The sequence below is a fragment of the Pseudomonas sp. HMSC065H01 genome, assembly GCF_001815235.1.
GTDB lineage: Bacteria > Pseudomonadota > Gammaproteobacteria > Pseudomonadales > Pseudomonadaceae > Pseudomonas > Pseudomonas aeruginosa.
Map to the genome: position 1 here is coordinate 87,046 of NZ_KV819908.1, position 106,145 is coordinate 193,190.

Genomic DNA, 106,145 nt, shown 5'->3' on the forward strand with positions numbered 1-106,145 from the left:
GAGTCCGTTCATGCCCAACCCCGATCTCAGCATCCTGGTCGTCGACGACGCCAAGTTTTCCAGCGCCATGATCGGCCGCGCCCTCAGCCAGGCCGGCTACCAGGACATCCGCTTCGCCAGCAGCGCCAGCGAGGCCCTGCAGCAGCTCGAACAACGCCCGGTCAGCGTGCTCCTGGCCGACTGGCTGATGCCGGAGATGGACGGCCTGGAACTGACCGCCCGGGTCCGCCAACTGGACGAAAGCATCAACCACTACACCTACATCGTCCTGCTCACCGGCAAGGAAGGCGAGAACGTCCTCGGCGAGGCCTTCGACCGCGGCGTCGACGACTTCGTCAGCAAGGCCGCGATGAACGAGCAACTGGTGCCGCGCATCTACGCAGCCGACCGCCTGTGCAACACCCTGCAACGGTTGCTGGTGGAAAACCGCCTGCTCACCGAAAACATCGCGCGGATGGAAGAACGCAACCTGGTGGATACCCTCACCGGCCTCGGCAATCCCCGCTACCTGCGACAGAAGCTGGCCGACAGCCTGCGCCAGGTGGAAACCCGCGGTGGAGCGCTGTGCTACCTGCTGGTCGGCATGCCCGAGGCACCGGTCCTGCGCCAGCGGCACGGCGAGGCCTTCCATCGCGAGCTGCTGCTCGGCGTGGCCAGGCGCCTGCAACAGCTGGTCCGGCCGCTGGACGTGCTGGTGCGCCTGGACGAACAGCATTTCGCCCTGATCACCCTGGTGGAGGACCTGCACGAATGCTCGTCGAGCAGCTTCAAGCGGCTGCACGACGGGCTCAACCTGAAGGCCTTCAAGACCAGCGAAGGCTTCATCAGCCTGAAAGCCGGCATCGCCATGCTCGGCCTCGACAGCGGGGCATTGCCGCTGGGCATCGACGAACTGCTGCAGCGCACCGAGGCCCTGTTGCCCGATGCCTATGCCAGCGGCAGGATCGCAACCTGCCGGCTACCGGCACTGCGCTAGACTTCGCCCTATCGTCAGCCATTCGCAGTAGCCACCATGACCTGGCATATCCTCGGCGCCGGTAGCCTCGGCAGCCTCTGGGCCGCGCGCCTCGGGCGCGCCGGCCTGCCCGTCCGCCTGATCCTGCGCGACCGCCAGCGCCTGCGCCGCTACCAACAGGCCGGCGGACTGAGCCTGGTGGAAGACGGCCAGGCCAGCCTCTACCCGATCGCCGCGGAAACCCCGGACGGCGGGCAACCCATCCAGCGCCTGCTGCTGGCCTGCAAGGCCTACGACGCGGAGGAAGCCGCCTCCAGCGTGGCCCATCGCCTGGCCGGCAACGCCGAACTGCTGTTGCTGCAGAACGGCCTGGGCAGCCAGCAGGCGGTCGCCGCCCGCCTGCCGCGCAGCCGCTGCCTGTTCGCCTCCAGCACCGAAGGCGCGTTCCGCGATGGCGATTTCCGCGTGGTCTTCGCCGGCCGGGGGCACACCTGGCTCGGCGATCCGCGCGACACAAGCGCCCCCGCCTGGCTGGCGCAGCTGTCCCAGGCCGGGATCCCGCACAGCTGGAGCGACGACATCCTCGAACGGCTGTGGCGCAAGCTGGCCCTGAACTGCGCGATCAACCCGCTGACCGTCCTCCACGATTGCCGCAACGGCGGCCTGCGGCAGCACCCGGAAGAGATCGCCGCGCTTTGCGACGAACTCGGCCAGTTGCTCCACGCCAGCGGCTACGACGCCGCCGCCAGGAGCCTGCTGGAGGATGTCCGGGCGGTGATCGACGCCACCGCGGCCAACTATTCCTCGATGCATCAGGACGTCACCCGCGGCCGGCGCACGGAAATCGGCTACCTGCTCGGCTACGCCTGCCAGCACGGGCAGCGCCTGGGACTACCGCTGCCGCGCCTGGGAACCTTGCTCGCCCGCCTCCAGGCCCATCTGCGCCAGCGCGGTTTGCCCGACCGCTAAAGCGCGTTACCCTGCCCGCCATTCCTTTTCGCCGCGGACCGCCAGAGCCCATGAACCTGCGCCAGCGCCTCGACAACCTGCCCGTAGGGCAGAAACTGCTCGCCGCCCTGCTGATCCTGCTGGCTACCGTGCTGCTGGTGGCCAACCTGGCGTTCATCAGCGCCGCCTACTGGATTTCCCAGGAGAGCGTCGCCCCCCAGGCGATGCAGACCATCGGCCGGCTGATCGCCAACCCGGCGCTCAGCCAGCCGGCACTCAGTTCGCCGCAGACCGCCGAGGTCCTGCTGCGCCAGCTCAACGATTACCAGCCGTTGCGCGCCGCGGCCCTGTACGACAGCAATGGGCTGATGCTGGCCGACCTGCAACGCGGCGACACCCTCAAGCTGCCGGCCCGCCTGGACCGCCTGGAGCACTGGAGGCGCGGCGAGTACCGCCTCAACGCGCTGATCGAACTGCCCCAGGAAAACGCCCGTCCCGGCTACCTGCTGCTGGTGGCCAGCGGTGAACTGCCGAGCGCGTTCTACACCGGAACCCTCACCGCCAGCCTGGCGATCCTCGGCGTCAGCGTGCTGCTCTGGCTGCTGGTGGCGCAGCAGATACGCCGCCTGATAACCCGGCCGATCCGCGATCTCGAGGAACTGTCGCGGCAGGTCACCCGCGAGGAGAACTACGCCCTCCGCGCCCAGCGCGGCAACGGCGACGAGATCGGCCGCCTGGCCGACGCGTTCAACACCATGCTGACCCGCATCGAGGCCCGCGAGCAGCAGCTCAAGCGCGCCCGCGACGATGCCCAGGAAGCGGTCGAGCAGGCCCAGAGCCTGGCCGAGGAAACCCGCCGCTCGAACCGCAAGCTGGAACTGGAAGTGCAGGTGCGCAGCAAGATCGAGAAGAAGCTCACCGGTTTCCAGCACTACCTCAACAGCATCATCGACTCCATGCCTTCGGCGCTGATCGCGGTGGACGAGCAACTCTACGTCACGCAGTGGAACCAGGAGGCCAGCCAGCTTTCCGGCACCAGCCTGGACGATGCGGTCAACCAGCCGGTGTTCCTCGCCTTTCCCTCGCTCAAGCCGTTCCTTCCGCAGCTCACCCGGGCTGCCGAGAAGCACAGCGTGGAGCGTGTCGAACGGGTCACCTGGGCGCTGATCGACACGCCACGCCACTACGCCCTGACCTTCTACCCGCTGATGGGCGGCACCGGCCGCGGCGCGGTGATCCGCATCGACGACATCACCCAGCGGCTGAGCCTGGAAGAAGTGATGGTGCAATCGGAGAAGATGCTCTCGGTCGGCAGCCTCGCCGCCGGCATGGCCCACGAGATCAACAACCCGCTCGGCGCGATCCTGCACAACGTGCAGAACATCAAGCGGCGCCTGTCCCCGGAGCTGGCGAAGAACGTCGAGCTGGCGGCCGAGGTCGGAGTGCCGCTGGAAGACATCAATCACTACCTCGACGGCCGCGACATCCCGCGCCTGCTGGAAGGCATCCAGCACGCCGGCTCGCGGGCAGCGAAGATCGTCACCCACATGCTCGCCTTCAGCCGCCGCAGCCACCGGCAGATGACCGCTTGCGAACTGCCCGCACTGCTCGAACAGGCGGTGGAAATCGCCGGTAACGACTTCGACCTGGCCGAAGGCTTCGACTTCAAGTCGTTGCAGATCGTCCACGAGTTCGACCCCAACCTCGGCCCGGTGCCGGTGATCGCCAACGAGGTCGAGCAGGTCCTGCTCAACCTGCTGAAGAACGCCGCCCAGGCCATCCACCAGCGCGACGACGAAGAGGAAGGCGAACAGGGCCGGATCGTCCTGCGCACGCGCCTGACGCCGCCCTGGGCGGAAGTCCAGGTGGAAGACAACGGCAGCGGCATGCCCGAACTGGTGCGCAAGCGTATCTTCGAGCCGTTCTTCACCACCAAGGAAGTCGGCCAGGGCACCGGTCTCGGCCTGTCCGTCTCGTATTTCATCATCACCAACAATCACAAGGGCCAGATGGAAGTACGCTCGGAACTGGGCCGCGGCACCTGCTTCAGCATCCGCCTGCCGCTGGAAAGCTCCGAAGCGGTCGCCCCGGCACAAGCCAAGGCCCTGCCGCCCGCTCTGCCGCAACCCGGTAGCAGCCTGCGGCGGGGCGACGAAGAGGAAGGTTGAATCCATGGGCAATCGATTGTCGAAGATCTACACCCGTACCGGCGACCGCGGCGAGACCGGCCTGGCCGGCGGACGCCGGGTGCCCAAGAGCCATCCACGCATCGAGGCGATCGGCGCGGTGGACGAATTGAACAGCCAGTTGGGCCTGCTCCTTGCCGAGCTGCTGGAAGCGCGTGGCGCACATCCCGGCCTGGAGGAGATCGTCCAGGCGCTGGCGCCGGTGCAACACCGCCTGTTCGACCTCGGCGGGGAGCTGGCGATGCCGGAGTATCGGGCCCTGGACGAGACGGAAGTGGCACGCCTGGAAAGCTGCATCGACCGCTGGAACGACGAGCTGGGCCCGCTGAAGAATTTCATCCTCCCCGGCGGTTCCCGCCTGGTCGCCCAGGCCCATGTCTGCCGCAGCCTGGCGCGCAGTGCCGAACGGCGCTGCCAGGCGCTGGACCAGGAGGAAACGCTGGAGGGCGTCGGCCTGTGCTACCTGAACCGGCTCTCCGACCTGCTGTTCGTCGCCGCCCGCGCCATCGCCCGGCGCCAGGGCGTGGCGGAGATTCTCTGGGAGGCGGCGGCAAAACCGGACTGACGGCGAGCGAGGGCTCGGCATCGAGACGAAAAAAAGGAGGCCGAAGCCTCCTTTTTTCTTCATTCCACCGTCAAAGGCCGCCCGGCCAGAACGCACGGATACCCGCCACGCCTTGGGCTCCATGCTCCCAAGCCTGCTCGGCTTGCTGCGGACCGAGGCCACCCAGCAGGTAGACCGGCTGGTTGAAGCCGGCGATCAGTTCGGCGGCCTTGTCCCAACCCAGCGCCGGCTCGCCGGGATGGCTCTCGGTCGGCTGTACCGGCGAAAGGGTGACGAACTCCACTCCCATCGAGGCAGCCAGGGCCAGTTCCTCCGCGTCGTGGCAGGAGGCGGCCAGCAGGCGCCCTTCGGGGAACGGCCGACCGGCGCTGGCGTATTTGCGCAGTTGAGCGGAGGTCAGGTGCCAACCGGCAGCCGGGAAGTCGCCCAGCCACTCCAGCGGGCCTTTCAGCATCAGTTGCGCCTTGCCGGCGCAGAGTCCCTGGATATCGATGGCGAGATCGCGGTATTCGGGACTGAACATGTTCGGCGCGCGCAACTGGATCAGGCGGATGCCCGCCTCCACCGCCTTGCGTACGCCGCTGATCAGCTCGCCCGGCTCCAATCCGTCCGGGGTGATCAGGTAGTGCGCCGGCAGGCGCGCGGCCTGGACGATCGGCGCGTTGGCGGCGGGGAACTCGTAGTCGGCCAGCTCGCGCGGCTCCACCCAGGCCAGCGGTTGGCCCTCGGCGCCGTGGGCTTCGCCGGAAAACCCGTCGACCTCCCAGACATCGAGCAGGACGTGCTTGTCGGCATAGTCGTGACGGACCTGGATCAGCGGCCGGGCCCGCTCGACACGGATGCCCAGTTCCTCTTCCAGCTCACGGGCCAACGCCGCGCGCACCGGCTCGCCGTCCTCCACCTTGCCCCCGGGAAACTCCCACAGGCCGCCCTGATGCTTGTCTTCCGGCCGCCGGGCGATCAGCACCCGGCCATCGGAGCCACGAATCACGGCCGCGGCGACATGTACTCGTTTCACGGATCATCTCCTCGCTACTGCCGTCACGCACCGCCGGAAGCGGCGGACGGCCATCAACTACCGGCCTGCTCGCGCAATGCCGCGTCGTACCAGGTGCGGAACGCAGGCCACTGATAAATCGTCTCGACATAGGTCCGGGCGATATCCGGCAACTCCACCGCATAACTGCGGAAACGCGCCGCCACCGGTGCGTAGAACGCATCCGCCAGGCTGGCGTGGCCGAACAGGAACGGACCGTCCTGGCCGAAGCGCCGCCGGCAATCCGCCCAGGCTTCGCAGATACGTTGAATATCCTGTCGTGTCGCCTCGGACAATTCCACCAATGGCTGCTGGCGCCGCAAGTCCATCGGCAGCTCGCCGCGCAACGCGGCGAAACCGCTGTGCATTTCCGCGCAGACCGAACGGGCCAGCGCCCGCGCCGCCTCGCCGCGCGGCCACAGGTGGGCCTCGGAGAAGCGCTCGGCGAGGTACTCGGCGATGGCCAGGGAATCCCAGATGTCGCCATCCTCGCTTTTCAGCAAGGGCACCTTGCCGGTCGGCGAATATTGCAGGATCCGCTCCCGGGTATCGGGCCGCCCCAGCGGGACGAGGATCTCGTCGAACGCCGCCCCGCTCATGCGCAGGGCCAGCCAGCCCCGCAGCGACCAGGACGAGTCATTGCGATTGCCAATCACGATGGTCAGGGCCATGCGCCTCTCCTCTTCGGCCGCCCGACGCGGACGGCCATGCACCAGAGAACTTAAGAGGCGCACGGACCGATGGCAAATTCCCGATTTTCATCCATCGATGAAGGATCGGAATGCCTGGCTTCAGGTGCGGTACTCTGCGTTGATCTTCACGTATTCGTGGGACAGGTCGGTGGTCCAGATGGTCTCGCTGCAGGTGCCGCGTCCCAGTTCGATGCGGATGCCGATCTCGGCCTGGGCCATCACCGCCGCGCCCTGCTCCTCGGTGTAACTGGCCGCCCGGCCGCCACGGCTGGCGATACAGACGTCGCCAAGGAACACGTCGATCTTGCTCACGTCCAGATTGGCCACGCCAGCACGTCCGACCGCGGCGAGGATGCGTCCCCAGTTCGGGTCGGAGGCGAACAGCGCGGTCTTGATCAGCGGCGAGTGGGCCACGGCATAGCCGACATCCAGGCACTCCTGGTGGGTGGCGCCGCCGTTGACCTGGACAGTGACGAACTTGGTCGCGCCCTCGCCGTCGCGAACGATGGCCTGGGCCAGCTCCATGGAAACCTCCAGTACCGCTTGCTTCAACGCGGCGAACAGCGCGCCGCTGGCCTGGGTGACTTCCGGCAGCGCCGCGCGACCGGTGGCGATCAGCATGCAGCAGTCGTTGGTGGAGGTATCGCCGTCGATGGTGATGCGGTTGAAGGACTTGTTGGCGGCGTCGCGCAACAGATCCTGCAGCACGCCCTGGGCGACCTTGGCGTCGGTGGCGATATAACCGAGCATGGTCGCCATGTTCGGCTTGATCATCCCGGCGCCCTTGCTGATTCCGGTGACGGTCACGGTCACGCCATCGTGCACGAACTGGCGGCTGGCGCCCTTGGGCAGGGTATCGGTGGTCATGATCCCCGCGGCAGCTTCGGCCCAGCGGTCCTCGGCCAGGTCGGCCAGGGCCGCAGGCAACGCCGCCTCGATCTTGGCCACCGGCAGGGGCTCGCCGATCACCCCGGTGGAATATGGCAGCACCGAAGTCTCGGCGACCCCGGCCAGTTCGGCGAGCTTGGCGCAGGTTTGCGCGGCGGCGGCGAGGCCGGCCTCGCCGGTACCGGCGTTGGCGTTGCCGGTATTGGTCAGCAGGTAGCGCACCTCACCGAGGAAACGCTGTTTGGCCAGGGTCACCGGCGCGGCACAGAACGCGTTCAGGGTGAACACCCCGGCCACGCTGGAGCCTTCGGCGCAGCGCATGACCACCACGTCTTTGCGCCCCGGTCGCTTGATGCCGGCGGAAGCGATGCCGAGTTCGAAACCGGGGACCGGGTGCAGGGTGGACAGGGGGCCAAGACCGACAGCCATGGGAACGCGCTCCTTTACCAAACAGTGGACTCGATGCCGTCTGCGACGGCGTGACGGAAAACGCATCGGCGCCGGGCTGGCGCCAATTCGAACAAACGCCGCGAGCGGCAGGACCGGTCGCGGCGTTGGTGAACCAGGCGGGAAGCTTAGTCCAGCTGCCCGTGGCAGTGCTTGTATTTCTTGCCGGAACCGCACGGGCAAGGCTCGTTGCGGCCGATCTTCTGCTCGTTGCGCACAGGCTCGAGCGGCACGACCGGAGCCGGGCCCTCGGGAAGCTCTTCTTCCTCGCCGGCCACGGCCTGCTCCATCGAGGGAGCCTCGGCGTGCTGGAACTGCATGCGCTTGGCCAGTTCCTCCGCCTCGCGACGCAGGCGGGCCTCCTCTTCGGCCGGGTCTTCGCGACGGACCTGGACGTGGGACAGCACGCGGATGGTGTCGCGCTTGATCGAGTCCAGCAGCTCCTGGAACAGGGTGAAGGACTCGCGCTTGTATTCCTGCTTAGGATTCTTCTGCGCGTAGCCACGCAGGTGGATGCCGTGCCGCAGGTGGTCCATGGTCGACAGGTGGTCCTTCCACAGGTCGTCCAGCACCCGCAGCAGCATCTGCTTCTCGAAGGCGCGCAGGGCTTCGGCGCCGGCCAGCTCTTCCTTCTCGTAGTAGGCGGCGACGATCTGCTCGAGGATCTTGCTACGCAGGGTTTCCTCGTACAGCTTGTCGTCTTCGTCCAGCCACTGCTGGATCGGCAGGCGCACGGCGAAGTCGCTGTACAGCGCAGCCTCCAGGCCTTCGATGTCCCACTGCTCGGGCAGCGACTGCGGCGGAATGTGCTGGTTGATGGTGGCGCTGAGGGTTTCCTCGCGGAATTCCTTGATGGTCTCGCCCACGTCCTCTGCCGACAGCAGGGTATTGCGCATGTGGTAGATCACCTTGCGCTGCTCGTTGGCTACGTCATCGAATTCCAGCAGTTGCTTGCGGATGTCGAAGTTGCGCCCTTCGACCTTGCGCTGGGCCTTCTCGATGGCGTTGGTCACCATGCGGTGCTCGATCGCCTCGCCGGACTGCATGCCCAGCGCCTTCATGAAGTTCTTCACCCGGTCGGAGGCGAAGATCCGCATCAGGTTGTCTTCCAGCGACAGGTAGAAGCGGCTGGAACCCGGGTCGCCCTGACGACCGGCACGGCCGCGCAACTGGTTGTCGATCCGGCGGGATTCGTGGCGCTCGGAGGCGATCACGTGCAGGCCGCCCGCCTCGATCACCTGCTGGTGGCGCTTCTGCCATTCGGCCTTGATCTGGGCGATCTGCTCCTCGGTGGGGTTCTCCAGGGCCGCGACTTCGACTTCCCAGTTGCCGCCGAGGAGGATGTCGGTACCGCGGCCGGCCATGTTGGTGGCGATGGTCACCGAACCGGGCGCGCCAGCCTGGGCGATGATCTCGGCTTCCTTCTCGTGGTACTTGGCGTTGAGCACCTTGTGCTCGATGCCTGCCTCTTGCAACAGCTTGGAAACGTACTCGGAACTCTCGATCGACGCGGTGCCGACCAGGATCGGCCGGCCGAGGGCCTGGCACTGCTTGATGTCGGTGATGATCGCCGCGTACTTCTCTTCCTGGGTCAGGTAGACCAGGTCGTTGAAGTCCTTGCGCGCGATCGGCCGGTGGGTCGGGATCACCACCACGTCGAGACCGTAGATCTGGCGGAACTCGAAGGCCTCGGTATCGGCGGTGCCGGTCATGCCGGCCAGCTTGTTGTACAGGCGGAAATAGTTCTGGAAGGTGGTGGAGGCCAGGGTCTGGCTCTCGGCCTGGATCGGCAGGCCTTCCTTCGCCTCGATGGCCTGGTGCAAGCCCTCGGACAGGCGACGGCCAGGCATGGTGCGGCCGGTGTGCTCGTCGATCAGGAGGATCTGGTCGCCCTGGACGATGTACTCGACGTTGCGGTGGAACAGGGTGTGCGCGCGCAGCGCTGCGTAAACGTGGGTCAGCAGGCTCAGGTTGTGCGCCGAGTAGAGGCTCTCGCCTTCGCCGAGCAGGCCGTTCTGGCTCAGCAGGTCCTCGATGAACTGGTGGCCCTGCTCGTTGAGTTCGACCTGGCGGGTCTTCTCGTCGATGCTGTAGTGGCCTTCCTCGGTCGGCTTGCCCTCGACCTCTTCGACCTGGCGCTTGAGACGCGGGATCAGCTTGTTGATCTTGATGTACAGCTCGGAGCTGTCTTCGGCCTGGCCGGAGATGATCAGCGGGGTACGCGCCTCGTCGATGAGGATCGAGTCCACTTCGTCGACCACGGCGAAGTTCAGCTCGCGCTGGAACTTGTCGTCCAGGCTGAAGGCCATGTTGTCGCGCAGGTAATCGAAGCCGAATTCGTTGTTGGTGCCGTAGGTGATGTCGGCGGCGTAGGCGGCGCGCTTGTCTTCCGGCGGCTGGAAGGGAGTGACCACGCCGACGCTGAGGCCGAGGAACTCGTACAGCGGGCGCATCCAGTTGGCGTCGCGGCGCGCCAGGTAGTCGTTCACCGTGACCACGTGCACGCCCTTGCCGGACAGCGCGTTGAGGTAGACCGGCAGGGTGCCCACCAGGGTCTTGCCCTCGCCGGTACGCATTTCGGCGATCTTGCCGTCGTGCAGGGTCATGCCACCGATCAGCTGGACGTCGAAGTGGCGCATGCCCATCACCCGCTTACCAGCCTCGCGAACCACGGCGAAGGCTTCGGGCAGCAATTGGTCGAGCGTTTCGCCCTTGGCGTAGCGCTGCTGGAATTCAGCCGTTTTCGCCTTCAACTGCTCGTCGGAGAGCGCCACCATCTGGGGCTCGAGCGCATTGATGGCCTGTACAGCCTTGGCCATGCGCTTTACATCACGCTCGTTCTTGCTTCCAAAGAGTTTCTTCAACAAAGGCGCAAACATATCGACTTGGTCATCCACACGTGGGGAATGGAAGGCTCACCCATCCGGCGGCCCGTGCCGATCAACGGCATGAAAGGGAACATTCTACCCGGAAACGGGTATGAGAAAAGTACAGCAGATCAATGCGCGTCGCTCACTCGGAAACAGACGCGCGTGCGATGAAGCTTTGCGGATTCATTACCCGGCCATCCTTCATCACTTCGAAATGTACGTGGTAGCCGGTGGAGCGTCCGGTGCTGCCGACCTTGGCCAGCACCTGGCCGCGCTTGACCAGGTCACCGACCTCGACCAAGTTCTTCTGGTTATGGGCATACAACGTGGTGTAGCCATCGGCGTGCCCGACCTCGACCACGTTGCCATAGCCGTTCTTGCGCCCGGACCAGGTCACCACCCCCGCCGCCACGGCCACCACGTCGCTGCCGGCCGGCGCGGCGAAGTCGATGCCCTTGTGCATGCTCAGGCGGCCGCTCACCGGATTGACCCGGCGCCCGAACGGCGAGGAGATGTAGCCCTGGCGCACCGGCTGGCCGGCCAGGTAGGTCGACTGGCTGATGTGCTTGTCGGCGAGCAGTTGCTCCAGCACCTCGAGCTGCTGCTCGCGGGTATCCAGGCGTGCCGCCAGTTCGTCCAGCGTCGCCATGAACGACGGCGGGGCATAGGCGCTGCCCTCCAGCGGTTCGTCGACGCCACCCTGGCCGACGCTCAGGGAGAAGTCGAACTCGTCGGGGTCGACGTCGGCCAGCTCGGTGAGACGTTCGCCGAGGGCATCCAGCCGAACCAGGCGCGCCTGCAGTTCGCCGAGATGCACGCTCAGTGCGTCCATCTGCCGCTGCGCGTCCTCGCGGGCGCTGCTGATCTCGGCGCTCTGCGCCTGCAGCGCGGCATCGACTTCGATGCCGGCCACCGGAGCCGGCGCGCGGAACAGCCAGGCGCCCATGAAGCCCCCGGCCAACAGGCTGGCACCGACCACGCAGGCCCCGGCCAGCATCAGCAACCGCGGCTGCAGATGGACGGAGCGAGCGGCCCCATGGTGCCGGCTCAGAAAAATGATGTGCATGACTTATCCTTCTTACGGGCCGGCAGTAGCGAAACGCTTTCTGCTACCATTCCGACTCAGTAACCCCCAGGCTTCCCGCCATGTCTTTTCGTCCCTTGCCCGCCCAGGCATCGACCCAGTTGCTGCGCCAGGCCAGGCCGCTGCAGATGCTGTTCGCCGAAGCCCAGCGCATCTGCCGCCTGCAGCAACTGCTGGAAAGCCAGTTGCAACCGGCGGCGCGCCCGTACTGCCATGTGGCTTCGTGGCGCGGCGGTTGCCTGCTGCTGATCGTCACCGATGGCCACTGGGCCACACGCCTGCGCTATCAGCAGCGGCGCCTGCAGCGGCAGCTGCAGGCTTTCGAAGAATTCGCGAACTTAGCGAAAATCCTTTTCAAGGTGCAACCCACCACGTCCACACAACGTGCGGCACGTCGCAGCTTGACCCTGTCTGCCGTCGCGGCGGAAAACCTTCGCGAATCCGCCGAGATCGTCGGCAATCCACGCCTGCGGGAAGCGCTCGAGCGGTTGGCAAGCCGCGCCGAGAAAAGCCGGCAAGAATAAATCCCGAAATAAAAAGAGGCCACCCTGAGGTGGCCTCCAAATATGGAAAGGAGAGTTTTCCTACACTGCCGCCGCCGGGCGCATATAGGAAATAGGCGCGGTACGCGCGTCTTCGAAGGTCACCACTTCCCAAGCATCCTTGTCTGCGATCAACGTACGCAGCAGTTGGTTGTTCAGGGCATGGCCGGACTTGAAGCCACGGAACTCGCCGATAAGACTGTTGCCGAGCAGATACAGGTCGCCGATGGCATCCAGGATCTTGTGCTTGACGAACTCGTCCTCGTAACGCAGGCCGTCTTCGTTGAGCACGCGGTTCTCGTCGACCACGATCGCGTTCTCCACGCTACCGCCGAGTGCCAGGTTCTGCGAACGCAGGTACTCGATGTCGCGCATGAACCCGAAGGTACGGGCGCGGCTGACCTCCTTGACGAAGGAAGTACTGGAGAAATCGACCGAGGCCTGCTGGGTGCGACCACGGAAGACCGGATGATCGAAATCGATCTCGAAGCTGACCTTGAAGCCGTCGAACGGAACGAAGACGGCGCGCTTGTCGCCCTCTTCCACGCTGACTTCGCGCTTGATGCGGATGAACTTCTTGGCAGCTTCCTGCTCTTGCAATCCGGCGGACTGGATCAGGAATACGAACGGACCAGCGCTGCCATCCATGATCGGCACTTCCGAAGCGGACAGCTCGACGTAGGCGTTGTCGATACCCAGGCCGGCCATGGCCGAGAGCAGGTGCTCCACCGTATCCACTTTGACGTCACCCTTGACCAGGGTGGTCGACATGGTGGTTTCGCCGACGTTCTCGGCCCGGGCCGGGATTTCCACGACCGGATCCAGGTCGGTGCGGCAGAACACGATACCGGTGTCCACCGGCGCCGGTTTCAGGGTCAGGTAAACCTTTTCCCCCGAGTGCAGACCGACGCCAGTAGCCCGGATGATGTTCTTCAAGGTGCGTTGTTTGATCATGGCTTTGGCCGCTTAAGCGCTGACTGCGAACTGTTTTCAACAATGGCCGGCGATGATAGCAGAACCGGCCTTTGCTGAACACCAATCACATCTCTACTCCTGATTAATTACTTCAATCGGCCTGACGACGCAGGAACGCCGGGATATCCAGGTAATCCAGGTCATCCTGCGGGTTCAGCTTGGCCGCGGTCGCCGCGCTGCCGTGAGACTGGTTGCGCATCACGGTAGGACGGTCGAGGTCGCGGTAGTTCACCGACTGCTGCTCGCGCTGGGCCGGAGCGGCTGCCTGGGCTGCACTGCCCTGCACGGTGTTGTCGACGACCTTCACCGGTTTCTCCAGGCGCGCGCCCAGGCCAGTGGCGACTACGGTGACGTGCAGCTCATCGCGCATGTCCGCGTCGATCACGGTGCCCACCTTCACAGTGGCGTGCTCGGAAGCGAACTGTTCGATGATGTTGCCGACATCGGAGTACTCGCCCAGGGACAGGTCCGGACCCGCGGTGATGTTCACCAGGATGCCGCGCGCGCCCTGCAGGTTGACGTCTTCCAGCAGCGGGTTGCGGATTGCCGCCTCGGTGGCCTCGCGGGCACGGTTCGGACCGCTGGCGCAGCCGGTACCCATCATCGCCATGCCCATTTCGCTCATGACGGTCTTCACGTCGGCGAAGTCGACGTTGATCATGCCCGGACGCTTGATGATGTCGGAGATACCGCGCACGGCACCGGCCAGCACGTCATCGGCCTTGGCGAAGGCGGCCAGCAGGCTGGCGTCCTTGCCGAGGATGGTCAGCAGCTTCTCGTTCGGGATGGTGATCAGCGAATCGACGCTCTCGGCCAGCGCGCGGATGCCCTCGTCGGCGATCTGCATGCGCTTGCGACCTTCGAACGGGAATGGACGGGTCACCACCGCGACGGTGAGGATGCCCATTTCCTTCGCCACTTCGGCGATGATCGGCGCGGCGCCGGTACCGGTGCCGCCACCCATGCCGGTGGTGATGAAGACCATGTCGGCGCCTTCCAGCACTTCGGAAATGCGCTCGCGATCTTCCAGAGCCGCCTGACGACCGACTTCCGGATTGGCGCCGGCACCCAGCCCCTTGGTGACGCCCGGGCCGAGTTGCAGAACGGTGCGCGCCGCGATGTTCTTCAGCGCTTGTGCGTCGGTGTTGGCGCAGATGAACTCGACGCCCTCGACGTTGTTCTTGGCCATGTGATTGACGGCGTTGCCGCCACCACCACCTACACCGATCACTTTTATGACGGCGGTTTGTGCGATGTTATCGACCAGTTCAAACATTTCCCCTCTCCTTCCTTTCTAGTTTTGTCGCCTACTGTTACCGCGTTGAATCAGAAATTGCCCTGGACCCAGCGTTTGAGCCGCTCCAGGACAGGTGCCTTGGGTTCGTCGCTGCTGTAGCTGCTACCTGACACAGACATCGACATGCCATCGGACTGCTTCTGCAGTCCGTACATCAGCAGGCCGACGCCCGTCGAATAGATCGGGTTGCGCACCACGTCGGTGAGGCCCTTCACGCTATACGGCACGCCGAGGCGTACCGGCATGTGGAAGATTTCCTCGGCCAGCTCGACCGCGCCCTCCATCTTCGAGGTGCCGCCGGTGAGGACGATCCCTGCCGGGATCAGGTCCTCGTAGCCGCTGCGGCGCAGCTCGGCCTGGACCAGGGTGAACAGCTCGTCGTAACGAGGCTCGACCACTTCGGCCAGGGCCTGGCGCGACAGTTCGCGCGGCGGCCGGTCGCCGACGCTGGGCACCTTGATGGTCTCGCCGGCACCGGCCAGCTTGGCCAGGGCGCAGGCGTAGCGGATCTTGATCTCTTCCGCGTACTGGGTCGGCGTACGCAGGGCCATGGCGATGTCATTGGTGACCTGGTCGCCGGCGATCGGGATCACCGCGGTATGGCGGATCGCGCCTTCGGTGAAGATCGCGATATCGGTGGTGCCGCCGCCGATATCCACCAGGCACACGCCCAGTTCCTTCTCGTCCTCGGTCAGCACCGAATAGGCCGAGGCCAACTGCTCGAGGATGATGTCGTCGACCTCGAGGCCGCAGCGGCGCACGCACTTCTCGATGTTCTGCGAAGCATTCACCGCGCAGGTCACCACGTGCACCTTGGCTTCCAGGCGCACCCCGGACATGCCCAGCGGCTCGCGCACGCCTTCCTGGTTATCGATCACGTAATCCTGGGCCAGGGTATGCAGCACCCGCTGGTCCGCCGGGATCGCCACCGCCTGGGCGGCATCCAGTACCCGTTCGATATCCGCCGGGTTCACCTCGCGATCGCGGATCGCCACGATGCCGTGGGAATTGAGGCTGCGGATGTGGTTGCCGGCGATGCCGACGAACGCCGAGTGGATACGGCAACCGGCCATCTGCTGGGCCTCATCGATGGCGCGCTGGATCGACTGCACGGTGGACTCGATGTTCACCACCACGCCCTTCTTCAGGCCGCGGGACGGATGAGTACCGATGCCAACGACCTCCAGCTGGCCATCGGCCGTCACCTCGCCCACCAGCGCCACCACCTTGGAGGTACCGATGTCGAGGCCGACGATCATCTTGCCGCTCTGCACGCTTGCCATGGTTATTACTGTCTCCTCAACTCACTGCACGGCGCTGGCCGTGGCCACCGTCGCGGGCGTGACCGGCTCGCGCCACGCAACGGCGAGGCCGTTGGGGTAACGCAGGTCGATCCGCGCAATGTTCGAAATCTGATCTTTGAGTGCCTTGTCGTAGATGCTTACGAAGCGGCGAATCTTGTCTACCACGTGGTCGCGCCCGATCTGGATCTCGACGCCCTGGGCCGTGGTCAGCGCCCAACCGCCGCGATCGCTCATTTCCAGGCGGGCGATGGAGAACCCGAGGGGACGCAGCAACTGGCTGAGCAACTGGTATTGCTGCATCACCTGCTGTTGCGCCCGCTGTGGACCATGCAAGCGGGGCAGATGTTCATAATTCGCCAGTTCCTTTGGCGTAAAAGCCTGTCCCTGGTTGTTCAGCAGCGCTTCGTCGCCCCACCGCGCGATCGGCAGTTGCTCGTCCAGGCGGATCACCACCTGGTCCGGCCACACCCGGCGCACCTCGGCGTGGGCGATCCAGGGCATCTGTTCCAGTTGCCCGCGCATGCCCGCCAGGTCGATGGTGAAGAAGCTCGCCGCCAGGTACGGGGAGATCCGCTGCTGCACCGCGCGCTGGCTGATGTAGCTGAGGTCGCCCTCGACACTGACCTTGGCGATCGGCCGGTCGGCGTACGGCAGGATGTACTCGGCGCCGCGATAGGCGCCATAGCCGAGAACGGCCAGCAACAGCGGCCAGGCCAGGTACTTGAGGAAACTGAAGTCGGCTTTCGGCAGGCGCACGCTCAGCGGTTCCTTGGCCACCAGACGGCTGGCGCCGCGCGGCATCGGCTTGCGCGGAGCGCGGCCGAGTCCACCGGGTTGCTGATGACGGAGCAGTACGCCATTCATGGCTTATCCCCTCGCCTCGCGGCTATCGGCCAGGATCGCCAGCACCAGTTGCTGGAAATCCAGGCCGGCGGCCCGCGCGGCCATAGGCACCAGGCTGTGGTCGGTCATGCCCGGTGCGGTGTTGACTTCAAGCAGCCAGAAACGCCCTTTGGCGTCTTGCATCACGTCCGCCCGCCCCCAACCCTGGATGCCCAGGGCGTCGCAGGCGCGCGCGGTGAGTTCCTTCAGCTCGCGTTCCTTGGCCTCGTCGAGACCGCAGGGCACCTGGTAGCGGGTATCGCTGGCCAGGTACTTGGCGTCATAGTCGTAGAAGGTGTGCGGCGTGCCCAGGCGGATCGCCGGCAGCACCTGCCCGCGCAAGGTCGCCACGGTGAATTCCGGGCCGCTGATCCACTGCTCGACCAGCACCTGCGAGTCGTAGCGGGCCGCTTCGCGCCACGCCGCGATCAATTCGTCGAGCCCGCCGACCTTGGCCATGCCGATGCTCGAGCCTTCGTGAGCCGGCTTGACGATCAGCGGGAAACCCAGTCGCTGCGCCGCTTCGCGGCAGTCATCCTCGCTGGCCAGCACCGCGTAGTCCGGGGTCGGCAGGCCGAGGCTGAGCCAGACCCGCTTGGTCCGCAGCTTGTCCATCGCCAGCGCCGAGGCCAGCACGCCGCTGCCGGTGTAGGGAATGCCCGCGCACTCGAGCAGGCCCTGCATGCTGCCATCCTCGCCGCCACGACCGTGGAGAATGATGAAGGCACGGTCGATCTTCTCCTCGACCAGGCGTTGCAGCAGGTCTTCGCCGACATCGATGCCGAAGGCATCGACCCCGGCGGCCAGCAGGGATTGCAGGACCATCGCGCCGGACTTCAGCGACACCTCGCGCTCGGCGCTCTTGCCGCCGAACAGCACGGCGACACGGCCGAACGCCTTGGGATCCTGGGTGCCGTTCAGCAGGCTATCGAGGCAAAGGTTCATGCGCCCTTCCCTCCCTTGCCGGCGAACAGCGGGTTCTTGATCAGTTGCGGGGCCAGGCCGCCGACATCGCCAGCGCCCTGGCAAAGCAGGATGTCGCCAGCGCGCAGCAGCGGCTTGACCAGCGGCGCCAGGTCGGCGTCGCGCTCGAAGTAGATCGGGTCAAGCTGGCCGCGCTGGCGGATGCTGTGGCACAGCTGGCGGCTGTCGGCTCCCGGGATCGGCTCTTCGCCGGCCGGATAGACCTCCATCAACAGCAGCACGTTGGCTTCGCCCAGCACCTGCACGAAGTCTTCGTACAGGTCGCGGGTACGGGTATAGCGATGCGGCTGGTAGACCATCACCAGGCGACGCTCCGGCCAACCGCCACGGATCGCCTTGATCACCGCGGCGACTTCGCGCGGATGGTGGCCGTAATCGTCCACCAGCATCACGCTGCCACCCTCGACCTGCAGCTCGCCGTAGACCTGGAAGCGCCGGCCTACGCCCTGGAAGCCGGACAGCCCCTGGACGATGGCTTCGTCGGAGATGCCCTCGTCGGTAGCGATGACGATGGTCGCCAGGGAATTCAGCACGTTGTGCAGGCCGGGCATGTTCACCGAGACGTCCAGCGGCTCGCGCTCCGGGCGCAACACGGTGAACCAGGTGCGCATGCCTTCCTGGCGGATGTTGATCGCGCGCACGTCGGCGTCTTCGCTGAGGCCGTAGGTCACGGTCGGGCGGGCGATCTGCGGGAGGATCTCACGCACAACCGGATCATCCACGCACATCACCGCCAGTCCGTAGAACGGCAGGTTGTGGAGGAACTCGACGAAGGTCTTCTTCAGCTTGTTGAAGTCGCCGCCGTAGGTCGCCATGTGGTCGGCGTCGATATTGGTGACCACCGCGACCATCGGTTGCAGGTGCAGGAAGCTGGCGTCGCTCTCGTCGGCCTCGGCCACCAGGTAGCGGCTGGCGCCGAGCTGGGCGTTGGTCCCGGCGGCGTTCAGCCGGCCGCCGATGACGAAGGTCGGGTCCAGGCCGCCGGCGGCGAACACCGAGGCGATCAGGCTGGTAGTGGTGGTCTTGCCGTGGGTGCCGGCTACCGCGATGCCGTGCCGGTAGCGCATCAGCTCGGCGAGCATCTCCGCACGCGGCACCACCGGAATCCGCCGTTCCAGGGCCGATGCCACTTCCGGGTTGGCCCGGTTGATGGCACTGGACACCACCAGCACGTCGGCGCCGTCGGCGTTTTCCGCCTGGTGGCCGATGAAGATCTGCGCGCCGAACTTCTCCAGGCGCTCAGTCACCGCCGAGGCCTTGAGGTCCGAGCCGGATACCTCGTAGCCGAGGTTCAGCAGCACTTCGGCGATCCCGCACATACCGGCGCCGCCGATGCCGACGAAATGGATGCGGCGGATACGGCGCATGGTCCGGGTGACGCCATTCGGTTCTTTAACCACGGGCCACCTCCAGGCAGGCATCGACCACCGTCCGGGTAGCCTCGGGTTTCGCCAGGCTGCGTGCCTGGTCTGCCATGGAGCGCAGGGTTTCGGGATGCATCAGGACCTCGGACAGCTGCGCGGCCAGTTCGGCCGCGCCGGTAGACTTTTGCAGCAGCAGGCGGCCGGCGCCGCTGCGTACCAGGAATTCGGCATTGCGGGTCTGGTGATCGTCGATCGCGTGAGGCAACGGCACCAGGAAGGCGGGCAATCCCGCCGCCGTCAGCTCGCTGACGGTCAGCGCGCCGGCGCGACAGATCACCAGGTCGGCCCAGGCATAGGCCGCGGCCATGTCGCTGATGAAGGGCGCGACGTCCGCTTCGACCGCCACTGTGCGATAACGCTCGGCGGTAATCTCGGCATGCTGACGACCGGCCTGATGGCGGATTGCCGGACGGATTTCCAGCGGCACCTGCGCCAGGGCCTCTGGCAACAGCTTGTTCAGCGGTTCCGCGCCAAGGCTGCCGCCGAGCACCAGCAGATTGACCCGACGGCCGGTCAGCGGCGCGCGGGCGTGCGCGTCGAGGAACAGCTCGCCGCGCACCGGATTGCCGGTGGTCAGACGCTTGTCACTGGCCGGGAAGGTATCCGGGAATGCCTCGCAGACGCGCCTGGCGATCGGCGCCAGGCTGCGGTTGGCGGTGCCGGCCACGGCGTTCTGCTCGTGGATCACCAGCGGCACGCCGTTGAGGCGCGCAGCCAGGCCGCCCGGGCCGGTGACATAGCCACCCAGGCCGAGCACGCAGACCGGCCTCAGCTGGCGGATCACCCGCAGCGCCTGGAACAGCGACTTGAGCAGTTCCAGCGGCGCCTTGACCAGCGACTTCAGGCCCTTGCCGCGCAGCCCGCTGACCTGAATCAGGTGCAACGGCAGGCCGGCCTTGGGTACCAGGTCATTCTCGATGCCGCGCGGCGTCCCCAGCCAGTGCACGGCATAGCCGCGCGCCTGGAACTCCCGCGCACAGGCGAGCGCCGGGAACACGTGTCCGCCGGTGCCACCCGCCATGATCAGGACATTACCTTTCATCGGCAAAGTCCTCTTCGTTGAACTCATATTCCTCGCTACCCAGGTGGGTTCGCCGTTCCCATTCGATGCGCAGCAACATCCCCAGACAGGCACAGCAGATCACCAGCGAACTGCCGCCGTAGCTGAGGAACGGCAGGGTCAGGCCCTTGGTCGGCAGCAGGCCGACGTTCACCCCGATGTTGATCAGGAACTGGCCGATCCAGAGGAAGGCCAGGCCGTAGGCCACGTAGGCGGAGAAGAACTGCTTGGCCTGCTCGGCCCAGATGCCGATGTACAGCGCGCGCAGGCTGACGAACACGAACAGGGCGACGGTCGCCAGGGCGCCGACGATGCCCAGCTCCTCTGCAAGCACGGCGAAGACGAAGTCGGTGTGCGCCTCCGGCAGGTAGAACTGCTTCTGGATGCTGTTGCCCAGTCCCATGCCCAACCAGCCGCCGCGGCCGAAGGCGATCAGCGCCTGGCTCAACTGATAGCCGGCGCCGAACTGGTCGGCCCAGGGGTCGGTGAAGTTGGTCAGGCGTGCCATCCGGTAGGGCTGGGTCTGGATCAGCAGGACCACCGCGCCGACCGCCAGCAGCACCATCAGGCCGAAGCGGAACAGCCCCACCCCGCCGAGGAACAGCATGGCCGCGGCAGCGCCCATCATTACCACGGTGGCGCCGAAGTCCGGCTCGCGCAGCAGCAGGCCGGCCATCGGCAGCAACACCACGAAGGGCTTGAAGAAGCCCATCCAGCTTTCCCGGACCTCCTGCTGGCGGCGGATCAGGTAGCCGGCCATGAAGATCACCACGCAGACCTTGGCGATCTCCGAAGGCTGGATGTTGAACAGGCCGAAGCCGATCCAGCGCATCGAGCCGTTCACCTCGCGGCCGATGCCGGGGGTGATCACCAGCACCAGCAGGCCGAAGGCGACCAGCAACAGCTTCCAGCCCCAACGCTGCCAGGTGGCCATCGGGACCATCATGGTCAGGCCGCAGGAAATCAGGCCGATCACCAGGTAGATCAGGTGACGGACGGAGAAGTACAGCGGGTTGCCCGACTGCGCCGCCGCCACCTCGGAAGAGGCGGAAGTCACCATCACCAGGCCGAGGCCGAGCAGCGCCAGGCAACCCGCCAGCAGCGGGAAGTCCAGGTCGATGCCGTGCCGGCTCAACAGCGGCGACGGGAAGGGGCGCAACACCGACAGCATCACGCTAGCTCCTCTACGGCTTTGGCGAACAGGCGTCCGCGTTCTTCGAAGTTCTTGAACATGTCCAGGCTCGCGCAGGCCGGCGACAACAGCACCGCATCGCCTTCGCGGGCCAGCTCGGCGGCCTGCCGGACTGCTTCGTCCAGCGTTGCGACGCGCACCAGCGGTACCGCGTTGCCCAGTGCCTGGGCAATCAGCCCGGCGTCACGGCCAAGCAGTACCACCGCCCGGCAGAAGCGCGCGACCGGCTCGCGCAGGTCATGGAAATCGGCGCCCTTGCCGTCTCCGCCGGCGAGCAGCACCAGCTTGCCGTCGATGTCGGCACCCAGCCCCTCGATCGCCGCCAGGGCGGCGCCGACGTTGGTGGCCTTGGAATCGTCGTAGTAGCTCACGCCCTGCCGCTCGCGTACCCACTGGCAGCGATGAGCCAGGCCGGAAAACGCCTTCAGCGCGCCGAGCATGGCGTCGAACGGCAGGCCGACCGCATGGCCCAGCGCCAGCGCGGCGAGCGCGTTGGAATAGTTGTGGGCGCCACGGATCTTCAGTTCGCCAACCGGCAGCAGCTTGTCGAACTGGAACGCCAGCCACTTCTGGCCGTCTTCCTCGATCAGGCCGAAAGCCTTGAAGTCCGGCTTGTTCAGGCCGAACGACCAGCACGGCACGGTATCGGCGATCAGCGGTCGGGTCAGGGCATCGGCGCGATTCACCACGACCTGGCGGGCACCGCGGAAGATCCGGTGCTTGGCCAGGTGGTAGTCAGCCATGCCGTCGTAGCGATCCATATGGTCTTCGCTGACGTTCAGCACGGTCGCCACCTCGGCGTTGAGGCGATCGCAGGTTTCCAGCTGGAAGCTCGACAGCTCCAACACGTACAGCTCGATGTCGTCGGCCAGCAGGTCGAGCGCCGGGGTGCCGAGGTTGCCGCCGACGGCGACACGCTTGTCCGCGGCCACCGCCATTTCGCCCACCAGGGTGGTCACGGTGCTCTTCGCGTTGGAACCGGTGATGGCGACGATCGGGGCCTTCGCCTCGCGGGCGAAGAGATCGATGTCACCGGAGATGCGCACGCCTTTCGCGGCGGCCTGTACCAGCGCGGGGGTGCGCAGCGACAAGCCGGGGCTGACGTAGAGTTCGCGGGCGGAGCAGAGGAACTCGGCGTCGAGTTCGCCGCAACGCACTTCCACCTGCGGATACTGGGCACGCAGGGTGGCCAGCTCCGGCGGGTTCTCTCGGGTATCGACCACGGCGAAAGGCAAGCCGCGGCGCGCCAGGTAGCGCACCAGGGACATGCCGCTCTTGCCGAGGCCGACAACGATGCGGAAGTGGTCGGAGGCGATCAGGCTCATGCTCTCTTCGTCCTCAACGCAGCTTCAAGGTGGCGAGGCCGATCAGCACCAGGATCACGGTGATGATCCAGAAGCGCACGATCACGCGCGGCTCCGGCCAGCCTTTCAGTTCGAAATGGTGATGGATCGGCGCCATGCGGAAGACGCGGCGTCCGGTCAGCTTGAAGGAAGCGACCTGGATCATCACCGAGAGGGTTTCCATGACGAACACCCCACCCATGATGAACAGCACGATTTCCTGGCGCACGATCACCGCGATGGTGCCCAGCGCGGCGCCCAGCGCCAACGCGCCGACGTCGCCCATGAAGACCTGCGCCGGATAGGTGTTGAACCAGAGGAAGCCGAGGCCGGCGCCGACCAGCGCGGCGCAGAACACGATCAGCTCGCCGGCGCCCGGTACGTTGGGAATCAACAGGTACTCGGCGAACTTCACGTTGCCCGACAGGTAGCAGAAGATGCCCAGCGCGCCGGCAACCATTACCGTCGGCATGATCGCCAGGCCGTCGAGACCGTCGGTGAGGTTCACTGCATTGCTCGAACCGACGATGACGAAGTAGGTCAGGACCACGAAGAAGATGCCCAACTGGATCTCGACGCTCTTCAGCATCGGCACGATCAGGGTGGTCTCGATCGGGGTTTCGGCAGTCATGTAGAGGAACACGGCGGCGCCGATGCCGAACACCGACTGCCAGAAGTACTTCCAGCGGCTCGGCAGGCCACGGGAGTTCTTCTCGATCACCTTGCGGTAGTCGTCCACCCAGCCGATGGCACCGAACAGCAGGGTAACGACCAGCACTACCCACACGTAGCGGTTGGAAAGATCCGCCCACAGCAGCGTGCTGATGGCTATGGCGGTAAGGATCAGGGCGCCGCCCATGGTCGGGGTGCCCTTCTTCGACAGGTGCGACTGCGGACCGTCGTTGCGCACGGCCTGGCCGATCTGGCGGATCTGCAAGGTACGGATCATCCAGGGCCCCAGCCACAGCGACAGCGACAGCGCGGTGAGCACGCTGAGAATGCCGCGCAGGGTCAGGTACTGGAAGACGCCGAAGCCCTTGTAGAACTGTTGCAGGTATTCGGCCAGCAGCAGGAGCATTAGTGACTCTCCTCGGAGGAACCGCACAGCGCCGCGACGACTTTGTCCATCGCCGCACTGCGGGAACCCTTGATCAAAATGGTGGTTGTCGGTTGTTCGGTGGCCAGCGCCCCAATCAGGCTGGCCTGGTCGGCGAAGTGCCGGCCCGTGGCGCCGAACGCCTGTACGGCGTGGGCCATCAGCGGTCCGACCGCATAGAGCGCGGACACCTTGCCAGCGGCGTAGGCGCCCACCTCGCGGTGGGCCTGCTCGGCCCAGGAACCGAGTTCGCCCATGTCTCCGAGGACCAGGACGGTGCGCCCGGAAAAGCCGCTCAGTATATCAATCGCCGCCAGCATTGACGCGGGGTTGGCGTTGTAGCTGTCGTCTATCACACGCAGCCCGCTGGCGGTCAGTTGCGCTACCGCGCGGCCCTTGACCGGCTGCAGCGCCTGCAGCCCGGCGACGATCCCATCCAGCGGCACGCCCAGTGCATGGGCGGCAGCGGCGGCAGCCAGGGCATTGGCGACATTGTGCCGCCCCAGCAGGTTGAGCTGGACCTGCGCTTCACCCGCTACGCCCTGCAGCCTGAAGCCCATGCAGCCACGCGCATCGCGCTGCAGATCGGCGGCGCGGAAATCGGCCTGGGGCCGGTCGAGGGAGAAAGTCAGCAACGGACGGCCGCTGGCACGGGCCTTCCAGGTGTCGAAGGCCTTGTCGTCCAGGTTCAGCACGGCGGTGCCGTCGGCGGCCAGCCCTTCGAGTATCTCGCCCTTCGCCTCGACGATCTTCTCCGGTCCGCCGAACTCGCCGACATGGGCGGTTCCGGCATTGGTGATGATCGCCACGTGCGGGCGGGTCAGCTCAACCGTGTAGGCGATCTCGCCGATGCGCGAGGCGCCCAGTTCGATCACTGCGCTACGGTGCTGCGGCGCCAGTTGCAGCAGGGTCAGCGGTACGCCGAGGTCGTTGTTCAGATTGCCACGGGTAGCCAGCACCGACTCGGCATCGCCGGCCTGGGTACGCAGGATGCTGGCGAGCATCTCCTTGACCGTGGTCTTGCCGCTGGAGCCCGTCATGGCCGCCAGCGGGCCGGTGAACTTGCGCCGGTTCAGCGCGCCCAGTCGCCCCAGGGCCGCACGGGTATCGCGCACCAGCAATTGCGGCAGGGGCGCGTCGGCGACTTCGCGCTCCACCAGCACAGCCACCGCGCCCTTGGCGGCAACCTCGGCGAGATAGTCGTGGCCGTCGAAACGCGGCCCACTCAGGGCAATGAACAGTTGGCCGGGCCCGATGGCGCGACTGTCGGTGGAAACCGCCGAAAAGACGGCGTCCTCGCCGATCAGGCGGGCGTCCAGCGCGACCGTCAACTGGCTGAGGCGAAGAGGCTCAAGCATGCGGCACCTCCCAGGCGGCCAGGGCGCGCTCGGCCTGCTCGATGTCGGAGAACGGATGGCGTACGCCGTCGATCTCCTGATAATCCTCGTGACCCTTGCCAGCCAGGAGCACCACGTCATCCACCGCAGCGGAAGCGATCAGATGGGCGATCGCCTCACCGCGCGACGGCAGGAAGGTAACCTTGTCAGCGGCAGCGAAGCCTTTGCGGATATCGGCGATGATCGCCGCACTGGCCTCGGTGCGCGGGTTGTCGTCGGTGACCAGCACCCCATCCGCCAGGCGTTCGGCGATCGCAGCCATCAGCGGACGCTTGCCGGCATCGCGATCGCCACCGCAGCCGAACAGGCACAGCAGGCGCGCGGCCGCGTGCGGACGCAGGGCCTCCAGGACTTTTTCCAGGGCGTCGGGAGTATGCGCGTAGTCCACCACCACCAGCGGCTTGTCGCCGCCTCCCAGGCGCTGCATGCGGCCGACCGGCCCCTGCAGTTGCGGCAAGGTGCGGAGGATATCGCCCAGGGGATAACCCAGGCCAAGCAACGCACCGACCGCCGCCAGCAGGTTGCTCAGGTTGAAGCGGCCGAGCAACGGGCTGCGCAGCAGGCCCTCGCCGTGCGGAGTGACCAGCGCCGCCTCGATGCCGGCGTCGCCGAAGCGCGCTTCGCGGCAATAGAGGAACGCCGAGCTGTCGGTGAGGCTGTAGGTGATCAGCTCCGAGTCCTGCTCCTCGCCGGCCAGTCGACGGCCGAAATCGTCGTCCAGGTTGATCACCCGGCAGCGCAGGCCCGGCCAGGCGAACAGCTTGGCCTTGGCGGCGGCATAGGCTTCCATCGAACCGTGATAGTCGAGGTGGTCGCGGGACAGATTGGTGAACACCGCGATATCGAAACCGAGCGCCGCCACGCGGCCCTGGTCGAGGCCGTGGGAAGACACTTCCATCGCTACCGCGCGGGCGCCGGCCTGCTTCAGCGTGGCCAGCGTGGCCTGCACCGCGAGCGGGTCCGGCGTGGTGTGCCGGCCGCTCTCCAGGGCGCCGTAGAAACCGGTGCCGAGGGTGCCGACGATGCCGCAGCGCTCGCCGAGCAGATCCAGGGCCTGGGCCACCAGTTGGCTGACGCTGGTCTTGCCGTTGGTGCCGGTGACGCCGATCAGGTCCAGCCCGCGGCTCGGCTCGCCGTAGAAACGCCCGGCGACCGCCGACAGTTGCGCGGCCAGCCCCTTCACCGCGATCAGCGGCGCATCGCTGGGCGGCAACTCTCCGGCGCCTTCCGCCTCGTAAGCCACGGCAGCCGCGCCCTTGGCCAGGGCATCGGCGATGTGCGCACGACCATCCTGGCGCCCGCCCGGCACCGCCAGGAACAGGTCGCCCGGACGAACGCCGCGGCTATCCAGGGTCAGCTCGCGGATCAGCAGATCGCGCTCGGCCTGGGGAAACAGTTGGTTCAGGCTCATAGGCATCAGCCACGCCCTCCTTTTGCGGGCGCAGCATTGACCTGCTGCTGTTCGGTGGCCGTCGGCAGGTTATCCGGCGGCACGTTCATCAGGCGCAGCGCGCCAGCCATGACCTTACTGAACACCGGCGCCGACACCAGGCCGCCGAAGTAGCCCGCCTTGCTCGGCTCGTCGATCACCACGACCATCGCGATGCGCGGATCGGTGGCCGGGGCGAAACCGGCGAACAGCGAGCGATAGGCGTTTTCCCGGTAGCCCTTGGTGCCGACCGAGACCTTGCGCGCGGTCCCGCTCTTGCCGGCGGCGTGGTAACCCGGCACCTGGGCGCGGAACACCCCGCCCTGGGCCTCGACCACTTGTTGCAGCATGCCCTGCACGGTGGAAGCCACTTCAGGCGAGATCACCTGCACACCATCCGGCACGCGGTCGACTCGGGTCATGCTCAGCGGCACGCTCTTGCCGTCGTTGGCCAGGGCCGCATAGGCATGCGCCAACTGGATCGCGGTTACCGAGAGACCGTAGCCGTAGGCCAGGGTCGCGGTTTCCGCCTTCGGCCACTTGCGGTGGTTGGGCAGGTTGCCGACGCGCTCGCCGGGGAAGCCCAACCCCGTGTCCTGCCCGAGACCGACCTGTTGCATGACCGAGTAGATGGATTCGGCGCCGATGTCGAAGGCGATCTTGCTGATGCCGACGTTGCTCGACTTGATCAGGATGCCGGTGAGATCGAGTTGCCGCGAATTGCGCGATACGTCGCGAATGGTGTAGCGGCCGATCTGCAGGGTGCCCGGGTAGACGTCGACGATATCGCTGGGTTTCCAGCGCCCGCTGGCCAGCGCCGCGCTCATCGAGAACGGCTTGACCGTCGAGCCCGGCTCGAACACGTCGATCATCGCCCGGTTGCGCATGGCCGCCGGCTGCAGGTTACGACGATTGTTCGGGTTGTAGGTGGGCTGGTTGGTCATGGCCAGGATCTCCCCGGTCTTCACGTCCATGATCACCAAGCTGCCGGCCTTGGCGCCGTTTTCCAGCAGAGCGTTGCGCAGTTCGCGATGAGCCAGGTACTGCAGGCGCAGGTCGATGGACAGCGCAAGGGTCTTGCCCGGTTTGGCATTCTTGGTGACCTGCACGTCCTTGATCACGCGGCCACGGCGATCCTTGAGCACCTGGCGCTTGCCCGGCACGCCGGCCAGCCATTCGTCGAAAGCCAGCTCGATACCTTCGCGACCGCGGTCGTCGACATCGGTAAAGCCGACCGCATGGGCCACCACTTCGCCAGCCGGGTAGAAACGCCGAAACTCCTCGATGGAGTACACGCCGGGCACCTTCAGGGCGATCACGCCTTCGCCCTGCTCCGGGGTCAGCCCACGGACCAGATAGATGAACTCGCGCTCGGCGTTCTGCTCGATGCGGTCGGCGAACAGCTTGGTATCCTGCCCGAGCGCCGCCGCCAGTTGCGGCCAGCGTTCCTTGGCGGTCATCAGCTCCTTGGGGTTGGCCCACAGGGTGGTGACCGGGGTGCTCACCGCCAGCGGTTCGCCGTTGCGGTCAGTGATCAGGCCCCGGTGCGCAGGGATGGCGATATGCCGCACGCTACGCGCGTCGCCCTGGCCCTTGAGGAAGTCATGGTCGATCACGTGCAGGTCGACGATTCGCCAGACGATGGCGCCGACCATCGCCAGCAGCAGGCCGACGATCACGCAGAACCGCCATGGGTAGAGGGCGCCCTGGAAATAATTCAGTTTCATGGCGCCACCATCCTGACCTCGGCCGGGTCGGGAACGCGCATGCGCAACTGTTCCACCGCCAGGCTTTCGATGCGGCTATGGGCGGTCCAGGTGCTCTGCTCGAGAATCAACCGGCCCCACTCGGCCTGCGCCTTGTCGCGCACGCTCAGCTCGGAATACAGCGAGTTGAGCAGTTGCCGGTTCCAGTAGGTGCTGTAGGCCACGGCAATCGCCGAGAGCAGCAGACCTATATAAAGCAGCAACATGAGGAAGCTGCCGGTAGGCAGGCGCTTGACGAAGAGACGGCTCATCTCAGCTTCTCCGCCACGCGCATGACCGCGCTGCGCGAGCGCGGGTTGGCCTTGAGTTCTTCTTCCGAAGCGTACTGCGGCTTGCCCAGCAGCTTCAGGCGCGGCTCGAAGACCTTGGAACGGATCGGCAGGTCGCGCGGCAGGTTGTCCGCCTCGCCCTTGGCGTGCTTGCGCATGAACAGCTTGACGATGCGGTCTTCCAGGGAATGGAAACTGATCACCACCAGCCGGCCGCCGACGGCCAGCGATTCGAGCGCGGCGTCAAGGCCACGCTCGAGATCGCCCAGCTCATTGTTCACATGGATGCGCAGGCCCTGGAATGCGCGGGTCGCCGGATTCTTGCCCTTCTCCCAGGCGGGGTTGGCAACCGTGATCACTTCGGCGAGATCGGCAGTTCGTTCGAACGGCCGCTCCTGACGGCGCTGCACGATGGCGCGGGCCATCCGCTTGGCGAAGCGTTCTTCGCCATATTCCTTGAAGACCCGGGCGATTTCCTCTTCGGTGGCGTTGGCGATGAACTCCGCTGCGCTGATGCCCTGGCCGGGATTCATGCGCATGTCCAGCGGACCATCGTTGAGGAAGCTGAAGCCGCGCTCGGGATCGTCGAGTTGCGGCGACGACACGCCAAGGTCGAGCAGGACGCCATCGACCCGCCCTTCGAGACCGCGTGCGCGCACCTCATCGCCCAGTTCGGCGAACGAGCGCTGCACAATGACGAAGCGGCCGTCTTCGGCCGCCAATGCTTTTCCTGTCTGGATGGCCTGGGGATCTTTGTCGAATCCGAGCAGGCGTCCCCCGGCGCCCAGTTTCTCGAGCAAGGCTCGACTATGGCCCCCTCTTCCGAAGGTACCGTCCAGATAGCAGCCGTCCTCCCGCGGGGCCAGTGCGGAAACGGCCTCCTCGAGCAGAACGGTGATATGGCGGTAGGTGGCATTCATAGTCAAAGGATCAGGTCGCGTAGTTCGTCCGGCAGCCCACCGGGTTGTTTGATTGCCGCCAGGTCGGCTTCAGCCATGGCGTTCCAGGCATCCTCATCCCACAACTGAAACTTGTTCAGTTGCCCCACCAGCATCGCCCGCTTGTCCAGCTTGGCGTACTCGCGCAGGCGCGGCGGAATCAGGAAACGCCCGTTTCCGTCCAGTTCCAGATCGACGGCATTACCGATCAGCAGCCGCTGCAGGCGCCGCGTTTCTTCTCGCAAAGAAGGCAGCTCGCGCAGCTTGGCTTCGATCAGTTCCCATTCGGGCAAGGGGTAAACGGTGAGGCAGGGGTCGACTGCGTCGATAGTGACGATGAGCTGGCCGGCACAACGCGAAACGAGCTCGTCACGATACCGACTCGGCATCGCGAGGCGCCCTTTGGCGTCGAGACTTATGGCATTAGCTCCGCGAAACACGTCAGCGCTTCCCCTGTGGTTGGCTTTCCATGCCAATTGATCCCACTTTTACCCACTTCATACCACTTCTGCACACTATAGAAATCCACACTCCCCACCGTCAAGGCGCGTCAGAAGTGAAAAATCCTTACAGGACGGAGATTTAGCGTGCTTTTGGAAGGTTGCGGAGCGCTTTTAGAAGTAAAAGAGATGACAAAACACAATAAGTCCAAAGTCTTAGCCTTCGAACTTAAAGTGATTTATCAAGAGTTGCGGCTTTTCGCTTTTGCGACGGACGGATAAAACCGGGAAAAAGCGAAGAGAGTGGGAAGAAGTGGGAGAGTCGATCTATAAGCCGGGTTCTGTCGAGGACAGCCATTCCTCTGGGACGCACATCACTGTACGCCTCAAGCGACCTACCCGAATCCAACGCGGGCCGCGCCAATGGATTCCTATTTGGTCTTGCTCCGAGTGGGGTTTACCTAGCCACGCACTGTTGCCAGCCGTGCGGTGCGCTCTTACCGCACCTTTTCACCCTTACCGGCGCTGTTGCGCTTAGGCGGTTATTTTCTGTGGCACTTTCCGTAGGCTCGCGCCTCCCAGGCGTTACCTGGCACTCTGCCCTATGGAGCCCGGACTTTCCTCCACCGCGCTATTGCGCGACAGCGACTGTCCAATCGACTCTCCGCCGACAAGGTTAGCGGGAGCAGGCGCGAAGAACAAGCTCAACTCTTCCCTTGGCGTTGCAAAGCCTGTTGATACAAAAGGTTTTTTCGCACCCCGGTAATTTCCGCCGCCAGCGCCGCGGCTTTCTTCAACGGCAGCTCGGCAAGCAGCAGGTCGAGCACCCTGAGCGCCTCCGCACCGATCGACTCCTCGCCTTCCGGCGCCTGCCACCCCGCCACCAGCACAACGCACTCGCCGCGCTGCTGGTTGCTGTCCGACGCGACCCAATCGTGCAGTTCGGCCAACGGCAGGCTGCGAATGGTCTCGAAGGTCTTGCTCAGCTCCCGCGCCAGCACCGCACGGCGCTCCCCGCCGAACACGTCGCGCATGTCCGCCAGGCTTTCCAGCAGACGATGGGGCGCCTCGTAGAAAATCAGCGTGCGCGGCTCTTCCTGTACCGCCTGGAGGCGGCTGCGTCGTCCCGCAGCCTTGGCGGGCAGGAAACCTTCGAAGATGAACCGGTCCGACGGCAATCCCGCCGCCGACAGCGCCGCGATCAGCGCGCAGGAGCCCGGCACCGGGACCACCCGGATACCCAGCGCCTGTGCCTGGCGCACCAGGTGGAAGCCGGGATCGGAAATCAGCGGGGTACCGGCGTCCGAGATCAGCGCGACGTCCTCCCCACCCTGCAGCCGGGAGATGAAGCGCCCGCCCTCCTCGCGCTCGTTGTGCTCGTGGCAGGCCGCCAATGGCGTCTCGATGCCGAAGTGCTGGAACAGCCGGATCGAATGGCGGGTATCCTCCGCAGCCACCAGGGCCACCTCCCGCAGCACCCGCAGGGCGCGCGGGCTGATGTCGTCGAGATTGCCGATCGGGGTCGCCACTACGAACAGAGTGCCTGCTGACACGAAAATACCTCGGGAGCTATCTGAAAAGGCGGCATTGTATCGCGATTCAGGGTGCCGCCATCGCACCCGAGGCGGGCCTCCGGTACAATCGGCGACTCTTCGTGAATGCGCCATGAGAAGCCCTATATGATCGCTTGCCTGCGTCCGCTTTCTGCTCTGATCCTGGCCGGTCTGCTGACCGCCTGCGCGACCTCGTCCAATTCCGGACTGGGCGAACTTCCCCGTACGCCGAATGCCAGCATCGAGCAGTTGTTGCAACAGGCCAGCCAGAGCAAGCCCGAGGAAGCGGCGCTGCTGCGCCTCTCGGCAGCGGACCTTGCCTACCAGCAGAAGGACCTCGCCAGGTCCACCGCCATCCTGGGACAGATTCCGCTGGAAAGCCTGAAGCCGGCCCAGCAGGTCTTCGCCAGCACCCTGAACGCCGAACTGGCCCTCGCCCGCAGCAAGCCCAAGGCCGCCCTGCAGGCATTGCAGCATCCGAGCATGCAGCATCTCAGCGAACTGCCGGTGACCCAGCAGGTTCGTACCCAGCGCGCCAAGGCCCAGGCCCTCGCCGCCGACGGCCAGGTCCTTGCCGCAGCCAAGGAGCGCATCTACTTCGCACCGCTGCTCGAGGGCCCGGCGGTGATCGAGAACCAGGAAAAGATCTGGACCCTGGTCAGCAGCCTGCCGGTCGACCAGTTGCAACCGAGCGCCAACGAAGGCGACCTCAGCGGCTGGCTGACCCTGGCACGCATCACCAAGACCTCGCCGACCCTGCAGCAACAGCAGGCCAGCATCGAGAGCTGGCAACAGCAGAACCCCGAGCACCCGGCGGCCAAGCACTTGCCGGCGGCGCTGGAGAAACTCAAGTCGCTGTCCCAGCAGCCGCTGACCCGCATCGCCCTCCTGCTACCCCAGCAGGGGCAGTTGGCCAACGTCGCCCGGGCCCTGCAGGACGGCTTCCTCGCCGCCCACTTCCAGGCCCAGCAGGCCGGCCAGAATCCTCCTTCGATCAAGCTCTACGACAGTACCCAGGTGCGCTCGCTAGATGACTTCTACCGCCAGGCCCAGGCCGATGGCGTCGAACTGGTCGTCGGTCCCCTGGAGAAGCCGCTGGTCAAGCAACTCGCTAGCCGCGAGCAACTGCCGATCACCACCCTCGCACTCAACTACAGCGACAACAGCCAGGAAGGCCCGGCGCAGCTGTTCCAGTTCGGCCTCGCCGCCGAGGACGAAGCGCGCGCGGTGGCCAGCCAGGCCTGGGGCGACGGCATGCGCCGGGCCGTGGCGCTGGTGCCGCGCGGCGAATGGGGCGACCGCGTGTTGGCCGCCTTCAGCCAGAGCTGGCAGTCCGCGGGCGGCAGCCTGATCGCCGCCGAGCATGTCGACCAGCCGGTACAACTGGCGCAACAGATCGCCGACCTGCTGCAACTGCGCCAGAGCGAAGGCCGCGCCCAGCGCCTGCAGGGCGCCCTCGGCAGCCAGATCGCCACCCAGCCGTCGCGCCGCCAGGACATCGACTTCGTGTTCCTCGCCGCCACCCCGCAGCAGGCCCGCCAGATCAAGCCGACCCTGGCCTTCCAGTACGCCGGCGACCTTCCGGTCTACGCCACTTCGCACCTCTACACCGGGACCAACAACCCGACCCAGGACCAGGACCTCAACGGCATCCGCTTCTGCGAGACCCCGTGGCTGCTCAACCCCAGCGACCCGACCCGCCAGCAGGTCGCCGCCCAATGGCCCCAGGCCAACGGCAGCATGGGCCGCCTCTACGCCATGGGCGTCGACGCCTACCGCCTCGCTCCGCGTCTGCCTGAACTGAAGGCCGTGCCGAGCCTGCAGATCGACGGCCTGACCGGTACCCTGAGCCTGAATCCGACCCAACGTATCGAACGCCAGTTGCAATGGGCCGAGTTCCGCAATGGCCAGGTCCAGCCGCTGGGGACCAGCAGCTTTTGACCGATAGGGAAAGCTCCCGGGACAAGGGGCGCCAGGCCGAGGAACTGGCCTGCGCCCATCTACGGCGACAGGGCCTTGCCACACTTGGCAAGAATTGGACCTGTCGCCGCGGAGAGCTCGATCTGGTCATGCTCGACGGCGATACAGTAGTATTCGTCGAAGTCCGCTCCCGCCGGCATCGCGCCTGGGGCGGAGCCCTGGAGAGCATCGACGCGCGCAAGCGGCAGCGCCTGATTCTCTCCGCCGAACTTTTTCTGCAACAGGAGGCGCGCTGGGCCAAACGCCCCTGTCGCTTCGATGTGGTCACCGTCGATACCAGCGACGGACAATCACCACCGCGACTGGACTGGATTCAGAACGCATTCGACGCCTGATCAGCCGCCCCACCGAAGGTCATTACCGATGGACATGCAACACCGTATCCGCCAGCTCTTCCAGGCCAGCATCGAGACCAAGCAGCAGGCGCTGGAAGTACTGCCTCCCTATATCGAGCAAGCCAGCCTGGTGATGGTCAATGCGCTGCTCAACGAGGGCAAGATCCTCTCCTGCGGCAATGGCGGCTCGGCCGGCGATGCCCAGCACTTCTCCTCCGAACTGCTCAACCGCTTCGAGCGCGAACGTCCGAGCCTGCCGGCCGTGGCCCTGACCACCGACAGCTCGACCATCACCTCGATCGCCAACGACTACAGCTACAACGAAGTCTTCTCCAAGCAGATCCGCGCCCTGGGCCAGCCGGGCGACGTCCTGCTGGCGATTTCCACCAGCGGCAATTCGGCCAACGTGATCCAGGCCATCCAGGCGGCCCACGACCGCGAGATGCTGGTGGTCGCCCTGACCGGCCGCGACGGTGGCGGCATGGCTTCGCTGCTGCTGCCGGAAGACGTGGAGATCCGCGTTCCTTCCAAGATCACCGCACGCATCCAGGAAGTCCACCTGCTGGCCATCCACTGCCTCTGCGACCTGATCGACCGCCAACTGTTCGGGAGTGAAGAATGAGCCGTACCGCCTTCGTCGCCGCCACCCTGGCCCTGAGCCTGGCCCTGGGAGGCTGCAGCAGTTTCCTCAGCGCCACCCGGGACAAACCGATCGACGACGATCGCGGGACCCGAACCATCGGCAGCAAGATCGACGACTCGCTGATCGAGACCAAGGCCGCGGTGAACATCGCCAAGGCCGATCCGGCCCTGGACAAGGACTCTCACATCGTCGTGGTCAGCTACAACGGCATCGTTCTGATCGCCGGCCAGACCCCGCGCGCCGACCTCAAGAGCAAGGCCGAACAGGCCGCGCGCACGGTGCAGAAGGTCAAGAACGTGCATAACGAACTGCAGGTGACCTCGCCCTCCTCCCTGCTCGCCCGCAACAACGACGCCTGGATCACCACCAAGCTGAAGACCCAGATGCTCAGCGATCCCAACGTGCCCTCGTCGCGGATCAAGGTGGTCACCGAGAACGGCATCGTCTACATGATGGGCCTGGTCAACCAGCAGGAAGCCGCCCAGGCTGTCCGCGTCGCCCAGGGCGTCGACGGGGTGCAGAAGATCGTCAAGCTGTTCGAATACATAAACTGAAGAACAGCGAACGAAAAAAAGGCGATCCTTCGATCGCCTTTTTCATTGCTCGCCGTTTACTTGACCACCTTCAGGGATGGCCTGCCACTGGGACGCGGCGGCTCATCGGACGGTCCGCCATCGTCATCGCCCGGCTCGTCGTCCACCGGACCCGGCTGCTCCAGATCGAAGACCATGCCCTGGCCGTTTTCCCGGGCGTAGATGGCCATTACCGCCAGCGCTGGAATGTACAGGCTCTGCGCCACGCCGCCGAAACGCCCCTCGAAGCTGACCGCCTCGTTGTCCATGTGCAGATGCCGCACGGCAGAGGGCGAGACATTGAGCACGATCTGCCCATCGCTGGCATAACCCGGAGGCACCTTTACCCCGGCGAACTCTGCGTTCACCAGGATATGTGGCGTGCAATCGTTGTCGACGATCCATTCATAGAGCGCGCGGACCAGATAGGGACGGCTGGAATTCATCTTCATGTTCCTTAACGCATATCTCGTTCAACGGAAGACAGGCTGGCCCGGAAGCTTTCCCGGGCGAATCCGCGCTCCATGTAGTCGAGCAACGGCTTGGCCTGCCGCGGCAACTCGATGCCCAGCAACGGCAGACGCCAGAGGATCGGCAACAGGCAGCAATCCACCAGGCTGAAATCCTCGCTGAGGAAATATGCCTTGTCGGCGAACAGCGGGGAAACCCCGGTCAGGCTCTCGCGCAACTCCTTGCGCGCCTGGACCCGCTCGGCCTCCTTGCTGCGCGCATCCAGGATCCGGTCCACCAGGGAACACCAGTCCCGCTGGATACGATGGATCAACAGGCGGCTGTTGGCACGCTTCACCGGATAATCGGGCAGCAGCGGCGGATGCGGATAGCGTTCGTCGAGGTATTCCATGACCACCGTCGGCTCGTACAGCGCCAGGTCGCGATCGACCAGGGTCGGTACGCTGCCGTAGGGGTTGACCTCCGCCAGCATCGGCGGACAGCGGCCCGCCTCGATATCGATCACCTCTACCGCCACGTTCTTCTCGGCCAGGACCAGGCGGATGCGATGGCAGTAATGATCGGCAGGGTCGGAATAGCAGGTCAGCTTGTTGATTGAAGCCATGGAGCCCTCCTCGCAGGTCGACTTGTGGGAGGTGAAAAGACGCGCGCGCCCCGTAGGGCGCGCGCTTCGAAGACCAACGTGCGGGTTAGTGCACGTCCTTCCAGTACTCGCGCTTGAGGAGATAGGCGAATACGAAGAAGAAGGCCAGGTAGAGCAGGACATAGGTACCGATACGCTCGGAGGCCAGCTTGTTCGGGTTGGCCGAATAGGCCAGGAAGGTCACCAGGTTCTTGACCTTCTCGTCGAACTGGGCTTCGTTCAGCTCGCCGGTCTTCGGCACCACGGTCAACTGGTCACAAGCTTCGTGAGTCAGCGGGGTACCGGTCAACGGATCGAACTGCTTCTTGCCATCCTCGACCACCTGTACCTGCTTGCAGCCGATCACCTGGCGTCCCTGCAGGGGCGCCAGGACGTTCGGCATACCGACGTTGGGGAAGATCACGTTGTTCACGCCCCACGGACGCTTGGGATCCTCGTAGAACGAGCGCAGGTAGCTGTACAGCCAGTCGGTGCCGCGTACGCGGGCAACCAGGGTCAGATCCGGCGGAGCGGCGCCGAACCAGGTCTTGGCGTCGGCCGGCTTCATGCCGATGTCCATGTGGTCGCCGATCTTGGCGCCGGTGAACACCAGCTTCTCCATCATCAGATCGGCAGGAATGCCCAGGTCGGTGGCGACACGCTCGTAACGCTGGAACTTGGCGCTATGGCAGCCCATGCAGTAGTTGGCGAAGGTACGCGCGCCATCCTGCATGGCCGCCTTGTCGGTCAGGTCGATATCGACATGATCCAGTTGCGGCCCATGGCCGCCAGCGGCGAAACCCAGGACTGGCAGTACCGCCAGAATCAGTGCAGCGAATTGCTTTTTCATCAGCCAGTCACCCTTTCCGGAACCGGTTTGGTCTTCTCCATCCGGGTGTAGAACGGCATCAGGATGAAGAAGGCGAAATACAGGACGGTGCAAACGCGCGACAGGGTAGTACCCAGCGGGCTCGGAGCCTGGGCGCCGTAGTAGCCGAGGATCACGAAGGACACCGCGAAGATCACCAGCCACAGCTTGCTCAGCCAGCCCTTGTAGCGGATCGAGCGAACCGGGCTGCGATCCAGCCACGGCAGGACGAACAGCACGGCGATCGCCGCACCCATCGCCACCACGCCCATCAGCTTGTCCGGAACCGCGCGGAGGATCGCGTAGAACGGGGTGAAGTACCAGACCGGAGCGATGTGCTCGGGGGTCTTGAACTGGTTGGCCATCTCGAAGTTGGGCTTCTCGAGGAAGTAGCCGCCCATTTCCGGGAAGAAGAAGATCACGGTGCAGAAGATGAACAGGAACACCACCACACCGACGATATCCTTCACGGTGTAGTACGGATGGAACGCGATGCCGTCCAGCGGTACGCCGTTCTCGTCCTTCTTCTTCTTGATGTCAACGCCGTCCGGGTTGTTCGAACCGACTTCGTGCAGCGCCAGGATGTGCAGCACGACCAGGCCGAGCAGGACGATCGGCAGGGCGATCACATGCAGGGCGAAGAAGCGGTTCAGGGTGATGCCGGAGATCAGGAAGTCACCGCGGATCCACTGGGCCAGGTCTTCGCCGACCACCGGAATCGCGCCGAACAGGGAAATGATCACCTGGGCGCCCCAGTAGGACATCTGACCCCAAGGCAGCAGGTAGCCCATGAAGGCCTCGGCCATCAGCGCCAGGTAGATCAGCATGCCGAAGATCCACACCAGCTCGCGCGGCTTCTGATAGGAGCCGTAGAGCAGGCCGCGGAACATGTGCAGGTAGACCACGATGAAGAACGCCGATGCACCGGTGGAGTGCATGTAGCGAATGATCCAGCCGTAGTCGACATCGCGCATGATGTATTCGACGGAAGCGAACGCCTCTTCGGCCGACGGCGTGAAGCTCATGGTCAGCCAGATGCCGGTGAGGATCTGGTTGACCAGCACCAGCAGCGCCAGGGAACCGAAGAAATACCAGAAGTTGAAGTTCTTCGGTGCGTAGTACTTGCTCAGATGGTCTTCCCACATCTTGGTCGCGGGAAAACGCGCATCGACCCAAGCCATGAACTTGTTCATCAGGCTTTCTCCTGGTCCACGCCGATGGTGATGACGTCGTCAGCATCGAACGTATAAGGCGGAATCGGCAGGTTCAGCGGCGCTGGCTGGCCTTTGTAGACACGACCGGCGAGGTCGTAGTGGGAGCCGTGGCAAGGGCAGAAGTAGCCACCCTTCCAGTCCGGACCGAGGTCGGCGGGGGCGACTTCGGGACGGAAGGTCGGCGAGCAGCCCAGGTGGGTGCAGATGCCGACGATCACCGCCAGTTCCGGCTTGATCGAGCGAAGCTTGGGATCGACGTACTCCGGCTGCTCCGAGGCCTTGGAGTCCGGGTCGGCCAGTTGTCCTTCGAGGCTCGGCAGGGCGTCCAGCATCTCCTTCGTGCGGTGCACGATGAATACAGGCTTGCCGCGCCATTCAGCGATGATCTGCTGACCTGGATCGATCTTGCCCACGTTCACCTGCACCGGCGCGCCAGCAGCCTTGGCTTTGGCACTGGGGAACCATGACCCTACGAACGGGACCGCAGCACCCACCGCTCCCGCCGCGCCAACCACAGAGGTGGCCGCGACGAGGAAGCGACGCCGGCCTGCATTCACGCCGTCATTACTCATTCAGTCGTCTCCCATCAGCTTCAGACCTGTTCTAATCAGGCCTTTAAGTAAAAATTCGAGCCGCGCAAAAAATTCGCCAAATGGTAAAGAAAACCCCCTTTGATGACAAGGTAATAGCCTGACACAAAACGCCCGAAACCCTTGTAGGGCGCGCCCTTCGGCCATGCGACACCTTGCCGCAGAGTTAAAGCGTAGACATAAAAAAACGCCCAGCTCCGAAGAGGTGGGCGTTTTTCAGCAAGCGTCGAATTAACGCTTGGAGTACTGCGGACGCTTACGCGCTTTACGCAGACCGACTTTCTTACGCTCGACTTCACGGGCATCGCGAGTCACGTAGCCGGCCTTGCGCAGCGAGCTACGCAGGGTTTCGTCGTACTCGATCAGGGCACGGGTGATGCCGTGACGGATCGCACCGGCCTGACCGCTTACGCCACCGCCAACGACGGTAACGAAGATGTCGAACTTCTCGACGGTCTCGGTCAGCTCGAGCGGCTGACGCACGACCATGCGAGCGGTTTCACGACCGAAGAACTGATCGAGACCACGGTTGTTGATGGAAATCTTGCCAGTACCCGGACGCAGGAAGACGCGAGCGGTAGCGGTCTTACGACGGCCAGTGCCGTAATTTTGAGTCGCCGACATAATGAGCTATCCCGTTAAATCTTCAGTTCTTGGGGCTGCTGAGCGGTGTGCGGGTGGCTGGCACCCTTGTACACCTTCAGCTTGCGATACATATCGCGACCCAGAGGGTTCTTCGGCAGCATGCCTTTCACAGCGGTCTCGATGACGCGCTCAGGGGCCTTGGCGATCAGCTTCTCGAAGTTGATCGACTTGATGCCGCCCGGGAAGCCGGAGTGGTGGTAGTACATCTTGTCGGTGGCCTTGGCACCGGTCACACGCACCTGCTCGGCGTTGATGACGACGATGTAGTCGCCGGTGTCAACGTGCGGAGTGTACTCAGGCTTGTGCTTGCCACGCAGGCGGCGGGCAATTTCGGTCGCCAGACGACCCAGGGTCTGGCCGGCAGCGTCGACGACGAACCAGTCGCGCTGTACAGTTTCCGGTTTCGCGGTATAGGTTTTCATTCGTTATAGCCTCAGGGGCCGCCTGAAAATAAGACGGCGAATCTTACTGGACAGTGGTTGCCTTGACAAGTCAAGGACAGCCGAAAACAGACACGAATTGGGGCTCGGGTCGGTGTGCGTCCGTAACGACTAGATACATCGATCGGCAGGCTTGGCATCCCCCACCGATGAAAGGCTGCGGAATTATGCAGATTTCGCCAGAATTTACAACCGCATTAACCACTTAATTTCACGAGGACACCCGCATGGAGTATCGCCCGCTCGGCCGCACCGATCTGAAAGTCAGCGCCCTCTGCCTCGGCACCATGACCTGGGGCGAGCAGAACAGCGAGCAGGACGCCTTCGCCCAGATCGCCAGGGCCAAGGCCGCCGGGATCAATTTCATGGATACCGCCGAAATGTATCCGGTGCCGCCCCGCGCCGAGACCTACGCCAGCACCGAGCGCATCATCGGCAACTGGTTCCGCCGCAGCAGCGACCGCGCCGACTGGATCCTCGCCAGCAAGATCGCCGGCCCCGGCAACGGCATCAGCCATGTGCGCGACGGCAACCTCAAGTTCAACCGCCAGCACATCGTCGCCGCCCTCGATGCCAGCCTGGAGCGCCTGCAGACAGACTGGCTGGACCTCTACCAGTTGCACTGGCCGGAGCGACGGACCAACTTCTTCGGCCAGCTCGGCTACCAGCACCAGGAAGAGAGCTTCACACCGCTGGAGGAAACCCTGGAAGTGCTCGACGAGCAGGTGCGCGCCGGCAAGATCCGCCACATCGGCCTGTCCAACGAGACGCCCTGGGGCACCATGACCTTCCTCAGGCTCGCCGAGGAGCGCGGCTGGCCGCGCGCGGTATCGATCCAGAACCCCTACAACCTGCTCAACCGCAGCTTCGAGGTGGGCCTGGCGGAAATCGCCATCCGCGAGCAGTGCGGCCTGCTGGCCTACTCGCCGATGGCCTTCGGCATGCTTTCCGGCAAGTACGCGGACGGCGCCCGCCCGGCCAACGCGCGCATCAGTCTGTACAGCCGCTTCACCCGCTACACCAACCCGCAGGCGGAAGCGGCCTGCGCGCGCTACGTAGCGCTGGCCCGCGAACATGGAATGGAACCGGCGCAGATGGCACTGGCCTACGTCACCTCGCGGCCGTTCGTGACCAGCAACATCATCGGCGCCACCTCGCTGGAACAGCTGGAAACCAATCTCGGCAGCATCGACCTGAGGCTGGACGAGGAGGTGCTCGCCGGTATCGATGCGATCCACCGGGAGCAACCGAACCCGGCTCCCTGAGGCTCCAGGGGCCTGGCGCTGCCGCGGGTTCGGCGGACAACCGCGCGATGCGGTCGTCCGCCCCTCCCGGTGACCAGGCGCGCCTCACAGGGCCCGCGCGATGATCTCCTTCATGATCTCGTTGGTACCGGCGTAGATCCGCTGCACCCGGGCATCGGCCCAGGCCCGCGCCACCGGATATTCCCACATGAAGCCGTAGCCGCCGTGCAACTGCACGCATTCGTCGAGCACCTTGCATTGCAGGTCCGTCGTCCAGTACTTGCACATGGCGGCGGTGGGTACGTCCAGCTTGCCCTGGAGATGCTGCTCCATACAGCGATCGACGAAGACCCGGCCGACCTGGATCTCGGTAGCCATCTCGGCAAGCTTGAAGCGGGTATTCTGGAAGTCCGCCACCGACTTGCCGAACGCCTTGCGCTCGCGAGTGTAGTCGAGCGTCCATTGCAGGGCCGCCTCGGCCGACGCCAGCGCGCCGATACCGACGGTCAGGCGCTCCTGCGGCAGCTCCTGCATCAGGTAGATGAATCCCTGGCCGTCCTTGCCGAGCAGGTTCTCCCGGGGAATCCGCACATCCTGGAAGAACAGCTCGGAGGTGTCCTGGGCCTTCATCCCGACCTTCTCCAGGCGCTTGCCCTTGCTGAAGCCCGGCGTACCCGCCTCGACCACGAACAGGCTTATGCCCTTGGCGCCAGCCTTCGGATCGGTCTTCGCCACCACGATCACCAGGTCGGCGAGGAAGCCGTTGGTGATGAAGGTCTTCGAGCCATTGATGACGTACTCGTCGCCATCCAGTACCGCAGTGGTCTTCACCCCTTGCAGGTCGGAACCGGCCCCCGGCTCGGTCATGGCGATGGCCGCGACCATCTCGCCGGATACCAGCTTCGGCAGGTACTTGCGCTTCAGCGCCTCGCTGCCGTAGTGGAGGATGTAGGGTGCAGCGATGTCCGAATGCAGGGAGAAACCGATCCCGGTCAGGCCGGCCCGACCGATCTCTTCGATGACCACGGCGCTGTAGAGGAAGTCCGCGCCCATCCCGCCATACTCTTCCGGCAGGTGCGAACAGAGCATTCCGGCCTCGCCGGCCTTGTTCCAGAGCGCGCGGTCGACATGCCCATCCTTTTCCCATTGGTGATGGAAAGGCACGGCTTCCTGTTCGAGGAACTTGCGCACGCTGTCGCGAAACAGTTCGTGGTCGGAGCTGAACAGGGTTCTCGGTATCATCGTGGTCACCTGGAAACGGTCTGGGATCGGGTTGGCTGCACGCGGCAGGTCTTCGACTGTAGGGAAATGCCCCGACCGACGCACTGGACAGTTGCGCCAAAAAATAAGACGATCCAGCCGCCTTTTGACCGCTTTCCCTTACTCACAACAACGATAAAAATCCATGCGCGCTCAATCCGCTCCGGTGCTGAAACATGTCGGCATCGTCGCCATCGACGGCGTCTTCGCCTCGACCCTGATGCAGGCCAAGGACTTCTTCCACATGGCCAGCCTGCGCCACGGCAAGCAGCAGGGCCTCGGTCTCCAGCCGGCCTTCCGCACCCGCATCCTCAGCCCCGACGGCCAGCCGGTACGCAGCTTCAGCGGCGACAGCATCGCCGTCGACGGTCCCCTCGCCGCCTGCGATATCGTGGTCCTGCCCGCCTTCTGGGGCGACTTCGACGCGCTCGAACGGCGCTATCCGCAAATCGTTCCCTGGTTGCGCCGCAGCCATGCCGAGGGAACCGCCCTCTGCGGCGAGGCGACCGGGGTTTTCTGGCTGGCCCAGGCAGGCCTGCTGGATGGCAAGGAAGCGACCACCTACTGGCGCTTCTATCGGGAATTCGCCGAACGCTTCCCGAACGTGCTGCTCAACCAGGAGAAGCACCTGACCGATGCCGACGACCTGTTCTGTGCCAGCGGCGTCACCTCCGCCTGCGACCTCTACATCTATCTGATCGAGCGTTTCTGCGGCGGATCGGTGGCCCAGGCGGTGGCCCGGGATACCCTCTACGAAGTACAGCGCAGCTACACCCCAGGGCGTATCGGCTTCGGCGGACAGAAGCTGCACCATGACCCGACGATCCTGCAGATCCAGCAATGGCTGGAAGACCACTTCGCCGACAAGTTCCGTTTCGAGGACGTCGCCCGCGACCACGGCATGAGCATCCGCAACTTCATGCGGCGCTTCCAGGCCGCTACCGGCGACAAGCCGCTGCACTACCTGCAGCGACTGCGGATCGAGACCGCCAAGGGCATGCTCTCGAGCACGCGCAAGAGCATCAAGACGATCAGCTACGAGGTCGGCTACGACGACGCCAGCTTCTTCGCCCGCCTGTTCCGCCAGCACACCGAACTCTCTCCCCACCATTACCGTCGCCAGTTCATGCAGAAGGAAAGCTGAGCCGGACATCGCCGGGCCTGCCCGAACGGCATCGGCGCCGGCGCTTTCCCTACAGAACCTAGGATAGGTAGCCAGGTCGGCCTTCGCGGGTTCTCATGAATCCGCAGGCCCGCCGCAGACGCGGGCGTTCCGAACAACGACAAGAACGGACCTTTGCCATGCGCCTTTATCTGCTCGCCTTCCTGGCCCTCTTCGGTATGAATGCTATGGCCGCCGACAACTGGAAAGCCTTCCCCTACGACCAGAGCGCCTATGACTATCCAGGCGACAAGTTGAAGGAAGCCTGGCCGCGCCTGACCCGCGGCTTCGGCGACTATCCCTATCCGGACGCCGACTGGGTGGTGAACATGGCGACCGCCCATCCGGATGCCCTGGAAAAGACCGTGAAGGCCGGCACCGGCTTCACCGGCAAGCCGGAAGAGGCCGCACAATATGCGGCGCGCCTGCAGGATGTCTGGCGCCTTCTGTTCCGCGGCGACTACGCCAAGGCCAAGGAGCAGGGACTGGCCCTGGGAGTCGGCGGCCAGGTACCGGCGATGTTCGCCCAGGTGCTCTACGCCATGTTCCTGGCTCCCGGCCAGGCGGAGAAACAGCGCCTGCTCGAAGAGGTCATCGACTACACCAATCAGGCCGGCCCGCTGGTCAAGGCCGATATCGTCGCCCAGTTCGGCAGCGTCTACGCCAAGGCGCGCCTGGCCGAGGAGCTATCGGTACCGGTAGTGCTCAAGCGCGGCTATACCAGCGAAATCCCCAAGGAACTGGACGCCCTCCTGGCCAGGCAACCCAACCAGCCGTTCGCCCTGGCGCTCTACGGCGGCTACGAGGCGGGAGTGATCCGCAAGGTCGGCAAGCTGGTCGGCAAGATGACCTACGGGGTCAGCGCCGACAAGATGGAACAGTACTTCGCCCGCTCCTTCCGCCAGGCCAACGACCTGCCGATCGGCCACTACGAGTACGCCAACGCGCTGACCTACGTATACGGCGACGACGAGCGGGAGAAGGCCATCGCCCAACTGAAGCAGGCCGTGGCGATCAAGCCGATCAACGCCATGGAAGCCCTCGAAGTGGCCCATGCGAAGAAGCTCCTCGCCGGCTTCGAGCAGAACACCGCGCAACGCTGAAACGCCGCGCGTCCATGAAAAAAGGGGTTGCCATCGGCAACCCCTTTCTCGTTTCCGCCCCGGATCAGGGCCGGTGCGGACGCGTCAGGTATTCGTGGGACTGCATTTCCAGCAGACGACTGAGGGTGCGCTGGAATTCGAACTCCAGCCGGCCGCCGCTGTAGAGATCCTTTAGCTCGACCTCGGCGGAGATGATCAGCTTGACGCTGCGGTCGTAGAACTCATCCACCAGGTTGATGAAACGCCGCGCCATGTCGTCCTTGGTGACGCCCATCTGCTCGACGTTGGAGATCAGCACGGCGTGGAAAATCTTCGCCAGCTCGATGTAGTCGTTCTGGCTGCGCGGGCCGTCGCACAGCTCGCGGAATTCGAACCAGGCCACGTCGTCGCAGGTCAGGCGCGCGCGGATCTCGCGGTTCTCGATCATCAGCGCCTCGTCGCGCTGGGCCTTGGCACAGTCCGGGGTCAGGGCCTTGAAGCTGCGCGCCATCTCCTCCTCGACCTGTTCACTGAGCGGCCAGTGGAACAGCTCGGCCTGCTCCAGCGCGCGCAGGCGATAGTCGACGCCGCTATCGACGTTGACGATCTCGGTATGCTCCTTGAGCAGGGCGATCGCCGGCAGGAAACGGGCGCGTTGCAGGCCGTCCTTGTACAGGCCGTCCGGCACGATGTTGGAGGTCGCCACCAGGCTCACGCCGTTCTTGAACAGCTCTTCCAGCAGGGTGGCGAGGATCATCGCGTCGGTGATGTCGGAGACGAAGAACTCGTCGAAACAGATCACCCGCGCCTCGTCGGCGAAGCGCTTGCCGATGATGGTCAGCGGGTTCTTCTCGCCCTTGAGGGTCTTCAGTTCTTCGTGCACCCGCTTCATGAAGCGGTGGAAGTGCGTGCGCACCTTCTGCTCGAACGGCAGCGACTCGAAGAAAGTGTCCACCAGGTAGGTCTTGCCACGGCCGACGCCGCCCCAGAAATACAGGCCCTTCACCGGCCCGCCGGACTTCCTGCCGAGCAGCTTGCCGAACAGGCCGGGCTTGGCGTGGTCGGCGGCGACCAGGTCATCGTAGAGGCGTTGCAGATGCTTCACGGCATTGGCCTGTGCGGCATCGTGGAAGAAATCGGGGCGTTGGAGATCGGCCTGGTAGCGCTCAAGGGGCGTCATGATCGGTAGCAATGCAACGAAAACGGGGCCGTCACTTTAGCGACGACCCCGTCTCTTGGCAATCGGCCATCCGTCGAGGATGTACCGGGGCTGCCTACTCCTGTGGTGCCAGCGCTTCGCGGGTGCGCTCGATGGCGGCGTCACGGGCGGCGGCGTCGGCGAAGGCCGGGCTCTGCGCCACCGCCTCGCCATCCAGCCACAGGCCAAAGGCATTGCCCTCGGCCCGCAGGTCGGCAGTCTCGCCAGCCAGCAGGCGCTTGCTCACCGCACCGGCGGCCTTGCCGTCGGCGAAGGCGCGGGACAGCAGTAGCTGTTCGCCGGCGGCGTCCAGCAGGCGGAAGCGGAAGCTGCCGTCGTCGTCGCGGAAGCTGACCAGGCGCGCAGCCTTGGCGGCCTTCTTCTTGCCGCTCTCGGCACTTTTCAGCGGCTCGCGCAGGGAGCGCAGGCCGACTGCCTCGCGCAACTCGGCGATGAATGGGGTGGCGATGCGGCGCGCCTTGGCGGCACCGGCGAGGAGAATGTCCTCGATATCGTCCGGCTTGGCGATCAGCGCCTGGTAACGCTCGCGAGCCTCGCCCAGTTCGTTGTCGAGCAACTGGAACAGGCGCTGCTTGGCTTCGCCCCAGGCCAGGCCGTCGAGCAGCTCCTGGCGGAACGCGGCGACCTGTTCGGCGCTGGCGAAGGCCGAGTAAAGAAGGAACAGGTGCGAACTGTCCGGGTCCTTCGGCTCGCCCGGCGCGCGCGAGTCGGTGACGATGCGTGCGATGGCGTCCTTGAGCTGCCTGGAAGGGCTGAACAGCGGGATGGTGTTGTCGTAGCTCTTGGACATCTTGCGCCCATCCAGGCCCGGCAGGGTGGCGACGTTTTCCTCGATCACCGCTTCGGGCAGGACGAAGAACTCGCGGCCGTTGCCGAACAGGTGGTTGAAACGCTGGCCGATATCGCGGGCCATCTCCACGTGCTGCACCTGGTCGCGGCCGACCGGGATCTTGTGCGCGTTGAACATCAGGATGTCCGCGGCCATCAGCACCGGATAGCTGTAGAGGCCCATGGTCACGCCGGCGTCCGGGTCTTCGCCGGCCTCGACATTGCGGTCCACCGCGGCCTTGTAGGCATGCGCGCGGTTGAGCAGGCCCTTGGCACTGACGCAGGTGAGCAACCAGGTCAGCTCGGGAATCTCGGGGATGTCCGACTGCCGGTAGAAGGTCGCACGCTCGACGTCCAGGCCGCCGGCCAGCCAGGTCGCGGCGATTTCCAGGCGCGAGCGCTGGATACGAGCGGGATCGTCGCACTTGATCAAGGCGTGGTAGTCCGCCAGGAAGTAGAACGAATCCACGTCGCTCCGACGGCTGGCGAGGATCGCCGGGCGGATGGCGCCGGCGTAGTTGCCCAGGTGCGGAGTGCCGGTAGGAGTGATGCCGGTCAGGATACGAGTAGTCATGCGATACCAGATGTCAGGCAAAGAAAAGAATGGCGCGCCGGATGGTAGCAGGGCCGGCGCGACGACGTCAGTCCTGCAGGCGTGGCAGCAACAGGTCCTTCAGATCGATCAGCTTGCCATGGAAGAAATGTCCGCTTTCTGCCACCCGCAACAGCTCGTGCGGTCGTGCCAGGGACTCGCTCCAGGCATATACCGCGGCCGGCGTGACCACGTCGTCGTCCTCCGGCTGCACCACGGTCAGCGGGCAACGCGCAGGCAGGCTGACCGCGAAGCGTTCCACCGGCGGCGCGATCATGAACAGCCGCGCCAGCCCGACGCCCTCCGCTTCCAGGCGACCCGCCAGATTGCCGGCGACGCAGGAGCCGAAGGAAAAGCCCATCAGTGTCAGCGGCAACCCCGGATGGCGTGCCAGCAACCAGCGCGCGGCGGCCTCGGCGTCGTCGATCTCGCCGATCCCCTCGCCATAGCTGCCAGCGCTCTGGCCAACGCCACGGAAGTTGAAACGCAGGGTCGCCAGGCCGGCATCGCGGGCGCTGCGTTGCAGAGTGGCGACCACCTTGTTCTGCATGGTGCCGGCGAACAGCGGGTGCGGATGGCAGACCAGGGCGATGCCGCGGGCATCGGGCAGATCGAGGTGCAGGGCTTCCAGCGGCCCGCAGGGGCCATCGATGGATACAGGGATTTCGCGGGTAGACAAACAGGAACTCCGTGACCCCGGCTCGGGTCGACTCGTCTAGCAGATTACTCCAAGCGACACAGGCACTTACTCGCGTGCCGTGGTATACAGCTCGGACTCAAGCCGTTAACGTAAAGCAAAGCCGTCTATAGAGGAAGGATTCGCGTGGAACAGTCGCTCACCGCCTGGCTGCTGCCGGCCCTCGCCCTGGTCGCCGGGGTCGCCATCGGTTTTCTGATCGCCCGCCTGCTGCCCAACGCCGCGCCGAACAAGGTGCAACGCCAGATGGACGACCTGCAGGACCGCTTCGACAGCTATCAGCGCGAAGTCGTGACCCATTTCAACACCACCGCCAGCCTCGTGAAGAAGCTGACCCAGAGCTACCAGGACGTGCAGGAGCACCTCTCCGACGGCGCCCAGCGCCTGGCCCTGGACGAACAGACCCGCCAGCGCCTGCTGGCTGCGCTGCATGCCGACGAGGCCTATCCGGCCGAGCGCCGCGAGCGCCTGACTCCGCCGGCCTCCGGCGAAGTGCCGAAGGACTATGCGCCGAAAAGCCCGGACAGCCCCGGCACCCTCGACGCCACCTACGGCCTGAAAGGCAAGTACTGACGCGCTGCGCGAACCTGCCGACGCCCATGAAAAAGCCCCGCATCCGCGGGGCTTTTTCATGGCTGCGAGACGATCAGATCGCCTGGCGCTCGCGCAACAGGTCGAGCACCTGCTTCACGCCGTCCTCGACGCTCAGCGCCTGGGTATCGATCACCAGGTCGGCATCCAGCGGCACGTCGTAGGGGAAGGACTCGCCGGGGATATTGTCCTCGCCCGCCGCATACAGCCCCTGTGGATCGCGTTCGCGGCAAACCTGCGGCGACGCCTGCACATAGACGGTGATCAGGCGCTCGGCGCCGATCAGCGCCCTGGCCTGCTCGCGCCCTTCCGCGCTCGGCGCGACGAAGGCGCAGAGGCTGATCAACCCGGCCTCGTTGAACTGCTTGGCGACATGGGCGGTGCGCAGCCAGTTCTCGGTGCGTCCGGCGCGGTCCTGCGGCAACCCCTTGTTCAGGTCGTGGCGCAGGTTCTGCCCGTCCAGCACGTAGACCGCGCGGCCCATATCGAACAGCTTGCGCTCCACGGCGTAGGCCAGGGTGCTCTTGCCGGCGCCGGAGAGGCCGCTGAACAGTACGGTCGCCGGCTGCTGGCCGAAGCGGCCGGCACGCTCCTCGCGCGTCACATGGGCATTCGAACCGTGATGAGCGCTGCTGCCATGGGCCGCCGACGGAGCGGAGATGATCATGCCGGCGCCAACGGTGCCGTTGGTCAGGCGATCGATGACGATGAAGGCGCCGGTGGTGCGGTTCTGCTCATAGCCATCGAGCGCGATGGGCGCGTCCAGGCTGACCTTGACCCTGGCGATCTCGTTCAGCTTCAGCTCGCTGCCCGGGGTCCGCTCCAGGGTATTCACGTCCACCTTGTGGACGATGCTCGGAATCGAACCCGGCACATAGCTGGTAGCGCGCTTGATATCGTACTTCTTGCCCGGAAGCATCGGCTCCTCGGCCATCCACACCAGCATGGCATCGAAGCCGTCGGTGACCAGCGGGCGATTGTCGGCATGCACCAGCATGTCGCCGCGGGAAACGTCGATCTCGTCTTCCAGGGTCAGGGTGACGGCCTGGCCGGGACCGGCCTGCTCCAGTTCGCCCTCGAAGGTGACGATGGATTTCACCTTGCTGCCCTTGCCCGACGGCAATGCCACCACTTCGTCGCCCTTGCGCACCACGCCGCTGGCCAGGGTGCCGGCGAAACCGCGGAAGTTCAGGTTCGGCCGGTTCACGTACTGCACCGGGAAGCGCATGTCATCGAGGTTGCGGTCGGCGGCGATCTCGACGGTTTCGAGGATTTCCATCAGCGACTGGCCGGCGTACCAGGGCGAACGCTCGGACTTGTTGACCACGTTGTCGCCCTTGAGCGCCGACATCGGCACGAAGTGCAGCGAACTGGTCTTCAGACCGATCTTCTCGGCAAAGGCCAGGTAGTCGGCCTTGATCTGTTCGAAGACACCCTGGTCGAAGCCCTTCAGGTCCATCTTGTTGATGGCGACCACGATATGCCGGATACCCAGCAGGGACGCGATGAAACTGTGCCGGCGGGTCTGGGTCTGCACACCGTAGCGGGCATCGATCAGGATGATCGCCAGGTCGCAGGTCGAGGCACCGGTAGCCATGTTGCGGGTGTACTGCTCATGGCCGGGCGTGTCGGCGATGATGAACTTGCGCTTGGCGGTGCTGAAGTAGCGGTACGCCACATCGATAGTGATGCCCTGCTCGCGCTCGGCCTGCAGGCCATCGACCAGCAGCGCCAGGTCGACGTCGTCGCCCGTGGTGCCGACTTTCTTCGAGTCGCGGGTGATGGCCTCCAGGTGATCCTCGTAGATCATCTTGGAGTCGTGCAGCAGGCGCCCGATCAAGGTGCTCTTGCCGTCATCGACGTTGCCGCAGGTAAGGAAGCGCAGCAGTTCCTTGCGTTCGTGCTGCCCCAGGTAGGCGAGGATGTCCTCGCTGATCAGATCGGATTGATGAGACATGCTGCGTATCCTCAGAAATAGCCCTGACGTTTCTTTTCTTCCATCGAACCGGCCTGGTCATGGTCGATGACCCGACCCTGGCGTTCGGAAGTACGCGTCAGGAGCATTTCCTGGATGATTTCCGGCAGCGTGGTGGCGCTGGACTCGACCGCGCCGGTGAGCGGGTAGCAGCCGAGGGTACGGAAGCGCACCATGCGCTTCTCGATGCGGGCTTTCTCTTCGTCAGAGAGATGCTCGAGGATGCGCTCGTCGTCGATCATGATCAGCGTGCCGTTCTTCTCGATAACCTCGCGCTCGGCGGCGAAGTACAGCGGGACGATCGGAATGCCTTCCAGGTAGATGTATTGCCAGATGTCCAGCTCGGTCCAGTTGGACAGCGGGAAGACGCGGATCGACTCGCCCTTCTTCACCTTGCCGTTGTAGATGTTCCACAACTCGGGACGCTGGTTCTTCGGGTCCCAGCGGTGCTTGCTGTCGCGGAACGAATAGACCCGTTCCTTGGCCCGCGACTTCTCCTCGTCGCGGCGCGCGCCGCCGAAGGCAGCGTCGAAACCGTACTTGTCCAGGGCCTGCTTGAGTCCCTCGGTCTTCATCACGTCGGTGTGCTTGGCGCTGCCGTGGGTGAACGGGTTGATGCCCTGGGCGACGCCGTCCGGGTTGACGTGGGTGATCAGGTCCAGGCCCATTTCCTCGACCATCCGATCACGGAACCTGTACATCTCCTGGAATTTCCAGCGGGTGTCCACGTGCATCACCGGGAAGGGCAGCTTGCCGGGGAAGAAGGCCTTGCGGGCCAGGTGCAGCATGACCGCGGAATCCTTGCCGATCGAGTACAGCATCACCGGGTTATCGAACTCGGCGGCCACCTCGCGGATGATGTGGATGCTTTCCGCCTCCAGCTGTTTCAGGTGCGTCAGTTTGTCGACCATGGCTACTCACGGAATTGCTTATGGACGGCCGTCGGGCCGTAGACGAACGCGCACTCTATCACAGCGCAAGGCTCTAAAAGATTCGCCATTTATACCGAAAAAATATACCCATATAGCCATCAGCGCTCAGCCTCGCAGCCGGCGAAAACACTGGCGTCGAGAGGTTTTCCAGGGGCGTTTCGCAGACCGGGCGGACAAAGCTGAGACGGCATCGTCCCGGACCGGACAAAGCCGTCGCCGCGACAGCGAGCAGACAGTCCGCCCCCCTTTCGGCGGCTCGACTTGTACGCCAGCGGCACTGCGCTAGCATAGCGGGCATCGTCATTCCGCCAAGAAGACCCCAGATGCGCCGTACCGCCCTCGCCCTGCCCCTGTTCCTTCTGGTCTCAGCATGCAGCAGCGAACCGACGCCACCACCGAAACCCGCCGCCAAACCCCAGGCCCGCACCGTCATTTCACCCCGCCCCGTACGCCAGTCGGTGCAACCGATACTGCCGCTGCGCGGCGATTACGCGAACAATCCGGCGGCACAGCGCTTCATCGACAGGATGGTCAGCCAGCACGGCTTCAACCGCCAGCAACTGCACGACCTGTTCGCCCAGACCCAGCGCCTGGACTGGGTGATCCGCCTGATGGACCGGCAAGCCCCGACCTATACCCCACCCAGCGGACCGAACGGCGCCTGGCTGCGCTACCGGAAGAAGTTCGTCACGCCAGGCAACGTACAGAACGGCGTGCTGTTCTGGGACCAATACGAAACCGACCTGCAACGGGCATCGCGCGTCTACGGCGTGCCGCCGGAGATCATCGTCGGCATCATCGGCGTGGAAACCCGCTGGGGGCGGGTGATGGGCAAGACGCGGATCATCGATGCGCTGTCCACCCTGTCCTTCTCCTACCCTCGCCGCGCGGAGTTCTTCAGCGGCGAGCTGGAACAATTCCTCCTCCAGGCGCGCAAGGAAGGCACCGACCCGCTGGCCCTGCGCGGTTCCTATGCCGGCGCCATGGGCTACGGCCAGTTCATGCCGTCTTCATTCACCAAGTACGCAGTGGACTTCGACGGCGATGGGCATATCGACCTGTGGAATCCGCGTGACGCGATCGGCAGCGTCGCCAACTATTTCAAGCAGCACGGCTGGGTCAACGGCGATCGCGTGGCGGTTCCCGCCAGCGGCCGGGCGCCCTCGCTGGAGGATGGCTTCAAGACGCTGTACCCGCTGGACGTGCTCGCTTCCGCCGGACTACGCCCGCAGGGTCCGCTCGGCGGCCACCGGCAAGCCAGCCTGCTGCGCCTGGACATGGGCAGGAACTACCAGTACTGGTACGGCTTGCCGAACTTCTACGTGATCACCCGCTACAACCACAGCACCCACTACGCGATGGCTGTCTGGGAACTGGGCAAGGAGGTCGACCGGGTGCGTCACCGCTCCGTCGTCAGGCAGGATTAGGACAGTCGATGAACAGGTGCTCGATGGCGAAGCGCTTGCCCAGGTAGTCGCCCAGCGCCTGCACCCCGTAGCGCTCGGTGGCGTGGTGTCCGGCGGCGATGAAGCTGATGCCGTTCTCCCGCGCGCTGTGCACGGTCTGCTCGGAAACCTCGCCGGTCAGGTAGGCATCGACGCCGGCGGCGATCGCCTGGTCGATATAACCCTGGGCGCCGCCGGTGCACCAGGCGATGCGTCGGATCGGCTGGCCGGCGTCGACCAGCAGCGGCTCGCGCCCCAGCGCATCGCGCACATGCCGAGCGAAATCGGCAGGCTGCATCGGCTCGGCAAGCGAACCGAGGAGGACGATGGAACGCGGGTTGCCCGGCTCCAACGGCCCTTCCACTTCGAAGCCGAGCTGCCGGGCGAGCTGCACGTTGTTGCCCACCTCCGGATGCAGATCCAGCGGCAGGTGGTAAGCGAGCAGACTGATATCGTTGTTCAGCAGGGTCTTCAGGCGCCGTTGCTTCATGCCGACCACGCAGGGATTCTCACCCTTCCAGAAGTAGCCGTGATGCACCAGCACCACGTCGGCGTCGGCCTCCACGGCGGCATCCAGCAGCGCCTGGCTGGCAGTGACCCCGCTGACGATCCGCCGCACCTGCGGCCGGCCCTCGACCTGCAGGCCGTTCGGGCAGTAGTCCTGGATGCGCGCGGCATCCAGATAACGGTCGGCCTCTTCGACCAGGGTGCTCAGGGCGATAGCCATGCAAATTCCTCTTCATTCAGGCAGGGCGCGCCGCTCCTCTAATGGACGGCTTCCCCCTATAATGGGCGCCACCTTATCGGCCGCTTTTCGGCCTCGCAACCCCAAGGATTGTCCCGATGCCCAAGGCCCTGCGTTTCCTCGGCTGGCCCGTGCTGGTCGGCGTGCTGCTGGCCCTGCTGATCATCCAGCGCAACCCCGAGCTGGTCGGCCTGCCACGCCAGGAGGTGCACGTCGAGCAGGCGCCTCTGCTCAGCCGTCTGCAGGAAGGCCCGGTGTCCTATGCCAATGCGGTGAGCCGGGCGGCTCCGGCAGTGGCCAACCTGTACACCACCAAGATGGTCAGCAAGCCCTCCCACCCATTGTTCGACGACCCGATGTTCCGCCGCTTCTTCGGCGACAACCTGCCGCAACAGAAGCGCATGGAATCGAGCCTCGGCTCGGCAGTGATCATGAGCGCGGAAGGCTACCTGCTGACCAACAACCACGTGACCGCTGGCGCCGACCAGATCATCGTGGCCTTGCGCGACGGCCGCGAAACCATCGCCCAGTTGGTCGGCAGCGACCCGGAAACCGACCTGGCCGTGCTGAAGATCGACCTTAAGAACCTGCCGGCGATGACCCTCGGCCGCTCCGACGGCATTCGCACCGGCGACGTCTGCCTCGCCATCGGCAACCCGTTCGGCGTCGGCCAGACCGTGACCATGGGCATCATCAGCGCCACCGGACGCAACCAGCTCGGCCTGAACACCTACGAAGACTTCATCCAGACCGACGCGGCGATCAACCCCGGTAACTCCGGCGGCGCGCTGGTGGACGCTGCCGGCAACCTGATCGGCATCAACACGGCGATCTTCTCCAAGTCCGGCGGCTCCCAGGGTATCGGCTTCGCCATCCCGACCAAGCTGGCCCTGGAGGTCATGCAGTCGATCATCGAGCACGGGCAGGTGATCCGCGGCTGGCTCGGCGTCGAGGTCAAGGCGCTGACCCCGGAACTGGCGGAGTCGCTGGGCCTCGGCGAAACCGCCGGGATCGTCGTCGCCGGCGTCTATCGCGACGGCCCGGCGGCGCGCGGCGGCCTGCTGCCGGGCGACGTGATCCTGACCATCGACAAGCAGGAAGCCAGCGACGGCCGCCGCTCGATGAACCAGGTGGCGCGCACCCGTCCGGGACAGAAGATCAGCATCGTGGTGCTGCGCAACGGACAGAAGGTCAACCTGACCGCCGAGGTCGGCCTGCGTCCGCCGCCGGCACCGGCTCCACAGCAGAAACAGGACGGCGGCGAGTGATCCCCGCCATTGAAAACGGCGCCCTCGGGCGCCGTTTTCGTATCACTTGAGGAAGTGCAGGGCGTCCAGTAGCGCCTGGTTCTGCTCCGGACTGCCGATGGTGATACGCAGGAACTGGTCGATCCGCGCCTGCTTGAAATGGCGGACGATCACTCCCTGCTCGCGCAGGGTCGAGGCAATCTGCCCGGCATCGTGCCGCGGATGACGGGCGAAGACGAAGTTGGCGGCCGACGGTAGTACCTCGAAGCCCAGCGCCTGCAAAGAGGCGCTCAACGCCTCGCGGCTATCGATCACTGCCTGGCAGGTCCGACGGAAATAGGCGTCGTCCTCGAAAGCCGCCGCCGCGCCGGCGATCGCCAGGCGATCCAGCGGGTAGGAATTGAAGCTGTTCTTGATCCGCTCCAGCGCCTCCACCAGATCGGCATGGCCGACCGCCAGGCCGACCCGCAGGCCGGCCAGGGAGCGCGACTTGGACAGCGTCTGGGTGACCAGCAGGTTCGGGTAGCGATCGACCAGGGCGATGGCGCTCTCGCCGCCGAAGTCGACATAGGCCTCGTCGACTACCACCACCGAATCCGGCGACGCCTTCAGCATCGCTTCGATGGCGTCCAGCGGCAGCAGGCAGCCGGTCGGCGCGTTCGGATTGGGGAAGATGATTCCGCCGTTGGGCCGCGCGTAGTCTTCGACGCGGATGCGGAACCTTTCATCCAGCGCGATCTTCTCGTGCGCGATCCCGTACAGGCCGCAATAGACCGGATAGAAGCTGTAGGTCACGTCCGGAAACAGCAGCGGCAGGTCGTGTTGGAAGAGGCCATGGAAAATGTGCGCGAGCACCTCGTCGGAGCCGTTGCCGACGAACACCTGGTTGGCCTGTACGCCGTAGTGCGCGGCGACCGCCTGCTTCAACCGCTCGCCGTTGGGATCGGGATACAGGCGCAGGTCGTCGTTGAGTTCCGCCTGCATCGCGGCGAGCGCCTGTGGCGACGGACCGTAGGGATTCTCGTTGGTGTTCAGCTTGACCAGCCGCGACAGCTTCGGCTGCTCGCCCGGCACATAAGGCACCAGGTCCTTGACGAAGGGACTCCAGAATTTGCTCATGCTCAGGCCTCCTTCTCGTCGAGGATGCGGTATTCGGCGCTGCGCGCGTGGGCGGTCAACGACTCGCCGCGAGCCAGCACCGAAGCGGTGCGACCGAGGACCGAAGCGCCCTCGGCCGAGCAGTTGATGATCGACGAACGCTTCTGGAAGTCATATACCCCCAGCGGCGAAGAGAAACGCGCGGTACCGGAGGTCGGCAGCACGTGGTTCGGGCCGGCGCAATAGTCGCCCAGGGCCTCGGCAGTGTAGCGGCCCATGAAGATCGCGCCGGCATGGCGGATCTCCGGCAGCCAGCTTTCCGGATCGGCCACCGACAGCTCCAGGTGTTCCGGGGCGATGCGGTTGGCGACCGCACAGGCCTGGGCCTGGTCGGCGACCTGGATCAGCGCGCCGCGCCCCTCCAGGGAGGTGCGGATGATCTCGGCGCGCTCCATGGTCGGCAGCAGGCGAGCGATGCTGTCCGCGACGCGGTCCAGGAACGCCGCATCCGGACTGACTAGGATCGACTGGGCGTCTTCGTCGTGTTCGGCCTGGGAGAACAGGTCCATGGCGATCCAGTCGGGATCGGTCTGGCCATCGCAGACCACGAGGATTTCCGAGGGACCGGCGATCATGTCGATGCCGACCTGGCCGAACACGTGACGCTTGGCGGTGGCCACGTAGATGTTGCCGGGGCCGACGATCTTGTCCACCCGCGGCACGCTTTCGGTGCCGTAGGCCAACGCGGCCACGGCCTGTGCCCCGCCGATGGTGAAGACACGGTCGACGCCGGCGATGCAGGCGGCGGCGAGGACGATCTCGTTGATCTCGCCGCGCGGGGTCGGTACGACCATGACCACTTCGGACACCCCGGCGACCTTGGCCGGGATCGCATTCATCAGCACCGAGGACGGGTAGGACGCCTTGCCGCCCGGCACATAGAGCCCGGCGCGGTCCAGCGGGGTGACCTGCTGGCCGAGCACCGTGCCGTCGGCCTCGGTGTAGCGCCAGGAACCCTGCTTCTGCTTCTCGTGGTAGCTGCGCACGCGCTCGGCGGCGACTTCCAGGGCTTCGCGCTGGGCTACGGTGATACGTGTGAGAGCCAGCTCCAGGCGCTCGCGCGGCAGGATCAGGTCGGCCATCGAGGCGGCCTGGAGACCGTCGAAGCGCTGGGTGAACTCGACCACGGCGGCGTCGCCACGGCTGCGTACGGCGGCGATGATGTCGAGGACGCGCTGGTTGACCGAATCGTCGGAGACACTTTCCCAGCTCAGCAGATGATCCAGATGACGCCCGAAGTCCGGATCAGCGGCATTGAGTCGACGGATAGCGAAGGGAGCGGTCATAGCGAGCCTCTTTTATGGATGGCGTTGTCTCGGGCGCCGCTAGACTACCAAGCCCACCGTGCGGGCACCCGAGAAAATTTGGCTATGACACGGATAGGCAGGTGCGGCGCGGAGCCGCACGGGTATCAGTGACGGTGTCGCGCCTCGACGGCGTCGCGCAGGGTATCGATCAGCGACTGGATGCGACCGTGCTGCATCTTCATCGAGGCCTTGTTGACCACCAGGCGCGAGCTGATCGTGGCGATCAGTTCCTGGGGCTCCAGGCCGTTGGCGCGCAGGGTATTGCCGGTATCCACGACGTCGATGATCTTGTCGGCGAGACCGACCAGCGGCGCCAGCTCCATCGAGCCGTACAGCTTGATCACGTCGACCTGGCGGCCCTGCTCGGCGTAGTAGCGCTTGGCGACATTGACGAACTTGGTGGCCACCCGCAGGCGTCCCTTGGGTTCAGGCGCGCCAATGGCGCCGGCGGTCATCAGCTTGCAGTTGGCGATACGCAGGTCCAGCGGTTCGTAGAGTCCCTGGCCGCCGTACTCCATCAGCACGTCCTTGCCGGCCACGCCGAGATCGGCGGCGCCATGCTCGACATAGGTCGGCACGTCGGTGGCGCGCACGATGAGCAGGCGCACATCGGACAGGGACGTCGGGATGATCAGCTTGCGGCTCTTGTCCGGGTTCTCCGACGGTACGATGCCCGCCGCTGCGAGCAGCGGCAGGGTATCGTCGAGAATCCGGCCCTTGGACAAGGCGATGGTCAGCATTTGCGCGACAGCCTCCGCTAGCCCGGTACGCGGCGGATCTTGGCGCCGAGCAGCTGGAGTTTCTCTTCGATGCACTCGTAGCCACGGTCGATGTGGTAGATGCGATCGATCAGGGTGTCGCCTTCGGCCACCAGGCCGGCGATCACCAGGCTCGCGGATGCGCGCAGGTCGGTCGCCATGACCGGAGCGCCCTTGAGCTTGGGTACGCCGGTGACGATGGCGGTGTTGCCTTCGACGAGGATTTGCGCGCCCATGCGGTTCATTTCGTAAACATGCATGAAGCGGTTCTCGAAGACCGTCTCGATGACCGCGCCGGTGCCTTCGGCTACCGCGTTCATGGAGATGAACTGGGCCTGCATGTCGGTGGGGAACGCCGGGTACGGCGCGGTACGCACGTTGACCGCCTTCGGCCGGTTGCCCTTCATGTCCAGCTCGATCCAGTTGCTGCCGGTGCTGATGTGGGCACCGGCCTCTTCCAGCTTCTGCAGGACCGCCTCGAGGATGGTCGGGTCGGTATCCTTCAGCTTCACCCGGCCACCGGTCGCGGCCGCGGCCACCAGGTAGGTGCCGGTCTCGATACGGTCGGGCAGTACGTCGTAGCGAGCACCGCCGAGGCGCTTCACGCCTTCGATGACGATGGTATCGGAGCCAGCGCCCTGGACGTTGGCGCCCATGGCGTTCAGGCAGTTGGCCAGGTCGACCACCTCCGGCTCGCGAGCGGCGTTCTGCAGCACGGTACGGCCGTTGGCCAGCGCGGCGGCCATCATCAGGTTCTCGGTGCCGGTCACGCTGACGGTATCGAAGAAGAAGTGACCGCCACGCAGGCCGCCGGCCGGCGCCTTGGCCTTGATGTAGCCGCCTTCGACCTCGATCTGCGCGCCCATGGCCTCGAGACCGCGGATATGCAGGTCGACCGGACGCGAACCGATCGCGCAACCACCCGGCAGGGCCACTTCGGCCTCGCCGAAGCGCGCCAGCATCGGGCCCAGCACCAGGATCGAGGCACGCATGGTCTTCACCAGTTCATACGGCGCGACCAGGGTTTTGATGCTGCTGGCATCGACTTCGACGTTGAGCTTCTCGTCGATGATCGGCTGCACGCCCATGCGGCCGAACAGTTCGATCATGGTGGTAATGTCGTGCAGGTGCGGCAGGTTGCAGACGGTGACCGGAGTATCGGCCAGCAGGGTCGCGGCCAGGATCGGCAGCGCCGAGTTCTTCGCGCCGGAAATGCGGATTTCGCCATCGAGGCGGTTACCGCCGGTAATAATCAGTTTATCCATTGCAATGATCCCCCGTGGGCTCAGGAACGCTCGGCCCAGGCGGCGCGGCTGAAGAATTTCATGGTGACGGCATGGATGCTGCCATCGGCGATCCAGGCGTTCAAATGGGCGTAGACCTGCTGCTGACGCTTGACCGGGCTCTGGCCGGCCAGTTCGTCGCTGATCAGATTCAGTTGGAAATTGCACCCTTCGCCCTCGACTTCCACCTGGGTGCCGGGGAGTTTTTCCTGGAGAAGGCTCTTAACGTCTTCGGCCTGCATGCTCAACCTCAATCGGGCGCCCTACGCGCACGGTCGGCCATCATACAAAAAAGCCCTCCGCCTGCGAACCCCAGGAAGGGACGCGCAGACGGAGGGCCGCTCGTTCCGCCGGCCGGTCATTCCTGCAAAGGCAGGATCTCCAGAAGGCTGCTGACCTTGGCAATCTCCCGCATGTCTTCCGGCAACGCCCTGACGCTCAGGACCTTGCCGGCCTTGCGTGCGTCGCGCATGAAGGCCAGCAACAGGGAAATGCCCACGCTGCTGGAGCGCTCCACCGCCGAGCAGTCGACGACCAGTTCCGCCGCCTGGCTGGCGCGGATCAGCCGACCGCCCTGCTCGCGCAACGCCGGCCCGCTGCTGTAGTCGAGCACGCCGGCGAGCTGCAGTTCGCCGGCCGCTCCTTCGCGCAGGCTGGCCTGGCTCATTTCGCCCCGGCCTCTTCCGCTTTCGCGGTTTCCTTGGCCTTGGCGACCACCTCGCCCCAGCCGGCGATGGTCTTCTCGAGGTCGTTGCGGTTCTTCTGCATGGTGTCGGCGAACTGGTCGCGGAACAGCTTGCCGATGTTGATGCCGTTGATGATCACGTTGCGGACCTTCCAGCCACCGGCCAGGTTGGTCATGGTGTAGGAGACCGGATAGACCGTGCCCTTGCTGTCACGGATCTCCATGTTGACGCTGGCGCGATCGTCGCTCGGCTTGGCCGAACTAGGCAGCACGCGGATGTCCTGGTTGTCGTATTCGAGCAGCGCGTTGCCGTAGAACTGCATCAGGCTGTTCTTGAACACTTCCTCGAAGCGCTTGATTTGCTCGGGTGAGGCCTGGCGCGAGTACTTGACGGTCATCACGCTCTTGGCGATGCCTTCGGCATCGACCACCGGCCCAAGGATACGGTCGAGAGTGGCGTAGAGCTTTTGCGGATCGGCCTTGTAGGCGGCCTTGTTGGCCTTGATGTCGGAAAGCAGTTCGTCGACCGTGCCCTGCACCACCTGTTGCGGGGTCGGCGCCGCCATGGAAAGCAGCGGGAAAGCCGCCAGGAACACCAGCAGGCCGCGACGCAGAAGAGTCAGCATGGAAGAAAACCTCACTTTTTGGCTTCGTCTTTGTTAACCGAGTTCAGCAGGAACTTGCCGATCAGGTCTTCCAGCACCAGCGCCGACTGGGTGTCGTGGATGGTGCTGCCGTCCTTCAGAACGTCCTCGTCGCCGCCGACGCTGATGCCGATGTATTTCTCGCCCAGCAGGCCGGCGGTCAGGATCGACGCCGTGGAATCGACCGGCAGGTTGTTCACGTTCTGGTTGATCTCCATGGTCACGCGACCAGTGTAGCTGTCGCGATCCAGGTCGACCGCCGTCACCTTGCCGATCGTCACGCCGGCCAGGGTGACCTTGCCGCGCACGGTAACACCGGCGATGTTGTCGAAGTAGGCGTAGACCTTGTAGGTATCGCCGGCGTTGCCCACGCTCAGGCCGCTGACCCGCAGGGCCAGCAGCAACAGGGCCAGCAGGCCGGCCAGGAGGAACAGGCCGACACCGATTTCCAGGGTGCGGGTTTGCATTCAGAAATCTCCAAACATCAAAGCAGTCAGAATGAAGTCGAGCCCCAGCACCGCCAGGGAGGCATAGACCACGGTCCGGGTCGTCGCCCGGCTGATTCCTTCCGAGGTCGGCTCGCAGTCGTAGCCTTGGTAGACCGCGATCCAGGTCACCACGAAGGCGAATACGATACTTTTGATCACGCCGTTGAGCACATCCTCGGTGAACTGCACGCTGTTCTGCATGTTCGCCCAGAACGACCCCTCGTATACGCCCAGCCAGTCGACCGCGACCATCGCCCCACCCCAGATGCCGACCACGCTGAAGATCGCGGCGAGCAGCGGCATGGAGATGAAACCGGCCCACAGGCGCGGCGCGACGATGTACTTGAGCGGGTCGACACCGATCATTTCCAGGCTGGAAAGCTGTTCGGTGGCCTTCATGTTGCCGATTTCCGCGGTAAGCGCAGAGCCGGCACGGCCGGCGAACAGCAGGCCGGTCACCACCGGCCCCAGTTCGCGCAGCAGGGTCAGGGCCACCATCTGCCCGACCGCCTGCTCGGAACCATAGGAAATCAGGATGTTGTAGCCCTGCAGGGCCAGCACCATGCCAATGAACAGGCCCGAGACGACGATGATCGCCAGCGACAGCACGCCTACCGAGTAGAGTTGCTTCACCAGCAGGTGCAAACCAGTGCCTGGCGTGCGCCGGCCGAGCAGGGCGTGGCCGAGGAACAGGGTCGAGCGGCCGAGCGCGGCGACCACGTCCAGGCCGGCGCGGCCGAACAGGCGGATACGTTCGAGGGGAGAGACTCTACGCATCAGCGCTCTCCCAGCAGGTCGGCCCGGTAGTCGCGGGCCGGATAATGGAACGGAACGGGACCATCCGGGATTCCCTTGACGAACTGGCGGATACGAGGATCGTCGGTTTCCTTGAGGACGTCCGGCGTCCCGTGGCCAAGTACCCGGCCGTCGCCGACGATATAGATGTAGTCGGCGATACTGGCGGTCTCGGCCAGGTCATGGGAAACCACGATGCTGGTGATGCCGAGGGCATCGTTGAGCAGGCGGATCAGGCGCACCAGGACGCCCATGGCGATCGGATCCTGCCCCACGAACGGCTCGTCGTAGAGCAGGATCTGCGGGTCCAGGGCGATCGCCCGAGCCAGGGCGACGCGGCGCTTCATGCCGCCGGAAAGCTCGTCCGGCATCAGTTCCACGGCGCCGCGCAGGCCGACGGCCTGAAGCTTCATCAGGACGATGTCGCGGATCATCTCTTCCGGCAGCTGGGTATGCACGCGCAGCGGAAATGCGACGTTCTCGAAGACGTCGAGATCGGTGAACAGCGCCCCGCTCTGGAACAGCACGCCGAACTGCTTGCGCATGTCGAACAGGTCGCCGCGCGAAAGCTGCGGCAGGTTCTGCCCGTTGACCCAGACCTCCCCCTTCGAAGGACGCAACTGGGAGGCGATCAGCCGCAGCAACGTGGTCTTGCCGCAACCGGACGGGCCCATGATGCCGGTCACCTTTCCGCGCGGGATACGCACATCGATGTTGTCGAAAATCGCCCGCGATCCGCGCTTGAAGGTCAGGCCCTTCAACTCGACCGCGTAGGCACTATCGGTGCTCATCAGGACTCCTTGCGATGCGACCCGTCCATGCTGGACGCCTTGCCCCGTTGCAAAGGCACGCATCCCGGAGGGGTCGAATGGGCGCGGACTATAGCACTGCGGCGGGTTCTGGCCCAAGGCCTGGCACCGTGCCGTTCAGCTTGGATTCAGCTTGTTCGGAGCGTTCTCTCAGCCCTTTAGGACATATCGCACACTTCAGGTTCACTACGGACAGAAAAAAATCGCGTCGACGTCGAATATATCGACATTTATGCAGTCATAGCGCGGAGTGCAGATAACGGCGGCGTAACAGAGCATTGCAGTCCATACAACATTGCGCCGCGGGGGATGCGGACCGACTTCACAGCATGGCTGGTGTAAGCGGGGCACGCTTTCCCGTTATAATCCCGCCTTTAATCCAGGCGCCACATTCGTTGAACATGAGCCAGAACCTCGATTTCATCCATTCCGCCCAGCGCACCATCGGCCTCGAGCGCGACGCGGTAGACAGCCTGCTGGCGCGGATTGGCGACGATTTCGTCAAGGCCTGCGAACTGCTGCTGGCCGGCAAGGGCCGGGTCGTCGTCGTCGGCATGGGCAAATCCGGCCACGTCGGCAAAAAGATCGCCGCTACCCTGGCCAGCACCGGCACCCCCTCCTTCTTCGTGCATCCGGCCGAGGCCAGCCATGGCGACATGGGCATGATCACCAAGGACGACGTGGTCCTCGCCCTGTCCAACTCCGGCTCGACTGCCGAAATCGTCACCCTGTTGCCTCTGATCAAGCGCCTGGGCATCACCCTGATCAGCATGACCGGTAACCCCGAGTCGCCCCTGGCCAAGGCTGCGGAAGTGAACCTGGACGCCAGTGTCGGCCAGGAAGCCTGCCCACTGAACCTGGCCCCGACCTCCTCCACCACCGTAACCCTGGTCCTCGGCGACGCCCTGGCGATCGCCCTGCTCGAAGCCCGCGGCTTTACCGCGGAAGACTTCGCCTTCTCGCACCCGGGCGGTGCGCTGGGCCGCCGACTGCTGCTGAAGGTGGAAGACGTCATGCACGTCGGCGAAGGGCTGCCGCAGGTGCTGCTCGGCACCTCGCTGACCGGCGCGCTGATGGAAATGACCCGCAAGGGCCTGGGCATGACCGTAGTGCTCGACGAACATGGCAAGCTTGCCGGCATTTTCACCGATGGCGACCTGCGTCGCGCCCTGGATCGGGGCATCGACGTCCGCCAGGTCACCATCGACCAGGTGATGACCGTCCACGGCAAGACCGTCCGCGCCGAGATCCTCGCCGCGGAAGCCCTGAAGATCATGGAAGACAACAAGATCGGCGCACTGGTGGTGGTCGACGCGGACGACCGTCCGGTCGGCGCCCTGAACATGCACGACCTGTTGCGCGCAGGAGTGATGTAATGAGCGATACCCATTCGGCCGCGGAACTCCCGGTCCGGGCCAGCCGGATACGCCTGGCGATCTTCGACGTCGACGGCGTGCTGACCGACGGCAAGCTGTATTTCCTCGTCGACGGCAGCGAGTTCAAGACCTTCAACACCCTGGACGGACATGGCATCAAGATGCTCATCGCCTCCGGCGTGCGCACCGCCATCATCACCGGCCGCGACACTCCGGTGGTCGAACGGCGCGCGCGCAACCTGGGCATCCAGCATCTCTATCAGGGCCGGGAAGACAAGCTCGCCGTCCTCGACGAACTTCTCGGCGAACTCGGACTAGGCTATGAGCAAGTCGCCTACCTTGGCGACGACCTGCCCGATCTGCCGGTGATCCGCCGCGTCGGCCTGGGCATGGCGGTAGCCAGTGCCGACCCGTTCGTGCGCCAGCATGCCCATGGCGTCACCGCGGCCCGCGGCGGCGAAGGCGCCGCCCGCGAGTTCTGCGAACTGATCATGCGCGCCCAGGGTACGCTCGAAGCCGCCCAGAGCGCCTATCTGTAGAGCCAACCATGCCGAAGACACTACGCCAGAAACTGCTGCTCGCCCTGATCGCCCTGTTGCTGATCGTCGCGGGCTACTACTGGAACGTCGGGCTCGAGCTGTTCAACGAACAGCCGACCCGTCCCGGCCAGGACAATACCATCGACTACTATGCCGAGAATGCCCATAGCCTCCAGTACCAGGAGGACGGCAGCCTCGACTACGAGATGACCGCGGTGAAGCTGGAGCACCAGAAAGCCACGGACATCACTTTCGTCACCACCCCCGACCTGCTGCTCTTCCGTGGCAACGTGCAACCCTGGCACATCCAGAGCGCCCGCGCCGAAGTCGGACCGAAAGGCAAGGAGGTCGAACTCATCGACGACGTGCGCGTCGCACGTACCGATGCCAAGGGCCAACCAAGCATCCTGACCACCACTCGGCTGACCGTATTCCCCGACAAGAATTATGCACAGACCGAGCAAGCCGTTAAAATCGACGCGGCCAATGGAGTGACGACGGCTGTTGGAATGAAAGCGTATCTGAAAGACAGCCGGATGCACCTGCTGTCCAACGTAAGAGGTCAGCATGAGGTTCGTTAATACCCTCCCCCTTATTTTCGGTCTGACTGCCGCCCTCGGCAGCTCCATGGCCTTGGCCCTGCCTTCGGACCGCGAACAACCGATCCGCGTCCAGGCCGACAGCGCCGAACTGGACGACAAGCAGGGCGTCGCGGTCTACCGCGGCGACGTCGTGGTGACCCAGGGCAGCACCAAGCTGACCGGCAACACCGTGACCCTGAAGCAGGACAAGAACGGCGACATCGAGGTCGTGACCTCGGTCGGCAAGCCTGCCTACTACGAGCAGAAACCCGCTCCGGACAAGGACGTGACCAAGGCCTATGGCCTGACCATCCAGTACTTCGTCACGCAGAACCGGGTCGTGCTGATCGACCAGGCCAAGGTGATCCAGGAAGGCAACACCTTCGAAGGCGAGAAGATCGTCTACGACACCCAGCGCCAGATCGTCAACGCGGGTCGTGCCACCGGCTCCCAGGTGACCAGCCCGCGCCCGCGCATCGACATGGTCATCCAGCCGAAGAAAAAGGCCCAGTAATGGCAACGCTCAAAGCCCAGCACCTGGCCAAAAGCTATAAAGGCCGGCAAGTCGTCCGCGACGTCAGCATGTCCATCGATAGCGGGCAGATCGTCGGCCTGCTCGGTCCGAACGGTGCCGGCAAGACCACCTGCTTCTACATGATCGTCGGCCTGGTCCAGGCCGACCAGGGCGTGGTCCGCATCGACGAGCAGAACGTCACCCACCTGCCGATGCACGGGCGCGCCCGGGCCGGCATCGGCTACCTGCCGCAGGAAGCCTCGATCTTCCGCAAGCTGTCGGTATCCGACAACATCATGGCGATCCTCGAGACCCGCAGCGACCTCGATCGCAACGGTCGCAAGGAAGCCCTGGAAGGCCTGCTGCAGGAATTCCACATCCACCACATCCGCGACAACCTCGGCATGAGCCTGTCCGGCGGCGAACGACGCCGGGTGGAAATCGCCCGCGCCCTGGCCAGCGCGCCGAAATTCATCCTCCTCGACGAGCCCTTCGCCGGCGTGGACCCGATCTCGGTCGGCGACATCAAGCAGATCATCCATCACCTCAAGGCGAAGGGTATCGGCATCCTCATCACCGACCACAACGTCCGCGAGACCCTGGACATCTGTGAAACGGCGTATATCGTCAATGATGGGCAGTTGATCGCGGAAGGGGATGCCGAGAGCATCCTCGCCAACGACCTGGTCAAGGAAGTCTACCTGGGGCACGAGTTCCGCCTCTGAAGAAATCTCCTAGCGCGCCCTCCGGCCTCGCCGGAGCGGTTCCGCTCGCCCGCGGTTTCGCAACCACGAGTGCCGCCTGGAGCGGATGATTTATTCAGAGCAACCCTAGGCAAAGTACGAAAATTCAGGCATATAATTTGCTTCCTGGCGGTGCCGCCACCTCGGCACCCGTAGTAGTGGATGGTGCCATCCGGTACCAGCGAATAAGGTACTAAGCCCTCAGCCATGAAACCATCGCTAGTCCTCAAGATGGGCCAGCAACTGACGATGACGCCGCAGCTGCAACAGGCCATACGCCTCCTCCAGCTATCCACCCTGGACCTCCAGCAGGAAATCCAGGAAGCGCTGGAATCCAATCCCATGCTCGAACGCCAGGAAGACGGCGACGATTTCGACAACAGCGACCCTCTCGCCGATGGCGCCGAACAGGCGGCCAGCGCGCCCCAGGAGAGCCCCCTCCAGGAAAGCGCCACGCCCAGCGTCGAAAGCCTCGACGACGACCAGTGGAGCGAACGCATACCCAGCGAGTTGCCGGTGGATACCGCCTGGGAAGACATCTACCAGACCAGCGCCAGCAGCCTGCCCAGCAACGACGATGACGAGTGGGACTTCACCGCGCGCACCAGCAGCGGCGAGAGCCTGCACAGCCACCTGCTCTGGCAGGTCAACCTGGCACCGATGTCGGACACCGATCGGATGATCGCGGTGACCATCATCGATAGCATCAACAACGATGGCTACCTCGAAGAGTCCCTCGAAGAAATCCTCGCCGCCATCGATCCGGAACTGGACGTCGAGCTCGACGAAGTGGAAGTCGTGCTGCGCCGCATCCAGCAACTGGAACCCGCCGGCATCGGCGCCCGCAACCTGCGCGAGTGCCTGCTGCTGCAACTGCGCCAGTTGCCGTCCACCACGCCCTGGCTGAACGAAGCGCTGCGCCTGGTATCCGACTACCTCGACCTGCTCGGCGGCCGCGACTACAGCCAATTGATGCGGCGCATGAAGCTCAAGGAAGACGAACTGCGCCAGGTCATCGAGCTGATCCAGTGCCTGCATCCCCGGCCCGGTTCGCAGATCGAATCGAGCGAAGCCGAATACATCGTCCCCGACGTCATCGTGCGCAAGGACAACGAGCGCTGGCTGGTCGAGCTGAACCAGGAGGCGATGCCACGCCTGCGCGTCAACGCCACCTACGCCGGCATGGTCCGCCGCGCCGACAGCAGCGCCGACAATACCTTCATGCGCAACCAGTTGCAGGAAGCCCGCTGGTTCATCAAGAGCCTGCAGAGCCGCAACGAAACGCTGATGAAGGTCGCCACCCAGATCGTCGAGCACCAGCGCGGTTTCCTCGACTACGGCGAAGAAGCCATGAAGCCGCTGGTCCTGCACGACATCGCCGAAGCGGTGGGCATGCACGAATCGACCATTTCGCGGGTCACCACGCAGAAATACATGCATACGCCGCGCGGCATTTTCGAGCTGAAATATTTCTTTTCAAGTCACGTCAGTACCGCCGAAGGCGGGGAATGCTCGTCCACCGCGATCCGCGCGATCATCAAGAAACTGGTGGCCGCGGAAAATGCGAAAAAGCCATTGAGCGACAGCAAGATCGCTGGTTTACTGGAGGCACAGGGCATTCAAGTGGCTCGCCGCACCGTCGCCAAATACCGCGAATCCCTGGGCATAGCCCCTTCGAGCGAGCGCAAGCGACTGGTGTGACGTTGATCCACGCCAAGGTGTTCCGGAGGCAGGTTGCTAACCTGCCACTTACACACGGGCAACAAGGAGAACGCGGTATGCAAGTCAACATCAGTGGCCATCAACTGGATGTGACCGACGCCCTGCGCGACTATGTCGGCGAGAAACTGAGCCGTCTGGAGCGCCATTTCGACAAGATCACCAATGTTCAGGTGATCATGGAGGTCGAGAAACTGAAGCAGAAGATCGAAGCCACCCTGCGCATCGCCGGTGGCGAGATCGTAGCCAATGCGGAACATGAGGACATGTACGCGGCCATCGACCTGCTGATCGACAAACTCGACCGTCAACTGATCAAACACAAAGAGAAGTATCTCGAACGGCAGCAAGGCGTAGGCGCCCGCTGATCTCCCCTCCCCTATGATCCGACTTGAGCAAATCCTGACCCCCGGCCGTTCCCTCGTGAACGTGCCGGGCGGCAGCAAGAAACGCGTACTCGAACAAATCGCCAACCTGGTAGCCAGGGAGCTGCCGGAGTTCGACGCCCAGACCATCTTCGAAAACCTGGTGGCCCGGGAAAAACTCGGTTCCACCGGCTTCGGCAATGGCATCGCCATTCCGCACTGCCGCCTGTCTGGCTGCCAGAGCCCCATCAGCGCCGTGCTGCACCTGGATGCTCCCGTGGACTTCGACGCGCTGGACGGCGCGCCGGTCGACCTGCTCTTCGTCCTGCTGGTACCGGAGGCCGCGACCGAAGAACATCTCGAACTGCTCCGGCAGATCGCCGCCATGCTCGACCGTGCCGACGTACGCGACCGCCTGCGCAGCGCTCCCACTGCCGAAGCGCTTTATCAGATCGTGGTAGACGTACAGAACGGGCAATGACATGCGCCTGATCATCGTCAGTGGCCGCTCGGGCTCGGGCAAGAGCACCGCCCTGAACGTCCTCGAAGACAACGGCTTCTATTGCATCGACAACCTTCCCGCCAGCCTGCTTCCCGACCTGGCGCAGCGCGCCCTGTTGCACACGGAGCTACTGCAGCCACAGGTGGCGGTGTCGATCGACGCCCGCAACCTGCCCAGCCAGTTGCAGCGCTTCCCCGAACTGTTGCAGGAAGTGCGGGACAACCACATCAACTGCGATGTGCTGTATCTCGACGCCGACAACGAGACGCTGCTCAAACGATTCTCGGAAACCCGCCGGCGCCACCCGCTGACCACCGATACCCGTTCGCTGGCGGAGGCGATTGGCGACGAGAGCCAATTGCTCGGACCGATCGCCGACCTCGCCGACCTGAAGCTGGACACCACCAGCCTCAACCTCTATCAGTTGCGCGACACCATCAAACTGCGCCTGTTGAACAAGCCGGAACCCGGCACCGCGTTCCTCGTCGAATCCTTTGGCTTCAAGCGCGGCATGCCAGTCGACGCCGACCTGGTGTTCGATGTGCGCTGCCTGCCGAACCCCTACTGGAAGCCCGAGTTGCGCGATCATTCGGGGCTGGAGCCGGAAGTCCGCGAGTATCTGGCCGCCCAGCCGGACGTCGAGGAAATGTACCAGGACATCGTCGGCTACCTGAACAAATGGCTGCCGCGCTTCGCCGCCAGTAACCGCTCATATGTAACAGTTGCGATAGGCTGTACCGGCGGGCACCATCGTTCGGTCTACCTCGCCGAGCGGATTGGCGCTGCACTCAGGGATTCCCTGAAGAACGTGCAGATTCGCCACCGCGATCTCAGCAGCTAGCCCATAATAAGAAGGACAGACTCCCCAAGATGCCCGCCCTCGAGATCACCATCATCAACAAGCTCGGTCTGCACGCCCGCGCGGCGGCCAAGTTCGTCGGCGTCGCGGGGCGCTACCCTTGCCAGGTCCGGGTCGGCCGCAATCCTGAAAGCTGCGTCGACGGCAAGAGCATCATGGCCGTGATGATGCTGGCTGCCGGCAAGGGCACCAACCTGCACCTGCATACCGAAGGCGAACAGGAAGACGAGGCGTTGAACGCGCTGGTCGAACTGATCAACAACCGTTTCGACGAATGCGAGTAGCCTCTTCCCAGAGACAACGAAAAAGCCGCCAACTGGCGGCTTTTCCTTTCCGGCGATTGCGGCCGGCGTCAATTCAGCGCGGGTCGGATGAGTCCCCTAGCCCAGCGCGGTATCCAGCACCATCATCAGGCAGAAGCCGAACACCAGGCCCAGCGTAGCCTCGGCGGCATGTCCCTGGCGGTGGGACTCGGGAATGATCTCGTGGGTGACCACGAAGAGCATCGCTCCCGCCGCGGCGGCCAGCCCCCAGGGCAGGAGCAGCGCGGAGAGGCCGACCAGCCAGGCGCAGAGCACCGCGAACAGCGGCTCGACCAGGCCCGACGCGGCACCGACCAGCATCGCCTTGAAACGCGACATACCGACTCCGGCCAGCACCAGCGCCACCACCAGCCCTTCCGGCACATCCTGCAGAGCGATGCCCAGGGCGAGGCCGTTGGCCTCGTCCAGGCCGGCACCGGCCGACACGCCAACCGCCATGCCTTCGGGGATGTTGTGCAGGACGATGGCCGTGACGAACAGCAGGATGCGCGGGGGAATGCCACCGGACAGTGGCGCGCCCTCGCAACCGGGATGGACGTCCGGCATCAGCCGGCCGAGGATGAACAGCCCCATCACGCCGACCGCCAGGCCGAAGCTGACCAGGAACCCCGCGCCGAACTTCGAGTAGCCGAGGTCGCCGGCCGCGGATAGCGCCGGCATGATCAACGAGAAGGCCGTCGCCGAGAGCATCACGCCGGCACCGAAGCCCAGCAGCGCATCCGACAGGCGCGCCGGCATGGTCTTCACCACCAGCACCGGCATCGCCCCGAGAGCGGTACCGAAGGCGCAGAGCAGGCCGCCTTTCAACGCCAGCACGATGGGCGCCGGCAGGTTGAGTTCGGCCAGCAACAGCGCGTGGCGGCCGAGCAGGTAGCCGCCGCCGATGAAGATCAGCAGGCCCAGCAGGTTGCGCAGCGTCCGCCCGTTACCTTCGGCGATGCCATGGAGCAACGCCTTCATCGCCGCACCGCCAGGCTGCCGGCCAGCCATCTCGCATCACGGGTAGCATTAGGCCAGGGCTTGCGCATAGCGACGCGCGACCTCCCGCCAGTCGATCACGTTGTAGAAAGCGCCGATGTATTCCGGGCGGCGGTTCTGGTACTTCAGGTAATAGGCGTGCTCCCATACGTCCAGGCCGAGGATCGGCGTATTGCCGTTCATCAGCGGGCTGTCCTGGTTGCCGCTGCTCTCCACCAGCAAGCTGCCCTGGGGAGTCACGCTGAGCCAGGCCCAGCCGCTGCCGAAGCGGGTCAGCGCGGCCTTGGTGAACGCATCCTTGAACGCCTCGAAGCCCCCGAGCTGCTCATCGATGGCCCGCCCCAGGTCGCCATCGGGACGGCCACCGCCCTGGGGCGACATCACGGTCCAGAACAACGAGTGGTTGGCATGCCCACCGCCATTGTTGACAACCGGGGTGCGCAGCTTCTCCGGCAGACCAGCCAGTTGCCGCAGCAGGCTTTCCACCGGCTGCTCGGCATAGGGCGTGCCTTCCAGCGCGGCGTTCAGGTTGTTCACATAGGTCTGGTGGTGCTTGCTGTGGTGGATCTCCATGGTCAGCGCATCGATGTGCGGTTCCAGGGCATCGTAGGCGTAGGGCAAGGGCGGCAAGGCGTGGGGCATGGAAACTCTCCGTCAGTGATAGCGAAGTGAGGGGGGCGGAGCGAGGAACTCGGGTCGGACCTCCGCGTTCGGCGGTCCCTTGAGCAGGCGCTCGGTGCGCGGATAGGCACCGTGTTCGCCGATGAACGACAGCAGTTCGACATAGGTGCGCCGGCTGTGATGCTGGGCCGCCTGGCGCAGGGCCAACGGCAGCTTCTGGTCGGCGCTGACCCGCAACAGGCGCTCGTGGCAGGCGCAGAGGTATTCGGCGGTTTCCTCCGGTTGCTCCAGTTGCAGGTGCAAGTCGGCCAGGTTGTGATGGGAAATGACGAACGCCATCACCGCCTCGTCGGCGTCGCCCCAGCGTTCCAGCAGCACCTGGGCCAGGGCCAGGGCATGGAGGTAGTGCTCACGCGCATCGATCAATGCGCCGGTGACGAAACAGCGGTTGCCCTGTTCGATCGTTCGTTGCCAATGACGCATGGCGGTACCTCCAGTGGTGGGGCGGCCTCAGAGGCCGCCAGCCGTGAGTTTTTCCGGATCCAGCAACACCTCCAGGCGCGCACGGTCCAGATCGGTGTTTTCCAGCGCCACATCGATGATCGGCCGTCCCTCGCGATAGGCCTGCTTGGCGATTTCCGCAGCCTTCTGGTAGCCGATGATCGGGTTCAGCGCAGTGACCAGGATCGGGTTGCGCGCCAACGCCTCGCTGAGCTTGCCCTGGTTGACCTTGAAGCTGGCGATGGCCTTGTCCGCCAGCAGCCGGCTGACGTTGGCCAGCAACTGGATGCTGTGCAACAGGTTATCCGCCACCAGCGGCAGCATCACGTTCAGTTCGAAGTTGCCCGATTGGCCGGCGACGGCAATGGCGGCGTCATTGCCGATCACCTGGGCGGCGACCATCGCGGTGGCCTCCGGGATCACCGGGTTGACCTTGCCGGGCATGATCGAGGAACCTGGTTGCAGCGCTTCCAGCTCGATCTCGCCGAGCCCGGCAAGCGGCCCGGAGTTCATCCAGCGCAGGTCGTTGGCCAGCTTCATCAGGGTCACGGCCAGGGTCTTCAACTGGCCGGACGCAGCGACCGCGGTGTCCTGCGAACCGATCAGGGCGAAGAAGTCGTCGCCGGGGCGGAACGCCAGCCCGGTCAGGTCGTTCAGCTCCTGGCTGAAACGTTCGGCGAACCGAGGATGGGCGTTGATCCCGGTGCCCACCGCGGTGCCGCCCTGTGCCAACTGCTGCAAGGCAGGAAGTACGCTCTCGATGTGCACGCCGGCCTGTCGCACCTGCTGCGCCCAGCCACCGAGCACCTGGCTCATGCGTACCGGCATCGCATCCATCAGGTGGGTGCGGCCGGTCTTCACATAGGCATGCACTTCGCCGGCCTTGCTCTGGATAGTCTGCTCCAGGTGGCGCAGCGCCGGCAGCAGGCGTTCGCTGATCTCGAGGGCGGCACTGATGTGGATGGTCGAGGGAATGATGTCGTTGCTGCTCTGCCCGCAGTTCACATGGTCGTTCGGATTGACCTTGCCGCCCAGGCGACGACTGGCCAGGGTCGCCACCACTTCGTTGGCGTTCATGTTGGAACTGGTGCCGGAGCCGGTCTGGAACACATCCACCGGGAAATGCTGCATGAAGTCCTCCTGCAGCAGTTGCAGGCAGGTCTCGGCGATCGCCTCGCCCATCGGTGCATCCAGTTGCTGCAGGGAGACGTTCGCCCGCGCCGCCGCGGCCTTGGCCAGCAGCAGGGCGCGGACGAAGGCCTGGGGCATGCGTTGGCCGCTGACCGGGAAGTTGTTCACCGCGCGCTGGGTCTGGGCGCCATAGAGGGCGGTCGCCGGGACCGCCAGTTCGCCCATGCTGTCGCGTTCGATGCGGGTGTCAGTCATCTTGGTTTCCTTGTTGCGGGTGATCGAAGCTCATCGACGGCGCCAGGTCCTGCCTGGCCATTCGTACGGAGAGCTTGCGCAGCCGGCGTCGCTGGCTGCCGTTGGTGGTCAGTCGCTGAAGTTCGCAGAGGGGCCGGTAGGCGTAGTCGAGGCAGAGGCTGCGCCAGTGCCAGGGCAATATCGGATCGCGACCGGTATCGAGCAGGAGGTTGTAGGCTTTCTCGAACAGCGGCCAGGCGGCCACACCTTCCCAACCGGCGAGATAGCGCGCCTCGCCGAGGTACTGGTCGAGCAGGCGCGGTTCGTCGGGATCGAGCGCGCAGCGGATCTGCGTGCCCAGCCAGTACCAGTGATCCAATGCTTGCGGGTCGTGCGCCTCGAAGGACATGGCAACCTCACCAGACGATAATGAGATTGATTATTGTTTTCTTCTTAGCAAAAGACAAGCATGGTCCCCATAGAGGCGGACAATTGAACAGGCGGAAACGAAAACGCCAGCGACGAGCGCTGGCGTTTTATAGAGGGAAACCCGGCCTCAGCGCCCGGCCACCATCATCGACTCGACCAGTACAGAACCGGTATGCAGGTTGCCGCGCCGTTCGATGTCCTTGCCGACCGCGACGATACGGCGGAACAGGTCGCGCAGGTTGGCGGCGATGGTGACTTCCTGGACCGGGAACTGGATCTCGCCGTTCTCGACCCAGTAGCCGGCGGCGCCGCGGGAATAATCGCCGGTCACCAGGTTGACGCCCTGCCCCATCAACTCGGTGACCAGCAGGCCACGCCCCATCCTGCGTATGAGAGCGGCCTGGTCCTCGTCGCCATGGCTGACGAACAGGTTATGCACGCCGCCGGCGTTGGCCGTGCTCGGCAGGCCGAGCTTGCGCCCGGAATAGGTGCCCAGGACATAGGACACCAGTTCGCCGTTCTCGACGAATGGCTTGGCGTAGGTGGCCAGGCCGTCGCTATCGAAGCTGGCGCTGCCGAGCGCGCCGACCAGGTGCGGCCGCTCGTCGATGCTCAGCCACTCGGGAAACAGGCGCTGGCCCAGCGCGCCTTCGAGGAAGGATGACTTGCGATACAGGCTGCCGCCTGAGATCGCCCCGAGGAAATGGCCGAACAGGCCAACAGCGATTTCCGGAGCGAACAGCACCGGCACTTCGGCGGTCTGCACCGGCCGCGCGCCCAGTCGGCTGGCGGCGCGCTCGGCGGCGCGCCGGCCGATCGACTCGGCGCTGGCCAAGGCCTCGCCACGGCGGTTGACGTCATACCAATAGTCACGCTGCATCTGTCCTTCGCCCTCGGCGATCATCACGCAGCTGAGGCTGTGCCGGGTGCTGGCGTAACCACCGATGAAACCGTGGCTGTTACCGTATACCCGGCAACCCTGGTGGGTATTCAGGGTAGTGCCGTCGGCCTTGGTCACCCGCTTGTCGGCGGCGAACGCCGCTGCCTCGCAAGCCAGGGCTCGTTCCACAGCCTGCTCGGGACTCAGGCTCCATGGATGATAGAGGTCCAGCTCGGGCAACTCGCGGGCCATCAACGCGGCATCGGCGAGACCGGCGCATTCGTCCTCGGAGGTATGGCGGGCGATCGCCAGCGCCGCCGCCACCGTCTCGCGGATGGCCGCCTCGCCGGTCGCCGAGGTGCTCGCCGAGCCCTTGCGCTGGCCTGCGTAGAGGGTGATGCCGAAACCTTGGTCACGGTTGAACTCGACGGTTTCCACCTCGCCCTGGCGCACGCTGGTGGACAGGCCCTGCTCCAGCGACACCGCCACTTCGCAGGCACTGGCGCCCTGGCGGCGGGCCTCGGCGATGATCTGCTCGACCTGCTCGCGAAGGTCCGGAAGCACGGAGGGACCGACTGCCGCGGCATGTAGACTCATCTGTTGACTCTCCTGTTGACGTGGCCGCCCACGCGGCCGGGCCGGACAAGCGGCCCCTGACTCGTTATCATGGCGGCGTTTTCCACTGGACCACCACCATGGCTGAATTTCACGACGACGACTCGCAATTCGAAGAGAAGAGCAAGTCGCAGATCAAACGCGAGCTGCATGCCCTGCAGGACCTCGGCGAGCGCCTGACCACCCTGCAACCGCAGTTGCTGGAGCGCCTGCCGCTCACCGACCCGCTACGCAAGGCGCTGCTCGAGGCGCCGAAGCACAAGGCGCACATCGCCCGCAAACGGCATATCCAGTACATCGGCAAACTGATGCGCGACCAGGACGTGGACGCCATCGTCGCCCTCATCGACCAGGTGGACTCCTCCACCCGCCAGTACAACGAACGTTTCCATGCCCTCGAACGTTGGCGCGACCAGTTGATCGCCGGCGGCGACGCAGCGCTCGACGCCTTCGTCGGGGAGTTCCCCGAGTGCGATCGCCAGCACCTGCGCGGCCTGGTCCGCCACGCCCAGCACGAGGCCGCGCACAACAAACCGCCGGCCGCCGCACGCAAAGTGTTCAAGTACATCCGCGAACTGGACGAAACCAAGCGCGGCCTGCGCTAGGTTTCGCCGCGCCGGCGCCCGGGCCATGCCTCAGGCGCCGGTGCCGCCGACGGTGATCGCATCGATCTTCAGGGTCGGCTGGCCGACGCCGACCGGCACCGACTGACCGTCCTTCCCGCAGGTTCCCACGCCACTGTCCAGGGCCAGGTCGTTGCCGACCATGGACACCCGGCTCATCGCTTCCGGACCGTTGCCGATCAGGGTGGCGCCTTTCACCGGGGTGGTGATCCTGCCGTTCTCGATCAGGTAGGCCTCGCTGGTGGAGAACACGAACTTGCCGCTGGTGATATCGACCTGGCCACCGCCGAGGTTGGCGCAGTAGATACCCTTCTCCACCGAGGCGATGATTTCCTGCGGATCGCTCTCGCCGGCCAGCATGTAGGTGTTGGTCATGCGTGGCATCGGCAGGTGCGCGTAGGACTCGCGGCGGCCGTTACCGGTGCGCGCCACACCCATCAGGCGGGCGTTGAGCTTGTCCTGCATGTAGCCCTTGAGCACGCCGTTCTCGATCAGCACGTTGCAGTTGCTCGGCGTGCCTTCGTCATCCACGCTCAGCGAGCCGCGACGCCCGGCCAGGGTGCCGTCGTCGACGATGGTGCACAGGCTCGAGGCGACCTTTTCGCCGACCCGGCCGCTGTAGGCGGAGCTGCCCTTGCGGTTGAAGTCGCCCTCCAGGCCGTGGCCGACCGCTTCGTGGAGCAGGACCCCGGACCAACCCGCGCCCATCACCACCGGCAGGGTGCCGGCCGGCGCGGGAATCGCCTCGAGGTTGACCAGTGCCTGGCGCAGGGCCTCGCGGGCGTAGCCCATGGCACGATCCTCCTGGAGGAAATAGCGATAGTCGGTGCGACCGCCGCCGCCGTGGCCGCCGCGTTCGCGTCGGCCGTTCTGTTCGACGATCACGCTGACGTTGAAACGCACCAGCGGACGAATGTCGGCGGCCAGCGAACCGTCGCTGGCCGCTACCAGGATCTGCTCCCAGACGCCGGCCATGCTCACCGTGACCTGCTGGATGCGGGGATCGAGCGCACGGGTAGCGGCGTCGATCTGCTTCAGCAACTCGACCTTCTCGGCACGGCTGAGCACGTCCAGCGGGTTCTCGCCGGCGTACAGGCGAGCCGGCACCACGGCCTTGAACGCCTGCACGCTGCCGTTCTGTCCCGCACGGGAAATCGAACGGGCCGCCACCGCGGCCTGTTTCAACGCCTCGGCGGTGATCGCATTGCTATAGGCGAAGCCGGTCTTCTCGCCCGACTGCGCGCGTACCCCGACACCCTGGTCGAGATTGAAGCTGCCTTCCTTGACGATGCCGTCCTCGAGCATCCACGACTCGGAGACCTGACTCTGGAAATATAGGTCGGCGGCATCGATGCCCGGGCCGTTCAGTTCATGAAGAATGCCGGGCAGGCTGTCCAGTTCCAGACCACCGGGGGCCAGCAATTGCTGGCTGACGGATGACAACAACTCGCTCATATTCACTCCGTACGCGCCGGCCGCGGTTCGGCCGGCGGGAAAAATCGTCTGTGCGCCACCACCGGCATGCGCCGGCGGATATCCGCCTGTTCTGCGGCGTCGCGCACCGCCAGCAGCACCGCTTCGCCCTGCGGCCGCTCGGCCAGGACCCGGCCCCAGGGATCGACGATGGCCGAATGGCCGAACGTCTCCCGGCCCCGTGGGTGAACGCCACCCTGTCCGGCCGCCAGCAGGTAGCACTGGGTCTCGATGGCACGGGCGCGGACCAGTACCTGCCAGTGCGCCGCGCCGGTCACCGCGGTGAACGCCGACGGCGCCGTGATCAGTTCCGCGCCGGCCTCGCGCAGGGCGGTATAGAGCTCCGGAAAACGCAGGTCGTAGCAGACCGTCAGGCCGAGGCGGCCGACCGGCGTATCCGCCACCACGATCTTCTGACCGAAAGCATAGTCGTCGGATTCACGATAGCGGCCCCGCGCATCGGCTACATCCACATCGAACAGGTGCAGCTTGTCGTAGCGGGCGACCCGCTCTCCGTGCTCGTCGATCAGCAGCGAACAGGCATTCGCCTTCGCCTCGGGTTGCCCATCCGGCGGCAGCGGCAACGTTCCGGCGACTATCCACAACCTGAGGTCGCGAGCGGCGGAATTCAACCACGGCAGGATAGGCCCGTTCCCCCGCGCCTCGGCGCGCCCCAGTTCGGCCAGGTCGCGCCGGCCCATGGCGGCGAAGTTTTCCGGTAGCACGGCGAGCCGCGCCCCGCCCTCGGCGGCCTGTTCCAGCAAGCGACGGGCGGCGGCCAGGTTGGCCGTCACGTCGTCCTGGCTGACCATCTGGATCACGGCAATGGACATGGTTCCTCCTTGCGGACGAAAGCGCCGCGTCGCAGCACCGGGCGCCGCTCAGCGGGGCTTCTCGAATGGCTTGTCGAAGCTGATCTTCGGATCCTGCCAGGGGCCCTTGACGCTGTATTGCACGCTGGCGAAGCGCGAGACCCGGTCGCCGAGCAACTTGTCGACGACGAAGACCGCGCCGCCGACCGCCGGACCGCCGACTATCAGTGCCGCCAGGGTCAGGTTGTTGGTCAATGGCAAGGTCACCAGCAGCTTGGCGTCGATCCGATCGTGAGCCAGGTCCAGGGTACCGTTCAACTCCAGGTTGCTCGACGGTCCTTCCAGCTTCAGCGGCTCGCGGGTGACGTAGACGCCGTCGGTGGCGGAGAGAACCCCCTTCACCCGGTCATAGCTCAGTCCCTTGCCGAGGATGTCCGAGAAATCCAGGCGCAGCCGGCGGTTGATCGCGTTGAAATTGAGCAGGCCAAACACTCGCAGCGCCTGGGCGCTGCCTTCGACCTCGACGAACTGCCCCTTGCGCAGCGATGCATCCATGCTGCCGCTGAAGCGCTTCAGGGCCATGTAGGCCGGCGATCCCGGCCACTGGCCGTTGATATCCATGCGGAAACGTTCGCTGGTGGCACTCGGCGCGAAATTCCAGGCCTTGAGCACATCCGCCAGGTTCTTGCCCTCGATCCGGCCCTGATAGGTGCTGCGGGTATTGCCCGGACTGCCGTCCCAACGCAGGCTGCCGTTGACGTGCAGGCCACGCAGGTCGAGGTCCAGGTCGTTGAACGCCACGCCGTTGCTGCCCGGCCGTACCTTCAGGCTCCAGGCGCCCAGCGGCTGGCCGCCGAGGGCGACCTGGCCGATCTTCACGTCTACCGCCGGCAGGCTGCGCGGATCGACGGCGGCCAGCGGGTCCGAGTCCTCCACCTTGTTCTCGTCGGGAAGGGTCGACTTCGGCAGGTTCAGGCGGTCCAGATCGACCACGATCGGCGCGCCCCTGGCATCCGGCAGGACCAGGCGCCCCGATGCGAGGTCGCTGACCAGCACCAGTTGCCAGGCCCGCTCCTGGCGGGCCAGGTCGACGGTCAGGTTCTTCAGCTCCTGGCCGAAGCCCTTGAAGCTGTCGATGCGCAGGTCGGCGCCGCGCAGCAGGCCCGCAGCGCTACTGGCGGCCTGGTCGCCGTTGCCGTAGCGCTTCAGGGTGGCCTGCCAGGCGTCCCAGTCCAGTTCCGCCAGACGCCCGCGCACCCGCAGCCCCTGTGCCGAGGGCAGCAACGCCGGGTCACCGCCCAGGCGCAGGGCGCCGCGTCCGTTCAGCGGCTTGTCCGCCGGGGCCGCATAGGCCAGGCTGGCGAGGCCGTCGTAACGCGCCCAGTAACGTCGTTCGGCGCCATCCAGGGTCATCCGCCATTGGGTCGGCCGCGCCTGGGCGGCCGTCTTGCCGAACGGCGCCGGCAGGTCGACGACGGCGCCCTTGAGATCCGAATCGATCTGCAATTGGCTGTCCTTGCCATCCAGCAGCAGGTTGAGCTGGAACGGCAGGCGTCCCGAGACCGGCAACGGACGCTGGCCAGCGCCGAGCCAGTCGCTCAGCGACTTGACCGCCACCTGGCCGTTGAGCAGCAAGCGCGTGCGCGCATCGCCGCGCCCCTCGGCGACGATCCGCCCGCGTACCTCGCTGCCCAGCACCCGGGCCTGCACCGCCGGGGCGCTCAGGCCCTTGGCCAGGTCGAAACGGAAGTCGCCCTTCACTTCGCTCATATCCAGCTTCGGACTGGGCATCTTCAGGGTCGCGCCCACGGTGGAGAAATCCACGACCACCCCGGTCTTGCCGGCCTCGTCGTGGTCCAGCGGAATATCCAGCTTCAGGTGGCCCTGCAAGGGCCCATCGCCCTCCCAGCCGGCGAAGATCTTGCGGGTCGGGATCGGCGCTTCCTGGAGCAGCTTGATGCCGTCCTTCAGGTTACTGTCGACGGCCCCATCCACATACAGGTGCGGCGTCTGTCCCGGACGGCCGAGGGGAATGTCGACCTTGACGTCGCTGACCCGGGAATTCAGCAGATTCCCGCTGGAGGCCAGCACGCGGACTCCGGAATCCTCGACGAACACCTCGCCGACCGTTTTGCTCAGGACGGGCCAGCCGGGCTGGTAGGCCAGCTCGCCGTCGCGGACCTTGAAGTAGAGGTTCATGACGTGGGCTTCGGCCGCCGCGCCGCGGTTCAGCGAGCCCTGCCACTGGAAGTAGCCCTGCTCGACATGGCCACTGCGGATCGCCGTCTTCAACCAGTTCGCCAGGCTTTTGTTCATTCCCGGCAACTGGGTCGGCAGGTACTTGGCGGTGAAGCGCGCGTCGCCGTCGCTGAGGCCGACCTGCAGGTCCATGTAGTCTTCAGCGCCGGGATCGCGCATCAGGCGGATCAGCATGTCGCCGGCCAGGCGGCCCTCCTCGCCCTCGACCCGCATCAGGTGGCTGCCGAGGGTGAAGGCGCGGTCGTCCAGGCTCCAGAACATCCGCGTGCGAGCCTCGCGGTAGCGCCACGGCTCGGGAAACACCTTGGCCAGGTGCAGCATGAAATCCTGCGCCGATGCGTCGAGCTGGCCTCCAGCCAGGGTGCCGGTCAAGGTGCCGCTGACATTTTCCACTGCCGGAACCTCATGGAACGCCGAGATACCGACCTTTTCCAGGTTGGTCGCGTAGCTGACCCGCTCGGGCACCTCTCGCTGCGGCCAGAAATCGGCGTTCAGGTTGTGCAGGATGCCCTTCGGCTTCAGGCCCGCCACCCACTCCGCCGCCGCGTCCGGCAGCGGCGCCAGCGCTTCTATCGCCGGCACCAGGGGCGTCAGGTCGACGCGGTCGGCCTGCAGCTTCCAGTGTGGCTCGTTGTTCTGCTGGTCGCGACGCAACAGCAACTCCACCTCGCCCCAGCGCTGCTCGCCGAAATTCGCCGCCAGGTCGCCGACCCGAACCTTCCAGCCCTGCGCTTCGCGATCGAAGAACAGGTTCATGCCCAGGTCGTTGATTTCCACCGGCTTGCGCGCGGCATACGACGCCTTCAACTGCGGCGCCAGCAGCCGTGCCACCAGCCGTTGCGCCTTGCCGTCGCGCCAGTCGAACCAGAAGTCGCCGCCGGCCTTGGCCCGGACGATCGTCCATTCCTGGGTCAGACCGGCCGGCAACCATTGCGCCCAGTCGCTCTGCGGCAGGCTGAGATAGAACCTGGCGCTGCTGCGCGGCCAGTCCTCGCTGTCGATCCGCCCTTCGGCGTGCAGCGCCAGGGGTTGGCCATCCGGCAGTTGCAGGCGGGCATCGAGACTCTGCCCACCGACCGATGAACTGCGCAGGGTCGCGCCGACCGCGCTGAGCGACAGCGCTGCGCTTCCCCGCGGCGCCACCTCCAGTTGACTGTCCAGCAGCGAGATGCGTTGGGTCTGCAGCAGGAATTGCAGGAGTTTCCGGGGATCGCTGGGCTTGTCGCTGTGCGGCAGGCCATCCAGGCTCCACTGGCCATCCTCGCCTTCGCGCAGGGTCAGCTTGAGTCCCTCCAGCTCCAGGCTGCCGATCCGCACCTGGCGCGCCAGCAGGCTGCCGAGCAGGTCCGGCGCCAGCCGCACCCGCGCCAGGCGCAGACTCTGTTCGCCGTCGCCGACCTGAATGTCGCGCGCTACCACCAGAGGCTCGAAGCCGCGCCAGGAGCCCGTCAGTTCGGCAATCCGCACCGGTATGCCGAGTTGCTTGCCAGCTTCGTCCTCCAGCTGCTGGCGGTATTCGGCCACCAGCGGCACCAGTTGCCGGCCAAGGCTGACGTACAGCGCCAGCAGCACCAGTACCAGGGCGCACAGACCCAGGACGATCCGTAGCAGTCGCGTTCCGAGGCTTCCCACATCCGCCATTTCAGCCATACGCCTCAGAGCAGGACCACGTCATATTGCTCCTGCGAGTACATCGCCTCGACCTGGAACTTGATGGTGCGGCCGATGAACGCTTCGAGATCGGCGACGTTACCCGACTCCTCGTCGAGCAGCCGGTCCACCACCTTCTGGTTGGCCAGCACCAGGTAGGAGTCGGCCTGGTAGGCACGTGCCTCGCGGAGAATCTCGCGGAAAATCTCGTAGCAGGTGGTTTCCGCAGTCTTCAGCATGCCGCGTCCCTGGCAGCAGGGGCACGGCTCGCAGAGGATCTGCACCAGGCTTTCGCGGGTGCGCTTGCGGGTCATCTGCACCAGGCCCAACTCGGTGATGCCGATGATGTTGGTCTTCGCGTGGTCGCGCTCCAGTTGCTTCTCCAGGGTGCGCAGGACCTGCCGGCGATGCTCCTCGTCCTCCATGTCGATGAAGTCGATGATGATGATCCCGCCCAGGTTGCGCAGGCGCAGTTGGCGGGCGATCGCGGTGGCCGCCTCGAGGTTGGTCTTGAAGATGGTTTCCTCGAGGTTGCGATGGCCGACGAAGGCGCCGGTGTTCACGTCGATGGTGGTCATCGCCTCGGTCGGATCGACGATCAGGTAGCCGCCGGACTTCAGCAGTACCTTGCGCTCCAGGGCTTTCTGGATTTCGTCCTCGACGCCGTAGAGATCGAAGATCGGTCGCTCGCCCGGGTAGTGTTCGAGGCGATCGGAAATCTCCGGCATCAATTCTTCGACGAAGGAAGTGATCTTCTGGAAGTTCTCTCGCGAGTCGATGCGGATCTTCTCGATCCGCGGGTTCACCAGGTCGCGCAGGGTACGGATCGCCAGGGACAGGTCTTCGTAGATCACCGAAGGCGCGCCGACGGTCTGGATCTGCGCGGCGATCTGGTCCCATAGCCGGCGAAGGTAGCGGATGTCGGCGAGAATCTCGTCCTCGCCCGCGCCTTCCGCGGCGGTGCGCAGGATGAAGCCGCCCTGCCCCTCGATGCCTTCCGCCGCCACGCAGTCGGCCACCACCTTCTTCAGGCGCTCGCGCTCGACTTCGTCCTCGATCCGCAGGGATATCCCGACATGACTGGTGCGCGGCATGTACACCAGATAGCGCGAAGGAATCGACAGGTGGGTGGTCAGCCGTGCGCCCTTGGTGCCGATCGGATCCTTGGTCACCTGCACCACCAGCGCCTGCCCCTCATGGACCAGGGCACTGATGCTTTCCACGGCACTGCCTTCGCGATTGGATATCTCGGCGGCATGGATGAACGCCGCACGTTCCAGGCCGATGTCGACGAACGCCGCCTGCATCCCCGGCAGTACCCGTACCACCCGCCCCTTGTAGATATTGCCGACGATGCCGCGCCGCTGGGTGCGTTCGACATGCACTTCCTGCAGGACGCCGTTTTCCACCACCGCCACGCGCGACTCCATCGGCGTGATATTGATCAGGATCTCTTCGCTCATGCGTCCACTGTCCTTATTTCGGCGCGTTAGGCGTTACGGCGGGTTGCCACCCACGGGCTGCCAGCAAGGGATGCCGAATTCCCTCAACAGTTCCGCAGTTTCACACAAAGGCAGCCCGACCACCGCACTGTAACTGCCTTCGATGCGGCTGACGAATATCGCCCCGAGGCCCTGGATCGCATATCCGCCCGCCTTGTCCGCCGGCTCGCCGCTCTGCCAGTAGCGCAGCGCTTCTTCCGGGGCGATCTGGCGGAAACGCACCCGGCACTCCACTACCCGCGCCTCGACGCCGCCAGCGGCGGCCAGGGCCACGGCGGTGAGAACCTGGTGTTCGCGCCCGGACAGCGCAGCCAGCATGGCCAGCCCCTCGGCCTGGTCCACGGGCTTGCCGAGAATTCGCCCGTCGATCACCACCGAGGTATCCGCGCCCAGGACATAACCGTCCTCGCCGCGCCCTTCCAGCATAGCCAGCCCGGCGGCCGCCTTGCCGCGCGCCAGGCGCTCGACGTAGGCGGCGGGCGCTTCGTTCGGCAAGGGGGACTCGTCGATAGCGGTGGCGAGCACGGACAGCGGAACGCCGATCTGGGTCAGCAGTTCACGGCGACGGGGCGAGGCGGAGGCGAGATACAGCGACGGCATGGAGGCTCCCGGGAAACGCGTCGGGCGATGCGCCGATCACCCGTTTCGAAGAATGACGTATCCGCCGCAGCATAGCTGCGAAGCGGACCTACCTCACGTTGAGACGCAGACGGACGAACTGCAGCAGGGCGTACACCCAGGGCCAGAGCAGCGCGCTGACCAGGGCCGGAAGCAGGAAGGTCAGGGTCGGCGGGCGATTGCCGGTCAGGGCGTTGAGCCAGAGCTGGAGCAGCTGCGCCAGGCCGTAGACCACCACCAGCACCAGGCACTGCTGCCAGGCCGGGAACATGCGCAGGCGCTGGTGCAGGGACAGCACGAGGAAGGTGATCAGGCCGAGGATCAGCGCGTTCTGCCCGAGCAGGTTGCCGTAGAGCACATCCTGGGCCAGGCCGAGCAGCCAGGCGGTGACCATCCCGACGCGCTCGGGCAGCAGCAACACCCAGTAGGTCAGCAGCATCGCCAGCCACAGCGGGCGGCCGATCTCGGTGAAGGTAGGCATCGGCGCTACGGCCAGCACCAGCCCGACCAGCAGGCTCAGCCAGATCACCCAGACATTGTTCGAACCCTGGGTCGCGCGAGCCATCAGCGGCGCCCCCCGTTGGCCGCCGGAGCGGCAGGCTGCGTGGGAGCTGGCGCGGGCGCGGCGGCGGGCTGCTGCGCAGCGCCCTGGGCTGCCGGGGTGGCCGGCGACGGCGCGGCGGCCGGTTGCGCGGCAGGCTGGGGCGCCTGGGCGCCGGCGGCGGCTTTCTTGTCCGCCTCTTCCTGGGCCTCGGCGGCGTCGTTGGCGCGCTGTTCCGGGGTGCGGCTGTCGCTGAACACCAGCAGCACGTAGCGGCTACGGTTCATCTTCGCGGTCGGCACCGCGCGCACCACGGCGAACGGCTGGCCGGAATCGTGGATCACTTCCTTGACCGTGGCCACCGGATAGCCGGCGGGGAAGCGTTGCCCCAGGCCGGAGCTGACCAGTAGGTCGCCTTCCTTGATGTCGGCGGTGTCGGCGACGTAGCGCAATTCCAGGCGCTCGGGATTGCCGGTGCCGACGGCGATGGCGCGCAGGCCGTTGCGATTGACCTGCACCGGGATACTGTGGGTGGTGTCGGTGAGCAGCAGGACCCGCGCGGTATAGGGCATCACCTCGACCACCTGGCCCATCAGGCCGCTGGCATCGAGCACCGGCTGGCCGACGAAGACGCCGTCGTTCTCGCCCTTGTCGATCATGATGCGTTGGGTGAAGGGGTTCGGATCGACGCCGATCAGCTCGCTGACCAGTACCTTGTCGTCGACCAGCGCGGCGGAATTGAGCAGCTCGCGCAGGCGCACGTTCTGCTCGGTGAGCGCGGCGAGTTTCTGCACCCGGCGCTGCATCAGCAGGGACTCGGCCTTGAGGCGTTCGTTCTCGGCGATCAGCTCGCTACGGCTGCTGAACTGGTCGCGCACGCCTTCCCAGGCGCGCACCGGCATTTCCGCCAGGCCGTAGAAAGGCGTGAGCACCATCCCCAGCTTGCTACGGACGGGCTCCAGATAGTCGAACCGGGCGTCCACCACCATCAGGCTGACCGACAGCACGGCCAGCACCAACAGGCGAACGCCCAGCGACGGGCCTTTGGAGAATAGCGGTTTGATGATCCGCTCCTAGGCGACGATGCTCGCCACCTTACTCGGTGGAGAGCAGGTCCATGGAGTGGCGGTCCATCATCTCCAGCGCACGGCCACCGCCGCGAGCCACGCAGGTCAGCGGCTCCTCGGCGACGATCACCGGCAGGCCGGTTTCCTGTGCCAGCAGCTTGTCCAGGTCGCGCAGCAGCGCGCCACCGCCGGTCAACACCAGGCCGCGCTCGGCGATATCCGAGGCCAGCTCCGGCGGCGATTGCTCGAGGGCGCTCTTGACCGCCTGGACGATGGTCGCCAGGGACTCCTGCAGGGCCTCGAGGACCTCGTTGGAGTTCAGGGTGAAGCTGCGCGGTACGCCTTCGGCCAGGTTGCGGCCGCGGACGTCGACTTCGCGAACGTCGCCGCCCGGGAAGGCGGTGCCGATCTCCTGCTTGATGCGCTCGGCGGTGGATTCGCCGATCAGGCTGCCGTAGTTGCGGCGCACGTAGGTGACGATGGCTTCGTCGAAGCGGTCGCCGCCGACGCGGACGGATTCGGCGTAGACAACACCGTTGAGGGAAATCAGGGCGATCTCGGTAGTGCCGCCGCCGATGTCTACGACCATCGAGCCGCGGGCCTCCTCGACCGGCAGGCCGGCGCCGATGGCGGCAGCCATCGGCTCTTCGATCAGGAACACCTCGCGGGCGCCGGCGCCCAGGGCGGATTCGCGGATGGCCCGGCGCTCAACCTGGGTGGACTTGCACGGCACGCAGATCAGCACGCGTGGGCTGGGCTGCAGGAAGCTGTTCTCGTGGACCTTGTTGATGAAGTACTGCAGCATCTTCTCGCAGACGCTGAAATCCGCGATCACGCCGTCTTTCATCGGACGGATGGCGGCGATGTTGCCCGGGGTACGGCCGAGCATGCGCTTGGCCTCGGTGCCCACGGCGACGACGCTCTTCTGGCTGCCATGGCTGCGAATGGCGACCACGGACGGTTCGTTCAGGACGATGCCGCGCTCGCGCACATAAATAAGGGTATTGGCAGTACCCAGGTCGATCGACAGATCGCTGGAAAACATGCCACGCAATTTTTTGAACATGGGAAAGAAACCCTAGGCGAAGCGTGGGTGAAAAATACGCGGGTAAAAAAGTGCGGCAAACTCTAACAACGACGGGGATTTTGGGCAAGGCGGGCAATATGCTAAATTGCAGGCTTTTCCCGGCCCCACAAGGCCCGTCCAGGCGGAATTAGACCGCCGACCGCGGCATCCGTTCCCTGCCTTATATAACGCATGGCGCCCCGCCGCCCTTCCAAGGCCGCTTTTGCTGGAGACTCCCGATGGCGCTTGAACGCTCCGACGTGGAAAAAATCGCCCATCTCGCCCGCCTGGGCCTGAGCGAGGCCGATCTTCCGCGCACCACCGAGACCCTGAACAACATCCTCGGCCTGATCGACCAGATGCAGGCGGTCGACACCAGCGGCGTCGAACCGCTCGCCCATCCGCTGGAAGCCACCCAGCGCCTGCGCCCGGACGCGGTCACCGAGACCGATCACCGCGACGCCTACCAGACCATCGCCCCCGCCGTGGAAGAAGGTCTGTACCTGGTTCCGAAAGTCATCGAGTCATAAGGACGCGGACACATGCTGCATCAATTGACCCTCGCCGAGATCGCCCGCGCCCTCGCCGACAAGCAATTTTCCGCCGAAGAGCTGACCCGCACCCTGCTCGGTCGCATCCGGCAGCTGGATCCCCAGCTCAACAGTTTCATCAGCATCACCGACGACCTGGCCATCGCCCAGGCCAAGGCAGCCGACGAACGGCGCGCCAACGGCGAGAACGGCGCCCTGCTCGGCGCGCCGATCGCCCACAAGGACCTGTTCTGCACCCAGGGCGTACGCACCAGCTGCGGTTCGAAGATGCTCGACAACTTCGTCTCGCCCTACGACGCCACCGTGGTCGAGAAGCTCACCGCCGCCGGCGCCGTTACCCTCGGCAAGCTGAACATGGATGAATTCGCCATGGGCTCGTCGAACCAGTCCAGCCACTACGGCGCGGTGAAGAACCCCTGGAGCCTCGACCGCGTGCCGGGCGGCTCCTCCGGCGGTTCCGCCGCGGCAGTCGCCGCGCGCCTGCTGCCGGCCGCCACCGGCACCGATACCGGCGGCTCGATCCGCCAACCGGCGGCGCTGACCAACCTCACCGGGATCAAGCCAACCTACGGCCGGGTTTCCCGCTGGGGCATGATCGCCTACGCCTCCAGCCTCGACCAGGGCGGCCCGCTGGCGCGCACCGCCGAGGACTGCGCGCTGATGCTGGGGGTGATGGCCGGATTCGATCCGAAGGACTCGACCAGCGTCGAACAGCCGGTGGACGACTACCTGGCCGCCCTGCAGAAGCCGCTGAGCGGCCTGCGCATCGGCCTGCCGCGGGAATACTTCGGCGCCGGCCTCGACAGCCGCATCGCCGACGCGGTGCTGGCCGTGGTCGAGGAGCTGAAGACGCTCGGCGCCACGGTGAAGGACATTTCCCTGCCGAACATGCAGCACGCCATCCCGGCCTACTACGTGATCGCGCCGGCCGAGGCGTCCTCCAACCTGTCGCGCTTCGACGGCGTGCGCTATGGCTATCGTTGCGACGCCCCGCAGAACCTGGAAGACCTGTACAAGCGCTCGCGCGCGGAAGGCTTCGGCAGCGAAGTGAAGAACCGCATCATGGTCGGCACCTACGCACTCTCGGCCGGCTACTACGATGCCTATTACCTGCAGGCTCAGAAGATTCGCCGGCTGATCAAGAACGACTTCGTCAGCGCCTTTGCCGAAGTGGACGTGATCCTCGGCCCGACCACGCCGAACCCGGCCTGGAAGATCGGCGAGAAGAACGACGACCCGGTTTCCCAGTACCTGGAAGACATCTACACCATCACCGCCAACCTCGCCGGCCTGCCGGGGCTGTCCATGCCCGCCGGCTTCGTCGACGGCCTGCCGGTGGGTGTCCAGTTGCTCGCGCCCTACTTCCAGGAAGGCCGCCTGCTCAACGTCGCGCACCAGTACCAGCAGGTCAGCGACTGGCACACCCGCACCCCGGCCGGCTTCTAAGCCATGGCAACGCCACGCAGTCCCCTCCCCTCTCCCGGCGCGGAGAGGGCGACCCGCAGGGTCGGCAGCGGGACTGCGCAGGCACAGAAGGATTGAGGAACACCACATGCAATGGGAAACCGTGATCGGGCTGGAAATCCACGCACAGCTCGCCACCCAATCGAAGATCTTCTCCGGCAGCTCGACCGCCTTCGGCGCCGCGCCGAATACCCAAGCCAGCCTGGTCGACCTGGCCATGCCGGGCACCCTGCCGGTGCTCAACGAGGAGGCCGTACGCATGGCCTGCCTGTTCGGCCTGGCGATCGACGCACGGATCGACCGGCAGAACGTGTTCGCCCGCAAGAACTACTTCTACCCCGACCTGCCGAAGGGCTACCAGACCAGCCAGATGGACCATCCCATCGTCGGCAAGGGCCATCTCGACATCACCCTGGAAGACGGCACCAGCAAGCGCATCGGCATCACCCGCGCGCACCTGGAGGAGGACGCCGGCAAGAGCCTGCACGAAGACTTCCAGGGCATGAGCGGCATCGACCTGAACCGCGCCGGCACGCCGTTGCTGGAGATCGTTTCCGAGCCGGACATCCGCAGCGCCAAGGAAGCCGTGGCCTACGTCAAGGCGATCCACGCCCTGGTGCGCTACCTGGGCATCTGCGACGGCAACATGGCCGAGGGCTCGCTGCGCTGCGACTGCAACGTCTCGGTACGACCGAAGGGCCAGGCCGAATTCGGCACCCGCGCCGAGATCAAGAACGTCAACTCCTTCCGCTTCATCGAGAAGGCGATCAACCATGAGATCCAGCGCCAGATCGAGCTGATCGAGGACGGCGGCAAGGTGGTCCAGGAAACCCGCCTGTACGACCCGAACAAGGACGAGACCCGCTCCATGCGCGGCAAGGAAGAAGCCAACGACTACCGTTACTTCCCCTGTCCCGACCTGCTGCCGGTGGTCATCGAGCCCGAGTACCTGGCGAAGCTGCGCGAGCAACTGCCGGAACTGCCGGTGCAGAAGCGCGAACGCTTCGAGAGCCAGTACGGCCTGTCCGCCTACGATGCCAGCGTGCTGTCCGCCAGCCGCGAGATGGCCGACTACTTCGAGAAGGTCCAGGGCATCTGCGGCGACGCCAAGCTGGCGGCCAACTGGGTGATGGTCGAGCTGGGCAGCCTGCTCAACAAGGACGGCCTGGAGATCGAGCAGTCTCCGGTGTCCGCCGAGCAACTGGGCGGCATGATCCTGCGCATCAAGGACAACACCATCTCCGGCAAGCTCGCCAAGATGGTCTTCGAAGCCATGGCCAACGGCGAGGGTTCCGCCGACCAGATCATCGAGGCCAAGGGCCTGAAGCAGGTCACCGACAGTGGCGCCATCGAGAAGATGCTCGACGAGGTGCTGGCGGCCAACGCCGAGCAGGTCGAGCAGTACCGCGCCGCCGACGAGGCCAAGCGCGGCAAGATGTTCGGCTTCTTCGTCGGCCAGGCGATGAAGGCCTCGAAAGGCAAGGCCAACCCGCAGCAGGTGAACGAGTTGCTGAAGAAAAAGCTCGAAGCGTGAGTCAAAGCCAGACGCCGGGTTCGCCCGGCGTCTTCTTGTCCGCCAGGAGCCTGTTGTCCATGCCCACCCCATCCGCCGCCGCGCGCCTCGCCCTCGCCGTCCTGCCCCTGTTCCTCGCCGGCTGCTCCAGCCTCGCCGGCAGCGGTTCCGCGGATACCGGCGAAGCCTCCTACTATGGCAGCCGCCACGCAGGCCTGCGTACCGCCAGCGGCGAGCGCTACAACCCCAACGCAATGACCGCTGCCCACCGCACGTTGCCGTTCGGTACCCGCGTGCGGGTAACCAACCTCGACAACCGCCGCAGCGTGGTGGTGCGGATCAACGATCGCGGGCCGTTCCGCCGCGGACGGATCATCGATGTATCGCGCAAGGCCGCCGAAGGCCTGGGTATGATCCGCAGCGGCGTGGCGCCGGTTCGGATAGAGTCGCTGGATTGAGCCACCTTCTACCCACGACAGGAACCTTCCGATGAGCGAACAAGGCAAGACCGGCCTGGAGATCCGACGTGAAGTCATGGGCGACGCCTTCGTCGAGCGCGCCATGGGCAACGCCACCGCCTTCACCCAGCCATTGCAGGACTTCGTCAACGAGCATGCCTGGGGCTCGGTCTGGGCCCGCGAGGCGCTGCCGCGCAAGACCCGCAGCCTGATCACCCTGGCCGCCCTGACCGCCCTGAAGTGCCCGCAGGAACTCAAGGGGCACGTGCGCGGTGCGCTGAACAACGGCTGCACGGTGGAGGAAATCCGCGAGGCACTGCTGCACTGCGCGGTCTATGCCGGGGTGCCGGCGGCGATCGATGCGTTCCGTGCGGCGCAGGAAGCGATCGATACCTGGCAGGGCGAACAGCCCGCCTGAGCCCAGGAGCCATTCGCAGCGGCATGAGCGCCGCCGTCAGGCCACGGGTTGATAACACCGATGCCTGAGCGACGGCGAATAACGCCAGGGGCGTTATCCGCCCTATGGGACCGAGCGCAGGCGCCTACGGATAACTGAAGCGCTTCACCAGCGTCAGCTCGCCAGGCTTGCGCATCGGCACCAGGAAGGTTTCCTGTTTCTCGTTCGGCGTGCCCTCTTCGGTGACCAGGGTGATGCGCGCCGTGGTCAGGTCCTGGGCGGCCTGTTCGGCGCCATCCTCGCTGCTGCCGTAGCCACCGCCGAAGTAGTTGACGTAGACCAGGTAGGGCCCCTTCTGCGGCGTCGGCGTGGCGATGATTTCCGGGCCGTAGCCGGTGGTGACGTCGACATCCAGGGTCGCGCCGTTGGCCAGCGAACGATTGCCATACCAGACATGGTCGCCGTCCGGGGTCACCAGGTGCAGGTCGAGGTCGGTGTTGTCGCTGTCCCAGGACAGCAGCACGCGCAGCTTGGCCGGCACTTCCCCGCCGCCGCCACCGTGATAGAACTGGACCCGTCGCGACTGCCCGGCGGCGTTGCGCACCTCGACGCTGTTGCTGCCGGACGGGAAGGCGAACGGGCGGTCGAAGCTGCCATCGGCGTCCACCTTCAGTGGCATGCTCACACCGTTCACCACCAGCGTCGCCGGGCGGTCCTTGGGCTGGCTCTCGATCGCGCCGCGAATGCGCGCGGTGGTCGCCTGGTCGGCGGCGACGTTGACCGAGGACGCCGGGTAGTTCACCACCTGCCGGTAATTGGCGGCGGAACCGTCGCCGGCACGCCAGCCGGAGACCGGCGTATCCAGTTTCACGGGGTTGTCCGCCCAGGCGACGAGGGGAAGGCAACTGAGCAGGGCGGCAAGGGACATTCGGTTCATGGAGTCATTCCAGTAGCAGGCGCCGGGCCAGGCTTTCGATATAGTTTTCGTCCTGGCCGCTGGGATGGGCGCGGAAGGCCAGGTGCAGGTATTCGTGGGTGAGGTCCAAGCGTTCCTGTAGGGAATACAGGCCGCGGACGAAGATGCGTTCGCGCTCGCGATCGACATAGGGCCGCCCGGAAGCCAGGCGGCACACGGAAAAACTCGGAATCTCCTCGTAGCCGGGCTCTCGGTCGAGACGCTCGCGCCACTGCCGGCGCTGCTTGCGCAGCCAGTCTTCGGCAGCCGGCAACGGCTGGCAGGCGGCCACCGGGTTGTCCCAGCGGCTCAGGCTGCTGCGCGGGAAAGCCTGGGCGAGGATGCTGTCGTAGCCCAGTCCCTGCCCGGCTTGCTCCACCGCGTGCTTCCAGGACAGGCGCGCCGGACCAGGCTGGTCGGAGTGATAGTTGACGGTCGCCCCGGCCAGCACCAGGTCGGCGCTCCAGGCAGCGATCCGCCGCGTCGGCGCGCTGGCCGGGCGCGGCGCCACGCGCTGGCGCTGGCTGCTGTCATCGATGGCCAGGCATTCGCCGCGCGGCGCGGCGTTTTGCAATAGATAGGTGCGAATGGTCACCGCCAGCGCGCGAGCGGCTTCCTTCGGCTGCGCCGAGGCTTCGCGCTCCAGCACCCGCGCCACGTACTCTTCGCGCGAAACCCGCGCGACCAGGCGCGGCACGCCATCCACCCGTTGCAGGAAGAGGTCGCCGGCGCTGGCGATGTCCAGTCGATTGCCGTTGGCGAAGAGCACTTGCTGCGGACCATGCAGCAGGCCTTCGGCGGCCGGGTGGCCGGAGGGATCGCTGACCGAGCGCAGCGGATAGCGGCTGAACAGGTTCACTTCCACGCAACGGCCCGGATCGGCCGGCCACGGACTCGGCAGGAAGCGCCCGAGCACCTCGGCGTAGCGGTCCAGAATCACCTTGCTGGTTCCCGGGCCGCCGAGCCAGAGCGGCGTTCCATCGACCAGCCAGCCGGCGAAACCGCCCTGGCGCGCCTGCGGGTCATGGTCGTCGAGCCAGCTCCAGGTCTTCACCCGCAGGCGGCCGCCAAGGCTGGCCACGGCATGGCCGTCGCCGGCCTGCAACGCCACGTCGAGCAGTACCCGCCGCGCCTCGCCCTGGGCCGGTAGTCGCTGCAACTGTTCCAGAAGCTCCTTAACCGGCACCCGCGTCTGCGGTTGCAGCCGTTCCAGATCGAGCAACCAGGCCGGTGCCTGGCGCGCCTGCCAGTAGCCGCGCCAGGCCTCCGGCCGCAAGGCGAGGCGCTGCGGCTCGAAATACAGCCCGCAGGAGCGCACCAGGGCGCGGTCACGACCGATCGTCTGGCCATTCTCGCAGCAGTAGACCTCCTCGCGGCTGCGCCCCTGGCAGGTATAGGGCGGCTCGGCCTGGCCGGTGTCGCTCAGCCAGGCGAAGACGAACAGTTTCCACAGGCTGCCCAGCGGAGCCTGCAAATCGGCCGGCAACGGCCGGCGCTCGAGCACCCGCTGGCGATCCAGGCTCACCAGTTCGTAGCCCTGGGTCGTGCGCCAGGCCAGCTGGACCGGCGCCTCCGCTGCGCGAAGCAGCAACGGCACGGCGCACAGCAGGACCAGCCAGGCGCGCAACGCAATCACTCGACCTTGACCTTGGCCAGCGCCGGCTTGGCTTCCAGGGCCTGCTGTTCCGGCGCGTAGAGACGCAGGTAGCGGGCCGGTGGCAGGTTGAAGCTGCCTTTCTGGGAGAAACGCACCAGGTGACGGAAACGCTGCTCGCCACTCAGGCTGTCCACCGGCACCCCGTAGAACAACTCGCCCGGTTCGTTGCGCGCGCGCTCCAGGGTGGTCGCTTCGTCGCCGGCCAGGCCGCTGATCTTGATGCCCCAGGTGGTGCGCTCGACATCCGCGCCGGGCGGCAGCGGCAGTTCCAGCATGCCGTAGCGTAGAGCGGTGTCTTCCGGAACGTTCAGGGTCACTTCGTCGAGATACAGTTCGTCGCTGGAAAGCGGCTTGTCGCCAACCTCCTCGACCTTGAACTCGAACGCCCCCTCACCGGGCACCAGGCGCAGCAGACGACGGCTGATCTGCACCGGCAGTTGCCCGCTCGGCGCCTGGGCGCTGCGGTAGCTGAGCGCAACCGGCAACGGCCGGGCCGGCGCCTCGTCCAGGTCGACCCAGCTCGGAATGCCGCGGCCGCGCCATTGCCAGTAGGTTTCGCCGCTGGCGCCGCGCTGCGCCTGCCAGTCCTTCGGCGGCTGCGGCAGCTTGCCCTGCGGCGCCTGGGCCAGGGCGCCCTGCAGCCAGGTCAGGGCCAGGGCGCGTTCCAGGGTCGATTGCGCCGGCGCCAGGCGTTGCAGCAAAGCGCTGGCCTGCTGGCCATCCACGGCCGAGTGAGAGGCCAGCAAGGCATCGGTGAACGGCAAGCCGGCCTCACGCAGGCGCTGCGTCGCCGTCTCGGCCTGGGCGGCCAGCGGAGCGGGCACCGCGACCCGCAGTTGCCGTGCCAGGTCCACCGCCAGTACTCGCGCCGCGGCCAGGCCGACGGCCGAGTCCGGGTCGCCCAGCACCAGGCCGTCGTCGGCCTCCAGCGGCTCCGCGCGCGCCTGCCCTTCGCCGGCGTTGGCCAGATCGTTGAGCAGGCCGCCGAGCAGGGTGTTCACCGGCAACTGCATGTCGCGGGCGAAAGCCAGGATCAGCGCACGCTGCAGCAGCGGGGTCTGCGTCGCCTGCTTGGCGTAGGGCTCGAGGATGCGCTGCCAGTGTTCGGCCGGCAGTTGGATCTCCAGTGCGCGGCTGGCGTACCAGTCGGCGTAGTAGGCGTAGGCGGTGAGGAAAGCGTCGCCATCGACGTCGCCACCCCACCAGGCGAACCAGGCGTCCGGGCCGGCCATCTGCACCAGGCGCAGGCGACTGTTCTGCATGATCAGGCGCAGGCGGTCGCGAATCCGCGGCTCGCCGCCGGCCAGCGCCGGATAGGCGATGCTCAGCGGCAGCAGTTGGCTGGCGGTCTGCTCGACGCCGCCGTAGGGATACTCCAGCAGATCATCGAGATTGCCCAGGTAGGCAGCGGCCGGGCCATCGGCCAGGCGCAGGCGTACGTCGCGCGCGTCCGCCGGCAGTTGCAGCGGGTTGCTCGCCGCCGCCAGGCTGAGGTTCTGCACCTGCTCCACCTGCCAGCCGTCGGCCAGCAGGTTGAAGCGCACCGCCAGGCGGTCGCGGACCTGCCCGTCCTGGCGCAGCTCGGCGCTCCAGTCGCCATCGCTGAGCGGCTGTTGCGCCAGCGGAATGTAGTTGACTCCCTTGGCCAGCTCCAGGGTCTGGCTGCGCTGGCTGCCAGGCGGCCCGCTGAGCAGCTCGGCCTTGACCGGCTGTTCGCCCTGGTTGAAGACGAACAGGCCGAGGTCGGGCTGGTCACCCTGGCGGAAGCGAGTCGGCCCGCTCCACTTCAGGTACAGCGGCTTCTCCGAGCGAAGGAACTGCTTCTTCTGGCCGACCTGGCCGTTGTCGTCGATGGCCCGCGCGGTGATCCGCCAGCGGGTCAGCGAGTCGGGCATGCGGAAGCTGAAGCTGGCCTTGCCCTGGGCGTCGGTGACCAGCTCCGGCTGCCAGGCGGCGGTGTCGACGTCCTCGCGGCGCGGCCGCTCCAGTACCTTGACGCCGCGCTCGCTGCGGTTCGCCCGTCCGGGTGCGCTGGTGCTGCCGGGCAACGCCACGTCGTAGCTGATGAAGGCCAGGCTGGCGCTGGTGCGCACGTTGTTGCGCCGCGGATGGTAGAAGAACTGGTCGATGCCGGGGGCGATCTCCGCCTGCAGGGCATAGACCATCTCATCCACCACGCTGACGGTCAGGTGGCTGGAAACCGGTTTGCCGGCGAAGCGCGTGGCCAGGGTCACGGTCACCGTCTCGCCCGGTTCATAGCGCTCCTTGTCGGTGGCGATGTCGATCTCTACCTGGGGCATGCCGACCTTGATCCCGGCGTTCTGGAAGCTGTAGTCGCCGCCCTTGGTGTAGAGCACCGAGAAGGTCAGGTTCGGCGAGAACTCCTCGCGCACCGGGATCCACACGCGGTACTGGGTCGGATTGAGCTTTTCCAGGCGCAGCCAGTCGGCGCCCTTGGACAGCAGGGCGGTGGCCTCGACCTTGTCGCGCTCCAGGGACAACAGCGCATCCTCCACCGGCTCGGGGAAGGTGATCAGTGCGGAGGCTTCCTCGCCGGTGCGGTACTCGGGCTTGTCGAACACCACCTCGACGGTGCCCGGCACCGACTTCACGCCCTCGCCGCTCACCGAGTGGCCGGTGGCGCCAAGGAGCTGGCCCTTGTCGTCGCGCAGCTCCACGGAATAGGTACCGGGGCGCTCGAAGGTCAGCGCGAAGCGGCCGTCGGCGACCGGACCGCTATCGGTGGCGCGGTCCTCCAGGCGGATCCACTGGTAGCTGCTCGGCTTGAGCGGGGTCGGCTGTTCGCTGGCATAGCTGAACTCGACCTTCTCGCCGGCGGCGCTGAAGCGCTGCGGCGCGCTCAGGCGGTAGCGCGCGGCGCCGCGCTCGATGAGGATCTCCTTGCTGGTCTTGACCCGGTAGGCGGCGCCGTCGCTGGCGAAGATGGTCAGCATGTAGCGACTGGGTTTCTCGGCCGGCGGCAATTCGATGGCGGCGCGGCCCTTGCCGTCTGTGGTCAGTTCGGTGCTGCTCAGTTCCACCGGGAACTGGCCGAGATACTGCAGTTCGTTGTCCACCATCGACAACTGCTGGGCGCGCAGGCTCAGTTGCAGGCGCGCGTTGGCCACCGGCTTGCCGTCCGGATAGAGCAGGACGATCTCGCCCTTCACCGGCTCGGCGGTCTTGAAGTCCGGCTTGGCCAGGTCGAGGGCGACTTCGAAGTGCGGCTTGATGTATTCGGCGACGCGGAAGGCGCTGCTGTAGGTCTGCCCGCGGTAGTCGAAGCGCAACTCGTAGCCGCCGGCGACGGCGTTCTCCGGCAGTTGGAAGCGGCCATTGGCGCCGCTCTTCGCGTCGAAGCGGAGGTCCAGGCTTTGCAATACCGTGCCGCTGGCGTCGATCACGCTCAGGCGCACCGGCGCGCTGGCGGCGGCCTGGGATTGCCGGGCGTCCTTGAACTCGCGGCCGACCATCTTCAACGAGACCCAGTCGCCCGGCCGGTACAGCGGGCGGTCGGTGAAGGCGTAGATCTTGGTGTCGTAGATCTCGCTGTCGTAATAGAAGTTCTCGGAGACGAAGACCCCGCCCTCGCGGTCCTCGCCGATCACGTAGGAGCGCTCCGGACTGGCGTGCTTGAGCCGCAGCAGGCCGTCGGCGTCGGTATTGCCGCTGCTCATCACGCCCAGGCCGTCGGTCCACAGCACCTTGGTGTCGGGCACCGGGGTGCCTTCGTGCTTGCGTGCGGTCCAGACCAGCAGCTCGTCGCCGGCGACCTTGCTCACCGCCACGCTGTTGGAGACGAACACCACGGTGGTGGCGCGGTACTTGCCGACAAGCGCCTCGACCAGGTACAGGCCCGGCTTCAGCTTGCCCAGCGGGATGTAGACATTGCCCGGCACGACGTTGATGAACTCGCTGGAGGAACCGGCCAGCTTGACGTCCTGCGGCGGCTCGATGGGCTTGGCGTCCCACAGCGGATAGCGGAACTGGCTGACCAGCGGCAGGCCGGGAATCGGCGCGTATTGCGGCTGCGCGTCGTAGGGGGTCGGCGCGGTCATGGCGTTGCCCATCTTCAGCTCGGGCACCGCCTCGGTGACCTGTTGCCGCGACTCGTAGGAGAAGGCGCGCTGCATCACCCGGCGCGACTTGCGATACCAGTTGTCCCAGAGATAGGCCAGGGTGTTCGACAGGCCTTCGCCCTTGAACTGTCCCTCGGCCAGGACCCGGTGCAGGTTCTTCTGCCGCTTGAGGAACTCCAGCGGCTGTTCGATCCGGTACAGGCGCACGTCGACCCCGCCATAGGGCTCCATGCGGTAGCGCCGGTAGTCGCGGCCGGGCGCTTCGAGACGGACCCGCGCTTCCTCGTCGGTGGCGAAGCTGCTGTCGGCGAGCAGGAAGAAGGATTCGCCGGCCATCGGCGTGTAGCCGCTCGGTTCCACCGTGTCTTCCGCCTGGACGGCGGCGAACGGCAGCAGGACCAGGGCGGCGACCGCCAGGCTACGGCTGAAACGGCGCAGGTTGCTCATTGCTGTGGTCTTCACTGGGACGCGATTCATTGAGAGAGGAAAGCCAGCCGATAGATGCCGATAAAGTTGGGATTGGATTCGTCGGGGATCCATCGGGTGTCCTTCCATGTCATGAGTTGTTGCAGGCTGACCGAGCGCATGCCGTTATCGGTCGGGGTGCTGCTGCCGGTGTGATAGGCGATGGAGCGGCCCATCCAGATCATCAGGTGCTGGTCGTCGCCCTGGTCGTAGAACATCAGGTCGCCGGGGCGCGCCTGGTTGAGGTCGCGACCGACCAGCCGGCTGTTGAACTGCACCAGCTTGATCGCATTCACGTAGGGCCCGACCTGGCCGCCACCCTGCTGCCAGTTCTGCGCCAGGCGCCGTTGCTCGGGACTGAGCGCCAGCTCCGGGGGCAGGTAGCGGTTGGACAGGCCGTTGGCGCGCAGCCACTTGCCATCGTGGACTTTCAGCGCCTCGTTGGCGGCGAAGCGCACCAGGCCGGCGCAGTCCTGCTGGTGCCAGCGCGGACTCGGCCCTTGGCGCAACTGTTCCTGGGCGATGCGCACGAACCAGGCGCGGAATACCTGCGATTGCTGCGGGTCGAGCGTTACCGCGGGCTCGCCGCGGGCAACGCCGCTGGCCAGCAGGAGCAGCGCCAGGCCGAAGGCAGTCAGGCGTCTCACAGCGACCGCCATTCCAGCGGCAGCCATTGCCACGGTGCGTTGGCCTGGCTTCCGGCAGGCAGCCCGAGGGCGTAGCTGCCCTTGCCGGCGAGGGTTTTCAGGCGCGGCATCAGGTAGGTGTCGGCGGCATTGCGGAATACCGGCTCCATGTCCTGCGGCAGGCTGTCGAGGGTTTCCCGTTGCAGCAGTTCGGAGAGCGGCTGCGGCGCCAGGTAGGCCGGTACCAGCGCATCCTTCGGCAACACCTCGGCGAGCGGCGGATAGCGTTTGTCGAGGGTGTCCAGGGCCTTGCCGAGCAACTGGTCGTCGAGGGAGAACAGCAGGGTCTGGCCATGGCGCGCCATGCCGATGCGGAAGAACGCGCGGCCGCTGATGCTCTCCGGGTTGTCCGCCTGGCTGGCCGGATAGGCGCCGAAGTTCGAGCTGACCTGGCGGGTCCAGCGGCGGGTCTGGCCATCCACCCGGTCTTCCACCGGGAAGCTGCCACCCTCGACCTTGGCTTCCTTCGCGCCGATCACGCGACCGAACAGCTTGCCCAGCTCGTCGTCGAGTTCGGCACTGGCCGGCGCGCTCAACTGGCCCACCAGCAGCGGCGAATGCAGCCGCGAACTGGCGTACCAGCAGAGACCGGCAGCGCCGCTGAGATGCTCGGAGAAGGCCTGGGCCATCTTCTGCTCGGCCCCCAGACGCTCCAGCATCACCCCGTACAGGCCAGGGGTGACCGGCAGCGCCACGCAGGCGCTGGCGCCCATCGGCATGGCCTGCCAGACCGGGGCGAAGTCCAGCGGCGGCTGGCGTTCCACCTCGTTCAGCGCCAGGTAGCTGCTCCAGCCCTGCTCGCCCTTCTCGAAGCGCACCCCGGCGAAGCTCGGGATGAAGCGTTGGTAGCCCATGGCCAGGACGCTGGCATTGAGGGTGATGCGCTGGCGCAGCTCGCCGCGGCCCGGCAGGCCGAAGCGCTCGGGGAACAGTTCGTCGCCGTCGAGCAGTGCCTCCAGGTCTTCGCTGGCCGGAGCGTTCAGCGGGCTGTCGTCGCTTTCGCCACCATCGTCGAAGAGCATCCGTGGGTTCGACAGCAACAACAGCCGGTCGCCCTTGGACAGGAACAGCATCGCCTTGTCGTTGCCGTAGCGCAGGCGATAGACCGAGGTTCCCGCCAGCTCGCCGACCTTGCGCAACTGCTGGTCGTCGGCGGCGATATGGGCCAGCGGCTCGAGCACCCGCGCCAGGCCGCCGCGCTTGAGCACCACCACGAAGTCGCGCAGGCGGCCGTCGGCGCCGCGCCAGAGGGCGACCTGGGCCGGTTGGTCGAGCAGTTCCTCGACCAGGCTGTCCTTCAGGGTCAGGTCGTGCTCGTAGATGATCCGCCGCAACGTACCGGTCAGGCCGAGGCGGTCGCCATTGTTCTCGTAATAGAAGACGAAGTCCTCGGTCAGGGTATCGCGCAGCAACGGCACCTCGAGGATTTCCTTCGGCAGGCGGCTCAGCGACACGCTCTCGATCAGCGCGTCGGGCTTGCGCAGGTCACGGTAGGCACGTGGCGCGTCGGCGTCCGCGGGTGCCTGGGCGCCGATCGGCTGGCCGAGGTCCTCTTCGGCCGGGCGCCCTCCGCCGAGCCGCTCCAGCCAGCCCATCTGCCAGGCCAGCACACCGCCGGCGGCCAGCGCGGCGACGATCCCCAGCACCGGCCACAGGGCGCTTCGGGTGCGCGCAGCGGCGGGCGCAGGGGTTCCGTTGGCAGGGCTGGGGGTGTTGTTCTCGCTCATGGTTCGCTAATCCCGTGTCATCCGTACGAGGGGATGCTTCAGTAGGTAAAGGTCTTGACCAGCACCAGGTCGCCGATGGTGCGCAGGGGCACGACGAAGGTCTCGTGCTTCTCGTCGACGCTGTTTTCGTTGAACACCAGGTTGACCTGCGCGGTGATCACGTCCTGTACGTTGCTGCCGGCCTGGAAGTTGTAGCCCTGGTTGTTGAGGTTGCCCCAGTAGTTCACGTAGATCAGGTAGGTGCCGTGCAGCGGCGCGCCCATGGTGAACATCTCCGGGCCGGGCCCGTCGACGCCGTCCGGATCGAGGCCGCCGCTGTTGCTCAGGCGCGGATGCGCCCAGTAGGCGTGCTGGCCATCGGGGGTGACGATATGCAGGTCGAGCTCGGCCTTCGGATCGTCCCAACCCAGCACCACGCGCACGCGCGGCGGCAGTTGGGAGCGATTGGCCTCGTAGAACTGTACGCGCTTGAGGATCTTGCCGTCGGCGCTGCCGACCTGGACGCCGTTGGAGCCGTGGCCGAACGCATAGGGGCGGACGAAGCGCCCGGCGCCGTCGGTATAGAGAGGGAGAGGATTGCCGTTGACCACCAGGCGCTGGGCGCGCTCGGTGCCGACCAGTTCGCGCAGGTGTCCTTCGATCAGGCTGCGGCCGCGCTGGCCGCCGCGATCGATGGGCGGAGTCGGATAGGCGACACGCGGGGCATCGGGCTGCTCGAGCAGGCCGGAATAGCGCCAGCCTGCCGTCGGACCATCCAGGTCCACCGAAGGCTCGGCTAGTGCAGGCAGCCCGAAGGCCAGTCCGAACAGCACCGACAGGCAGCCGGCACTCGAACCGAAGATACGCATGATCAATCCCTGGTCGTGCGATTCATGAAAGTTGCATCTTAACGATTGCGCTGTCCGCTGGATATCCCCGGCGACCGGCGGAATGTGCGAAATCCACCGCGATTCGACGGAAAGCGGAAAGTATAGGGGGCGCCATGCGGCGCCCCCGTTGTCATTTACGCTTCAGCGCCGTACCGGCCGCTTCTGCAGCTTGCGCTGCAAGGTCCGTCGATGCATGCCCAGGGCGCGGGCGGTGGCGGAGATGTTGCCCTCGTGCTCGGCGAGCACGCGCTGGATGTGCTCCCATTGCAGGCGATCCACCGACATCGGGTTTTCCGGCACCAGGGTGTCCAGGTCGGCGTGCTCGGAGAGCAGCGCGGCCAACACGTCATCGGCATCCGCCGGCTTGCACAGGTAGTTGCAGGCGCCGCGCTTGATCGCCTCCACCGCGGTGGCGATGCTGGAATAGCCGGTGAGGATCACCACCCGCATGTCCGCGTGCAGTTCCAGCAGCTTCGGCAGCAGCACCAGGCCGGAGTCGCCTTCCATCTTCAGGTCGAGCACGGCATAGTCCGGCGTGTCCTGCTGGGCCAGCGCCAGGCCTTCCTCGGCGGAGCCGGCGGTGCTGACCCGCAGGCCGCGACGGCTCATGGCCCTCGCCAGGACCCGGGTAAAGGTGGGATCGTCGTCCACCAGCAGGAGATGGGGTTGTTCTTCCCCTTCGAAGAGCAGCTCTTCAGACATAGGCAGGGCCTCTCAGACGGATCACTCAAGCCATTCCGTAGCTGCGCGGCAAGCGCAGTTCGGTCAGAGTGCCGCCATCTTCGTGGTTATACAACTTCACCGTTCCACCAGCGCGGGTCACGCTGGCCTGACTGAGAAACAGGCCGAGGCCGAAGCCCTTGCCCTTGGTGGTGAAGAACGGTTTGCCGATCTGTTCGGCGATCGCCAGGGGCACCCCGACGCCGTGGTCGCGGATACTCAGGCAGATACTGCTGCTGTCCCAGTCCAGGCGGATGTCGAGGTCGTCGGGACAGGCGTCCGCCGCATTGTTCAGCAGGTTCAGCAGAGCCTGGCTGAGGTCGGTCGGCGGGGTCAGGCGCGGCGCGGAGCCGAGGCCCAGGCACTGGTAGCGGTAGGAAGCCTCCGGACGCATCAGGTGCCAGCGGCGCAGCACCGATTCCAGCCATTCCGCGGCGCTTTGCTCCTCGATCGCCTGACGACGGTCGGCCTCGGCCGCCCGTACCAGTTGCTGGAGGGTGTGCTTGCACTGCTTGACCTGTTCCTGGAGCAATGCCAGGTCTTCCTGCAGGGTCGGGTCCTGCGGGCGCTCCTGGCGCAGCTCGTTGAGCAGCACGCTCATGGTCGCCAGCGGCGTACCCAGTTCGTGCGCGGCACCGGCCGCCTGGGTGGCCACCGCGAGCAACTGCTGGTCGCGCATGCTTTCCTCGCGCCGCTCGGCCTGCATGTGCGCCTGCCAGCGCAGCGCCTCGGACATCTTCACCACGAAGAAGGTGATGAAGGCCGCCGACAGGGCGAAGTTCAGCCACATGCCGAACAGGTGCAGGTTGATCAGCATCGCCTCGTGCTGAACCGCCTGCAGGTGCAGCGGGTGGTACCAGATCAGCAGCAGGGTGTAGCCGGTCAGGGCCAGGCCGGAGAGCACCATGGAGTAGATCCAGGGCAGGGTCGCAGCGGCGATGGTCAGCGGTACCAGGTAATAGGAGACGAAGGGGTTGGTCGAGCCGCCCGAGTAATACAGCAAGGTGCTGTGGATGATCAGGTCGCAGGCCAGTTGTACCGCGTACTCCTGGTCGGTCACCGGCCACGGCGCGCGCAGGCGCAGCGCGGTGAACAGAATCAGGCAGGCGGACAGGCCAAGGGTCAGGCCGAGCGCCAGCCACGGCAGCGGCAACAGGTCGGAGAGCCAGGCGAAACCCACCGAGCCGGCCTGCGCGGCCAGCACGAGAATACGGATGAGGAGCAGACGGCCAAGGTTCTGGCGACTGGCGGAGAGCAGGAAAACCGGTGCGCGCATGTTTTCTTCCGGAATAAGCGCGAGTATAGCCAAGACGCTGTCGGCAACTCTGCGGCAAAGTGACTCAGAAACCTCGCAGGTCGCCATCCTGCCCTGTTTCGCCGAGCGCTGTCAGGGCTCAGATCAGTAAATTTCACGTTTTTTCCGAAATCGCCTAACCCGTTCCGGGAAAAGCCTTCGTCTCATGGTCCAAGACTGGCGTATAGGCGTGTTTGCCACGCCTGCCGGAACGATGCTCTACAGTGTGAATTCAGCCTTAGTACAAGGAGTTGCCCAATGTCTGCGATTTCCCGCCTGGCCGCCGCCGTCACCCTCTGCGCCGCCAGCCTCTCGGCCGTCGCCGAGGAAGCGCCGCGCTACAACCAGGTCTCGCTGCACGCCGAAGTCAGCCAGCAGGTGGCCCACGACCTGATGCAGGTCACCCTCTACAGCGAAAACCAGGGCAGCGATCCGGCCAAGCTCGCCGCCGAGACCACCAGCGTCCTCAACGCCGCCGTCGCCGACGCGCGCAAGGTCAAGGGCGTGACCATCAGCCTGGGCAGTCGCAACAGCTATCCGGTCTACGACGACAAGGGCCAGAAGATCACCGGCTGGCGCGAGCGCGCCGAGCTGCGCCTGGAAAGCTCCGACTTCGCCGCCCTCGGCCAGCTTTCCGCCGACCTGCTGGGCAAGCTGAAGATGGGCGGCATGGACTTCAGCATCGCCGATGCGACCCGCAAGAAGAACGAGGACCAATTGATGAAAGGCGCCGTGGACGCGTTCAAGGAGCGCGCCCAGTTGCTCACCGAGGCGCTCGGCGGCAAGGGCTACAAGCTGGTCAGCCTGAGCGTGAACAGCGCCGGCGCACCGCGCCCGTACCCGGTGATGCGGATGGCGGCGATGAAGGCCGACGCCAGCTTCGGTGGCGCCCAGGCGCCGGAGATCGAGGCCGGGACCAGCCAGGTCACGGTCAACGCCGACGGTGTGATCGAGGTGCAGATGCCCTGATCCGGTCGGCGCGCACCACAAGAGGCAGCCTCCGGGCTGCCTCTTGCGTTTCCACTGTCTCTCGCGCAGCAAACGCGGCCTGCGTCGCGTTTGCGCAAATTCGAAAATGCGACATTCCCTTTCAAACGGATAACAACATCTACACTGAACCGACCTCGACGCTTGCGGCCGGCACATGCCCTGCATAGCTTCGCGCAAGACAGCTCACGAGGCTGTCCCTCGCAGACAATCAAAATAACCAGAGGTCACTCCATGCGTAGAAACGCCGTCATCCGCTCCGCGATCATTCCCTCGCTGCTCGGCGCAGCGCTGGTCGCCGCCGTTCCCCAGGCCTTCGCCAGCAACCTGATCTTCTGCTCGGAAGGCAGCCCGGCCGGCTTCGATCCCGCCCAGTACACCACCGGTACCGATTTCGACGCCGCGGCGGAAACCGTCTTCAACCGCCTGACCCAGTTCGAGCGCGGCGGCACCAAGGTCCTTCCCGGCCTCGCGGAAAGCTGGGACGTCAGCGACGACGGCAAGACCTATACCTTCCACCTGCGCAAGGGCGTGAAGTTCCACAGTACCGACTACTTCAAGCCGACCCGCGAATTCAATGCCGACGACGTGCTGTTCACCTTCGAACGCATGCTCGACAAGGATCATCCGTTCCGCAAGGCCTACCCCACCGAGTTTCCCTACTTCACCGACATGGGCCTGGACAAGAACATCGCCAGGGTCGAGAAGCTCGACGAGCATACGGTGAAGTTCACCCTCAACGAGGTCGACGCGGCCTTCATCCAGAACCTGGCGATGCCCTTCCCATCGATCCAGTCCGCCGAATACGCCGCGCAACTGCTCAAGCAGGGCAAGGCCAGCGACATCAACCAGAAGCCGATCGGCACCGGCCCGTTCGTGTTCAGCCGCTACCAGAAGGATGCGCAGATCCGCTT

Annotated in this window: 101 protein-coding genes and 1 other RNA gene (1 of these 102 running past the window's edge); 33 read left to right on the forward strand and 69 right to left on the reverse strand. The window is 65.5% G+C overall.

The annotated features are described in order from the left end of the window. The 4 genes in view from HMPREF3014_RS22920 to HMPREF3014_RS22935 are tightly spaced (at most 50 nt apart) and all read left to right on the forward strand, a layout consistent with a single transcriptional unit that may run on beyond the window. Positions 1–976: the 3' portion of a GGDEF domain-containing response regulator gene (locus HMPREF3014_RS22920; protein ID WP_003106524.1), read on the forward strand. The gene continues 125 nt to the left of window position 1, outside the view; only the last 976 of its 1,101 coding nucleotides appear in the window; the start codon falls outside the window, past its left edge; the stop codon is at positions 974–976. A 36-nt stretch (positions 977–1,012) separates the two neighbouring features. Next, positions 1,013–1,924, forward strand: a complete 912-nt coding sequence (locus tag HMPREF3014_RS22925) for a putative 2-dehydropantoate 2-reductase (protein ID WP_003110160.1) — start codon at positions 1,013–1,015, stop codon at positions 1,922–1,924. A 50-nt stretch (positions 1,925–1,974) separates the two neighbouring features. Further along, positions 1,975–4,071: a sensor histidine kinase gene (locus tag HMPREF3014_RS22930; protein WP_003106517.1), complete on the forward strand. Its 2,097-nt coding sequence runs from the start codon at positions 1,975–1,977 to the stop codon at positions 4,069–4,071. Positions 4,072–4,075: 4 nt separating this feature from the next. Then, on the forward strand, positions 4,076–4,654 hold the full coding sequence (locus HMPREF3014_RS22935; RefSeq protein WP_003106516.1) for a cob(I)yrinic acid a,c-diamide adenosyltransferase: 579 nt from the start codon (positions 4,076–4,078) through the stop codon (positions 4,652–4,654). A gap of 70 nt (positions 4,655–4,724) precedes the next feature. Here the strand turns inward: HMPREF3014_RS22935 and HMPREF3014_RS22940 are convergent, their stop codons facing one another. From HMPREF3014_RS22940 to HMPREF3014_RS22960, 5 genes are all read right to left on the reverse strand, one after another. After that, positions 4,725–5,672, reverse strand: a complete 948-nt coding sequence (locus HMPREF3014_RS22940; RefSeq protein ID WP_003112754.1) for a Nudix family hydrolase — start codon at positions 5,670–5,672, stop codon at positions 4,725–4,727. A gap of 53 nt (positions 5,673–5,725) precedes the next feature. Further along, the gene (locus tag HMPREF3014_RS22945) at positions 5,726–6,361 is read right to left on the reverse strand and encodes a glutathione S-transferase family protein (RefSeq protein ID WP_023087798.1); all 636 of its coding nucleotides are present in this window, start codon (positions 6,359–6,361) and stop codon (positions 5,726–5,728) included. Positions 6,362–6,481: 120 nt separating this feature from the next. Then, complete coding sequence (gene argJ / locus HMPREF3014_RS22950) at positions 6,482–7,699, reverse strand: bifunctional glutamate N-acetyltransferase/amino-acid acetyltransferase ArgJ (RefSeq protein ID WP_003110156.1); 1,218 nt, start codon at positions 7,697–7,699, stop codon at positions 6,482–6,484. Positions 7,700–7,845: 146 nt separating this feature from the next. Further along, entirely contained in the window at positions 7,846–10,596 is a 2,751-nt protein-coding gene (gene secA, locus HMPREF3014_RS22955) for a preprotein translocase subunit SecA (RefSeq protein WP_003112752.1), read from the reverse strand. Positions 10,597–10,729: 133 nt separating this feature from the next. After that, positions 10,730–11,653, reverse strand: a complete 924-nt coding sequence (locus tag HMPREF3014_RS22960; RefSeq protein ID WP_003094103.1) for a M23 family metallopeptidase — start codon at positions 11,651–11,653, stop codon at positions 10,730–10,732. An 80-nt stretch (positions 11,654–11,733) separates the two neighbouring features. Here HMPREF3014_RS22960 and HMPREF3014_RS22965 point away from each other — a divergent pair, with 80 nt between their 5' ends. Further along, entirely contained in the window at positions 11,734–12,195 is a 462-nt protein-coding gene (locus HMPREF3014_RS22965; RefSeq protein WP_003148130.1) for a DciA family protein, read from the forward strand. 60 nt (positions 12,196–12,255) lie between these two features. On the opposite strand, the gene lpxC is transcribed toward HMPREF3014_RS22965, so the two are convergent. The 18 genes from lpxC to rsmI form a co-directional block, all read right to left on the reverse strand. Next, a complete protein-coding gene (lpxC, locus tag HMPREF3014_RS22970) occupies positions 12,256–13,167 on the reverse strand; it encodes a UDP-3-O-acyl-N-acetylglucosamine deacetylase (RefSeq protein WP_003094111.1) in 912 nt (303 codons plus the stop codon). A 112-nt stretch (positions 13,168–13,279) separates the two neighbouring features. Further along, positions 13,280–14,464 (reverse strand): cell division protein FtsZ, encoded by a 1,185-nt coding sequence (gene ftsZ / locus HMPREF3014_RS22975; RefSeq protein ID WP_003094113.1) that lies wholly within the window; start codon positions 14,462–14,464, stop codon positions 13,280–13,282. A 50-nt stretch (positions 14,465–14,514) separates the two neighbouring features. Further along, positions 14,515–15,768: a cell division protein FtsA gene (gene ftsA, locus HMPREF3014_RS22980; protein WP_003094115.1), complete on the reverse strand. Its 1,254-nt coding sequence runs from the start codon at positions 15,766–15,768 to the stop codon at positions 14,515–14,517. A gap of 21 nt (positions 15,769–15,789) precedes the next feature. Continuing rightward, a complete protein-coding gene (locus HMPREF3014_RS22985) occupies positions 15,790–16,653 on the reverse strand; it encodes a cell division protein FtsQ/DivIB (RefSeq protein WP_003094118.1) in 864 nt (287 codons plus the stop codon). 3 nt (positions 16,654–16,656) lie between these two features. After that, entirely contained in the window at positions 16,657–17,616 is a 960-nt protein-coding gene (locus HMPREF3014_RS22990) for a D-alanine--D-alanine ligase (RefSeq protein ID WP_004348014.1), read from the reverse strand. Next, positions 17,613–19,055, reverse strand: coding sequence for a UDP-N-acetylmuramate--L-alanine ligase (gene murC, locus HMPREF3014_RS22995; protein ID WP_003094121.1), 1,443 nt, complete (start codon positions 19,053–19,055; stop codon positions 17,613–17,615). Before murC ends, HMPREF3014_RS22990 begins: the two co-directional genes overlap by 4 nt. Beyond that, positions 19,048–20,121 carry an undecaprenyldiphospho-muramoylpentapeptide beta-N-acetylglucosaminyltransferase gene (gene murG, locus HMPREF3014_RS23000; RefSeq protein WP_023087799.1) on the reverse strand — a complete coding sequence of 358 codons (1,074 nt, stop codon included), beginning with the start codon at positions 20,119–20,121 and terminating at the stop codon, positions 19,048–19,050. The genes murC and murG overlap by 8 nt, the downstream gene beginning before the upstream one ends. Then, a complete protein-coding gene (gene ftsW / locus HMPREF3014_RS23005) occupies positions 20,111–21,310 on the reverse strand; it encodes a putative lipid II flippase FtsW (RefSeq protein WP_003094125.1) in 1,200 nt (399 codons plus the stop codon). Before ftsW ends, murG begins: the two co-directional genes overlap by 11 nt. Further along, entirely contained in the window at positions 21,310–22,656 is a 1,347-nt protein-coding gene (murD, locus tag HMPREF3014_RS23010; RefSeq protein ID WP_003103104.1) for a UDP-N-acetylmuramoyl-L-alanine--D-glutamate ligase, read from the reverse strand. The genes ftsW and murD overlap by 1 nt, the downstream gene beginning before the upstream one ends. Before the next feature lie 13 nt (positions 22,657–22,669). Next, positions 22,670–23,752, reverse strand: a complete 1,083-nt coding sequence (gene mraY, locus HMPREF3014_RS23015; protein WP_003094129.1) for a phospho-N-acetylmuramoyl-pentapeptide-transferase — start codon at positions 23,750–23,752, stop codon at positions 22,670–22,672. Next, a complete protein-coding gene (murF, locus tag HMPREF3014_RS23020; protein WP_010793806.1) occupies positions 23,752–25,128 on the reverse strand; it encodes a UDP-N-acetylmuramoyl-tripeptide--D-alanyl-D-alanine ligase in 1,377 nt (458 codons plus the stop codon). The genes mraY and murF overlap by 1 nt, the downstream gene beginning before the upstream one ends. Next, positions 25,121–26,584, reverse strand: coding sequence for a UDP-N-acetylmuramoyl-L-alanyl-D-glutamate--2,6-diaminopimelate ligase (locus HMPREF3014_RS23025; RefSeq protein WP_003094133.1), 1,464 nt, complete (start codon positions 26,582–26,584; stop codon positions 25,121–25,123). The genes murF and HMPREF3014_RS23025 overlap by 8 nt, the downstream gene beginning before the upstream one ends. Beyond that, on the reverse strand, positions 26,584–28,323 hold the full coding sequence (gene ftsI / locus HMPREF3014_RS23030; RefSeq protein ID WP_003094139.1) for a peptidoglycan D,D-transpeptidase FtsI: 1,740 nt from the start codon (positions 28,321–28,323) through the stop codon (positions 26,584–26,586). Before ftsI ends, HMPREF3014_RS23025 begins: the two co-directional genes overlap by 1 nt. Then, on the reverse strand, positions 28,320–28,613 hold the full coding sequence (gene ftsL / locus HMPREF3014_RS23035; RefSeq protein WP_003094142.1) for a cell division protein FtsL: 294 nt from the start codon (positions 28,611–28,613) through the stop codon (positions 28,320–28,322). The genes ftsI and ftsL overlap by 4 nt, the downstream gene beginning before the upstream one ends. Continuing rightward, positions 28,610–29,551, reverse strand: coding sequence for a 16S rRNA (cytosine(1402)-N(4))-methyltransferase RsmH (gene rsmH, locus HMPREF3014_RS23040; RefSeq protein WP_003110151.1), 942 nt, complete (start codon positions 29,549–29,551; stop codon positions 28,610–28,612). The genes ftsL and rsmH overlap by 4 nt, the downstream gene beginning before the upstream one ends. Positions 29,552–29,553: 2 nt before the next feature. Next, positions 29,554–30,009, reverse strand: a complete 456-nt coding sequence (gene mraZ, locus HMPREF3014_RS23045; RefSeq protein ID WP_003103101.1) for a division/cell wall cluster transcriptional repressor MraZ — start codon at positions 30,007–30,009, stop codon at positions 29,554–29,556. Between the two features lie 314 nt (positions 30,010–30,323). Continuing rightward, positions 30,324–30,673, reverse strand: an RNA gene (rnpB, locus tag HMPREF3014_RS23050) — RNase P RNA component class A. A gap of 40 nt (positions 30,674–30,713) precedes the next feature. Next, positions 30,714–31,562 carry a 16S rRNA (cytidine(1402)-2'-O)-methyltransferase gene (gene rsmI / locus HMPREF3014_RS23055; RefSeq protein WP_003120901.1) on the reverse strand — a complete coding sequence of 283 codons (849 nt, stop codon included), beginning with the start codon at positions 31,560–31,562 and terminating at the stop codon, positions 30,714–30,716. A 126-nt stretch (positions 31,563–31,688) separates the two neighbouring features. Here rsmI and HMPREF3014_RS23060 point away from each other — a divergent pair, with 126 nt between their 5' ends. From HMPREF3014_RS23060 to HMPREF3014_RS23075, 4 genes are read left to right on the forward strand one after another with little or no spacing between them, the layout of a single operon-like run. Beyond that, positions 31,689–33,503, forward strand: a complete 1,815-nt coding sequence (locus HMPREF3014_RS23060) for a penicillin-binding protein activator (protein WP_009875904.1) — start codon at positions 31,689–31,691, stop codon at positions 33,501–33,503. Then, entirely contained in the window at positions 33,500–33,877 is a 378-nt protein-coding gene (locus HMPREF3014_RS23065) for a YraN family protein (RefSeq protein ID WP_003110149.1), read from the forward strand. The genes HMPREF3014_RS23060 and HMPREF3014_RS23065 overlap by 4 nt, the downstream gene beginning before the upstream one ends. A 28-nt stretch (positions 33,878–33,905) precedes the next feature. Continuing rightward, positions 33,906–34,499 carry a phosphoheptose isomerase gene (locus HMPREF3014_RS23070; protein WP_003094149.1) on the forward strand — a complete coding sequence of 198 codons (594 nt, stop codon included), beginning with the start codon at positions 33,906–33,908 and terminating at the stop codon, positions 34,497–34,499. Further along, positions 34,496–35,074, forward strand: coding sequence for a BON domain-containing protein (locus HMPREF3014_RS23075; protein WP_003094151.1), 579 nt, complete (start codon positions 34,496–34,498; stop codon positions 35,072–35,074). The genes HMPREF3014_RS23070 and HMPREF3014_RS23075 overlap by 4 nt, the downstream gene beginning before the upstream one ends. 56 nt (positions 35,075–35,130) lie before the next feature. On the opposite strand, the gene HMPREF3014_RS23080 is transcribed toward HMPREF3014_RS23075, so the two are convergent. The 7 genes from HMPREF3014_RS23080 to rplM form a co-directional block, all read right to left on the reverse strand. Beyond that, positions 35,131–35,538: a ClpXP protease specificity-enhancing factor gene (locus tag HMPREF3014_RS23080; RefSeq protein ID WP_003094153.1), complete on the reverse strand. Its 408-nt coding sequence runs from the start codon at positions 35,536–35,538 to the stop codon at positions 35,131–35,133. Between the two features lie 11 nt (positions 35,539–35,549). Further along, on the reverse strand, positions 35,550–36,167 hold the full coding sequence (locus tag HMPREF3014_RS23085; RefSeq protein WP_003094155.1) for a glutathione S-transferase N-terminal domain-containing protein: 618 nt from the start codon (positions 36,165–36,167) through the stop codon (positions 35,550–35,552). An 85-nt stretch (positions 36,168–36,252) separates the two neighbouring features. Next, on the reverse strand, positions 36,253–37,035 hold the full coding sequence (locus tag HMPREF3014_RS23090) for a cytochrome c1 (protein WP_003094157.1): 783 nt from the start codon (positions 37,033–37,035) through the stop codon (positions 36,253–36,255). Next, on the reverse strand, positions 37,035–38,246 hold the full coding sequence (locus HMPREF3014_RS23095; protein ID WP_003094159.1) for a cytochrome b: 1,212 nt from the start codon (positions 38,244–38,246) through the stop codon (positions 37,035–37,037). The genes HMPREF3014_RS23090 and HMPREF3014_RS23095 overlap by 1 nt, the downstream gene beginning before the upstream one ends. Continuing rightward, complete coding sequence (gene petA, locus HMPREF3014_RS23100; RefSeq protein WP_003100631.1) at positions 38,246–38,839, reverse strand: ubiquinol-cytochrome c reductase iron-sulfur subunit; 594 nt, start codon at positions 38,837–38,839, stop codon at positions 38,246–38,248. The genes HMPREF3014_RS23095 and petA overlap by 1 nt, the downstream gene beginning before the upstream one ends. Before the next feature lie 249 nt (positions 38,840–39,088). Next, entirely contained in the window at positions 39,089–39,481 is a 393-nt protein-coding gene (gene rpsI / locus HMPREF3014_RS23105; protein WP_003098810.1) for a 30S ribosomal protein S9, read from the reverse strand. 14 nt (positions 39,482–39,495) lie between these two features. Further along, a complete protein-coding gene (gene rplM, locus HMPREF3014_RS23110; RefSeq protein ID WP_023087800.1) occupies positions 39,496–39,924 on the reverse strand; it encodes a 50S ribosomal protein L13 in 429 nt (142 codons plus the stop codon). Between the two features lie 245 nt (positions 39,925–40,169). Between rplM and HMPREF3014_RS23115 the strand changes: the two genes are divergently transcribed. Beyond that, positions 40,170–41,207: an NADP(H)-dependent aldo-keto reductase gene (locus tag HMPREF3014_RS23115; protein WP_003455499.1), complete on the forward strand. Its 1,038-nt coding sequence runs from the start codon at positions 40,170–40,172 to the stop codon at positions 41,205–41,207. Between the two features lie 84 nt (positions 41,208–41,291). Here HMPREF3014_RS23115 and HMPREF3014_RS23120 read toward each other — a convergent pair whose 3' ends face one another. Continuing rightward, positions 41,292–42,437: an acyl-CoA dehydrogenase family protein gene (locus tag HMPREF3014_RS23120; RefSeq protein ID WP_003120905.1), complete on the reverse strand. Its 1,146-nt coding sequence runs from the start codon at positions 42,435–42,437 to the stop codon at positions 41,292–41,294. Between the two features lie 253 nt (positions 42,438–42,690). Between HMPREF3014_RS23120 and HMPREF3014_RS23125 the strand changes: the two genes are divergently transcribed. Both HMPREF3014_RS23125 and HMPREF3014_RS23130 read left to right on the forward strand, forming a co-directional pair. Then, the gene (locus HMPREF3014_RS23125; protein ID WP_003120906.1) at positions 42,691–43,590 is read left to right on the forward strand and encodes a GlxA family transcriptional regulator; all 900 of its coding nucleotides are present in this window, start codon (positions 42,691–42,693) and stop codon (positions 43,588–43,590) included. 158 nt (positions 43,591–43,748) lie between these two features. After that, positions 43,749–44,711, forward strand: coding sequence for a hypothetical protein (locus HMPREF3014_RS23130; RefSeq protein ID WP_019726799.1), 963 nt, complete (start codon positions 43,749–43,751; stop codon positions 44,709–44,711). 64 nt (positions 44,712–44,775) lie between these two features. Here HMPREF3014_RS23130 and zapE read toward each other — a convergent pair whose 3' ends face one another. The 3 genes from zapE to HMPREF3014_RS23145 form a co-directional block, all read right to left on the reverse strand. Continuing rightward, positions 44,776–45,870: a cell division protein ZapE gene (gene zapE / locus HMPREF3014_RS23135; protein ID WP_003094297.1), complete on the reverse strand. Its 1,095-nt coding sequence runs from the start codon at positions 45,868–45,870 to the stop codon at positions 44,776–44,778. A gap of 94 nt (positions 45,871–45,964) precedes the next feature. Next, on the reverse strand, positions 45,965–47,311 hold the full coding sequence (locus tag HMPREF3014_RS23140; protein WP_003098821.1) for a tryptophan--tRNA ligase: 1,347 nt from the start codon (positions 47,309–47,311) through the stop codon (positions 45,965–45,967). A 67-nt stretch (positions 47,312–47,378) separates the two neighbouring features. Then, positions 47,379–48,008 (reverse strand): alpha/beta hydrolase, encoded by a 630-nt coding sequence (locus HMPREF3014_RS23145; protein ID WP_003094302.1) that lies wholly within the window; start codon positions 48,006–48,008, stop codon positions 47,379–47,381. A 144-nt stretch (positions 48,009–48,152) separates the two neighbouring features. On the opposite strand from HMPREF3014_RS23145, the gene HMPREF3014_RS23150 reads away from it, so the two are divergent. Further along, on the forward strand, positions 48,153–48,599 hold the full coding sequence (locus tag HMPREF3014_RS23150; RefSeq protein WP_003094304.1) for a Z-ring associated ZapG family protein: 447 nt from the start codon (positions 48,153–48,155) through the stop codon (positions 48,597–48,599). A gap of 73 nt (positions 48,600–48,672) precedes the next feature. On the opposite strand, the gene cysN is transcribed toward HMPREF3014_RS23150, so the two are convergent. Continuing rightward, the gene (gene cysN / locus HMPREF3014_RS23155) at positions 48,673–50,574 is read right to left on the reverse strand and encodes a sulfate adenylyltransferase subunit CysN (RefSeq protein WP_003120909.1); all 1,902 of its coding nucleotides are present in this window, start codon (positions 50,572–50,574) and stop codon (positions 48,673–48,675) included. An 11-nt stretch (positions 50,575–50,585) separates the two neighbouring features. Further along, positions 50,586–51,503 (reverse strand): sulfate adenylyltransferase subunit CysD, encoded by a 918-nt coding sequence (gene cysD / locus HMPREF3014_RS23160; protein ID WP_003094311.1) that lies wholly within the window; start codon positions 51,501–51,503, stop codon positions 50,586–50,588. Between the two features lie 344 nt (positions 51,504–51,847). Here cysD and mltB point away from each other — a divergent pair, with 344 nt between their 5' ends. Next, positions 51,848–52,951, forward strand: a complete 1,104-nt coding sequence (gene mltB, locus HMPREF3014_RS23165; protein WP_003094315.1) for a lytic murein transglycosylase B — start codon at positions 51,848–51,850, stop codon at positions 52,949–52,951. On the opposite strand, the gene HMPREF3014_RS23170 is transcribed toward mltB, so the two are convergent. Beyond that, positions 52,938–53,696, reverse strand: a complete 759-nt coding sequence (locus tag HMPREF3014_RS23170; RefSeq protein WP_003094318.1) for a Nif3-like dinuclear metal center hexameric protein — start codon at positions 53,694–53,696, stop codon at positions 52,938–52,940. The two genes, mltB and HMPREF3014_RS23170, sit on opposite strands and share 14 nt — an antisense overlap. A gap of 116 nt (positions 53,697–53,812) precedes the next feature. Here HMPREF3014_RS23170 and algW point away from each other — a divergent pair, with 116 nt between their 5' ends. Further along, complete coding sequence (gene algW, locus HMPREF3014_RS23175) at positions 53,813–54,982, forward strand: Do family serine endopeptidase AlgW (protein WP_003134756.1); 1,170 nt, start codon at positions 53,813–53,815, stop codon at positions 54,980–54,982. Positions 54,983–55,024: 42 nt separating this feature from the next. Here the strand turns inward: algW and hisC are convergent, their stop codons facing one another. The 10 genes from hisC to HMPREF3014_RS23225 form a co-directional block, all read right to left on the reverse strand. Then, entirely contained in the window at positions 55,025–56,080 is a 1,056-nt protein-coding gene (gene hisC / locus HMPREF3014_RS23180) for a histidinol-phosphate transaminase (RefSeq protein WP_003098833.1), read from the reverse strand. Between the two features lie 2 nt (positions 56,081–56,082). Next, positions 56,083–57,405 (reverse strand): histidinol dehydrogenase, encoded by a 1,323-nt coding sequence (gene hisD, locus HMPREF3014_RS23185; RefSeq protein WP_003094326.1) that lies wholly within the window; start codon positions 57,403–57,405, stop codon positions 56,083–56,085. 125 nt (positions 57,406–57,530) lie between these two features. Beyond that, entirely contained in the window at positions 57,531–58,166 is a 636-nt protein-coding gene (hisG, locus tag HMPREF3014_RS23190) for an ATP phosphoribosyltransferase (RefSeq protein WP_003098837.1), read from the reverse strand. Positions 58,167–58,183: 17 nt separating this feature from the next. Beyond that, complete coding sequence (gene murA, locus HMPREF3014_RS23195; protein WP_003094332.1) at positions 58,184–59,449, reverse strand: UDP-N-acetylglucosamine 1-carboxyvinyltransferase; 1,266 nt, start codon at positions 59,447–59,449, stop codon at positions 58,184–58,186. 20 nt (positions 59,450–59,469) lie between these two features. Beyond that, on the reverse strand, positions 59,470–59,709 hold the full coding sequence (locus HMPREF3014_RS23200; RefSeq protein WP_003094334.1) for a BolA family protein: 240 nt from the start codon (positions 59,707–59,709) through the stop codon (positions 59,470–59,472). A gap of 116 nt (positions 59,710–59,825) precedes the next feature. Further along, complete coding sequence (locus HMPREF3014_RS23205; protein ID WP_003162785.1) at positions 59,826–60,134, reverse strand: STAS domain-containing protein; 309 nt, start codon at positions 60,132–60,134, stop codon at positions 59,826–59,828. Then, entirely contained in the window at positions 60,131–60,778 is a 648-nt protein-coding gene (locus HMPREF3014_RS23210; protein ID WP_003094337.1) for an MlaC/ttg2D family ABC transporter substrate-binding protein, read from the reverse strand. Before HMPREF3014_RS23210 ends, HMPREF3014_RS23205 begins: the two co-directional genes overlap by 4 nt. A gap of 11 nt (positions 60,779–60,789) precedes the next feature. Continuing rightward, positions 60,790–61,263, reverse strand: a complete 474-nt coding sequence (gene mlaD / locus HMPREF3014_RS23215; protein WP_003094339.1) for an outer membrane lipid asymmetry maintenance protein MlaD — start codon at positions 61,261–61,263, stop codon at positions 60,790–60,792. After that, on the reverse strand, positions 61,264–62,061 hold the full coding sequence (gene mlaE / locus HMPREF3014_RS23220) for a lipid asymmetry maintenance ABC transporter permease subunit MlaE (RefSeq protein WP_003094341.1): 798 nt from the start codon (positions 62,059–62,061) through the stop codon (positions 61,264–61,266). Next, positions 62,061–62,870 carry an ATP-binding cassette domain-containing protein gene (locus HMPREF3014_RS23225; RefSeq protein WP_003094343.1) on the reverse strand — a complete coding sequence of 270 codons (810 nt, stop codon included), beginning with the start codon at positions 62,868–62,870 and terminating at the stop codon, positions 62,061–62,063. The genes mlaE and HMPREF3014_RS23225 overlap by 1 nt, the downstream gene beginning before the upstream one ends. A 413-nt stretch (positions 62,871–63,283) precedes the next feature. Between HMPREF3014_RS23225 and kdsD the strand changes: the two genes are divergently transcribed. The 10 genes from kdsD to HMPREF3014_RS23275 all read left to right on the forward strand — a co-directional run bounded on the left by kdsD (position 63,284) and on the right by HMPREF3014_RS23275 (position 70,370). Further along, entirely contained in the window at positions 63,284–64,264 is a 981-nt protein-coding gene (gene kdsD, locus HMPREF3014_RS23230; protein WP_003134758.1) for an arabinose-5-phosphate isomerase KdsD, read from the forward strand. After that, the gene (locus tag HMPREF3014_RS23235) at positions 64,264–64,803 is read left to right on the forward strand and encodes a KdsC family phosphatase (protein WP_003112742.1); all 540 of its coding nucleotides are present in this window, start codon (positions 64,264–64,266) and stop codon (positions 64,801–64,803) included. The genes kdsD and HMPREF3014_RS23235 overlap by 1 nt, the downstream gene beginning before the upstream one ends. Before the next feature lie 8 nt (positions 64,804–64,811). Next, complete coding sequence (lptC, locus tag HMPREF3014_RS23240) at positions 64,812–65,384, forward strand: LPS export ABC transporter periplasmic protein LptC (RefSeq protein ID WP_003094353.1); 573 nt, start codon at positions 64,812–64,814, stop codon at positions 65,382–65,384. Then, positions 65,371–65,898 carry a lipopolysaccharide transport periplasmic protein LptA gene (gene lptA, locus HMPREF3014_RS23245; RefSeq protein WP_003120916.1) on the forward strand — a complete coding sequence of 176 codons (528 nt, stop codon included), beginning with the start codon at positions 65,371–65,373 and terminating at the stop codon, positions 65,896–65,898. Before lptC ends, lptA begins: the two co-directional genes overlap by 14 nt. Continuing rightward, positions 65,898–66,623: an LPS export ABC transporter ATP-binding protein gene (gene lptB / locus HMPREF3014_RS23250; protein ID WP_003094355.1), complete on the forward strand. Its 726-nt coding sequence runs from the start codon at positions 65,898–65,900 to the stop codon at positions 66,621–66,623. The genes lptA and lptB overlap by 1 nt, the downstream gene beginning before the upstream one ends. 225 nt (positions 66,624–66,848) lie before the next feature. Next, on the forward strand, positions 66,849–68,342 hold the full coding sequence (locus HMPREF3014_RS23255; RefSeq protein ID WP_003094357.1) for an RNA polymerase factor sigma-54: 1,494 nt from the start codon (positions 66,849–66,851) through the stop codon (positions 68,340–68,342). A 77-nt stretch (positions 68,343–68,419) separates the two neighbouring features. After that, the gene (gene hpf, locus HMPREF3014_RS23260) at positions 68,420–68,728 is read left to right on the forward strand and encodes a ribosome hibernation-promoting factor, HPF/YfiA family (RefSeq protein WP_003094359.1); all 309 of its coding nucleotides are present in this window, start codon (positions 68,420–68,422) and stop codon (positions 68,726–68,728) included. Between the two features lie 13 nt (positions 68,729–68,741). Beyond that, positions 68,742–69,206 carry a PTS IIA-like nitrogen regulatory protein PtsN gene (ptsN, locus tag HMPREF3014_RS23265; RefSeq protein WP_003098853.1) on the forward strand — a complete coding sequence of 155 codons (465 nt, stop codon included), beginning with the start codon at positions 68,742–68,744 and terminating at the stop codon, positions 69,204–69,206. Position 69,207: 1 nt separating this feature from the next. Beyond that, on the forward strand, positions 69,208–70,068 hold the full coding sequence (rapZ, locus tag HMPREF3014_RS23270) for an RNase adapter RapZ (protein WP_003116216.1): 861 nt from the start codon (positions 69,208–69,210) through the stop codon (positions 70,066–70,068). A gap of 29 nt (positions 70,069–70,097) precedes the next feature. After that, positions 70,098–70,370 carry an HPr family phosphocarrier protein gene (locus HMPREF3014_RS23275; RefSeq protein WP_003116217.1) on the forward strand — a complete coding sequence of 91 codons (273 nt, stop codon included), beginning with the start codon at positions 70,098–70,100 and terminating at the stop codon, positions 70,368–70,370. A gap of 96 nt (positions 70,371–70,466) precedes the next feature. Here HMPREF3014_RS23275 and HMPREF3014_RS23280 read toward each other — a convergent pair whose 3' ends face one another. The 6 genes from HMPREF3014_RS23280 to pmbA all read right to left on the reverse strand — a co-directional run bounded on the left by HMPREF3014_RS23280 (position 70,467) and on the right by pmbA (position 75,780). Continuing rightward, the gene (locus HMPREF3014_RS23280) at positions 70,467–71,399 is read right to left on the reverse strand and encodes a ZIP family metal transporter (protein WP_003120918.1); all 933 of its coding nucleotides are present in this window, start codon (positions 71,397–71,399) and stop codon (positions 70,467–70,469) included. A gap of 18 nt (positions 71,400–71,417) precedes the next feature. Further along, entirely contained in the window at positions 71,418–72,029 is a 612-nt protein-coding gene (locus HMPREF3014_RS23285; protein ID WP_003098862.1) for a superoxide dismutase, read from the reverse strand. A gap of 12 nt (positions 72,030–72,041) precedes the next feature. Continuing rightward, positions 72,042–72,491, reverse strand: coding sequence for a hypothetical protein (locus HMPREF3014_RS23290; RefSeq protein ID WP_003094369.1), 450 nt, complete (start codon positions 72,489–72,491; stop codon positions 72,042–72,044). A 27-nt stretch (positions 72,492–72,518) separates the two neighbouring features. Beyond that, entirely contained in the window at positions 72,519–73,895 is a 1,377-nt protein-coding gene (gene fumC, locus HMPREF3014_RS23295; RefSeq protein WP_003098863.1) for a class II fumarate hydratase FumC, read from the reverse strand. Then, entirely contained in the window at positions 73,888–74,283 is a 396-nt protein-coding gene (locus HMPREF3014_RS23300) for a hypothetical protein (RefSeq protein WP_003162782.1), read from the reverse strand. Before HMPREF3014_RS23300 ends, fumC begins: the two co-directional genes overlap by 8 nt. Before the next feature lie 147 nt (positions 74,284–74,430). After that, positions 74,431–75,780 carry a metalloprotease PmbA gene (gene pmbA / locus HMPREF3014_RS23305; protein WP_003110024.1) on the reverse strand — a complete coding sequence of 450 codons (1,350 nt, stop codon included), beginning with the start codon at positions 75,778–75,780 and terminating at the stop codon, positions 74,431–74,433. 98 nt (positions 75,781–75,878) lie between these two features. Here pmbA and yjgA point away from each other — a divergent pair, with 98 nt between their 5' ends. Continuing rightward, positions 75,879–76,403 (forward strand): ribosome biogenesis factor YjgA, encoded by a 525-nt coding sequence (yjgA, locus tag HMPREF3014_RS23310; protein ID WP_003094378.1) that lies wholly within the window; start codon positions 75,879–75,881, stop codon positions 76,401–76,403. Positions 76,404–76,433: 30 nt separating this feature from the next. Here the strand turns inward: yjgA and tldD are convergent, their stop codons facing one another. The 8 genes from tldD to mreB form a co-directional block, all read right to left on the reverse strand. Next, a complete protein-coding gene (gene tldD / locus HMPREF3014_RS23315; RefSeq protein WP_003098866.1) occupies positions 76,434–77,876 on the reverse strand; it encodes a metalloprotease TldD in 1,443 nt (480 codons plus the stop codon). Between the two features lie 2 nt (positions 77,877–77,878). Further along, entirely contained in the window at positions 77,879–78,727 is an 849-nt protein-coding gene (locus HMPREF3014_RS23320) for a carbon-nitrogen hydrolase family protein (protein ID WP_003112739.1), read from the reverse strand. 48 nt (positions 78,728–78,775) lie between these two features. Then, positions 78,776–82,606 (reverse strand): YhdP family protein, encoded by a 3,831-nt coding sequence (locus HMPREF3014_RS23325; protein ID WP_023086634.1) that lies wholly within the window; start codon positions 82,604–82,606, stop codon positions 78,776–78,778. A 14-nt stretch (positions 82,607–82,620) separates the two neighbouring features. Continuing rightward, positions 82,621–84,078: a ribonuclease G gene (gene rng, locus HMPREF3014_RS23330; RefSeq protein WP_003094386.1), complete on the reverse strand. Its 1,458-nt coding sequence runs from the start codon at positions 84,076–84,078 to the stop codon at positions 82,621–82,623. 33 nt (positions 84,079–84,111) lie between these two features. Continuing rightward, on the reverse strand, positions 84,112–84,717 hold the full coding sequence (locus HMPREF3014_RS23335; protein ID WP_003162780.1) for a Maf family protein: 606 nt from the start codon (positions 84,715–84,717) through the stop codon (positions 84,112–84,114). A gap of 88 nt (positions 84,718–84,805) precedes the next feature. Continuing rightward, positions 84,806–85,300, reverse strand: a complete 495-nt coding sequence (mreD, locus tag HMPREF3014_RS23340) for a rod shape-determining protein MreD (protein WP_003094389.1) — start codon at positions 85,298–85,300, stop codon at positions 84,806–84,808. After that, positions 85,300–86,340 carry a rod shape-determining protein MreC gene (gene mreC, locus HMPREF3014_RS23345; protein ID WP_071533941.1) on the reverse strand — a complete coding sequence of 347 codons (1,041 nt, stop codon included), beginning with the start codon at positions 86,338–86,340 and terminating at the stop codon, positions 85,300–85,302. The genes mreD and mreC overlap by 1 nt, the downstream gene beginning before the upstream one ends. Before the next feature lie 31 nt (positions 86,341–86,371). Continuing rightward, on the reverse strand, positions 86,372–87,409 hold the full coding sequence (gene mreB / locus HMPREF3014_RS23350; protein ID WP_003094393.1) for a rod shape-determining protein MreB: 1,038 nt from the start codon (positions 87,407–87,409) through the stop codon (positions 86,372–86,374). A 239-nt stretch (positions 87,410–87,648) separates the two neighbouring features. Here mreB and gatC point away from each other — a divergent pair, with 239 nt between their 5' ends. From gatC to HMPREF3014_RS23375, 5 genes are all read left to right on the forward strand, one after another. Continuing rightward, positions 87,649–87,939, forward strand: a complete 291-nt coding sequence (gatC, locus tag HMPREF3014_RS23355; RefSeq protein ID WP_003106543.1) for an Asp-tRNA(Asn)/Glu-tRNA(Gln) amidotransferase subunit GatC — start codon at positions 87,649–87,651, stop codon at positions 87,937–87,939. Between the two features lie 12 nt (positions 87,940–87,951). After that, positions 87,952–89,406, forward strand: a complete 1,455-nt coding sequence (gatA, locus tag HMPREF3014_RS23360) for an Asp-tRNA(Asn)/Glu-tRNA(Gln) amidotransferase subunit GatA (RefSeq protein WP_003112871.1) — start codon at positions 87,952–87,954, stop codon at positions 89,404–89,406. A gap of 91 nt (positions 89,407–89,497) precedes the next feature. Further along, on the forward strand, positions 89,498–90,958 hold the full coding sequence (gene gatB / locus HMPREF3014_RS23365) for an Asp-tRNA(Asn)/Glu-tRNA(Gln) amidotransferase subunit GatB (protein WP_225037685.1): 1,461 nt from the start codon (positions 89,498–89,500) through the stop codon (positions 90,956–90,958). A 59-nt stretch (positions 90,959–91,017) separates the two neighbouring features. Then, positions 91,018–91,395, forward strand: a complete 378-nt coding sequence (locus HMPREF3014_RS23370) for a septal ring lytic transglycosylase RlpA family protein (protein WP_003116225.1) — start codon at positions 91,018–91,020, stop codon at positions 91,393–91,395. A 31-nt stretch (positions 91,396–91,426) separates the two neighbouring features. Then, positions 91,427–91,813, forward strand: a complete 387-nt coding sequence (locus HMPREF3014_RS23375; protein WP_003094405.1) for a carboxymuconolactone decarboxylase family protein — start codon at positions 91,427–91,429, stop codon at positions 91,811–91,813. Positions 91,814–91,937: 124 nt separating this feature from the next. Here HMPREF3014_RS23375 and HMPREF3014_RS23380 read toward each other — a convergent pair whose 3' ends face one another. The 8 genes from HMPREF3014_RS23380 to HMPREF3014_RS23415 all read right to left on the reverse strand — a co-directional run bounded on the left by HMPREF3014_RS23380 (position 91,938) and on the right by HMPREF3014_RS23415 (position 104,226). After that, positions 91,938–92,729 carry a YfaP family protein gene (locus tag HMPREF3014_RS23380; RefSeq protein WP_003112868.1) on the reverse strand — a complete coding sequence of 264 codons (792 nt, stop codon included), beginning with the start codon at positions 92,727–92,729 and terminating at the stop codon, positions 91,938–91,940. A 4-nt stretch (positions 92,730–92,733) separates the two neighbouring features. After that, positions 92,734–94,383 (reverse strand): YfaQ family protein, encoded by a 1,650-nt coding sequence (locus tag HMPREF3014_RS23385; protein ID WP_023087801.1) that lies wholly within the window; start codon positions 94,381–94,383, stop codon positions 92,734–92,736. Continuing rightward, positions 94,380–98,930, reverse strand: coding sequence for an alpha-2-macroglobulin MagD (gene magD / locus HMPREF3014_RS23390; protein ID WP_031628873.1), 4,551 nt, complete (start codon positions 98,928–98,930; stop codon positions 94,380–94,382). Before magD ends, HMPREF3014_RS23385 begins: the two co-directional genes overlap by 4 nt. A gap of 26 nt (positions 98,931–98,956) precedes the next feature. Further along, positions 98,957–99,595 carry a DUF1175 domain-containing protein gene (locus HMPREF3014_RS23395; RefSeq protein WP_003112865.1) on the reverse strand — a complete coding sequence of 213 codons (639 nt, stop codon included), beginning with the start codon at positions 99,593–99,595 and terminating at the stop codon, positions 98,957–98,959. Continuing rightward, positions 99,592–101,361: a DUF2138 domain-containing protein gene (locus HMPREF3014_RS23400; protein ID WP_003116230.1), complete on the reverse strand. Its 1,770-nt coding sequence runs from the start codon at positions 101,359–101,361 to the stop codon at positions 99,592–99,594. Before HMPREF3014_RS23400 ends, HMPREF3014_RS23395 begins: the two co-directional genes overlap by 4 nt. A 38-nt stretch (positions 101,362–101,399) precedes the next feature. Further along, positions 101,400–102,209 (reverse strand): YfaP family protein, encoded by an 810-nt coding sequence (locus HMPREF3014_RS23405; protein ID WP_003094417.1) that lies wholly within the window; start codon positions 102,207–102,209, stop codon positions 101,400–101,402. A gap of 162 nt (positions 102,210–102,371) precedes the next feature. Then, positions 102,372–102,932 (reverse strand): response regulator transcription factor, encoded by a 561-nt coding sequence (locus HMPREF3014_RS23410; RefSeq protein ID WP_003106283.1) that lies wholly within the window; start codon positions 102,930–102,932, stop codon positions 102,372–102,374. A gap of 25 nt (positions 102,933–102,957) precedes the next feature. Then, positions 102,958–104,226 carry an ATP-binding protein gene (locus HMPREF3014_RS23415; RefSeq protein ID WP_003094421.1) on the reverse strand — a complete coding sequence of 423 codons (1,269 nt, stop codon included), beginning with the start codon at positions 104,224–104,226 and terminating at the stop codon, positions 102,958–102,960. Between the two features lie 276 nt (positions 104,227–104,502). Between HMPREF3014_RS23415 and HMPREF3014_RS23420 the strand changes: the two genes are divergently transcribed. Continuing rightward, positions 104,503–105,213 carry an SIMPL domain-containing protein gene (locus HMPREF3014_RS23420; RefSeq protein ID WP_003094423.1) on the forward strand — a complete coding sequence of 237 codons (711 nt, stop codon included), beginning with the start codon at positions 104,503–104,505 and terminating at the stop codon, positions 105,211–105,213. A gap of 252 nt (positions 105,214–105,465) precedes the next feature. Next, positions 105,466–106,145: ABC transporter substrate-binding protein (locus tag HMPREF3014_RS23425; protein ID WP_256562445.1), on the forward strand; the 680-nt coding region annotated here is incomplete at its 3' end.

Bases quoted from the DNA above. Each gene is read 5' to 3' on its own strand.
- HMPREF3014_RS23420 (WP_003094423.1), top strand. From the start codon at position 104,503: ATGTCTGCGATTTCCCGCCTGGCCGCCGCCGTCACCCTCTGCGCCGCC.
- yjgA (WP_003094378.1), top strand. From the start codon at position 75,879: ATGGCTGAATTTCACGACGACGACTCGCAATTCGAAGAGAAGAGCAAG.
- HMPREF3014_RS23235 (WP_003112742.1), top strand. From the start codon at position 64,264: ATGAGCGATACCCATTCGGCCGCGGAACTCCCGGTCCGGGCCAGCCGG.
- HMPREF3014_RS23200 (WP_003094334.1), bottom strand. From the start codon at position 59,709: ATGCAGGCCGAAGACGTTAAGAGCCTTCTCCAGGAAAAACTCCCCGGC.
- murD (WP_003103104.1), bottom strand. From the start codon at position 22,656: ATGAGCCTGATCGCCTCCGACCACTTCCGCATCGTTGTCGGCCTCGGC.
- murF (WP_010793806.1), bottom strand. From the start codon at position 25,128: ATGCTTGAGCCTCTTCGCCTCAGCCAGTTGACGGTCGCGCTGGACGCC.
- algW (WP_003134756.1), top strand. From the start codon at position 53,813: ATGCCCAAGGCCCTGCGTTTCCTCGGCTGGCCCGTGCTGGTCGGCGTG.
- ptsN (WP_003098853.1), top strand. From the start codon at position 68,742: ATGATCCGACTTGAGCAAATCCTGACCCCCGGCCGTTCCCTCGTGAAC.
- HMPREF3014_RS23375 (WP_003094405.1), top strand. From the start codon at position 91,427: ATGAGCGAACAAGGCAAGACCGGCCTGGAGATCCGACGTGAAGTCATG.
- HMPREF3014_RS23125 (WP_003120906.1), top strand. From the start codon at position 42,691: ATGGCCAGCCTGCGCCACGGCAAGCAGCAGGGCCTCGGTCTCCAGCCG.
- hisC (WP_003098833.1), bottom strand. From the start codon at position 56,080: ATGAGCAAATTCTGGAGTCCCTTCGTCAAGGACCTGGTGCCTTATGTG.
- HMPREF3014_RS23255 (WP_003094357.1), top strand. From the start codon at position 66,849: ATGAAACCATCGCTAGTCCTCAAGATGGGCCAGCAACTGACGATGACG.
- HMPREF3014_RS23280 (WP_003120918.1), bottom strand. From the start codon at position 71,399: ATGGCTGGCCGGCAGCCTGGCGGTGCGGCGATGAAGGCGTTGCTCCAT.
- rpsI (WP_003098810.1), bottom strand. From the start codon at position 39,481: ATGTCGGCGACTCAAAATTACGGCACTGGCCGTCGTAAGACCGCTACC.
- hpf (WP_003094359.1), top strand. From the start codon at position 68,420: ATGCAAGTCAACATCAGTGGCCATCAACTGGATGTGACCGACGCCCTG.
- petA (WP_003100631.1), bottom strand. From the start codon at position 38,839: ATGAGTAATGACGGCGTGAATGCAGGCCGGCGTCGCTTCCTCGTCGCG.
- HMPREF3014_RS23410 (WP_003106283.1), bottom strand. From the start codon at position 102,932: ATGTCTGAAGAGCTGCTCTTCGAAGGGGAAGAACAACCCCATCTCCTG.
- HMPREF3014_RS23090 (WP_003094157.1), bottom strand. From the start codon at position 37,035: ATGAAAAAGCAATTCGCTGCACTGATTCTGGCGGTACTGCCAGTCCTG.
- magD (WP_031628873.1), bottom strand. From the start codon at position 98,930: ATGAGCAACCTGCGCCGTTTCAGCCGTAGCCTGGCGGTCGCCGCCCTG.
- HMPREF3014_RS23335 (WP_003162780.1), bottom strand. From the start codon at position 84,717: ATGCCGTCGCTGTATCTCGCCTCCGCCTCGCCCCGTCGCCGTGAACTG.
- ftsZ (WP_003094113.1), bottom strand. From the start codon at position 14,464: ATGTTTGAACTGGTCGATAACATCGCACAAACCGCCGTCATAAAAGTG.
- HMPREF3014_RS23060 (WP_009875904.1), top strand. From the start codon at position 31,689: ATGATCGCTTGCCTGCGTCCGCTTTCTGCTCTGATCCTGGCCGGTCTG.
- HMPREF3014_RS23025 (WP_003094133.1), bottom strand. From the start codon at position 26,584: ATGCCTATGAGCCTGAACCAACTGTTTCCCCAGGCCGAGCGCGATCTG.
- HMPREF3014_RS23085 (WP_003094155.1), bottom strand. From the start codon at position 36,167: ATGGCTTCAATCAACAAGCTGACCTGCTATTCCGACCCTGCCGATCAT.
- HMPREF3014_RS23405 (WP_003094417.1), bottom strand. From the start codon at position 102,209: ATGCGTATCTTCGGTTCGAGTGCCGGCTGCCTGTCGGTGCTGTTCGGA.
- HMPREF3014_RS23225 (WP_003094343.1), bottom strand. From the start codon at position 62,870: ATGAGCACCGATAGTGCCTACGCGGTCGAGTTGAAGGGCCTGACCTTC.
- murG (WP_023087799.1), bottom strand. From the start codon at position 20,121: ATGAAAGGTAATGTCCTGATCATGGCGGGTGGCACCGGCGGACACGTG.
- lptA (WP_003120916.1), top strand. From the start codon at position 65,371: ATGAGGTTCGTTAATACCCTCCCCCTTATTTTCGGTCTGACTGCCGCC.
- HMPREF3014_RS23205 (WP_003162785.1), bottom strand. From the start codon at position 60,134: ATGAGCCAGGCCAGCCTGCGCGAAGGAGCGGCCGGCGAACTGCAGCTC.
- ftsL (WP_003094142.1), bottom strand. From the start codon at position 28,613: ATGAGCCGTCTCTTCGTCAAGCGCCTGCCTACCGGCAGCTTCCTCATG.
- HMPREF3014_RS23320 (WP_003112739.1), bottom strand. From the start codon at position 78,727: ATGTCCATTGCCGTGATCCAGATGGTCAGCCAGGACGACGTGACGGCC.
- HMPREF3014_RS23380 (WP_003112868.1), bottom strand. From the start codon at position 92,729: ATGAACCGAATGTCCCTTGCCGCCCTGCTCAGTTGCCTTCCCCTCGTC.
- HMPREF3014_RS22965 (WP_003148130.1), top strand. From the start codon at position 11,734: ATGTCTTTTCGTCCCTTGCCCGCCCAGGCATCGACCCAGTTGCTGCGC.
- rplM (WP_023087800.1), bottom strand. From the start codon at position 39,924: ATGAAAACCTATACCGCGAAACCGGAAACTGTACAGCGCGACTGGTTC.
- HMPREF3014_RS23285 (WP_003098862.1), bottom strand. From the start codon at position 72,029: ATGCCCCACGCCTTGCCGCCCTTGCCCTACGCCTACGATGCCCTGGAA.
- HMPREF3014_RS23080 (WP_003094153.1), bottom strand. From the start codon at position 35,538: ATGAATTCCAGCCGTCCCTATCTGGTCCGCGCGCTCTATGAATGGATC.
- lpxC (WP_003094111.1), bottom strand. From the start codon at position 13,167: ATGATCAAACAACGCACCTTGAAGAACATCATCCGGGCTACTGGCGTC.
- gatA (WP_003112871.1), top strand. From the start codon at position 87,952: ATGCTGCATCAATTGACCCTCGCCGAGATCGCCCGCGCCCTCGCCGAC.
- mreD (WP_003094389.1), bottom strand. From the start codon at position 85,300: ATGGCTCGCGCGACCCAGGGTTCGAACAATGTCTGGGTGATCTGGCTG.
- HMPREF3014_RS23170 (WP_003094318.1), bottom strand. From the start codon at position 53,696: ATGGCTATCGCCCTGAGCACCCTGGTCGAAGAGGCCGACCGTTATCTG.
- HMPREF3014_RS23325 (WP_023086634.1), bottom strand. From the start codon at position 82,606: ATGGCGGATGTGGGAAGCCTCGGAACGCGACTGCTACGGATCGTCCTG.
- lptC (WP_003094353.1), top strand. From the start codon at position 64,812: ATGCCGAAGACACTACGCCAGAAACTGCTGCTCGCCCTGATCGCCCTG.
- mreB (WP_003094393.1), bottom strand. From the start codon at position 87,409: ATGTTCAAAAAATTGCGTGGCATGTTTTCCAGCGATCTGTCGATCGAC.
- HMPREF3014_RS23290 (WP_003094369.1), bottom strand. From the start codon at position 72,491: ATGCGTCATTGGCAACGAACGATCGAACAGGGCAACCGCTGTTTCGTC.
- rapZ (WP_003116216.1), top strand. From the start codon at position 69,208: ATGCGCCTGATCATCGTCAGTGGCCGCTCGGGCTCGGGCAAGAGCACC.
- HMPREF3014_RS22985 (WP_003094118.1), bottom strand. From the start codon at position 16,653: ATGAATGGCGTACTGCTCCGTCATCAGCAACCCGGTGGACTCGGCCGC.
- tldD (WP_003098866.1), bottom strand. From the start codon at position 77,876: ATGAGCGAGTTGTTGTCATCCGTCAGCCAGCAATTGCTGGCCCCCGGT.
- HMPREF3014_RS23140 (WP_003098821.1), bottom strand. From the start codon at position 47,311: ATGACTACTCGTATCCTGACCGGCATCACTCCTACCGGCACTCCGCAC.
- HMPREF3014_RS22960 (WP_003094103.1), bottom strand. From the start codon at position 11,653: ATGCACATCATTTTTCTGAGCCGGCACCATGGGGCCGCTCGCTCCGTC.
- HMPREF3014_RS23095 (WP_003094159.1), bottom strand. From the start codon at position 38,246: ATGAACAAGTTCATGGCTTGGGTCGATGCGCGTTTTCCCGCGACCAAG.
- HMPREF3014_RS23130 (WP_019726799.1), top strand. From the start codon at position 43,749: ATGCGCCTTTATCTGCTCGCCTTCCTGGCCCTCTTCGGTATGAATGCT.
- ftsA (WP_003094115.1), bottom strand. From the start codon at position 15,768: ATGGCAAGCGTGCAGAGCGGCAAGATGATCGTCGGCCTCGACATCGGT.
- mlaD (WP_003094339.1), bottom strand. From the start codon at position 61,263: ATGCAAACCCGCACCCTGGAAATCGGTGTCGGCCTGTTCCTCCTGGCC.
- mltB (WP_003094315.1), top strand. From the start codon at position 51,848: ATGCGCCGTACCGCCCTCGCCCTGCCCCTGTTCCTTCTGGTCTCAGCA.
- cysN (WP_003120909.1), bottom strand. From the start codon at position 50,574: ATGTCTCATCAATCCGATCTGATCAGCGAGGACATCCTCGCCTACCTG.
- HMPREF3014_RS23075 (WP_003094151.1), top strand. From the start codon at position 34,496: ATGAGCCGTACCGCCTTCGTCGCCGCCACCCTGGCCCTGAGCCTGGCC.
- HMPREF3014_RS23115 (WP_003455499.1), top strand. From the start codon at position 40,170: ATGGAGTATCGCCCGCTCGGCCGCACCGATCTGAAAGTCAGCGCCCTC.
- cysD (WP_003094311.1), bottom strand. From the start codon at position 51,503: ATGGTCGACAAACTGACGCACCTGAAACAGCTGGAGGCGGAAAGCATC.
- HMPREF3014_RS22930 (WP_003106517.1), top strand. From the start codon at position 1,975: ATGAACCTGCGCCAGCGCCTCGACAACCTGCCCGTAGGGCAGAAACTG.
- hisD (WP_003094326.1), bottom strand. From the start codon at position 57,405: ATGACCGCTCCCTTCGCTATCCGTCGACTCAATGCCGCTGATCCGGAC.
- lptB (WP_003094355.1), top strand. From the start codon at position 65,898: ATGGCAACGCTCAAAGCCCAGCACCTGGCCAAAAGCTATAAAGGCCGG.
- pmbA (WP_003110024.1), bottom strand. From the start codon at position 75,780: ATGAGTCTACATGCCGCGGCAGTCGGTCCCTCCGTGCTTCCGGACCTT.
- HMPREF3014_RS23300 (WP_003162782.1), bottom strand. From the start codon at position 74,283: ATGTCCTTCGAGGCGCACGACCCGCAAGCATTGGATCACTGGTACTGG.
- zapE (WP_003094297.1), bottom strand. From the start codon at position 45,870: ATGACGCCCCTTGAGCGCTACCAGGCCGATCTCCAACGCCCCGATTTC.
- murA (WP_003094332.1), bottom strand. From the start codon at position 59,449: ATGGATAAACTGATTATTACCGGCGGTAACCGCCTCGATGGCGAAATC.
- HMPREF3014_RS22925 (WP_003110160.1), top strand. From the start codon at position 1,013: ATGACCTGGCATATCCTCGGCGCCGGTAGCCTCGGCAGCCTCTGGGCC.
- secA (WP_003112752.1), bottom strand. From the start codon at position 10,596: ATGTTTGCGCCTTTGTTGAAGAAACTCTTTGGAAGCAAGAACGAGCGT.
- HMPREF3014_RS23370 (WP_003116225.1), top strand. From the start codon at position 91,018: ATGCCCACCCCATCCGCCGCCGCGCGCCTCGCCCTCGCCGTCCTGCCC.
- HMPREF3014_RS22935 (WP_003106516.1), top strand. From the start codon at position 4,076: ATGGGCAATCGATTGTCGAAGATCTACACCCGTACCGGCGACCGCGGC.
- fumC (WP_003098863.1), bottom strand. From the start codon at position 73,895: ATGACTGACACCCGCATCGAACGCGACAGCATGGGCGAACTGGCGGTC.
- mlaE (WP_003094341.1), bottom strand. From the start codon at position 62,061: ATGCGTAGAGTCTCTCCCCTCGAACGTATCCGCCTGTTCGGCCGCGCC.
- HMPREF3014_RS23275 (WP_003116217.1), top strand. From the start codon at position 70,098: ATGCCCGCCCTCGAGATCACCATCATCAACAAGCTCGGTCTGCACGCC.
- hisG (WP_003098837.1), bottom strand. From the start codon at position 58,166: ATGCTGACCATCGCCTTGTCCAAGGGCCGGATTCTCGACGATACCCTG.
- mraY (WP_003094129.1), bottom strand. From the start codon at position 23,752: ATGCTCCTGCTGCTGGCCGAATACCTGCAACAGTTCTACAAGGGCTTC.
- HMPREF3014_RS23400 (WP_003116230.1), bottom strand. From the start codon at position 101,361: ATGAGCGAGAACAACACCCCCAGCCCTGCCAACGGAACCCCTGCGCCC.
- gatC (WP_003106543.1), top strand. From the start codon at position 87,649: ATGGCGCTTGAACGCTCCGACGTGGAAAAAATCGCCCATCTCGCCCGC.
- rsmH (WP_003110151.1), bottom strand. From the start codon at position 29,551: ATGAATGCCACCTACCGCCATATCACCGTTCTGCTCGAGGAGGCCGTT.
- HMPREF3014_RS22990 (WP_004348014.1), bottom strand. From the start codon at position 17,616: ATGAACCTTTGCCTCGATAGCCTGCTGAACGGCACCCAGGATCCCAAG.
- HMPREF3014_RS23070 (WP_003094149.1), top strand. From the start codon at position 33,906: ATGGACATGCAACACCGTATCCGCCAGCTCTTCCAGGCCAGCATCGAG.
- HMPREF3014_RS23415 (WP_003094421.1), bottom strand. From the start codon at position 104,226: ATGCGCGCACCGGTTTTCCTGCTCTCCGCCAGTCGCCAGAACCTTGGC.
- HMPREF3014_RS23210 (WP_003094337.1), bottom strand. From the start codon at position 60,778: ATGCTGACTCTTCTGCGTCGCGGCCTGCTGGTGTTCCTGGCGGCTTTC.
- HMPREF3014_RS22945 (WP_023087798.1), bottom strand. From the start codon at position 6,361: ATGGCCCTGACCATCGTGATTGGCAATCGCAATGACTCGTCCTGGTCG.
- rng (WP_003094386.1), bottom strand. From the start codon at position 84,078: ATGAGCGAAGAGATCCTGATCAATATCACGCCGATGGAGTCGCGCGTG.
- ftsI (WP_003094139.1), bottom strand. From the start codon at position 28,323: ATGAAACTGAATTATTTCCAGGGCGCCCTCTACCCATGGCGGTTCTGC.
- argJ (WP_003110156.1), bottom strand. From the start codon at position 7,699: ATGGCTGTCGGTCTTGGCCCCCTGTCCACCCTGCACCCGGTCCCCGGT.
- ftsW (WP_003094125.1), bottom strand. From the start codon at position 21,310: ATGCTGTCGGTGTTGCGCCCCTTCCCGTCGCCGCTGTTGAGCCGGCAC.